This is a genomic window from Stenotrophomonas sp. 22LJNL06-5-1 (assembly GCF_056861455.1).
Genome location: NZ_JBSPUE010000005.1, coordinates 1 through 114,028 on the forward strand (window position 1 = coordinate 1; position 114,028 = coordinate 114,028).

Annotated in this window: 97 protein-coding genes, 1 tRNA gene and 1 riboswitch (1 of these 99 cut by a window edge); of the genes, 36 read left to right on the top strand and 62 right to left on the bottom strand. The window is 67.1% G+C overall.

The window, feature by feature from the left end; genetic code table 11:
* Window positions 1-208: 208 nt before the first annotated feature.
* Both AC13GF_RS11950 and AC13GF_RS11955 read right to left on the bottom strand, forming a co-directional pair.
* Window positions 209-3,736: a hybrid sensor histidine kinase/response regulator gene (locus tag AC13GF_RS11950; protein WP_483004748.1), complete on the bottom strand. Its 3,528-nt coding sequence runs from the start codon at window positions 3,734-3,736 to the stop codon at window positions 209-211.
* Window positions 3,737-3,832: 96 nt separating this feature from the next.
* Entirely contained in the window at window positions 3,833-7,378 is a 3,546-nt protein-coding gene (locus AC13GF_RS11955; protein ID WP_483004749.1) for a hybrid sensor histidine kinase/response regulator, read from the bottom strand.
* 165 nt (window positions 7,379-7,543) lie between these two features.
* Between AC13GF_RS11955 and AC13GF_RS11960 the strand changes: the two genes are divergently transcribed.
* From AC13GF_RS11960 to AC13GF_RS11970, 3 genes are read left to right on the top strand one after another with little or no spacing between them, the layout of a single operon-like run.
* Entirely contained in the window at window positions 7,544-8,176 is a 633-nt protein-coding gene (locus AC13GF_RS11960) for a YceI family protein (RefSeq protein ID WP_010482756.1), read from the top strand.
* Window positions 8,177-8,186: 10 nt separating this feature from the next.
* A complete protein-coding gene (locus tag AC13GF_RS11965) occupies window positions 8,187-8,759 on the top strand; it encodes a cytochrome b (RefSeq protein WP_010482755.1) in 573 nt (190 codons plus the stop codon).
* A 3-nt stretch (window positions 8,760-8,762) separates the two neighbouring features.
* Window positions 8,763-9,335, top strand: a complete 573-nt coding sequence (locus tag AC13GF_RS11970; protein ID WP_483004750.1) for a YceI family protein — start codon at window positions 8,763-8,765, stop codon at window positions 9,333-9,335.
* A gap of 71 nt (window positions 9,336-9,406) precedes the next feature.
* Here the strand turns inward: AC13GF_RS11970 and AC13GF_RS11975 are convergent, their stop codons facing one another.
* Window positions 9,407-9,637 carry a glutaredoxin family protein gene (locus AC13GF_RS11975; protein ID WP_049447590.1) on the bottom strand — a complete coding sequence of 77 codons (231 nt, stop codon included), beginning with the start codon at window positions 9,635-9,637 and terminating at the stop codon, window positions 9,407-9,409.
* Between the two features lie 100 nt (window positions 9,638-9,737).
* Between AC13GF_RS11975 and AC13GF_RS11980 the strand changes: the two genes are divergently transcribed.
* On the top strand, window positions 9,738-11,120 hold the full coding sequence (locus tag AC13GF_RS11980) for an L-serine ammonia-lyase (protein WP_019338791.1): 1,383 nt from the start codon (window positions 9,738-9,740) through the stop codon (window positions 11,118-11,120).
* 175 nt (window positions 11,121-11,295) lie between these two features.
* Window positions 11,296-12,291: an alpha/beta fold hydrolase gene (locus tag AC13GF_RS11985; RefSeq protein ID WP_483004751.1), complete on the top strand. Its 996-nt coding sequence runs from the start codon at window positions 11,296-11,298 to the stop codon at window positions 12,289-12,291.
* Between the two features lie 55 nt (window positions 12,292-12,346).
* Here the strand turns inward: AC13GF_RS11985 and AC13GF_RS11990 are convergent, their stop codons facing one another.
* From AC13GF_RS11990 to metX, 3 genes are read right to left on the bottom strand one after another with little or no spacing between them, the layout of a single operon-like run.
* Window positions 12,347-13,414 carry a homoserine dehydrogenase family protein gene (locus tag AC13GF_RS11990; protein ID WP_483004752.1) on the bottom strand — a complete coding sequence of 356 codons (1,068 nt, stop codon included), beginning with the start codon at window positions 13,412-13,414 and terminating at the stop codon, window positions 12,347-12,349.
* Window positions 13,411-14,646: an O-succinylhomoserine (thiol)-lyase gene (locus tag AC13GF_RS11995; RefSeq protein ID WP_483004753.1), complete on the bottom strand. Its 1,236-nt coding sequence runs from the start codon at window positions 14,644-14,646 to the stop codon at window positions 13,411-13,413. Before AC13GF_RS11995 ends, AC13GF_RS11990 begins: the two co-directional genes overlap by 4 nt.
* Window positions 14,643-15,674 carry a homoserine O-succinyltransferase MetX gene (metX, locus tag AC13GF_RS12000; protein ID WP_483004754.1) on the bottom strand — a complete coding sequence of 344 codons (1,032 nt, stop codon included), beginning with the start codon at window positions 15,672-15,674 and terminating at the stop codon, window positions 14,643-14,645. Before metX ends, AC13GF_RS11995 begins: the two co-directional genes overlap by 4 nt.
* A gap of 77 nt (window positions 15,675-15,751) precedes the next feature.
* Window positions 15,752-15,870: riboswitch (SAM riboswitch) on the bottom strand.
* A gap of 148 nt (window positions 15,871-16,018) precedes the next feature.
* Here metX and AC13GF_RS12005 point away from each other — a divergent pair.
* From AC13GF_RS12005 to AC13GF_RS12020, 4 genes are all read left to right on the top strand, one after another.
* Window positions 16,019-16,903 (top strand): M23 family metallopeptidase, encoded by an 885-nt coding sequence (locus tag AC13GF_RS12005; RefSeq protein ID WP_483004755.1) that lies wholly within the window; start codon window positions 16,019-16,021, stop codon window positions 16,901-16,903.
* Window positions 16,904-16,969: 66 nt separating this feature from the next.
* On the top strand, window positions 16,970-18,574 hold the full coding sequence (locus tag AC13GF_RS12010; RefSeq protein WP_126929311.1) for a peptide chain release factor 3: 1,605 nt from the start codon (window positions 16,970-16,972) through the stop codon (window positions 18,572-18,574).
* 212 nt (window positions 18,575-18,786) lie between these two features.
* Complete coding sequence (gene trhA, locus AC13GF_RS12015) at window positions 18,787-19,425, top strand: PAQR family membrane homeostasis protein TrhA (protein ID WP_126929310.1); 639 nt, start codon at window positions 18,787-18,789, stop codon at window positions 19,423-19,425.
* Between the two features lie 83 nt (window positions 19,426-19,508).
* Window positions 19,509-21,482, top strand: coding sequence for an AsmA family protein (locus tag AC13GF_RS12020; protein ID WP_483004756.1), 1,974 nt, complete (start codon window positions 19,509-19,511; stop codon window positions 21,480-21,482).
* A gap of 484 nt (window positions 21,483-21,966) precedes the next feature.
* On the opposite strand, the gene AC13GF_RS12025 is transcribed toward AC13GF_RS12020, so the two are convergent.
* The 3 genes from AC13GF_RS12025 to mtgA are packed head-to-tail and all read right to left on the bottom strand — an operon-like array spanning window position 21,967 to window position 24,184.
* On the bottom strand, window positions 21,967-22,398 hold the full coding sequence (locus tag AC13GF_RS12025) for a CBS domain-containing protein (protein ID WP_019336409.1): 432 nt from the start codon (window positions 22,396-22,398) through the stop codon (window positions 21,967-21,969).
* Window positions 22,358-23,377, bottom strand: a complete 1,020-nt coding sequence (locus AC13GF_RS12030; protein WP_126929308.1) for a glycosyltransferase family 2 protein — start codon at window positions 23,375-23,377, stop codon at window positions 22,358-22,360. Before AC13GF_RS12030 ends, AC13GF_RS12025 begins: the two co-directional genes overlap by 41 nt.
* Window positions 23,378-23,434: 57 nt before the next feature.
* Window positions 23,435-24,184 (bottom strand): monofunctional biosynthetic peptidoglycan transglycosylase, encoded by a 750-nt coding sequence (gene mtgA, locus AC13GF_RS12035; RefSeq protein WP_483004757.1) that lies wholly within the window; start codon window positions 24,182-24,184, stop codon window positions 23,435-23,437.
* A 77-nt stretch (window positions 24,185-24,261) separates the two neighbouring features.
* Here mtgA and hslO point away from each other — a divergent pair, with 77 nt between their 5' ends.
* The 3 genes from hslO (at window position 24,262) to AC13GF_RS12050 (ending at window position 29,256) form a co-directional block, all read left to right on the top strand.
* Window positions 24,262-25,155, top strand: a complete 894-nt coding sequence (gene hslO / locus AC13GF_RS12040) for an Hsp33 family molecular chaperone HslO (protein ID WP_483004758.1) — start codon at window positions 24,262-24,264, stop codon at window positions 25,153-25,155.
* 116 nt (window positions 25,156-25,271) lie between these two features.
* Window positions 25,272-26,120 carry an XOO1806 family protein gene (locus AC13GF_RS12045; RefSeq protein ID WP_049420960.1) on the top strand — a complete coding sequence of 283 codons (849 nt, stop codon included), beginning with the start codon at window positions 25,272-25,274 and terminating at the stop codon, window positions 26,118-26,120.
* Between the two features lie 382 nt (window positions 26,121-26,502).
* Window positions 26,503-29,256: a TonB-dependent receptor plug domain-containing protein gene (locus tag AC13GF_RS12050; RefSeq protein ID WP_483004759.1), complete on the top strand. Its 2,754-nt coding sequence runs from the start codon at window positions 26,503-26,505 to the stop codon at window positions 29,254-29,256.
* Window positions 29,257-29,392: 136 nt separating this feature from the next.
* Here the strand turns inward: AC13GF_RS12050 and AC13GF_RS12055 are convergent, their stop codons facing one another.
* Window positions 29,393-29,995, bottom strand: a complete 603-nt coding sequence (locus AC13GF_RS12055; protein ID WP_483004760.1) for a TetR/AcrR family transcriptional regulator — start codon at window positions 29,993-29,995, stop codon at window positions 29,393-29,395.
* Between the two features lie 141 nt (window positions 29,996-30,136).
* Here AC13GF_RS12055 and AC13GF_RS12060 point away from each other — a divergent pair, with 141 nt between their 5' ends.
* From AC13GF_RS12060 to AC13GF_RS12070, 3 genes are all read left to right on the top strand, one after another.
* A complete protein-coding gene (locus tag AC13GF_RS12060; protein ID WP_483004761.1) occupies window positions 30,137-31,054 on the top strand; it encodes an alpha/beta fold hydrolase in 918 nt (305 codons plus the stop codon).
* On the top strand, window positions 31,051-33,528 hold the full coding sequence (locus tag AC13GF_RS12065; protein ID WP_180847638.1) for an acyl-CoA dehydrogenase: 2,478 nt from the start codon (window positions 31,051-31,053) through the stop codon (window positions 33,526-33,528). Before AC13GF_RS12060 ends, AC13GF_RS12065 begins: the two co-directional genes overlap by 4 nt.
* Window positions 33,529-33,603: 75 nt before the next feature.
* Window positions 33,604-34,071 carry a hotdog fold domain-containing protein gene (locus AC13GF_RS12070; RefSeq protein WP_483004762.1) on the top strand — a complete coding sequence of 156 codons (468 nt, stop codon included), beginning with the start codon at window positions 33,604-33,606 and terminating at the stop codon, window positions 34,069-34,071.
* A gap of 477 nt (window positions 34,072-34,548) precedes the next feature.
* On the opposite strand, the gene AC13GF_RS12075 is transcribed toward AC13GF_RS12070, so the two are convergent.
* Window positions 34,549-34,899 (bottom strand): DUF1304 domain-containing protein, encoded by a 351-nt coding sequence (locus AC13GF_RS12075; protein ID WP_483004763.1) that lies wholly within the window; start codon window positions 34,897-34,899, stop codon window positions 34,549-34,551.
* A 30-nt stretch (window positions 34,900-34,929) separates the two neighbouring features.
* A complete protein-coding gene (locus AC13GF_RS12080; RefSeq protein ID WP_483004764.1) occupies window positions 34,930-36,258 on the bottom strand; it encodes an NTP/NDP exchange transporter in 1,329 nt (442 codons plus the stop codon).
* A gap of 286 nt (window positions 36,259-36,544) precedes the next feature.
* On the opposite strand from AC13GF_RS12080, the gene AC13GF_RS12085 reads away from it, so the two are divergent.
* Window positions 36,545-37,942: a serine hydrolase domain-containing protein gene (locus AC13GF_RS12085; protein WP_483004765.1), complete on the top strand. Its 1,398-nt coding sequence runs from the start codon at window positions 36,545-36,547 to the stop codon at window positions 37,940-37,942.
* Between the two features lie 100 nt (window positions 37,943-38,042).
* On the opposite strand, the gene AC13GF_RS12090 is transcribed toward AC13GF_RS12085, so the two are convergent.
* The gene (locus tag AC13GF_RS12090) at window positions 38,043-38,801 is read right to left on the bottom strand and encodes an SDR family NAD(P)-dependent oxidoreductase (RefSeq protein ID WP_483004766.1); all 759 of its coding nucleotides are present in this window, start codon (window positions 38,799-38,801) and stop codon (window positions 38,043-38,045) included.
* A 114-nt stretch (window positions 38,802-38,915) separates the two neighbouring features.
* Here AC13GF_RS12090 and AC13GF_RS12095 point away from each other — a divergent pair, with 114 nt between their 5' ends.
* Window positions 38,916-39,809, top strand: a complete 894-nt coding sequence (locus tag AC13GF_RS12095) for a LysR family transcriptional regulator (protein WP_483004767.1) — start codon at window positions 38,916-38,918, stop codon at window positions 39,807-39,809.
* A 119-nt stretch (window positions 39,810-39,928) separates the two neighbouring features.
* Here the strand turns inward: AC13GF_RS12095 and AC13GF_RS12100 are convergent, their stop codons facing one another.
* Window positions 39,929-40,459: a hypothetical protein gene (locus AC13GF_RS12100; protein ID WP_483004768.1), complete on the bottom strand. Its 531-nt coding sequence runs from the start codon at window positions 40,457-40,459 to the stop codon at window positions 39,929-39,931.
* Window positions 40,460-40,570: 111 nt separating this feature from the next.
* Here AC13GF_RS12100 and AC13GF_RS12105 point away from each other — a divergent pair, with 111 nt between their 5' ends.
* Window positions 40,571-40,942, top strand: coding sequence for a hypothetical protein (locus AC13GF_RS12105; RefSeq protein WP_126929289.1), 372 nt, complete (start codon window positions 40,571-40,573; stop codon window positions 40,940-40,942).
* A 292-nt stretch (window positions 40,943-41,234) separates the two neighbouring features.
* Here AC13GF_RS12105 and gcvH read toward each other — a convergent pair whose 3' ends face one another.
* From gcvH to nudE, 9 genes are all read right to left on the bottom strand, one after another.
* Complete coding sequence (gene gcvH / locus AC13GF_RS12110; RefSeq protein WP_010482723.1) at window positions 41,235-41,630, bottom strand: glycine cleavage system protein GcvH; 396 nt, start codon at window positions 41,628-41,630, stop codon at window positions 41,235-41,237.
* Between the two features lie 93 nt (window positions 41,631-41,723).
* Entirely contained in the window at window positions 41,724-42,836 is a 1,113-nt protein-coding gene (gcvT, locus tag AC13GF_RS12115; RefSeq protein WP_483004769.1) for a glycine cleavage system aminomethyltransferase GcvT, read from the bottom strand.
* A gap of 155 nt (window positions 42,837-42,991) precedes the next feature.
* A complete protein-coding gene (locus AC13GF_RS12120; RefSeq protein ID WP_126929287.1) occupies window positions 42,992-43,432 on the bottom strand; it encodes an NfeD family protein in 441 nt (146 codons plus the stop codon).
* Window position 43,433: 1 nt separating this feature from the next.
* Window positions 43,434-44,393 (bottom strand): SPFH domain-containing protein, encoded by a 960-nt coding sequence (locus tag AC13GF_RS12125; RefSeq protein WP_005410704.1) that lies wholly within the window; start codon window positions 44,391-44,393, stop codon window positions 43,434-43,436.
* A 66-nt stretch (window positions 44,394-44,459) separates the two neighbouring features.
* The gene (locus AC13GF_RS12130) at window positions 44,460-44,762 is read right to left on the bottom strand and encodes an Mpo1-like protein (RefSeq protein ID WP_483004770.1); all 303 of its coding nucleotides are present in this window, start codon (window positions 44,760-44,762) and stop codon (window positions 44,460-44,462) included.
* Between the two features lie 125 nt (window positions 44,763-44,887).
* Window positions 44,888-45,217 carry a YnfA family protein gene (locus AC13GF_RS12135; RefSeq protein WP_126929285.1) on the bottom strand — a complete coding sequence of 110 codons (330 nt, stop codon included), beginning with the start codon at window positions 45,215-45,217 and terminating at the stop codon, window positions 44,888-44,890.
* The gene (gene mazG / locus AC13GF_RS12140) at window positions 45,214-46,053 is read right to left on the bottom strand and encodes a nucleoside triphosphate pyrophosphohydrolase (protein ID WP_483004771.1); all 840 of its coding nucleotides are present in this window, start codon (window positions 46,051-46,053) and stop codon (window positions 45,214-45,216) included. The genes AC13GF_RS12135 and mazG overlap by 4 nt, the downstream gene beginning before the upstream one ends.
* A gap of 13 nt (window positions 46,054-46,066) precedes the next feature.
* Entirely contained in the window at window positions 46,067-46,870 is an 804-nt protein-coding gene (cysQ, locus tag AC13GF_RS12145; RefSeq protein ID WP_197598224.1) for a 3'(2'),5'-bisphosphate nucleotidase CysQ, read from the bottom strand.
* Window positions 46,867-47,430 (bottom strand): ADP compounds hydrolase NudE, encoded by a 564-nt coding sequence (gene nudE, locus AC13GF_RS12150; RefSeq protein WP_126929282.1) that lies wholly within the window; start codon window positions 47,428-47,430, stop codon window positions 46,867-46,869. The genes cysQ and nudE overlap by 4 nt, the downstream gene beginning before the upstream one ends.
* Before the next feature lie 77 nt (window positions 47,431-47,507).
* Between nudE and bioA the strand changes: the two genes are divergently transcribed.
* Together bioA and AC13GF_RS12160 are read left to right on the top strand one after the other, a co-directional pair.
* Entirely contained in the window at window positions 47,508-48,899 is a 1,392-nt protein-coding gene (bioA, locus tag AC13GF_RS12155) for an adenosylmethionine--8-amino-7-oxononanoate transaminase (RefSeq protein ID WP_483004772.1), read from the top strand.
* Window positions 48,890-49,627 (top strand): 16S rRNA (uracil(1498)-N(3))-methyltransferase, encoded by a 738-nt coding sequence (locus tag AC13GF_RS12160; RefSeq protein ID WP_483004773.1) that lies wholly within the window; start codon window positions 48,890-48,892, stop codon window positions 49,625-49,627. Before bioA ends, AC13GF_RS12160 begins: the two co-directional genes overlap by 10 nt.
* A gap of 102 nt (window positions 49,628-49,729) precedes the next feature.
* On the opposite strand, the gene AC13GF_RS12165 is transcribed toward AC13GF_RS12160, so the two are convergent.
* From AC13GF_RS12165 to pilG, 7 genes are all read right to left on the bottom strand, one after another.
* Window positions 49,730-50,194, bottom strand: a complete 465-nt coding sequence (locus AC13GF_RS12165; protein ID WP_005410712.1) for a chemotaxis protein CheW — start codon at window positions 50,192-50,194, stop codon at window positions 49,730-49,732.
* Window positions 50,191-51,531, bottom strand: a complete 1,341-nt coding sequence (locus AC13GF_RS12170) for a chemotaxis protein CheB (protein WP_483004774.1) — start codon at window positions 51,529-51,531, stop codon at window positions 50,191-50,193. The genes AC13GF_RS12165 and AC13GF_RS12170 overlap by 4 nt, the downstream gene beginning before the upstream one ends.
* Entirely contained in the window at window positions 51,518-58,216 is a 6,699-nt protein-coding gene (locus tag AC13GF_RS12175; protein WP_483004775.1) for an Hpt domain-containing protein, read from the bottom strand. The genes AC13GF_RS12170 and AC13GF_RS12175 overlap by 14 nt, the downstream gene beginning before the upstream one ends.
* Before the next feature lie 100 nt (window positions 58,217-58,316).
* Window positions 58,317-60,353, bottom strand: coding sequence for a methyl-accepting chemotaxis protein (locus AC13GF_RS12180; protein WP_483004776.1), 2,037 nt, complete (start codon window positions 60,351-60,353; stop codon window positions 58,317-58,319).
* 41 nt (window positions 60,354-60,394) lie between these two features.
* On the bottom strand, window positions 60,395-60,925 hold the full coding sequence (locus AC13GF_RS12185) for a chemotaxis protein CheW (RefSeq protein WP_005410716.1): 531 nt from the start codon (window positions 60,923-60,925) through the stop codon (window positions 60,395-60,397).
* Window positions 60,925-61,287, bottom strand: coding sequence for a response regulator (locus tag AC13GF_RS12190; protein WP_005410717.1), 363 nt, complete (start codon window positions 61,285-61,287; stop codon window positions 60,925-60,927). The genes AC13GF_RS12185 and AC13GF_RS12190 overlap by 1 nt, the downstream gene beginning before the upstream one ends.
* Window positions 61,288-61,305: 18 nt before the next feature.
* A complete protein-coding gene (gene pilG / locus AC13GF_RS12195; RefSeq protein WP_005418455.1) occupies window positions 61,306-61,707 on the bottom strand; it encodes a twitching motility response regulator PilG in 402 nt (133 codons plus the stop codon).
* A 240-nt stretch (window positions 61,708-61,947) separates the two neighbouring features.
* On the opposite strand from pilG, the gene gshB reads away from it, so the two are divergent.
* On the top strand, window positions 61,948-62,895 hold the full coding sequence (gene gshB / locus AC13GF_RS12200; protein WP_012511876.1) for a glutathione synthase: 948 nt from the start codon (window positions 61,948-61,950) through the stop codon (window positions 62,893-62,895).
* On the top strand, window positions 62,895-63,779 hold the full coding sequence (locus AC13GF_RS12205) for an energy transducer TonB family protein (RefSeq protein ID WP_154264215.1): 885 nt from the start codon (window positions 62,895-62,897) through the stop codon (window positions 63,777-63,779). The genes gshB and AC13GF_RS12205 overlap by 1 nt, the downstream gene beginning before the upstream one ends.
* Window positions 63,780-64,352: 573 nt before the next feature.
* On the opposite strand, the gene tsaB is transcribed toward AC13GF_RS12205, so the two are convergent.
* From tsaB to mrcB, 4 genes are all read right to left on the bottom strand, one after another.
* Window positions 64,353-65,066, bottom strand: a complete 714-nt coding sequence (tsaB, locus tag AC13GF_RS12210) for a tRNA (adenosine(37)-N6)-threonylcarbamoyltransferase complex dimerization subunit type 1 TsaB (protein WP_483004777.1) — start codon at window positions 65,064-65,066, stop codon at window positions 64,353-64,355.
* A 9-nt stretch (window positions 65,067-65,075) separates the two neighbouring features.
* Window positions 65,076-67,124 (bottom strand): DNA repair helicase YoaA, encoded by a 2,049-nt coding sequence (yoaA, locus tag AC13GF_RS12215; protein WP_483004778.1) that lies wholly within the window; start codon window positions 67,122-67,124, stop codon window positions 65,076-65,078.
* A gap of 645 nt (window positions 67,125-67,769) precedes the next feature.
* On the bottom strand, window positions 67,770-68,306 hold the full coding sequence (locus AC13GF_RS12220; protein ID WP_483004779.1) for a hypothetical protein: 537 nt from the start codon (window positions 68,304-68,306) through the stop codon (window positions 67,770-67,772).
* The gene (mrcB, locus tag AC13GF_RS12225; protein WP_043399215.1) at window positions 68,303-70,741 is read right to left on the bottom strand and encodes a penicillin-binding protein 1B; all 2,439 of its coding nucleotides are present in this window, start codon (window positions 70,739-70,741) and stop codon (window positions 68,303-68,305) included. The genes AC13GF_RS12220 and mrcB overlap by 4 nt, the downstream gene beginning before the upstream one ends.
* 96 nt (window positions 70,742-70,837) lie before the next feature.
* On the opposite strand from mrcB, the gene AC13GF_RS12230 reads away from it, so the two are divergent.
* A complete protein-coding gene (locus AC13GF_RS12230; RefSeq protein WP_483004780.1) occupies window positions 70,838-72,937 on the top strand; it encodes a glycosyltransferase in 2,100 nt (699 codons plus the stop codon).
* Here AC13GF_RS12230 and AC13GF_RS12235 read toward each other — a convergent pair.
* Together AC13GF_RS12235 and AC13GF_RS12240 are read right to left on the bottom strand one after the other, a co-directional pair.
* Entirely contained in the window at window positions 72,934-74,499 is a 1,566-nt protein-coding gene (locus AC13GF_RS12235; protein ID WP_483004781.1) for a coiled-coil domain-containing protein, read from the bottom strand. The two genes, AC13GF_RS12230 and AC13GF_RS12235, sit on opposite strands and share 4 nt — an antisense overlap.
* Before the next feature lie 30 nt (window positions 74,500-74,529).
* Window positions 74,530-76,686 (bottom strand): RelA/SpoT family protein, encoded by a 2,157-nt coding sequence (locus AC13GF_RS12240; protein ID WP_483004782.1) that lies wholly within the window; start codon window positions 76,684-76,686, stop codon window positions 74,530-74,532.
* A gap of 130 nt (window positions 76,687-76,816) precedes the next feature.
* On the opposite strand from AC13GF_RS12240, the gene AC13GF_RS12245 reads away from it, so the two are divergent.
* Complete coding sequence (locus tag AC13GF_RS12245) at window positions 76,817-77,353, top strand: hypothetical protein (protein ID WP_483004783.1); 537 nt, start codon at window positions 76,817-76,819, stop codon at window positions 77,351-77,353.
* Window positions 77,354-77,407: 54 nt separating this feature from the next.
* On the opposite strand, the gene hrpA is transcribed toward AC13GF_RS12245, so the two are convergent.
* The gene (hrpA, locus tag AC13GF_RS12250) at window positions 77,408-81,490 is read right to left on the bottom strand and encodes an ATP-dependent RNA helicase HrpA (RefSeq protein WP_483004784.1); all 4,083 of its coding nucleotides are present in this window, start codon (window positions 81,488-81,490) and stop codon (window positions 77,408-77,410) included.
* Between the two features lie 86 nt (window positions 81,491-81,576).
* Here hrpA and AC13GF_RS12255 point away from each other — a divergent pair, with 86 nt between their 5' ends.
* From AC13GF_RS12255 to AC13GF_RS12280, 6 genes are all read left to right on the top strand, one after another.
* Entirely contained in the window at window positions 81,577-82,125 is a 549-nt protein-coding gene (locus AC13GF_RS12255; RefSeq protein ID WP_005410730.1) for a Dps family protein, read from the top strand.
* 546 nt (window positions 82,126-82,671) lie between these two features.
* Window positions 82,672-84,477, top strand: coding sequence for a DNA helicase RecQ (recQ, locus tag AC13GF_RS12260; protein WP_049400500.1), 1,806 nt, complete (start codon window positions 82,672-82,674; stop codon window positions 84,475-84,477).
* 94 nt (window positions 84,478-84,571) lie between these two features.
* Entirely contained in the window at window positions 84,572-84,952 is a 381-nt protein-coding gene (locus AC13GF_RS12265; protein ID WP_483004785.1) for a CopL family metal-binding regulatory protein, read from the top strand.
* Between the two features lie 75 nt (window positions 84,953-85,027).
* Window positions 85,028-86,839 (top strand): copper resistance system multicopper oxidase, encoded by a 1,812-nt coding sequence (locus tag AC13GF_RS12270; protein WP_483004786.1) that lies wholly within the window; start codon window positions 85,028-85,030, stop codon window positions 86,837-86,839.
* Entirely contained in the window at window positions 86,836-87,855 is a 1,020-nt protein-coding gene (locus tag AC13GF_RS12275; RefSeq protein ID WP_483004787.1) for a copper resistance protein B, read from the top strand. Before AC13GF_RS12270 ends, AC13GF_RS12275 begins: the two co-directional genes overlap by 4 nt.
* 81 nt (window positions 87,856-87,936) lie before the next feature.
* On the top strand, window positions 87,937-88,449 hold the full coding sequence (locus AC13GF_RS12280; protein ID WP_483004788.1) for a GNAT family N-acetyltransferase: 513 nt from the start codon (window positions 87,937-87,939) through the stop codon (window positions 88,447-88,449).
* A 77-nt stretch (window positions 88,450-88,526) separates the two neighbouring features.
* On the opposite strand, the gene AC13GF_RS12285 is transcribed toward AC13GF_RS12280, so the two are convergent.
* The gene (locus AC13GF_RS12285) at window positions 88,527-88,853 is read right to left on the bottom strand and encodes a TFIIB-type zinc ribbon-containing protein (RefSeq protein ID WP_483004789.1); all 327 of its coding nucleotides are present in this window, start codon (window positions 88,851-88,853) and stop codon (window positions 88,527-88,529) included.
* A gap of 149 nt (window positions 88,854-89,002) precedes the next feature.
* Here AC13GF_RS12285 and AC13GF_RS12290 point away from each other — a divergent pair, with 149 nt between their 5' ends.
* Both AC13GF_RS12290 and AC13GF_RS12295 read left to right on the top strand, forming a co-directional pair.
* Window positions 89,003-89,770: a CPBP family glutamic-type intramembrane protease gene (locus tag AC13GF_RS12290; protein ID WP_483004790.1), complete on the top strand. Its 768-nt coding sequence runs from the start codon at window positions 89,003-89,005 to the stop codon at window positions 89,768-89,770.
* A 94-nt stretch (window positions 89,771-89,864) separates the two neighbouring features.
* Window positions 89,865-90,290, top strand: a complete 426-nt coding sequence (locus AC13GF_RS12295) for a response regulator (protein WP_006385818.1) — start codon at window positions 89,865-89,867, stop codon at window positions 90,288-90,290.
* Between the two features lie 107 nt (window positions 90,291-90,397).
* On the opposite strand, the gene AC13GF_RS12300 is transcribed toward AC13GF_RS12295, so the two are convergent.
* Together AC13GF_RS12300 and AC13GF_RS12305 are read right to left on the bottom strand one after the other, a co-directional pair.
* Window positions 90,398-91,336, bottom strand: coding sequence for an alpha/beta hydrolase (locus AC13GF_RS12300; RefSeq protein ID WP_483004791.1), 939 nt, complete (start codon window positions 91,334-91,336; stop codon window positions 90,398-90,400).
* 84 nt (window positions 91,337-91,420) lie between these two features.
* Entirely contained in the window at window positions 91,421-92,260 is an 840-nt protein-coding gene (locus AC13GF_RS12305; protein WP_483004792.1) for an alpha/beta hydrolase, read from the bottom strand.
* A 282-nt stretch (window positions 92,261-92,542) separates the two neighbouring features.
* Here AC13GF_RS12305 and AC13GF_RS12310 point away from each other — a divergent pair, with 282 nt between their 5' ends.
* Together AC13GF_RS12310 and AC13GF_RS12315 are read left to right on the top strand one after the other, a co-directional pair.
* Window positions 92,543-92,833 carry a hypothetical protein gene (locus AC13GF_RS12310; RefSeq protein WP_483004793.1) on the top strand — a complete coding sequence of 97 codons (291 nt, stop codon included), beginning with the start codon at window positions 92,543-92,545 and terminating at the stop codon, window positions 92,831-92,833.
* 78 nt (window positions 92,834-92,911) lie between these two features.
* Window positions 92,912-93,229, top strand: coding sequence for a hypothetical protein (locus tag AC13GF_RS12315; RefSeq protein ID WP_483004794.1), 318 nt, complete (start codon window positions 92,912-92,914; stop codon window positions 93,227-93,229).
* A gap of 75 nt (window positions 93,230-93,304) precedes the next feature.
* Here the strand turns inward: AC13GF_RS12315 and AC13GF_RS12320 are convergent.
* Window positions 93,305-93,380, bottom strand: a tRNA-Lys gene (locus AC13GF_RS12320).
* 179 nt (window positions 93,381-93,559) lie between these two features.
* On the opposite strand from AC13GF_RS12320, the gene AC13GF_RS12325 reads away from it, so the two are divergent.
* Entirely contained in the window at window positions 93,560-94,516 is a 957-nt protein-coding gene (locus AC13GF_RS12325; protein ID WP_483004795.1) for a DUF2268 domain-containing putative Zn-dependent protease, read from the top strand.
* A 122-nt stretch (window positions 94,517-94,638) separates the two neighbouring features.
* Here AC13GF_RS12325 and queC read toward each other — a convergent pair whose 3' ends face one another.
* From queC to aspS, 18 genes are all read right to left on the bottom strand, one after another.
* Window positions 94,639-95,304: a 7-cyano-7-deazaguanine synthase QueC gene (gene queC / locus AC13GF_RS12330; protein WP_126929637.1), complete on the bottom strand. Its 666-nt coding sequence runs from the start codon at window positions 95,302-95,304 to the stop codon at window positions 94,639-94,641.
* A 78-nt stretch (window positions 95,305-95,382) separates the two neighbouring features.
* Window positions 95,383-96,084 (bottom strand): 7-carboxy-7-deazaguanine synthase QueE, encoded by a 702-nt coding sequence (gene queE / locus AC13GF_RS12335; protein WP_483004796.1) that lies wholly within the window; start codon window positions 96,082-96,084, stop codon window positions 95,383-95,385.
* 177 nt (window positions 96,085-96,261) lie between these two features.
* Window positions 96,262-97,080 carry a tol-pal system protein YbgF gene (gene ybgF, locus AC13GF_RS12340; protein ID WP_126929639.1) on the bottom strand — a complete coding sequence of 273 codons (819 nt, stop codon included), beginning with the start codon at window positions 97,078-97,080 and terminating at the stop codon, window positions 96,262-96,264.
* Window positions 97,081-97,083: 3 nt separating this feature from the next.
* A complete protein-coding gene (gene pal, locus AC13GF_RS12345; RefSeq protein WP_032128527.1) occupies window positions 97,084-97,602 on the bottom strand; it encodes a peptidoglycan-associated lipoprotein Pal in 519 nt (172 codons plus the stop codon).
* A gap of 64 nt (window positions 97,603-97,666) precedes the next feature.
* Window positions 97,667-98,986: a Tol-Pal system beta propeller repeat protein TolB gene (tolB, locus tag AC13GF_RS12350; protein WP_126929640.1), complete on the bottom strand. Its 1,320-nt coding sequence runs from the start codon at window positions 98,984-98,986 to the stop codon at window positions 97,667-97,669.
* Between the two features lie 284 nt (window positions 98,987-99,270).
* Entirely contained in the window at window positions 99,271-100,326 is a 1,056-nt protein-coding gene (gene tolA, locus AC13GF_RS12355) for a cell envelope integrity protein TolA (protein WP_483004797.1), read from the bottom strand.
* Window positions 100,316-100,744 (bottom strand): protein TolR, encoded by a 429-nt coding sequence (gene tolR / locus AC13GF_RS12360; RefSeq protein ID WP_483004798.1) that lies wholly within the window; start codon window positions 100,742-100,744, stop codon window positions 100,316-100,318. The genes tolA and tolR overlap by 11 nt, the downstream gene beginning before the upstream one ends.
* Before the next feature lie 24 nt (window positions 100,745-100,768).
* Window positions 100,769-101,548, bottom strand: a complete 780-nt coding sequence (tolQ, locus tag AC13GF_RS12365) for a protein TolQ (protein ID WP_006438802.1) — start codon at window positions 101,546-101,548, stop codon at window positions 100,769-100,771.
* A 10-nt stretch (window positions 101,549-101,558) separates the two neighbouring features.
* Window positions 101,559-101,990, bottom strand: coding sequence for a tol-pal system-associated acyl-CoA thioesterase (gene ybgC, locus AC13GF_RS12370; protein ID WP_071229045.1), 432 nt, complete (start codon window positions 101,988-101,990; stop codon window positions 101,559-101,561).
* Window positions 101,980-103,020 (bottom strand): Holliday junction branch migration DNA helicase RuvB, encoded by a 1,041-nt coding sequence (ruvB, locus tag AC13GF_RS12375; protein ID WP_010481595.1) that lies wholly within the window; start codon window positions 103,018-103,020, stop codon window positions 101,980-101,982. Before ruvB ends, ybgC begins: the two co-directional genes overlap by 11 nt.
* A 496-nt stretch (window positions 103,021-103,516) precedes the next feature.
* Window positions 103,517-105,436: a potassium transporter Kup gene (locus AC13GF_RS12380; protein WP_032128529.1), complete on the bottom strand. Its 1,920-nt coding sequence runs from the start codon at window positions 105,434-105,436 to the stop codon at window positions 103,517-103,519.
* 49 nt (window positions 105,437-105,485) lie between these two features.
* Window positions 105,486-106,079 carry a Holliday junction branch migration protein RuvA gene (ruvA, locus tag AC13GF_RS12385; RefSeq protein ID WP_005410756.1) on the bottom strand — a complete coding sequence of 198 codons (594 nt, stop codon included), beginning with the start codon at window positions 106,077-106,079 and terminating at the stop codon, window positions 105,486-105,488.
* Between the two features lie 13 nt (window positions 106,080-106,092).
* Complete coding sequence (gene ruvC, locus AC13GF_RS12390; RefSeq protein WP_126929983.1) at window positions 106,093-106,614, bottom strand: crossover junction endodeoxyribonuclease RuvC; 522 nt, start codon at window positions 106,612-106,614, stop codon at window positions 106,093-106,095.
* Window positions 106,615-106,719: 105 nt separating this feature from the next.
* The gene (locus AC13GF_RS12395; RefSeq protein ID WP_054172363.1) at window positions 106,720-107,451 is read right to left on the bottom strand and encodes a YebC/PmpR family DNA-binding transcriptional regulator; all 732 of its coding nucleotides are present in this window, start codon (window positions 107,449-107,451) and stop codon (window positions 106,720-106,722) included.
* Between the two features lie 164 nt (window positions 107,452-107,615).
* Window positions 107,616-108,248: an esterase/lipase family protein gene (locus AC13GF_RS12400; RefSeq protein ID WP_032128532.1), complete on the bottom strand. Its 633-nt coding sequence runs from the start codon at window positions 108,246-108,248 to the stop codon at window positions 107,616-107,618.
* 75 nt (window positions 108,249-108,323) lie between these two features.
* Window positions 108,324-108,845: a GNAT family N-acetyltransferase gene (locus AC13GF_RS12405; protein ID WP_014038229.1), complete on the bottom strand. Its 522-nt coding sequence runs from the start codon at window positions 108,843-108,845 to the stop codon at window positions 108,324-108,326.
* A gap of 31 nt (window positions 108,846-108,876) precedes the next feature.
* Entirely contained in the window at window positions 108,877-109,197 is a 321-nt protein-coding gene (locus AC13GF_RS12410) for a DNA primase (protein ID WP_483004799.1), read from the bottom strand.
* 16 nt (window positions 109,198-109,213) lie between these two features.
* A complete protein-coding gene (aspS, locus tag AC13GF_RS12415) occupies window positions 109,214-110,965 on the bottom strand; it encodes an aspartate--tRNA ligase (RefSeq protein ID WP_483004800.1) in 1,752 nt (583 codons plus the stop codon).
* A gap of 157 nt (window positions 110,966-111,122) precedes the next feature.
* On the opposite strand from aspS, the gene AC13GF_RS12420 reads away from it, so the two are divergent.
* Window positions 111,123-111,866: a DUF3011 domain-containing protein gene (locus AC13GF_RS12420; protein ID WP_483004801.1), complete on the top strand. Its 744-nt coding sequence runs from the start codon at window positions 111,123-111,125 to the stop codon at window positions 111,864-111,866.
* A 49-nt stretch (window positions 111,867-111,915) separates the two neighbouring features.
* Here AC13GF_RS12420 and AC13GF_RS12425 read toward each other — a convergent pair whose 3' ends face one another.
* The 3 genes from AC13GF_RS12425 to blaL2 form a co-directional block, all read right to left on the bottom strand.
* Window positions 111,916-112,557 carry a hypothetical protein gene (locus AC13GF_RS12425; protein WP_483004802.1) on the bottom strand — a complete coding sequence of 214 codons (642 nt, stop codon included), beginning with the start codon at window positions 112,555-112,557 and terminating at the stop codon, window positions 111,916-111,918.
* A gap of 55 nt (window positions 112,558-112,612) precedes the next feature.
* Entirely contained in the window at window positions 112,613-113,827 is a 1,215-nt protein-coding gene (locus AC13GF_RS12430; protein ID WP_126929990.1) for a cation:proton antiporter, read from the bottom strand.
* Between the two features lie 86 nt (window positions 113,828-113,913).
* Window positions 113,914-114,028 carry the final stretch of a L2 family extended-spectrum class A beta-lactamase gene (gene blaL2, locus AC13GF_RS12435; protein ID WP_483004803.1) on the bottom strand. 797 nt of this gene lie beyond the right edge of the window, so 115 of the gene's 912 nt are visible here — the last part of the coding sequence; its start codon lies beyond the right edge, outside the window; the stop codon is at window positions 113,914-113,916.

Genomic DNA, 114,028 nt, shown 5'->3' on the forward strand with positions numbered 1-114,028 from the left:
CAACGGCCTTGTGCCACCTGCGCTCCGTGAAGTGCAGGTGGCCTGAACTCCCTTTGGGAGTGTCCAAAAATACTTGACCACCACAGGTTTACGGCGTCTCCCGCCACCGGACCCACCCCGCCATCCCACAGGAATCCAGCCTTTGATTCGGCTGTTGTCATTGCTCCGATGGGCAGCAGGTGCAGGGCTGCAAGCCCTGCAATAAACCCTACCTGCCCATCGCCTTGGCGATCGCTTCCACCAGCAGCTCCCCGGTCACCGGCTTGCGCAGGAAGCCACCGATACCGGCCGCTTCCACCTGCTGCTGCAGATCCGGATCGGTGCGTGCGGTCACCGCCAGCAACGGCAGCATGTAGCCCTGGTTGCGCAGGTGCTGGGCCAGTTCGAAGCCGCTCAGGCCCGGCAGGTCCAGATCCAGCAGGCCAACGTCAAAATCGCCGGCACTGATCTCGCGCAGCGCCGCCAGCGCGTGGCCCGCATGCACCACCTCGTGGCCGCGTGCGCTCAGCAGCCCCCGCACCACGTCGGCCACGGTGGCATCGTCCTCGACCAGAAGCACCCGCAGCGGTGGCATGTTCGCGGCTTCATCGCGATGCCCCTCGGCAGACGCCTCGGCATCGCTGTCCACTACCAGCGGCAACGGCAGGGTCACGCCGAAACAGGTACCCCGGCCCAGCTGACTCTCCACCTGGATCCGCCCCTGCATCGCATGCGCCAACTCGCGGCAGATCGCCAGGCCCAGGCCGCTGCCACCGTACTGCGCTGCCGTACGTGCACCATCGGCCTGCTCGAAGCGACGGAACAGGCGCTGCTGTTGTTCCTGGCTGATGCCGGGGCCGGTGTCGCGCACTTCGAAATGCAGCGATCGCAGCTCGGCGTCGCTGCGCGCGTGCAGGGTGATGGTGCCGCGGCTGGTGAACTTGACCGCATTCGAGAGCAGGTTCAGCAGAATCTGCCGGACCCGCATTGCATCGCCGGTGGCCTGCAGGCCGGGGGGCAGCTGGTTGTCGAGGGTGAAACGCAGGCCCTTCTGCGCCGCCAACGGCCCCATCAGCGCGGCCAGGTCCTGCAGCAGTCTGCTAAGTGCGAATGGCTTGTGCTGCAATTCCAGACGGCCCGATTCGATCCGCGCCAGGTCCAGCGCATCGTTGACCAGGTGCAGCAGGTGCTCGCCGGCATGGCGGATCGATTGCGTATAGCCGCGCTGCTGCGGATCCAGTGGCGAGGACAGCAGCAGCTCGCTCATGCCGAGCACACCGGTCATCGGCGTGCGGATCTCGTGACCAAGGTTGGCCAGGAAGCGGGTCTTGGCCGCCGACGCCTGTTCGGCCAGTTCCTGCTTGTGCAGCGCCAGCTGATAGGCGTGGCGACGCTGCAGGCGGCGACGGTACAGCCAGGCGAACCAGCTGGTCAGCAGCAGCGCGAACGAGGCCAACACCAGCAGGCCGGACAAGCTGCGCCACCACGGCGGCTGCACGCGGAATTCCAGGCTCTGCACCCGTGACCAGACATGGTCGGCCGACCGCGCCTGCACTTCCAGCCGATAGCTGCCCGGTGCCAGCCGCGAGAACAGGCGCTCACCGGCCGGCCCCACTTCCACCCAGTCCGGGTCATAGCCGGCCAACCGGTAACGATAGGTATTGGACGCCGAATCGGCGAACGACAACAGGCGCGCGACGATGCGCAGATCGCGGTCGCCATCGGCGATCTGCAACGGCGTGTCGTGGGTCAGGTCCAGCACCTGCTCGTTGCGACGCACCTCCACCCGCTCGATCACCAGCGGCGCACGCCGCATCGAGGGCCGCACCTGCTCCGGGTCGAACACCACCACACCGGCCGGTGTACCTGCCACCAGATGACCGTCTCCCGACATCACCAGCGTGTGCTCGCGGAATTCCTGGCTCGGCAGGCCGTCATGCACGCCATACAGGCGCACGCTCTGGCCATCGGCACCGATGCGCACCAGGCCACGCGCACTGGTTGCCCACGCCACCCCCTGCGCATCGACCACCAGTCCCGAGGCGGAGATCGCCGGGTAGCCCTGCTCGGCACCGATCACGGCCTGCCGCTCCAGCCGGCCCTGGCTCCAGCGGTAGCGCGACAGGCGGCCATCCTCGGACAGCCAGACCTGGCCATCGCTTCCCACGTGCAGTGCATGGATCGCGGTCGCCGGTGCACCCGGCACCGGCTGGAAACGCTCGCTTTCCGGCAGCCACTGCAGCAGGCCACGGCTGCTGGCCAGCCAGATATGGTCCTGTGGCCCGCACTCCACGTCGAGATTGAGCTGGCCCTGCTGCAATCCGCGCTGGCCATTGTCCAGCTGGCGCCGCAGGCGCCCATCCAGATCGCGCTGCTGAAGACCCGCCGACAGCATCAGCCAGAGACTGTCACCATCACAGGTCATCATCGATTCGATGACCCCTTCCATGGTCGCGTCGGCGCCGGCATCCCGGCCCCAGCGGCGCAGATCACGCCGCTTCGGGTCATAGCGCAGCAGCGCGTCGTTGGAACCGATCCAGACCTGGCCGCGGCGATCCTCGCGCACCGAGGTCAGCCAGTGCATGCCGTTGACCCAGGTGCGGTGCTGTTCGATGCTGCCGGTCTTCGGATCGAAGCGATCCAGCGCGCCGTGGCTGCCGACCGTCCAGATGCCGCCGTTGCTGGACGGGCTGGTACCCAGCACGAAGGCGTTGCGCAGCGAGCGGGGGTCGTCCTCCAGCCGCGACAGCACCGAGAACTGCCACCAGCGCGGCAGCAGGTGCCACAGGCCTGCGTTGGTGCTGGCCAGCCAGATGCCACCCTCGCGATCCTCGTAGGCGCCGGTCCAGTTCGGGCGCACCGGGCCACGCGCCACGGCGCTGTACAGGGGCACGGCCTGGTACTGGCCATCGACCGCGCGGCCAAGGCCGGTGCGGGTGTCCAGCCAGTGCCCGCCCTGCTCGTCGCGCAGCATCATGCCCAGCACCTGTTCGCCTTCGGGCAGCTTCCAGGACGGTGCCTCGAAACGACCATCGGGGCGACGCACGATGGCACCGGCCATCGTGCTGATCCAAAGGCTGCCATCGGGCTCGGCCGTCAGGCCATTGATCAGCAGGCTGGGAACGACGCCTGCACCGACCCGTTCAAAGTCCGTGCCGGTCCAGCGCGCGACGCCATGCTTGGTGCCGATCCACAGGCTGCCATCGGCCAGGGTTGCCAGGTACGGTACCGATGCGGCCGGCAGGCTGCGCGGGTTGTTCGCTTCAGGCAGGAAGCGCTGCAGCCGGTCCTGGTTGTCCAGGCGGTACAGGCCACCTTCGTGGGTGCCGAACCAGACTGAACCATCCGGCGTGGTGGCCAGGCTCCAGACCGTGTTGGTGCCCATCAACGGCTGGCTGCTGCGGTCGTAGAAATGCAGCTGGCGGCGATCGGCCGACATCCGTACCAGACCGGCGTTCTCGGTGCCGATCCAGAGCTGGTTGCGGGCATCGACCAGCACCGTCCAGATGCGGTTGTCGCGCAGGCCATCTTCCGAACGCCAGATCCGGTAGTTGCGCCCGTCGTAGCGGGCCAGGCCGTCGTTGGTGGCGATCCAGAGGTAACCGTAACGATCCTCGGCCATGCGGTTCACGGTATTGGACGGCAAGCCGTCGAACACCGTCACCTGGCGCGGGCTCGGCGGCACCGGCTGCGCCGCGGCGGGCGACAGGCAGCACAGGAGGACCAGCAGCAGCATCGCCGCCCGCAGATACACCACCGATTGCCTCCTCACGCTGCTTCTGATAATTCCCGCACTACGGGCGTCGGCATGGTAAACCGAAAGTCGCGCCGTTCACGCCCGGCGCCGGCGCATTCAAAGGGCGGTTTGTCGTTTTGCGCGTGCCTGGGCAATGGCAGTCACCAGCATGTCACCGGTCACCGGCTTGCGCAGGAAGCCATCGAACCCGGCCGCCAGGACCTGGGTCTCGGCGTAGGCATCGGAGCGCGCGGTGACCGCCACCAGCGGTAGTTCATAGCCCATGGTGCGCAGCTGCCGGGCGATGGCGGTGCCGTCCAGTGCCGGCAGATCGAGATCGAGCAGGCCCACGTCAAAGCCATCGGTGGCGATCTCCGAAAGCGCGCCCAGGCCATGCAGCACATGCACCACGTCGTGGCCACGGCCACGCAGCAGGCCAGCGATGACCTCGGCCACGGTCGCGTCATCCTCCACCAGCAGGATGCGCAGCGGCGGCAGCATCGGCAGCACCGGCGATTCGCCCGGCGCATTGGCGGCCTGCCGGATCCAGGGCAGCGGCAACCACACCCGGAAGCGCGCCCCCTTGCCCGGCTGGCTGTCCACTTCGATGCGTCCGTTCATGGCCACGGCCAGCTCCTGGCAGATCGCCAGGCCCAGCCCACTGCCGCCATAGCGCGACGCGGTGCGCGGGCCGTCCGCCTGTTCGAAGCGATGGAACAGGCGGTCCTGCTGCTCGGCGTTGATGCCCGGGCCGGTGTCATGCACTTCGAAGCAGAGGCCGCCGCCGTTCTCCTCCAGCCGCACGGCCAGGCCGACGTGCCCACGCTCGGTGAACTTGATTGCATTGCCGAGAAGATTCAGCAGGATCTGCCGCACGCGCATCTCGTCGCCGCTGACGCTGATCGGCCCCGACGGATCGCTTCCACGCTGGAACTCCAGATTGCGCTGCTTCGCCATCGGCTGCATCAACGCCTGCACCTGGTCGAGCAGGCCGGCCAGATCGAACGGGCGCAGGTCCAGCTCCAGCCGGCCGGCCTCGATGCGGGCCAGGTCCAGCGCGTCATTGACCAGCCGCAGCAGGTGGCTGCCAGCCTGCTGGATCGAGCCTGCATAGCTGCGCTGCACCGCATCCAGCGGGGTGGCCAGCAGCAGTTCGCTCATGCCGAGCACACCGGTCATCGGCGTACGCACCTCATGGCCCAGCGTGGCCAGGAACCGGCTCTTGGCCTGTGAGGCCTGCTCTGCCAGCTGCTGCTTGTGCACGGTCAACTGCCATTGCTGGCGGCGGCGCAGGCGCGCACGGATCGACCACACCAGGATAAGCAGCAGCAGTGAGCCGATCAGCAGGTAGCCGAAGATCGCCATGCCGCTGCGCCACCAGGGTGGCAACACCTTCACCTGCAGCTGCTGCGAAGGTGTCCACGCACCACTGGCCGTTGCCGCCTGGACTTCAATGACGTAGCTGCCGGTCGGCAGCCGCGACAACGTGCGCTGGCCGTCACCGCCCTGCTCCACCCAGTTCTGGTCGTAGCCCTGCACCCGGAAGCGGTAACGGTTGCCCTGCGGATTGGCATAGGAAAGCAGTCGCGCATCGATCTGCAGATCACGATCATCCGGCCCCAGCAGCAGCGTGCCGGTGGTCGGCAGCGGTTGCCAGCCACGGGCATCATCGCGCCGCACGCGGACCTCGGCGATCACCAGCGACGACGGCGGCAACACGGCATCGGCAGCGTTCACGTCGAACACCACCAGGCCGGTCTGGGCCACCGCGAGCACGCGACCATCGGCATTCACCGCCAGCGGCCGGCTGGTGAACTCGGCGTCGGGCAGGCCATCGCGTTCGTTGAACTGCTGCAGGCGGCGCGCCTTCGGGTCCCACCGCAGCAGGCCACGTGGCGTGGTCGCCCACAGGCGGCCGTCTTCGGCCAACGCCAGTCCTCCCATGCTCACCGACGGCACGCCGGCACTGCCGTCGATGCGCTGGATCAGGCGCAGGCTCATGCCATCCCACTGGTAGCGCTCGAGCGCCCCCTGCCGGGCCAGCCACAGCTGCTGCGGATCCACCCACACCAGATCGTAGATCAGCCCGCGCGAGACACCCGGCACCGCTTCGAAGCGCCCAGCCTGTTCACGCCAGATCCCCATGTCGCCCATCACCCAGGCCTTACCCTGGGCATCAAAGCGGATCTGCTCAACCGGTGAATCGGCCGTCTTGCGGAGGTCCTCCAGCGGGAAACTGCGCAGCACGCGGCCATCGGCGCTGCGCTGCTGCAGGCCCAGGTTCATCACCGACAGCCAGACCGTGCCATCGGGGGCCTGCCGCATCAGATCGATGCGCTGGCGCAGGTCGGCCCCCCCATCGATATGCCAATCGTGCAGCGCGCGGGTGGCCGGGTCGTACACGCTGATGCGGCCGGCACGCCCCAGCCACAGGCGCCCGTCCGGCCGCGGCAGCACCGACCACACCGCCCCGCTGCCGATCTCGCGATCGCTGGCCAACAACTTCAGCGCTCCTTGTGCGTCCAGCTGGTACACGCCATGCGCCGAGCCGACGTAGTAATTCTGGCCATCACTGGCTGCACTCAACAGGTACTGGCTGTCCAGCGGCTTGCCGTCAAGCTGGTTCCAGATCGAAAACCGGCGCCAGTCCGGCGGCAGGTAGGCCAGGCCCTGGGTCAGCAGCGCCACCCACAATCCGCCCTCATGGTCCTGCATCAGATCGAGCACACCACTCTGGGCAGTGAGGAAACCACTGCCGCGGTCGCCGTCCAGCCGTCGCAGCATGCTGGCATCTCCGCGCAACAGGCCATCGGAGGTGCCCGCCCAGTAACCGCCCTGGCGATCGGCCAGCACCAGTGCCGAACGCAGGCGTGCACTGTCGGCCCAGCGCGGACGGCTGACCCGATCCTGCGCGTCGATACGGTAGAGGCCGTCGTTCTGGCTGCCGGCCCAGATCGAGCCATCGGGGTCGCGGCTCAGGCGCAACACGCTCAGCGCCCCCAGTTCGCGCGGTGCGACAGCCTCGAATCCAGTCCCGTTCCAGCGCGCAATGCCCGCCTCGGTGCCGATCCACAGGCGTCCCTGCGCATCCACCAGGCTGCTGTAGATGGTATTGCTGGGCAACCCGCCAGGACGGGCCGGATCATGCTCGAAGAAGCGCAGGCTGCCGTCTTCACCGAAACGGCAGACGCCATGGCCACTGGTGCCGATCCACAGTGCATCCTCGGCGTAGGCCAGCGTCCAGAACTGGCTCATGCAGGGGCCGTTGACCGCATCGAAGGTCTTGAAGCGTTCGCGGTCGGCATCCAGCCGGGCCACGCCCTTGCCATTGATGCCGACCCAGACACGGTCCAGGGGATCGACCAGCAGGGTCTCGATCTCGTTGCCGGGCAGCGAGCCCGGCTGCTCCGGATCATGTTCCCAGACCCGCAGGTTGCCGCCGTCATAGCGCACCAGGCCACCATCGGTGGCAGCCCAGATATGGCCCTGGCGGTCCTCGGCCAGCGCCAGCACCATGCGCGAGGGCATGCCTTCGGCGGCACCGAAACGGCGCAGGCGCGGTGTTTCCGCCATGTCCAGGGCCGTGGCCGCCGTGGCGAACGCCATCAGCAGCAGCCCCATTCCCGCGATGCCTCGGCACCACCGGCGCCAACCGCTCGTCATCCTGAACCCCCTGTCCTGTCCCGATTGTCACACAGGGCCGGGTTCATGGCTGCAACAGCCTGTTTCCACCGGTGGACCCACCACGAACTGTTGCAGCCATGCACGCAACGTTGGCAGGGGGCTGTGCGTATGATCGCAACGTCCCCCTTCCGGAGCCCGCCATCGATGCGTCCCTGCCTGGCCCTGCTGCCGATGCTGCTCGCCACCGCCCCCGCCTGGGCGGATGCAGATACCTATCGCCTCGATCCGGTGCATACGCGTGTGCTGTTCACCATCGACCACGCGGGTTACTCGCAGGCGATGGGTACGGTCTCCGGCAGTGAGGGCCGCCTGCAGTTCGATCCCGACAACTGGCGCGAGGCCACACTGGATGTCGAGGTCCCCGTGTCGCGATTGGACCTTGGTGATGCCAAATGGAACCAGGCCACGCTGGCCCGCAGCCTTCTGGATGGCGAGCGTTTCCCGAAGGCACATTTCGTCTCCAGCCGGGTCGAACCGATCGATGCCAGGCGCGCCCACGTGATCGGCACCCTGACCCTGCGCGGGGTCAGCCAGGAGATCACGCTGGACGTGACCCTCAACGCCATCAAGCGCTACCCCCTCCCCCCGTTCCGACGCACCGCCGGTTTTTCCGCCAGCACCACGCTGAGCCGGCGCGCGTTCGGCATCACCGCCTGGCCGGGCGTCATCGGTGATGCAGTACAGCTGAGGATCGAGGCTGAAGCCACCCTCGACCGCAGCGACGCCCCGGGAACTCCCGCTCCCGTTCCACACTCCGACCCCAAGACGGCCCCCTAGAGGACCCTTCATGACCGCCAAGAACACCCCCGCCGCCTGGGGGAGTGTCAGCCAGATCCTGCATTGGTTGATCGCATTGCTGATCCTCGCCCTGGGCGTGGTCGGCCTGACCATGGGTGAACTGCCCAAGACCCCCAAGTATTTCTGGGTCTATACCGCGCACAAGTCGATCGGCATCACCGTGCTGGCGCTCGTGCTGTTCCGCCTCGGCTGGCGCCTGTATGCCGGTGCCCCCAAGCCGGTGCCGGGCGTGCCCAGCTGGCAGGAACGCATCGCCAGTGCCACCCATGTGCTGCTCTACGTGCTGATGTTTGCCATCCCGCTGTCGGGCTGGCTGTACGACTCGGCCAGCGGCCTGCGCCCGTTCCGCTGGTTCGGCCTGGTTGACGTGCCCAAGCTGAGCGGCCCGGACCCGCAGGTCGTTGCGGTGTCCCATGCCATTCACGAATACGGCTTCTGGCTGTTGATCGCGGTGGTGCTGGCCCATGCCGGTGCCGCCTTCTACCACCACCTGTTCCAGCGCGATGCGACCTTGTCCCGCATGTTGCCGCGTGGCTGGCTCACCTCCCCTCAGAAGGACTGACCGATGAACCTGAAATTGACCACTCCGGCCGCCGTGGCCGCCGCCCTGGCCGGCATGCTGGCCACCGCCCCGGTGCTCGCCGCCGACTACGCGCAGGCTCCCGGCGCCGGTTCGGTCCTGGTGTTCGCGACCAAGTACGACGGTGAAGTGTTCACCGGCAGCTTCCCGGGCTTCGCCACCAAGCTCAGCTTCGACCCGGCCAACCCGGCCGCCGGTTCGCTGGACGTGGTGATTCCGCTGGCCGGTGCCAAGAGTGGCAACAGCGACCGCGACTCGACCCTGCAGACCGCCGATTTCTTCAACGTCGGCAAGTTCGCCACCGCGCGTTACACCGCCAAGGGCTTCCGTGCGGTGGGCAACGACCAGTTCGCCGCCGACGGCACGCTGGAACTGCGCGGCGTCAGCAAGCCGGTCACGCTGACCTTCACCTGGAAGCCGGGCACCCAGCCGGTGCTGACCGGCAAGGCCACGGTCAAGCGCCTGGACTTCGGCGTCGGCAGCGGTGACTGGGCCGACACCAAGACCATCCCGGACGAAACCGCGATCAGCACCATCGTGAAGTTCGACGCGAAATAAACCGCGTCTGGTAGTGCCGGCCGCTGGCCGGCATCACCGGGCATGGCGGGGCTGCCGGCCAGCGGCCGGCACTACCGATCGACGGCCAGCCAGGCCTGAACCGTGGCCGCGTCGAACGGCCAGTCCAGCTCACGGTCGCCGCGCTCGTCGCGCAGCACCGGCACCCGCGCGCCATAGCGCGATTCCAGCGCCGGCTGGTCATCCAGGAACACCGATTCGAACTCCGGCGCCCTGGCCTTGGCCAGCTCGGCCAGGGCCATGTCGCACAGGTGGCAGTCGTCACGCTGGAACAGAGTCAACACTGGCTGGGTCCCCTTGGCGGAAATGCTGCGCCGCAGCCATGGAAGTGCGGCGTGAACCGCTAGAATAGCGGTCTCTTCCGGTACCCGCAGTACGGCAACCATGGCTGTCAGCACGTTCGACGTTTTCAAGATCGGCATTGGCCCGAGCTCCTCGCACACCGTCGGGCCGATGAAGGCCGCCGAGCGATTCATCCACCGCTGGCTGCTCGACCCGGGCCGCCTGCACGAGGTCGCGCGCATCCGTGCCGATGTCTACGGTTCGCTGGCCTTGACCGGCCGTGGCCATGGCACCGACAAGGCGATCCTGCTGGGCCTGGAAGGGCAACGGCCGAACCTGATCGACCCGGACATCATCCCGGCCACCCTGGAGCGCATCCGCAGCAGCAAGCGCATCCAGCTGATGGGCCAGCACGAGATCGCCTTCGACGAGAAGCGCGACCTCGGCATGAACAAGCGCCAGAAGCTGCCGTACCACACCAACGGCATGCGATTCACCGCGTACAACGCCGAGGACGAAGTGATCGCCACCCGCGATTACTACTCGGTAGGTGGCGGCTTCGTGGTCAACCAGGACGATGCGGCCGATGACCGTATCGTGCCCGACGAGACCCCGCTGCCCTACCCGTTCAAGAGCGGAGACGAGCTGCTGGCGCAGACCGCGCGCAGCGGCCTGAGCATTGCCCAGCTGATGTTCGAGAACGAGAAGTGCTGGCGCAGCGAGGACGAGATCCGCGCGCAGCTGCGCGAGATCTGGAGTGCGATGCAATCGTGCGTGACGCGCGGCATCCGTGAGGAAGGCGTGCTGCCGGGTGGCCTGAAGGTTGGCCGTCGTGCACCGGCGCTGTACCGCGAGCTGTCGTCGAAGCCGGAAGCGGCGATGCGCGACCCGCTGACCACGCTGGACTGGGTCAACCTGTACGCACTGGCGGTGAACGAGGAGAACGCCGCCGGTGGCCGCGTGGTGACGGCGCCGACCAATGGCGCCGCCGGCGTATTGCCCGCGGTACTGCATTACTTCGACCGCTTCTGCCCCGGTGCCAACGAGCAGCGCGTGTTCGACTTCCTGCTGACCTCGGCGGCGATCGGCATCCTGTACAAGGAAAACGCCTCGATCTCCGGCGCCGAAGTGGGCTGCCAGGGCGAAGTGGGCGTGGCCTGCTCGATGGCGGCCGGTGGCCTGGTCGCAGCACTGGGTGGCAACCCGAGCCAGATCGAGAATGCCGCGGAAATCGGCATGGAACACAACCTCGGCCTGACCTGTGACCCGATCGGTGGCCTGGTGCAGATCCCCTGCATCGAACGCAATGCGATGGGCGCGGTGAAGGCGATCAACGCCTCGCGCATGGCGATGCGTGGCGACGGCAAGCACAAAGTGTCGCTGGACAAGGTGATCAAGACCATGCGCGATACCGGCCGCGACATGCAGGACAAGTACAAGGAAACCAGCCGCGGTGGCCTGGCGGTGAACGTCATCGAGTGCTGATGGCCCTGGGTAGAGTCGACCGTTGGTCGACTATCGCGCGCAGCGCGGGATTTTCGCGGTCTGATCGAAGAGCAGTCGACTGACAGTCGACTCTACCCCGTTGTCCCTGGCCGGCCGGACGACACCGTCACCGCGTTCCGGTTAGGCTCGGGGCTCCCTCGCCCCGGACTGCCCCATGCGCGTGATCGCTGCCGCCCTGCTTGCCTGCCTTCCACTGCCTGCGCTGGCCGCACCCACTTACGGGCCGCGGCTGGAGGGTTTCGACTACGGCTATCCAGTGAAGACCTTCGCGCTGGAATCGCAGCGACAGCCGCTGGAAATGGCCTACCTCGACATCGCGCCGAAGAAGGCACCCATCGGCGTGGTGGTGCTGCTGCACGGCAAGAATTTCTGTGCGGCCACCTGGAAGGAATCGATCAAGCCGCTCGTTGCCGCCGGCTATCGGGTGATCGCCCCGGACCAGGTGGGCTTCTGCAAATCCAGCAAGCCCGAGCGGTACCAGTATTCGTTCGCGCAGCTGGCCGCCAACACCCATGCCCTGCTGCAACAGCTGCAACTGGGTGATGTCCCGGTGCACCTGATCGGTCATTCGATGGGCGGCATGCTGGCGGTGCGCTACGCGCTGATGTTCCCGCAGGACCTGCGCAGCCTGTCACTGGTCAACCCGATCGGGCTGGAGGATTGGAAGGCGCTGGGTGTTCCCTGGCGCAGCGTGGACGCGTGGTACGCCGGCGAAATGAACATCAGCTATGACAGCATCCGCCGCTACCAGCTGGACGTGTACTACGACGGCAAATGGAAGCCGGCGTATGAACCGTGGGCGCGGATGCAGTCGGGCATGTACGAAGGCCCCGGCAAGCAGACCGTTGCATGGAGCCAGGCGCTGGCCTCGGACATGGTGTTCAACCAGCCGGTGGTCTACGAACTGAAGAACCTGCAGGTGCCGACCACGCTGTTCATCGGCCAGAAGGACCGCACCGCGATCGGTCGCGACCTGGCGCCACCAGCGGTGAAGGCGACGCTGGGCAACTATCCGGTGCTCGGCAAGGCGGCAGCCGCGGCGATTCCCGGCGCGACGCTGATCGAGTTCGCCGAACTGGGCCATTCGCCGCAGGTGCAGGACCCGAAGCAGTTCAACAGCGCCTTGTTGAAGGCGTTGAAGTCCCGCTGACCGGCAGACGCGCCCTGTAAGCCGAGCATGATCCCGGCTTACAGGAACGATGCGATCAGCCGACGATGCGCAACACGTCATCCAGCAACGCGGCGGCAGTGACTTCCGCGCCCGCGCCCGGGCCCTGGATCAACAACGGCTGGCGCTGATAGCGATCACTGTGGATGGCCACGCGGTTGTCAGTGCCCGCGCCCTGCGCCAACGGGTGATCGGCCGGCAACTCGCGCAGGCCCACCTGCGCACCCTCGCCATCAACACGGCCAACGAAACGCAGCACACGGCCATTGTCATGCGCCTGCTGCCAGCGCGCCTGCAACGGCGCATCCAGCTGCTCGAGCGCCGCCACCGCATCCTCCAGCGGCAACGCTGCCAGCGCTTCAGGCACCAGTGAATCCACCTGCACCTGCGAAGCATCCAGCGCCAGCCCGCTGCTGCGGGCCAGGATCAGCAGCTTGCGGCGCACGTCCTCGCCGGACAGGTCCAGTCGCGGATCCGGCTCGGTGTAGCCGGCCGCCAACGCTTCGCGCACTGCGGCCGAGAACGGCGACTGGCCGTCATAGCGATGGAACAGCCACGCCAGCGAACCGGACAGCACGCCCTCGATGGCATGGATGTGGTCGCCACCGGCCACCAGCGCGCGCAGGCTGCTCAACAACGGCAGGCCGGCACCGACGGTGGCACTGTCGCCATAGCGCGCACCACTGTCTGCACAGCTCTCGGCGATGGCCGTGGCGCGTGCCAGCTGCGCACCGCGGCCCAGCTTGTTGGCGGTGACCACGTGCACCCCACGCGCCAGCCACTGCACGTGGCGTGCGGCCACATCTTCGCTGGCAGTGGCATCGACCACTACGTCACCCCGTTCCAGCCCTTCAGCACTGGCCCACGGCGGCGAGCTGAGACCATCACGCGGTGCACGGCGTGCCAGTTCCAGCGGCAACGCCAGATCGCGGTCGATCGCCAGCGCAGTGCGCGAGTTGGCCAGCCACTGCACGCTGGGCAGTTCCAGCCCACGTGCCTGCAACGCCTGGTAGCGCTGCACGAAGGCCGAGCCCACCGTGCCGGTGCCGAGCAGCGCCAGGCGCCCCACGCCAAGCGCAGGAATTTCAGCGGCGAGCGCGCTCATGCGTCCACCACCTGTTTGCGGCGCGCGGCTGCATCGATCACGGCTTCGGCGCGCTGCAGCGCGGCACCGAGATCGGCCAGCAGGTCACGCTCGGCCTCGATGCCGACCGACAGGCGCAGCAGCCCTTCGCTGATGCCGGCGGCGGCACGCGCTTCGGCGGTCATCGCCGCATGGGTCATGGTGGCCGGATGCGCGATCAGGCTTTCGACGCCGCCCAGCGATTCGGCCAGGGTGAAACAGCGCAGGCCGTCGACGAACGCGCGCACCGCCGCGTGCGGATCATCACCCGCGCAGTGCGCCAGTTCGAACGACAGCATCGCGCCGAAGCCGTTCTGCTGGCGGGCGGCGATGGCATGACCCGGATGATCGGCCAGGCCCGGGTAGTACACCGTGCCGACGGCCGGATGCTGGTCCAGCAGGGCAACGATCGACGCAGTGTTTTCCTGGTGCACGCGCAGGCGCGCATCCAGCGTGCGCAGGCCGCGCAGGGTCAGGAAGGCATCGAACGGGGAACCGGTCAGGCCCAGCGCGTTACCCCACCACACCAGCTGCTCGTGCAGTGCCGGATCGCGCGCGACCACCGCACCACCCACCACATCGCTGTGGCCATTGATGTACTTGGTGGTGGAATGCAGCACCAGGTCGGCACCGAACGACAGCGGCTGCTGCAGCGCCGGCGACAGGAACGTGTTGTCGACCACCACGAGGGCACCGGCCTTGTGCGCGGCATCGATGACGAAGCGCAGGTCGGTGATGCGCAGCAGCGGGTTGGACGGCGTTTCCACCAGCACCAGCTTCGGCTGGGTGGCCAGCGCCTGGGCCAGCGCACGCGGATCGGTCAGATCGGCGGTGACCAGCTCGAAGTGGCCCTTCTTCGCCAGCGCATTGAACAGGCGCCAGCTGCCACCGTACGCATCGTGCGGCACCACCAGGGTATCGCCCGGCTGCAGCAGCGCGTTCAGCACCAGGTTGATCGCGCCCATGCCGGTCGCAGTGATGACGCCACCGGCGCCGCCCTCCAGTTCCGCCAGCGCCTCGCCGAGCAGGTCGCGGGTCGGGTTGCCACTGCGCGTGTAGTCGTACTGGCGCTTGTTGCCGAAGCCTTCAAAGCTGAAGTTCGACGACAGCACGATCGGCGGCGTGACCGCGCCATGCGCGGTATCCCGATCGATGCCGGCACGGACGGCGGCAGTGGTGCGACTACAGGACGGCTCGTTTGCGTGCAGGCTCATGCGGACTCTCCAGAAGTGCGGAAGGCGGTGGCAAGGATCGCGTCGATGCGATCGGTTTCTTTGAGGAAGGCGTCGTGGCCGTAGGGCGAGCGCAGCACGCGCAGGCTGCCGCGCGGGCCCAGCCCTTCGACCAGGCCGACCAGGTCGGCCAGCGGCACGAGGCGGTCGCCCTCCACGGCCACCACCACGGTCGGTGGCAGGATCGCGGTGGGGTCGACGCGGTGCAGGTCGATCGATTCGGACAGGCGCAGGTAGGCGGTCACCGGCGTGCGCGCGACGTACTGCGCACCGGCGGCATCGAGATAGTCTTCGGCAGCCACGCGCACGCGGCCATTGATCACTTCCGGCGCGGCGTCGAAACGCTCGCCGAACTCTTCCGGGGTGCGGTAGCTGAGCATGGCGAACTGCCGGGCCAGGGCCAGGCCGTGGTCTTCACCGCACTGCAGCTGGCCCAGCGCGACCGCGCGGCGCTGCAATGCGCGCCAGGCGGCGGCATACGGGTGCGGGCGATGCGCACCGCTGGCCAGCACCAGCTGGCGCACGCGGGCACGATGCCGGATCGCGAACTGCTGCCCGACCAATGCGCCGTAGGAGTAACCCACGAAGGCCTTCAGTGCGCGGATACCGAGATGGTCCAGCAGCAGCGCCAAGGCATCGGCCTGGTCGGCGGTATCGATCGGCACGTCCAATGCACCGTCGGCACCGATGAAATCGAAGGCCAGCACGCGCAGCTGCTGCGGATCCAGCGCGCGGCCGCTGCCCACCAGGTCTTCGGCCCAGCCCTTCTCGCTGAACTGCGCGTTGGACGCCACATGGCGATGGGCAGAGATGCCACCGGCCAGCACCACCACCGGCGCAGTGGCCGGGCCGACCCACTCATAGCGCAGGCGCACCGGGCTGGGGCCGGCGTGACGCATCGACAGCACCGCGGCGAACTCACCGCGCTCGGCATGCACACGGTCTTCGACCGGCACGCTGACGGGGACAAAGGGTTCGGGGCGAATGGCGGTACTGGCGGCGAAGCTCATGGCGGGATCCGGTTGGGGAATCGGCCATCGAGCCTTCGCGGGGCCCGCGTTCGAGATGCACGTGTGGTGCATGGTTCGAACCATCTTTCGGTGGACGCCACGGTCCCCGCAGGATTTGGCACCTACGCAGACGCTTTCGCATCCGCGGGCTGCCCCGGCTTCAAAGGGCCTGTCCCTCTGCCGGTCTCGATGGTGGGGCCACGATGCCAGCCCTTTCTGGCACTGTCAATCCCTTCATGCGGATAAAGCGATGAATATTTTTCAGGTCCACTCTGCGAGGACTGTCCCGGTCGCCTCGTTCAGGATCGGGTACAGTCCCGGCGGTCCTCTCGCTGGAAACGTCGATGCCGCGCCTGCCCCTGTCCTGCCTGCTGTTGGCTCTGCTGGCGAGCGCGACTGCACATGCCGACGACTGGCGCCAGGGCTGGGGATTGGTTCCCTCCTCCGCCCCCACCGCCCGCGCAGGCAGTACCGAGGGCGCCGCCCCCATGGCCCAGCTGCGCCTGCAGCCGGTCGGCACGCAATGGCAGGCCCGGATCGACAATGGGCTGGCAGGACCGCTGCAGATCGAGCTGCGCGCCGCCCCCGGCCATCCGGTCGAAGGGCTGCCGGTGCAATCGCTGATCCAGGGCGACAGCAGCCTGGTGGTCGGCCACCTGCCCGCCCCGCTCGATGGCCGCACGCTGGATCTGCGCCTGCAGTCGGTACCAGGCAATCCGGCCGCACAGGCCGAGGATGTCGCCTATCGCCTGCCGTTCGATGCGGCCCGTCCGCGCGTGGACCAGGCGCCGCAGGGCCGGTTCAGCCACGATGACGAGGAGAACCGCGACGCGGTCGACTTCGCACTGCCGGAGGGCACGCTGGTGCTGGCCGCGCGCGAGGGCACAGTGATGCAGATCCAGGATGGCTTCCGTGGCAACGGCCAGGACCGCGAACGTGATGGTGGCCGCGCCAACTTCATCCGCGTGCTGCACAGCGACGGCAGCATGGCCCTGTACGGCCACCTGCAGGCCGGCGGCATGCGCGTGCGTCGTGGCCAGGCGGTGGGCGCCGGGCAGCCGATCGGACTGTCCGGCAACAGTGGCTTCAGCAGCGCGCCGCACCTGCACTTCGTGGTGCAGGTCAACCGTGGCATGGGCCTGCGCTCGGTGCCGGTGCGCATCTTTGCCGAGCAGGGCCAGCTGCAGTTCGCCCGCCAGGGCGAGGCCGGGGGCGGCATCGGGCGCTGACCGGCCCCGGCCGGTATAATCGGGCGCTTATCTCTTTGAAAAGCGCCCCGGGCGGGCGCCACTGCCATGTCCGAAGTCGCCAACGAAGCGTCGCGTCGCCGCACCTTCGCCATCATTTCCCACCCTGACGCCGGCAAGACCACGCTGACCGAAAAGCTGCTGCTGTTCGGAGGCGCGATCCAGATGGCCGGCTCGGTCAAGGGCCGCAAGGCTGCCCGCCACGCCACCTCCGACTGGATGGCGCTGGAAAAGGAGCGCGGCATCTCCGTCACCTCCTCGGTGATGCAGTTCCCGTATGAAGGCAAGATCGTCAACCTGCTCGACACCCCCGGCCACGCCGACTTCGGCGAGGACACCTACCGCGTGCTGACCGCAGTGGACTCGGCGCTGATGGTGATCGACGTGGCCAAGGGCGTGGAAGAGCGCACCATCAAGCTGATGGAAGTGTGCCGCCTGCGCGACACCCCGATCATGACCTTCATCAACAAGCTCGACCGCGAGGGCAAGGACCCGATCGAACTGCTGGATGAAGTGGAAACCGTGCTCGGCATCCAGTGCGCGCCGGTCACCTGGCCGATCGGCATGGGCCAGCGCCTGAAGGGCGTGGTGCATCTGCTGACCGGCGAAGTGCACCTGTACGAACCGGGCCGCAACTTCACCCGCCAGGACTCGACCATCTTCCCGTCCATCGATGCCCCCGGCCTGGCCGAGAAGATCGGTGCGCAGATGCTGGCCGACCTGCGCGACGAACTGGAACTGGTGCAGGGCGCCAGCCATCCGTTCGACCTGGACGCCTACCGCGCCGGCAAGCAGACCCCGGTGTTCTTCGGCTCGGGCGTGAACAACTTCGGCGTGCAGCCGCTGCTGGACTTCTTCGTCGAGCATGCCCCGTCGCCGCAGGCACGTTCCACCACCGGCCGCGAGATCGCACCGGAAGAGAACAAGCTGACCGGCTTCGTGTTCAAGATCCAGGCCAACATGGACCCGCAGCACCGTGACCGCGTGGCGTTCATGCGGGTCTGCTCGGGCCGCTTCAGCGCTGGCATGAAGACCTTCCACGTGCGCACCGGCAAGGAAATGAAGCTGGCCAACGCGCTGACCTTCATGGCCAGCGACCGTGAGATCGCGGCTGAAGCGTGGCCGGGTGATGTGATCGGCATCCACAACCACGGCACCATCTCCATCGGCGATACCTTCACCGAAGGCGAAGCGGTCACCTTCACCGGCATCCCCAACTTCGCGCCGGAACTGTTCCGTCGCGCACGCCTGCGTGATCCGCTCAAGCTCAAGCAGCTGCAGAAGGGCCTGGCCCAGCTGTCCGAAGAAGGTGCGACCCAGTTCTTCCGCCCGCTGACCAGCAACGACCTGATTCTGGGTGCGGTGGGTGTGCTGCAGTTCGACGTGGCCGCCTACCGCCTGAAGGACGAGTACGGCGTGGAAGCCACCTTCGAGCAGGTCAGCGTCAGCACCGCGCGTTGGGTCCACTGCAGCAACGAGAAGAAGCTGGAAGAGTTCCGCGAGAAGAACGCGCTGAACCTGGCACTGGATGCGGCTGGACACCTGGTCTACCTGGCACCGACCCGGGTCAACCTGCAGCTGGCGCAGGAACGCTCGCCGGACGTGCGTTTCTCGGCCACCCGCGAAGCGGCGCATACCGTTTCGGCAGGCTGATGCCCAAGGGTCGGATCCCTTTCCGCAGGAAAGGGCTCTGACCCCAGCGCTGCCGGGGCTTCATCCACGCATGGCGTGGATCTACCGATCACCGGTTCATCGGCGCAACGCAGGGATTCACTCACCATACGGTGACGGGCGTGCACACGACGGCCATCGCGGCGATGATAGGGGGACGCGGGTCCCCCTCCCCGTGAACGATGCCCATGCCCATGTCCACGACGTCCATTGCTTCGATCCGTGAAGAAATCGCCAGCGCCCTGACCCATGGCCTGGGCGCGGTATTCGCGCTGGCAGCCAGCGCGGTGTTGATCACCCTGGCGGCGATCTACGGCGACGGCTGGCAGCTGGCCAGTGCGATCGTATTCGGTATCGCGCTGTTGCTGCTGTACACCGCCTCCACGCTGTACCACGCCATCCAGCATCCGGTCGCCAAGGGCCGGTTGAAGGTGTTCGACCACTGCGCGATCTATGTGCTGATTGCAGGCACCTATACACCGTTCACCCTGATCGGCCTGCGCGGCCCGTGGGGCTGGGGCCTGTTCACCGCGATCTGGGCGCTGGCGCTGGGCGGCGTGGTGTTCAAGCTGTTCTACACCGGCCGCTTCAAGGTGCTCTCAACGGTGATCTACATCGCCATGGGCTGGCTGGTGGTCGTGGCGATCAAGCCGATGTGGGCCTCGATCGACGGCAGCACCCTCACCTGGCTGTTCGCCGGCGGCCTGTCGTACACGCTGGGGACCTACTTCTACCACCGTGAATCGATCCCGTACTCGCATGCCATCTGGCACCTGTTCGTGATCGGCGGCAGCGTCTGCCACTTCGTCGCGGTCACCATGCAGGTGCTGTAAACGGCCGCTCGAACGCGGCGTGTGCACACCACGCACATGGACGCTTCGCGCCCTGTCCACGAAGAGGGGGCAACCATGGCAGCGTGAATGCTGCCGCCTCCCCTGCTGCAAAGCGCACCACCCGCTGGCGCCTCCGCCGCCCCGGCCCACGAGGCCGGCGCTGGCTCACGATCCTGATCTTCCTGCTGGCGGCGATCCTGCTGTTGATCGCGTTGTGGGACTGGAACTGGTTCAAGGGGCCGGTGGAACGCGCGGTGCAGGTACGCACAGGCCGTGTGCTGCACATCGGAAACCTTGACGTCGACCTCGGCCGCACCAGTACCATCCGCGCCGATGCGATCACCTTCGCCAATGCCAGCTGGGCCAAGCAGCCCGATATGGCCAGCGCAGACCGCGTCGAGATCGACGTGCGGGTCTGGCCCCTGCTGCGCGGCAGCGTGCAGCTGCCCGAAGTGCGCCTGACCCGGCCGGATGTGCTGCTGGAAACCGCGCCGCGCAAGGGCGAACCGGGAAACTGGGATTTCCTCGGCAACAACACCGCCGGGGCAAGCCCCCAGCTCAAGCGGCTGCACATCGACGACGGTCGCCTGCAGTTCCTCGACGCACTGGGTCGCACCGATATCCGCGTGGACGTGCGCAGCGGCCAGCCGAAACGGGCCGACGCGGCGCCACCGCTGCTGGTACAGGGCAAGGGACACTGGCAGGGCAATCCGTTCACACTGCATGGCGGCACGGAATCACCGCTGGAGCTGACCGACAGCGACCATCCGTTCCGCATCCATCTTGATGGCCGAGCAGGCGCCACCCACGCGGTGGCCAGTGGCACGCTGACCAATCCCTTCCAGCTGCGCGTGTTCGATCTGCAGTTCGCGCTCAGCGGCCAGGACCTTGCCGACCTCTATCCGCTGCTCGGCATTGCCATTCCGCCGTCGCCCCCCTATGCGCTGAACGGCCGGCTCAAGCGTGACCACGACATCTGGCGCTACGACGCCTTCACCGGCAAGGTCGGCGACAGCGACCTCGGTGGCAATCTGCAGTTCGAAGTGGGCGGCGCTCGGCCGCGGCTGACCGCCACGCTGGAATCCAAGCGCCTGGACTTCGATGACCTGGCCGGCTTCGTCGGTGCGCCACCGAAGACCGGCGGCGGCGAAACCGCCAACGCAGAACAGAAGGCCGAGGCCGCACGGGTTGCTGCGCGTGCACGCGTGCTGCCCGACACGCCCTACAATCTCGGCAAGCTGCGTGCGATGGATGCCGACGTACGTTGGAAAGCCCACCGCATCAACGCGCCATCACTGCCACTGGACGACATGGACGCGCACCTGCTGCTGGATGACGGTGTGCTGCGGCTGGACCCGCTGAACTTCGGCGTCGCCGGTGGCGACATCCGCAGCACGATCCGCATGGACGCGCGTCGTCCGCAGATCAGCACCGCGCTGAAGGCCAGCGTGCGCGGCGTGCAGCTGGGCCAGTTGTTCCCCGACGCGAAACTGGCTGAACAGGCCAAGGGCGGCATCGGCGGCGAAGTGGACCTGAGCGGCCACGGCAACTCGATCGCCGCCATGCTCGGCAGCAGCAGCGGCAAGGTCGGCCTGGCGATGGGCCGTGGCCATGTCGGCAACCTGGTGATGGAACTGGCCGGCCTGGACATCACCGAATCGCTGAAATTCCTGGTGACCGGCGACAAGCAGATTCCCCTGCGCTGCGCCTTCGCCGACTTCGGCGTGCGCGACGGCCTGATGACCAGCCAGGCGCTGGCGGTGGATACCACCGACACGATCCTCATCGGCGAAGGCACGGTCAGCCTGCGCGACGAGAGCCTGGACCTGCTGCTGAAACCGCGTCCGAAGGACAAGAGCATCCTGGTACTGCGTTCTCCGCTGCACATCAGTGGCACGTTCAAGGACCCGTCGTTCCGCCCGGACTTCAAGGCGTTGGGTATTCGTGGCGCCGTGGCCCTGGCGCTGGGCAGCATCGCGCCGCCGGCGGCGTTGCTGGCCACCATCGAACTGGGACCGGGGAAGGATGCCGACTGCGGTGGGCAGTATGCGAAGTAGGAGCGTTCGTTCGTGGCGCCTCGTTTTTCCGCGCGTAGAGCCGGAGCAAGGCGACAGGCAGGACACGCCGTAAATACGTCCCTGTAGGCTCGGTCGGCGCATCCATGCGCCTCACGGTCCTGCCTGCCGCCTTGCTCCGGCTCCCGACAGTTTCCCGCGCGCGCGGAACGAGAGCGGAAATTCAAAGTCAAAAGAAAAAAACAAAGTCAAAAGCGGTTGCCAACCAAGGTTGGCAGCTACCAAAAGCAGATCGCCTGCAACAAAGCTCACCGCGCTCGCGGCAATGTATCCAGAGGCTGAGGGCATGGGCGTGCAGGACCGTTGGCGCCATGGATGGCGCCATCGAGCCTACAGGGACGTACTTGCGGCGTGTCCTGCACGCCCATGCCCTCAGCCTCCCCCCGCATCAGGAAGGCGCTGCTTTGGCTTTGGCACTGAGCTTCGAAAACCGCGCCGGCGGGCCGCAGGCCCGCCAGCGACAGACTCATCCCGCGACGATGTACTGCTGCAGCTGATCCAGCTCCCTGCGCTGCGCATCAATCACTGACTTCACCAGGTCGCCGATGGATATCACCCCCAGCACCTGCGCCCCCTCCACCACCGGCAGGTGACGGATGCGGTAGTCGGTCACCAGCTGCAGGCAATGCTCTACCTGTTCGCCCGGCGAGACCGTCACCACCTTCGCCGTCATGATCTCGGCCACCGCCGTATCCCGCGACGAACGATCACGCAGCACGATCTTGCGCGCGTAATCGCGCTCCGAAAGGATTCCGACCAGCCGCGGCCCGTCCATCACCAGCACCGCGCCAATGCCCTTTTCCGCCATCAACCGGATCGCATCGATCACCGCCGCATCCGGCGCGACCGCATGTACTTCAGGAGACTTGCCGTCCAACAGTTGCCGTACCGTGGTCATCTGCCTGCCCTCCGAGGGTGGGTTGCAGGGCCGAGTCTGCCACGGCGGATGCTAGCCAGGCGTCAACCAGGTACAACGGGCGCTGCTTGGATTCCTCGTACAGCCGTCCCAGGTACTCACCGATCAGGCCCAGCGCGATCAACTGCACCCCGCCCAGGAACAGGATCACCGCCATCATCGTCGGCCAACCCGCCACCCGGTCACCGTACAGGGCCGCCTTGGCGATCACCCACACGCCGAATACGAAGGCCACCGCTGCCGTTGCCAGGCCCATGTAGGTCGCCGCCCGCAGAGGAACGGTCGAGAACCCGGTGATGCCCTCCAGCGCGAAGTTCCACAGCCGCCAGAGGCTGAACTTGCTGGAGCCGGCCACGCGCGCGTGGCGGTGGTAGGGCACGGCAATCCGCTTGAATCCGACCCAGCTGAAAAGGCCCTTCATGAAGCGATGGCGTTCACGCATCTCGCGCAGCGCGCTCAGCGCGCGCGGCGACAGCAGGCGGAAGTCACCGGTATCGGCAGGGATCGGCGTGCGTGACAGGCGACCGATCACCCGGTAGAACGCCGCCGCCGTGGCGCGCTTGATCCAGGCCTCGCCATCGCGGGCCATGCGCGTGCCATAGATGTTGTCATGGCCCTCGCGCCAGCGCGCAACAAACTGCGGCACCAGTTCCGGCGGGTCCTGGCCATCGGCATCCAGGATCATCGCCGCGCCTTCGCGCACCAGATCCAGGCCGGCAGTCAGCGCGGCCTCCTTGCCGAAATTGCGCGACAGCTTCAATGCCGATACGCGCGCGTCGCCCTGCGCCAATCCTGCTATCACCTGCCAGGTACCGTCGTGGCTACCATCGTCCACATACAGGATGTGGCCATCGATGTCGGGCATTCCGTCCAGCACGGCACACAGGCGGGGATGCAGGCACGGCAGCGCCTGCTCCTCGTTGTAGGCGGCGATGACGAAAGTAAGGCGTTCGCGATTCATGCCCGGATTGTACGTTGCCTGCAGGCGCATGGCCTGCCGCCCCGTGGGCATGTGCCCTCAATCTTCCGACAGGTATGCCGCGCCGCCCAGCTGCCGTGCCTGGCGCTGGATCCATGCCGCGCGCCGCTGCACGTATGGCCCTGGCTTTGCCGCGTTGTAGCGCCGCGGTGCCGGCAACACCGCCGCCAGCCGTGCACTCTCGGCCGGACTCAACCGGGCCGCGTCCTTGCCCCAGAACGTCTGTGCCGCTGCCTGCGCGCCATACACGCCATCGCCGAACTCGGCGATGTTGGCGTACATCTCCAGGATGCGCTGCTTCGGCCACAGTGCTTCGATCAGCACCGTGTACCAGACTTCCAGGCCTTTGCGGACCCAGCTGCGGCCCTGCCACAGGAACAGGTTCTTGGCGACCTGCTGGCTGATCGTGCTGGCCCCCCGCAGGCGTCCGCCCTTGGCGTTGTGGTCGCGGGCCTTCTCGATGGCCTGCAGGTCGAAGCCGTTGTGGTCGGGGAAGCGCTGGTCCTCCGCAGCCACCAGCGAGATCGGCAGGCTCGCTGCCATCTGGTCCAGGTCGCGCCACTGGTAGTGCAGGCGATAGGACCAGTCGGCCTCTCCCAATGCTTCGCCATAGCGCCACAGCATGACCGTGGATACCGGCGGGTCGATGAACCGCAGCACCAGAACCTGCAGGCAGCTGAAAGCGGCCAGCAGCAGCGGCAGCCAGAGCAGCCGTTTCCAGCGCCAGCGCCTGCGGCGCGGGACTTCCGCGATGGCCTCCACCTTGTGCTGCTCTCCCCCTGCCCCCATTACTGGTGCATCCTTCTTCTATCCGGTTGTCGGCGCATTATCCGGCAACCGCCCTCGTTTACGCGCGATGTGAGCCGATGACCGCCAACCCCGATTCCCTGATCCGCTTCCTGCTTCCCGACGCTGGCGTCCGTGGCGTCCACGTGCGCCTGCAGGCCACCTGGCAGGAGATCCTGTCCCACGCCGAGTACCCGGATACGGCCGCCGAACTGCTCGGCGAGGCCTGCGTGGCCTCGGCGCTGTTCACCGGCCACACCAAGATCGATGGTCGCCTCTCGATCCAGCTGCGCAGCAGCACCGCCCTGCGCACCCTGTTCGCCGAGTGCACCGCCGCCGGTACCCTGCGCGGCATCGCCCAGCTCAGCGAGGGCGCCGATGCGCCGCGCGACCTGTCCAGCCTGGGTGATGACGCCCTGCTCGCGATCACCATCGAGAACCCGGGCCTGGACCCGCGCGAGCCGCAGCGCTACCAGAGCCTGGTCGCGCTGACCGCACCGGAGCTGGATGAGGCCTTCGAGGATTACTTCCGCCAGTCCGAACAGCTGCCGACCCGCCTGCTGCTGGCCGCCGACCGCAACGGCGCCGCCGGCCTGCTGCTGCAGAAGCTGCCGGGCGACGAGGGTGACGAGGACGGCTGGGCGCGTGCCAGCGCCCTGTTCGAGACCCTGGGCAAGGCCGAGCTGCTGGCGACCCCGGCCGAGCAGCTGCTGCACCGCCTGTTCCACGAAGAGAAGCCGGAACTGATGGGCGGCAAGCCGCTGTCCTTCGCCTGCTCCTGTTCCCGCGAGCGGGTCGCATCGATGCTGCAGTCGCTGGGCGAGGACGAGGCCCGTGCCGCGGCCGCAGACACCGGCGCCGTCGAGGTCCGTTGCGAATTCTGCGGGCGGGAGTATCACTTTCCTTTGACGGAGTTCGGCATACTGTTCCACGGTGCCGAGGGGACTGTACCGGCGCCTGAACGGCTTCAGTAAACGGCTTGTCTTGCATCTGGGGGGATCAAGGCTTGTTAAGAATTCATAAACACCCTAGGATCAAGTTCCCGTCTCCGCGGGAACTTCCGTTGTCCGTCCCTGTCTGAACTGGTCCGATGCGTACCTTCCTGCGTCTACCGCTGGCCCTGCTGATCGCCCTTGGCGCGATCACGGGCGTGCACGCGCAGAGCAAGGACACCCGGACCGTGCTGCCGGTATGGAACAAGGGTAGCGGCAAGGTCGAGGCCCTGCTGTACCTGGAGCCCACGGGTGAACAGGCCGCCGGCGCCCGCTGGCACTTCGGCCGCAACTCGCTGGATGCGGCCTTCGGCCTGTCCTCCGGCGACTCGCTGGGCCTGCTCTGCAACAGCAGCAGCGGGACCAGCATGAGCGGCCTGGCCAGTCACTGCATGCTGGCCAGCTTGGGTGACGACGACGACCTCAACAGCCGCCGCTTCACCGGTACCGCCGCGCTGAACCGCGGCAGCAGCCGCCTCGGCATCACCGCGGGCACCGGCCGTGAAACGCTGCCGGCGTGGCTGTCCGGCCCGAACAAGACACCTTCGCTGCGCGCCGAGCAGAACGATCTGACCGTATTCGCGCAGAAGAACATCGGCCGCGAGGGTTTTGTCTCGATTGCCGGTACCTACGCCAAGGCCCGCCTGGTGCCGCTGGCCGACGCCGCACCCTCCATCGTCGACCGCTGGGACAGCAAGAGCCTGAGCATCGGCGCCGGCTACGGCAACTTCACCGGCAGCATCATCGGCCGCGTGATCGACGTGCCGGGCAAGCCCGGCAAGTGGGAAGGCCTGGGCATCGGCCTGACCTGGCGTACCCCGTGGTCCGGCCAGCTTACCGTTGGCGCCGAGAACGTGATCAGCCGCGGCAAGAATCCGTTCTCCCCACGCAATGAAAGCAACGACGACGGCACTGTGCCGTACGTGCGATACGAACAGGATCTCTGACCCCGCCACGCGGGTCTTCCTGCAGTGACTGCTCCCGGGCGCCGAAAGGCGCCCGTTGCGTATGCGCGATCCTGATACATGCAGAGCGCTTTTCGACGAATTGGATACCGCGCAATTCATGTCGACATACTGAGATACACATCAACGGAAACTTTTTTCGTCACTTTGCGCTAACAAACGAGACAGGGTGCTTGCACCTGCGATTCAACCCCTTGATTTCGTGCATCAATTTTCATTTTTACCAAAATCATAGACTTGATTAACGCAGCTTTAATTCTTGGCGAACGCCCGCTACTATCGGCTCAGCCTCGCGATTTGGGAGCGCTTTTCGCTCCCCCGCCGGGCATTAACCCAGCCAAGATTTCTTGGAGAGAGAGAGCCAATGAATTTCCAGTCCAACAAGCTGCGCGATGCCGTTCTGGTCGCGCTCGTTGCCGGTGTGGCGTCCACTGCCACCGCCCAGGCTCAGGAAGCGACCAACCTTGACCGCATCTCGGTCACCGGTTCGCGCATCAAGAGCACCGACATCGAAACCTCGCAGCCGGTCCTGAGCCTGACCCGCGCCGACATCGAAAAGCAGGGCGTGACCTCGGTCGCCGACATCCTGCAGCGCGTTGCCGCCAACGGTGCCGCCCTGAACCGTACCTACAACAACGGCGGTGACGGTTCTGCCGGCGTCAGCCTGCGCAACCTGGGTTCCGAGCGCACCCTGGTGCTGGTCAATGGCCGTCGCTGGACTACTGGCCTGGATGGCAGCGTCGACCTGAACACCATTCCGACCGCGATGATCGAGCGCATCGACGTCCTGAAGGACGGCGCATCGACCATCTACGGTTCGGACGCGATCGCCGGCGTGGTGAACATCATCACCAAGCAGAACTTCGACGGCGCTGAAGTCAATGCCTATAAGGGCCAGTACAGCGCCGGCGACGGTGAGCGTGAAGCGTACGACTTCACTCTGGGTACCGTCACCGACCGCGCTTCGATTACCGTCGGTGCGTCCTACGTCAACGAAAAGTCCGTGATGGCCGGTGACCGCAAGATCTCCGCCGGCGGCCCGCCGTTCTACAGCGGTCAGAGCGCGACCGGCATCCCCGGCAACTACACGCGCAACGACGAGCAGTACATCATCCTCAACGGTGTTGAAACCCCGTTTGATCCGAACATCCATGGCTACAACACCGCGCCGGACAACTACCTGCTGACCCCGAATGAGCGCACCTCGCTGTTCGTGCTGGGTTCGTACAACCTGACTGACAACATCACCTTCCGCACCGAGGCGATGTACAACGAGCGCAAGTCCGAGCAGCTGCTGGCCGCCATGCCGGTCACTGGCATGGACCTGAGCGCGGACAGCATGTACAACCCGTATGGCGTCGAACTGGAGGGCGTCAATCGTCGCTTCAATGAATCCGGTGGCCGTTCGTTCAACCAGAACGTCAAGAACTGGCACTTCTACGGTGGTTTCGAAGGCTTCTTCGAGTTCGCCGGCCGCAACTTCGACTGGGATGTCGGCTACCGCTACGACAAGACCGACCAGAACGATCTGACCTACGGTCTGTTCAATGTGCAGCGCCTGGAAGAAGCCTACGGTCCGTCGGCACTGCGCGATGGCAAGCCCGCATGCTTGAACTCGGCGGGTGCCGTCATCGCCGGGTGCGTGCCGATCAATGCGCTGGGTGGTCTGGGTTCGGTCTCGCAGGAAGCGCTGGACTACGTGTCCTTCACCGCACATGACTCAGCGAGCCTTGTGTCGAAGGGTTACTACGCCAACCTCTCCGGTGAGATCGTGCAGCTACCGGCCGGTGCGCTGGGCTTCGCTGCCGGCTACGAGTACCGCAAGGAAACCGGTCAGTTTGATCCGGACGCCTTCATTGCCTCGGGCCTGAGCACCGGCAACGGTGCTGCACCGACCAAGGGTGCCTACGACCTGAACGAGTTCTTCGTGGAACTGTCGATCCCGGTGCTGGCCGATCTGCCGGGCGCGAAGCTGCTGGACTTCAGCGTGGCATCGCGCTACTCCGACTACAGCAACTTCGGCAACACCACCAACAACAAGTTCGGCTTCCGCTGGAAGCCGATCGACGACCTGATGATCCGCGGTAACTACTCGGAAGGCTTCCGCGCCCCGAGCATCAACAACCTGTATCGCGGCGATGCTGACTCGTTCGAGAGCTACATCGATCCCTGCTCCTCAAACGCAGGCCTGCGTACCGGTGCGGTTGCTGCGCAATGTGCCGCACAGGGTGTTCCAGCTGGCTTCGTGCAGCCTGGCGCCGGTGCGGGCCGCAAGCAGACGGTTGTGCCGTTCACCTGGCAAGCCAATCCGAACCTGAAGCCTGAGACGTCGACCAGCAAGACGCTGGGCCTGGTATGGAGCCCGAGCTTCGTCACCGGCCTGAACGTCACTCTGGACTGGTGGCAGATCGAGGTTGAAGACGCCATCACCCGTCCGGCGATCCAGGACATCATGAGCAACTGCTACGGCGGCACACCTCAGCAGCAGGCGGCCTACTGCGGCCTGATCACCCGCGATCCAAACTACGGCAGCACCAACCAGCGTTACACCATCACCAACGTCAACATGCCGCTGCAGAACCTGGCGTCGTACAAGGTGGAAGGCTGGGATCTGGGCATCCTGTACAAGTTGCCGGAAACTTCGATCGGCCAGTTCACCGTCAGCCTGGACGGCACGTACCTGTCGAAGTGGGACACCAAATCGACCCCGGATTCCCCGGTTGATGGTCGTCAGGGTCGCTACCGCGATCAGGACCCTTACTGGCGCATCCGTTCCAATCTGTATGTCGACTGGTCCTACGGGGACTTCGGGGTCAACTACGGCATTCGTTACAAGTCCGGCATGACCGAACCGTGCCCGTTTGATCCAGTCAAGGAACCGGAAACCTTCGCATACTGCTCTGATGGCGCGAAGGGAACGAACCACATTGGTGCCACGACCTACCACGACATCCAGTTCCGCTACAACACGCCGTGGAAGGGCACCATCATGGTCGGCCTGAACAACGCGTGGGACAAGGGCCCGCCGGTTTCGTACTACACCTCGTACAACATGTTCGACCCGCAGTACGACCTGCCGGGCCGCTACATGTACATGCAGTACAAGCAGAAGTTCTGATCGATCCACTGATCAGCTGATGCAGCAACGGCCCCGCAAGGGGCCGTTGTTTTTTGTGCCTCCGGCAATACGTGTGGCACGCAAGAAAAAAGCCGCGGCAATGCCGCGGCTTTCTCGTGACCAGATACGGCGATCTTCAACCGTTCGGAATCAGCGTCTCGATGAGATGCTCGACATAGGCCTCGAAATCCTCGCGCGCCTGCTTGGGCTGCTGCAACTGCAGCGACAGCTGCAGGAAGCCGACATAGGCCGCGTAGGCCAGGCGTGCGCGGTGGCGCGCATCGGTCGAGCTGAGCCCTGCCTGGCGGAACGAGGCGATCAGATAGTCAAGGCGGCGCTGCGACACGCGGTCGATCACCGGACGCACCATCGGATGGTCCAGTGCCTTCAGCAGCTCGCTGTAGATGATGTGCGGCTGCACTTCATGCGCCACCATCTGGAACAGCTGGCGCAGGCGCACGCGCGGGTCCGGTACGTCTTCCAGGCTGCCGAACACCTGTTCCTGTTCGAACAGTTCCCAGCGTTCAAGCGCGGCCTGCAGCAAGGCGTCACGCGAGGGGAAATGCCAATAGAAACTGCCCTTGGTCACGCCGAGTCGCCGCGCCAGCGGTTCCACCGCAACGGCGCCTACGCCTTGTTCAGCAATCAGGTCGAGGGCCGCCTGGGCCCAGTCTTCGGCACTCAGGCGGCTGTTGCGGCCGGCGCGCGGTTCGCCGGTGGAAGCGTCAGGTTGATTCATGGGCTGATTTAACCATACGCCGGGGTTCGTTGCAGTACGCCGTTGCGGGCGAAACCGTCAAAGGCGGCTCCTGGAGGCCTGCCGCACCGCACCATACGATGCAGTATTGACTTCCCCCGCAAGCGATCCATACTAGCAAGTATGGTTACGTCCCCTACTCCCGCTGCGTTCCATGACCTGCGCCTGGAGGCGGCCCATGGTGCCCACCTCGCCGCCACTGCCAGCGACCACGGTCGTCGTGGCCGGGTGCTGTTCGCGCACGGCTTCGGCCAGACCCGTCATGCCTGGAATACCACCGCGCGTGCCCTGTCTGCGGCCGGCCTGCAGACCCTGGCCTACGACGCGCGCGGCCACGGCGACTCGGACTGGAATGCCGCCGACCTGCCGTATCACGGCGAACAGTTCGCCGATGACCTCATCGTGCTGGCCGCTGAACAGCCGCGCCCGCCGGTACTGGTTGCCGCTTCGATGGGCGGCCTGTTTGGCCTGCTGGCCGAGTCGCGCTGGCCGGGCCTGTTCTCGGCGATGGTGCTGGTCGACATCACCCCGCGCTGGGATACCGCCGGTGTCGAGCGCATCCTCGCCTTCATGACGGCCCATCCCGACGGCTTCGCCTCGCTGACCCAGGCCGCCGACGTGATCTCCGCGTACATGCCGCACCGGCCGCGCAAATCCGAGCAGTCGCTGCGTGCGCTGCTGCGCGAGGACGGCCACGGCCGCTGGCGCTGGCACTGGGATCCGCGCCTGGTGGCCGAACTGGCCCGCGACAGCGAACAGCACCAGGACGCACTGGCCGAAGCCGCGCGCCAGGTGAAGTGCCCGCTGCTGCTGGTCAGCGGCGGCCGCAGCGACCTGGTCACGCCGCAGACCGTGGCCGAATTCCTGGCGTTGGCGCCGCACGCGCGTCATGTACAGCTGCCGCAGGCCACGCACATGGTCGCCGGCGATGACAACGACGCCTTTACCGCTACTGTGTTGGACTATCTGGACGTGTTGCCCGCAGCGGACGCTGCGGCTTCGTCCGCCACAAACGAGCACGTCACCGGAGCACGCTCATGAGCATCGTTCTTCCCTTCCTCGCCCTGCTGCTGGCAGGCGCGTTCGTCGCCTACCACCGCATGCGGCTGGTTACCTGGACGCTGATCAGCGTGGCCCTGCTGGCCGCCTGCTGGTTCATTCCCTACGTCAACCAGACCGCCACGATCGTCGCGGCCGCTGTGTTGGCCGTCATCGCCGTGCCGCTGCTGCTGCCGTTCATCCGCAAGCCGCTGCTGACCGGCCCGATGATGAAGGTGTTCCGCAAGGTGCTGCCGCCGCTGTCGCAGACCGAGCGCATCGCACTGGAAACCGGCTCGGTCGGCTTCGAGGGCGAACTGTTCACCGGTGATCCGGACTGGAACATCCTGCTCAACTACCCGAAGCCGCAGCTGACCGCCGAAGAACAGGCCTTCCTCGATGGCCCGGTGGAAGAGCTGTGCACCATGGTCAACGACTGGGAAATCACCCACGTCCACGCCGACCTGCCGCCGGAACTGTGGGCCTTCATCAAGAAGAACAAGTTCTTCGGCATGATCATCCCGAAGGAATACGGCGGCCTGGGCTTCTCCGCACTGGCCCACCACAAGGTGATCCAGAAGCTGGCCTCGGTGTCTTCGGTGGTCAGCTCCACCGTCGGCGTGCCCAACTCGCTGGGCCCGGGTGAACTGCTGGTGCATTACGGCACCCAGGAACAGAAGGACCAGTACCTGCCGCGCCTGGCCGATGGCCGCGAAGTGCCCTGCTTCGGCCTGACCGGTCCGTTCGCCGGCTCCGACGCCACCTCCATTCCGGACTACGGCATCGTCTGCAAGGGCGAGTGGAACGGCGAGCAGGTGCTCGGCGTCAAGCTGACCTTCGACAAGCGCTACATCACCCTGGCCCCGGTCGCTTCGCTGATCGGCCTGGCCTTCCGCATGTACGACCCGGATGGCCTGATCGGCGATACCCGCGACATCGGCATCACCCTGGGCCTGCTGCCGCGCGACACCGCCGGTGTTGAAATCGGCCGTCGCCACTTCCCGCTGAACTCGACGTTCCAGAACGGTCCGATCCGCGGCAAGGACGTGTTCATTCCGCTGACCCAGCTGATCGGTGGCGCTGCCATGGCCGGCAAGGGCTGGAACATGCTCAACGAGTGCCTGGCCGTGGGCCGCTCGATCACGCTGCCGTCCACCGCCAGTGGCGGGGCCAAGGCCGGTGCCGCCGTAACCGGCGCCTATGCACGCATCCGCAAGCAGTTCGGCCTGTCGGTCGGTCGCTTCGAAGGCGTGGAAGAAGCGCTGGCCCGCATCGGCGGCAAGGCCTACAAGATCAGCGCGCTGTCGCAGGCCACCGCCGCAGCGGTCGATCGTGGTGACGTGCCGTCGGTGCCGTCGGCGATCGCCAAGTACCACTGCACCAACATGAGCCGTGAAGTGATCTCGGACATGATGGACGTGATCGGCGGCAAGGGCATCATCCTGGGCCCGCGCAACTTCGCCGGCCGCAGCTGGCAGGCCGCGCCGATCGCGATCACCGTGGAAGGCGCCAACATCATGACCCGCAGCCTGCTGATCTTCGGCCAGGGTGCGATCCTCTGCCACCCGTGGGTGCTGAAGGAAATGAAGGCCGCGCAGGATCCGGATACCCGTGCCGGCCTGCAGGAGTTCGATCGCAGCCTGTTCGGCCACATCCGCTATGGCCTCTCCAATGCCGTGCGTTCGTTCTGGTTCGGCCTGACCGGTGCGCGCTTCGGCGCCGCCCCGGGTGACGCCTACACCCGCCGCTACTTCCGCAAACTGGACCGTTACTCGGCCAACCTGGCGCTGATGGCCGACATCTCGATGATGACCCTCGGCGGCAAGCTGAAGTTCAAGGAATCGCTGTCCGGCCGCCTGGGCGATGTGCTGAGCCACGTCTACATGACCAGCGCCATGCTCAAGCGTTACCACGACGAAGGCGCACCGCAGGCCGACCAGCCGCTGCTGGCCTGGGCCTTCCATGACAGCGTGCACAAGATCGAGGAATCGTTGTCGGCGGCCCTGCGCAACTTCCCGATCCGCCCGATCGGCTGGCTGATGTGGGCGCTGATCTTCCCGCTGGGCCGTCGTGCCGAGGCTCCGGGCGACCGCCTGAGCCGCCGCGTGGCCGCCCTGCTGATGGCGCCGAATGAAGCCCGCGACCGCCTGGCCAGTGGCGTGTTCCTGACCCCGTGCGAGAACAACCCGGGCGGCCGCATCAACAGCTACCTGAGCAAGGCGATCATGGCCGAGCCGGTGGAGCGCAAGTTCCTGAAGGCGCTGAAGAGCAAGGGCATCGAGGCGCTGGATTTCAAGGCCCAGCTGGACGAAGCCGTGGCCGAAGGCGTGATCACCCAGGACGAGCGCAGCCTGCTGGAAGAACTGCGTACGCTGACCCTGGACACCATCACCGTGGACGACTTCGACACCCACGAACTGCGCGCGGCCAGCTACTACGACCGCCAGCACAAGGACCCGCATTCGCAGGCGGCCTGATCGCCCGCGACACGCGTTGCCTCGACGGCGGGCCTTGGCCCGCCGTCGTTTTATCCGCCGAACGGAACACCCCTCATGTCCACGCCCCTGCTCTCGCTTTACCACCGCCTGCAGCGCTGGCCCGCCGGCAACTGGCTGTTCTCCCGCGCGGTGTGCTTCAAGGCGCCCTACTTCGCCAGCATCGCGCCACGCATCACCCGCCTGGAACACGGCCGCTGCGAAGGCACGCTGGCCGACCGACGCAAGGTGCGCAACCACATCGGCACGGTGCACGCGATCGCGATGTGCAACCTGGCCGAACTGACCGCCGGGCTGATGGTCGATGCGTCGTTGCCGAAGGGCATGCGCTGGATTCCGAAGGGGATGCAGGTGCAGTACCTGGCCAAGGCACGTGGCACGCTGCAGGCGGTGGCGCTGCCGGCGCAGCCGATCGTGGTCGCTTCCGAGGGCTATGCGCTGCCGGTGACGGTGAGCGTGCGCGACCGCGCGGGGACGGAGGTGTTCAGCGCGGTGATCGACATGTGGATGTCGCCGGCGAAGTAGTGTTCCCGCGAACGGCGCAGCCCCTTGTGGGTGGACGGGTAGAGTCGAGCTTGCTCGACTGATCGGATCTGGCCGGGCAGGTAGACCACGCAGGGGACGCTGCAAGTACATCCCTGTAAGCTCGGTCGCCGCATCCATGCGGCTCACGCCCCTGCGCGGCCCACCTGCCCGGCCACGGACACATTCCTGCGGCGTCCACCCACGGAAGAGAAAAAGAAGAGCAAAAAGCAAAAGCGGCCCACCGGCCGCTTTCTGCTGTTGCTGTTGATCTTCTTTTTCTTCTCCGTGGGCTGGCCGCCCACGGAACCTGTCAGCGGTGGGGCGGGTGGGTCGTGCAGGGGCGTTGGCGCCATGGATGGCGCCATCGAGCTTACATGGACGTACTTGCAGCGTCCCCTGCACGGCCCACCCGCCCCACCCAACACATGACCCGCTCCATGCGACCACCCCACGAGGGGCTGCGCCGTTGGCTGGAAACTACGCCACCGCGCGAAACACCAACGCCAGGATCGCCGGCACCGCCTGGATCATGAAAATGCGCCGGCTCACGCTGTAGGCGCCATAGCACCCTGCCACCACCACGCAGGCCAGCGAGAACGTCACCAGCACCGGCTGATCGATCACCAGCCCCACCCCGATGCCCGCCGCCAGGAAGCCGTTGTACACGCCCTGGTTGGCCGCCAGCACGCGCGTGATCTCTGCCTTCTCCGGCGTGTTGCGGAAGGTCTTCAGGCCCAGCGGGCGCGTCCACAGGAACATCTCCAGCACCAGGAAGTACAGGTGCAGCACCGCGACCAGCACGGTCAGCAGCAACGCGATCAGCGACATCGTTTCTCTCCTCGAAAAGACTGGACGGGATCAGCGGTCGCGCGGCAGCTTCTTTTCTTCGCGCAGCACACCGAATGCGGCAGCGGTCATGCACGCGGCAACCACCACGCCACCGATGAACACCACATGTGAACCAAACAGCGACAAGCCCTTGTGCACCCACGCAAAGCTCAGGTCCGCGCCGCGGTAGACCACCGTGTCGATTGCTGCACCGGCCTTGTAGCGCCACTGCCGGTCCACGCGGGTGTAGATGGTTTCGCGTGCCGGCTTGGCCAATGCGAACTCGCTGGCGCGGGTCATCACCTGCACCGCGGCCACCATCAAGGGCATGGGTGAAGCGGCAAGCACCGAGAAGCCGATCAGGATCGCAAAGCCAGGGATCAGCAGGGCCGGCGCGATGCCGTGGCGCGACAGCAGCCAGCGGGTCAGGCCCAGCTGCATCAGCAGCGCCAGTGCGTTCACCGCCAGGTCGATGCGCGAGAAGAAGGCCGTGGCAGCGCCTGCATCGTTGAACGCCGCACGCACGATGCTGGCCTGCTGGTTGTACAGCAGGGTGCCCACGCCCACACCGAACACCACCATGATCGCCAGCCAGCGCAGCAACGGCTCATGCACGATCAGTTTCAGGCCGTCCAGTACGCTGCCGCCCATCGGCTGCTCGCCGGATACCAACTGCTGCTCCTGCTCACGCAGCACCGCCCAGTGCCGCAGCCGCCAGATGCTCAACAGGCAGATGGCGAGAAAACCTGCCGAGACCAGCATCAGGTTGGCGATGCCCACGCGCTGCACCAGCGCACTGGTGATGATCGGACCGAGGAAGGCACCGATGGTGCCGGCCGCGCCGATGTAGCCGTAGAAAGCACGTGCCTGCGCGTTGGAAAACACATCGGCCATGAAGCTCCAGAACACCGCCACCGCGAACAGGTTGAAGACGGTGATCCAGAAAAAGAACGCCATGCCGCGGCCTGGCACACCGCTGTCGAACAGTACGTAGAAGCCCAGCAGGGTGACGATGAAGAAGCCATACACCGCCGGCAGGAACACCCGCCGCGGGAAGCGGCTGACCAGCCAGCCATACACCGGCTGCAGCACCAGCATGATCACGAACACGCAGGAGAACAGGAACTGCAGGACGAAGTCCTTCAACGCGATGCCGTGGCTGGCGAACCAGGCGATCAGCATCGGCGGAAACACGGTCTCCAGATCGGCCGAGGCAGCCATCGCCTCACGCACCGGGCGCAGCACGTAGTAGCCGCTGAGCAGGCAGAAGAAGTACAGGAACGACCACCACAGCGCCGGCGACTCACGCAGCGCCGCCGTCAGCCCACGCAACGGCCCCTTGCCCTTCACCGCGCTCACGCGGCGTCCCTCGCCAGAAGACGGCGGTTGGACAGCGGCATGGCAGGCTCCGGGGGCAGTGAAGCGCGTACGTTAGCCAATGCACTGCAACATCGCCAGCAGCAGCCACGCAGAAGGCTGCAACGCAGTGTCACGGCCCCACCCGTACGACACGTTCCGATACATGCTTTCGGAGCGTCAAAATTCCAACTTTTTCAACGAGATGCGCATTCATCTTCGCTTTGTTTGTGCACAAGGGAAAAGCGGCGCTAGAATCGCCATCAGCAGTCGCGCACGGGTCTCCACGATGAAAAAGAACAGCCTGCGTCGTCCGATCCGTTCGGCGGCCACCGGTTTGCTGGGCATGTTGATGCCCGTTGCCTTGTCCACCACCGCGCAGACCCCGCCGCCATTGCCGCCGATGCCGGCCAACATCGAATCCGCCGCCTCCGCCGTCGCCCACACCCAGCCCGCCGCCTACCGCACCGGCCTGGTGCAGCAGGTGCAGCTGCCGGCGGCCGGCTTCAACGTGGCCAACATCGAATCGATGGCGCAGCAGCTCACCTATGGCGAACGCGTGCCCGGCATGGCCGTGGCCATCGTGCAGGGTGGTCGCGTGCTCAGCGCGCGTGGCTATGGCGTTACCGACGTCAACAACCCGCTGCCGGTCGACGCCCACACCGTGTTCCGCCTGGCTTCGCTGTCCAAGGCCTTTGCCGGCACCATGGCCGGACTGCTGGTCAACGACGGCACGCTGCGCTGGGACAGCAAGGTCACCGACTACGTGCCGGGCTTCCGCCTGAACTCGCCGGAAGCGACCGATCGCCTGACCGTGGCCGACGTGCTCAGCCACCGCGTCGGCCTGCCGTACAACGCCTACGACCGCGACATCGAAGGCAACGCCGAGTACTACTCGCTGACCCAGAAGCTGGCCAACACCAGCCTGAAGTGCCTGCCGGGCGACTGCTACGCCTACCAGAACGTGGCCTTCAGCCTGATCGGCGACGTCGTCTATGCCGCTTCCGGCAGCTTCTACGAGCAGTCGGTCGAGCGCCGCATCTTCAAGCCGCTGGGCATGAACGATGCCAGCCTCGGCCTGGCCGGCATCCAGGCCAGCTCGCGCTGGGCGCGTCCGCACGTGCGCAGCCGCAATGGCTGGGTGTCGCTGACACCGAAGCCGACCTACTACCGCGTTGCCCCGGCCGCCGGCGTCAACGCCAGCGCCAGCGACATGGCGCAGTGGCTGCTGGCCCATACCGGCCATCGCCCGGACGTGCTGCCGGCACCGCTGCTGGCCACCCTGCATTCGAGCCTGATCAACACCCCGGGCGAAATGCGTTCGGGCTGGCGCCGCGAGCGCCTGCATTCGGCCGGCTACGCACTGGGCTGGCGCACCTTCGACTACGCCGGCCACGACGTGGTGTTCCATGCCGGTGCCGTGCAGGGCTATCGCGGCCTGGTCGCGCTGGTGCCGGAACGCGATCTCGGCATCGCCATCATGTGGAACGGCGAAAGCGGCCTGCCCAGCGGCCTGCTGCCGACCGTGCTCGATTCCGCGCTCGGCCTGCCGACGCAGCGCTGGCTGGACGTGGACACCGACTTCGGCAGCGACAACCTGATGGCCGAGGGCGCGAGCCCGGCGCAGCAGGACAAGCGCAAGGGCAAGGGTGCTTCGAGCAACCGTGCGGTGGCCTCGCCGCGCTGAGTTGGCGGGCTCGACCGCGAGTGGAAGGGGGCGGCCTGCGGGCCGCCCTTTTTGTTGGCTGTTGTAGCGTCGAGCCGTGCTCGACGCCACAAACGGAGGGCTAATGCGCGAAGTAGTGCATGCCGCCGTCCACCGGAATCACCGCACCGGTGATGTAGCCGGCCAAGGGCGAGGCCAGGAAGGCCACCAGCGGCGCCACCTCCTCCGGATCACCAAAACGCCCGATCGGGATGTTGCGTGCGATGAACTCACGCCGGCTTTCCTCGGTGGGATGCAGGCGATCGCGGATCTGCGCGCTGTTGATACGTCCCGGTGCAATTGCATTCACCGTGATGCCCTGCCCGGCCACGTCGGAGGCCAGCCCCTTGCCCCACAGATGCAGCGCAGCCTTTGCCGCCGTGGCCGCGTTCACCGCGCGCGGCTCCATCGAGCCGCTGAAGTTGATCACCCGCCCCCAGCCCTGTGCCTGCATCGCCGGCAACAACGCCTGGGTCAGCCGCCGCGCTGCGGAGAAGTTCAGTGCGAACGCCTCCTCCCAGACATCGTCGGCAGCGTCCACCGTGGTGGGCCGCGAGCCACCGGCTGCGTTGACCAGGATGTCGACGCGCTGCAGTGCTGCCAGCGCCGCATGGGCGAGCCGGCTCACGTATCCAGCATCGGTGACATCGCCAAGCAGGATGATCGGCGCCGGCGCACCCGTGGCTTCGATCCCGGCGGCCAGCGCCTGCAGCGGTTCCGCACGTCGTGCGCTGATCGCGATGCGTACTCCCTGCGATGCCAGCAATCTGGCAACACCGGCGCCGATGCCACTGCCCGCCCCGGTGACCAGCGCGGTACGCCCTTCAAGACCCAGATCCATGATGTTCTCCCAATCAGCCAGCCGGTACACCCGGCCCGTGCAGTGCATGCTGTTTGATCACCCCTGATTGATAAACTCCGCGCAGGTTTCAGCATTCAACACCCGGGGTGTCAGATGAACCTGCTGGAGAGCATGCAGGTCTACGTGCTGATCGTGGACAAGGGCAGCCTCAGCGCTGCGGCGGCAGCAATGGATATCTCGGCGACGATGGCCGGCAAGCACCTGCGTGCGCTGGAAGCACGGCTGGGGATGCAGCTGTTGAGCCGTACCACCCGGCGCCAGCACATGACGCCCTTCGGCGAGGACTACTACACCCGCTGCCGCGAGATCCTGCGGCTGGTGGAAGAAACCGACGCGCAGGCGCAGCACCAGCAGCTGGCACCGGCGGGCACGCTGCGCATCAGTGCGCCGGTGATCTTCGGCACGCATGCGCTGGTACCGGCACTGGCCGAATATATGGCGCGCCATCCGGATGTCCGGGTCGAAGCCACGCTGACCGACCGCGTGGTCGACCTCGCCGAGGAGGGCTTCGAAGCGGCCCTGCGCATCGGCACGCTGGCCGACAGCAGCATGCTGGTGGCGCGTGCACTGGCACCGTATCGCCTGATGATGTGCGCATCGCCGGCGTACCTGGCCAGGCATGGCACGCCACGCAGCCTGCGCGACCTCGCCCTGCATCAATGCCTGTCCTTCGAACCGAGCGCACTCGCACAGTGGCTGCAGGCCGATGCTGGCGGGCTCGAGCGTGTGCCCGACGGCCGGCTGCAGATCAACAACGGAGAAGCGCTGCGTACGGCGGCGCTACATGGGCTGGGCATCGTGCTGCAGTCGGCACTGCTGCTGGCTGCCGACGTCGACGCCGGACGCCTGGTGCAGCTGTTCCCGGAGCATGGCCAGACCGGTCGGCCCATGCACGTGGTCTACGCCCACGATCGCTACCACTCGACCCGCCTGCGCAGCTTCCTGGACTTCCTGGTGGAGCGCTTTCCACCGGCGCCGCACCGCTAGCATCGACCGTCAGAAAAGCAGTCGGGCATGACTCGACCCTACAAGCGGTCCATAAAAAAACCCCCTCCCCGCTGGGCAGCCAGGGAAGGGGGTTTCAGGATGCGGCTATCGGGAAGTACTTAGATCAGCGGCGCCGGGGTTGCCGGCAGAGCGACCGGAGCGGCCTTCTTCTTGCGGGCGGCCGGCTTGCGCTTGGCAACCTTCTTCGCTGCCTTCTTCGGGGCAGCCTTCTTGGTGGCCTTCTTCGCGGTCTTCTTTACTGCCTTCTTTACTGCCTTCTTGGCGGTCTTCTTGACGGCCTTCTTGGCAGTCGCCTTCTTCGCGACCTTCTTGGCCGGCTTGCGGGCCGTTGCCTTCTTGGCAGTCTTCTTGGTGGCCTTCTTGGCTACCTTCTTGACGGCCTTCTTCGCGGTCTTCTTGACGGCCTTCTTGGCAGTGGACTTCTTGGCTACCTTCTTCGCCGCCTTCTTCACTGCCTTCTTCGCAGTGGTCTTCTTGGCGACCTTCTTCGCAGCCTTCTTCACTGCCTTCTTGGCGGTCGCCTTCTTCGCGACCTTCTTCACTGCCTTCTTGGCAGCGGCCTTCTTCGCGACCTTCTTCACCGCTTTCTTGGCGGCGGGCTTCTTCTTCGCAGCTTTCTTGGTTGCCATGGGATGGCTCCTCGTCAGTGATAGGGAGTTGAAACGCCCAGGTGGATCAAACCCGCGGATGCTGCGTGCGGGGACCGCCGGCGCGTCAGGCGCGCCGTTACGGATGCGGCAATGCCCGCCTCGATCGGCGGAGCGGACATCGGAACGGGAGTTGCCTTGCATTTCTCCGGGGGAAGCGGGGCCATGTCCACCGTCATCAGGGTCGCGGTGGTCTTGAAGGGGCTGCTTCGCATCGGACGATTGATTCTGCGCACTCGGTTGGGCAGGCAAGGTCTGCTGAGGCGAAACCTAATCACGGTTTTTTTTACTGTCAACAACCCCCGCGAAAAATTTTCACATCCGCGCCATTCCGGACGCCGCCCGCGCCACCGCCGTGCGCGTCCTGCAACGACCATTGAAGCGGCGCGCACGCGCGTCGCATGCGACGACGTCGATGCACTCTCTGAACAAAAAACACTTGAAATAAGCACTCTGCGCAGATAGGCACATGTTCCGGACAACAGCGCACGTGCATCACCGATGGTCACCGGCACCGTCGCCAACGCCAGCACAACGGGGCCGCAACGGGGGGCGAAAAGTTTTCACATCTGATCGCTTCGGCGCGGGGCCGAAACGCGGATTTGCGCAAAACTGCGCACGCCGATCGGCACCGTTCGTCTGTCGGCTGATGCCACGCCGAGGGTGCAGAGCGAACCCGCCGTCATGAGTCCGACGCACTCGCCAAAACAAAAACGGCCACCCGAAGGTGGCCGTTCCAGAACCCGGAAGTGACGACTCAGTGGTCGTCGTTTTCCAGGGCTTCGGCATACGCGTCCGGATCCAGCAGTTCGTTGAGCTCTTCGGCGTTGGTCAGTTCGACCACGAACATCCAGCCTTCGCCGTAGGCATCTTCATTGATGGTTTCCGGCTTGTCGGACAGCGCCGAGTTGACCTCGACGACCTTGCCGCTGATCGGGCTGTAGACGTCCGAGGCGGCCTTCACCGACTCGACAACGGCGATCTGCTCGCCAGCCTTTGCGTCGGCGCCGACTTCCGGCAGTTCGACGTAGACCAGGTCACCCAGCAGGCCCTGGGCGTGGTCGGAAATACCGACGGTGACACGGCCATTGCCTTCGACACGGGCCCACTCATGGGACTTGAGGAACTTGAGGTCGCCGGGGATCTCGCTCATGGGACTGCTCCAGAGATATGCAGGGGTGGAAAAAACGGGGCTAGTGTAACCAACCGGCCGCCACTGCTGTCAGTGACGATCGGCAGTTTCGGATCAGGCGTCGGCGAGCACGCCGGGCTGGGCCTGGCCTTCGCGCACGAACGGGAACTTGACCACGCGCACCGGCACCTGCCGGCCGCGGATGTCGACGGTGACCTCGCCGAGTTCACCGGCCGGTACGCGGGCAAAGGCGATGCCCTTGGCCAGGGTCGGCGAGAAGGTGCCGGACAGGATCTCACCCTGGCCGCCCGCGGTGGTCACCGCCTGGCCGTGGCGCAGCACGCCCTTCTCGTCCATCACCAGGCCGATCATCTGGCGTGCGGTGCCGGCGGCCTTCTGCGCTTCCAGCACGTCGCGGCCGATGAAGTCGCGGCCTTCGTCCAGCGACACTGTCCAGGCCAGCGCCGCTTCGTACGGGCTGATCTCTTCGTCCATGTCCTGGCCATACAGGTTCATGCCGGCTTCCAGGCGCAGCGTGTCGCGTGCGCCGAGACCGGCCGGCTTCACGCCCGCCGCCAGCAGGCGGTTCCAGAACGCGACCACGGCGTCCTGCGGCAGCAGGATCTCGAAACCATCTTCACCGGTGTAGCCGGTGCGGGCGACGAACAGCTCGACGCCGTCATCGGACTGCACCTGCAGGGCGGCGAAGCGACCCAGCTTGGTCAACGCTGCACGGTCGACTTCGCGGGCCAGGCCGATCACGATGTCGCGCGCCTGCGGTCCCTGCACGGCGAGGATGGCCAGGTCCGGGCGCTGCTCGACAGTGACGCCGAACGGCGCAGCCTGCTCGCGCAGCCAGGCCAGGTCCTTCTCGCGGGTGGAGGCATTGACCACCATGCGGAAGAAGTCGTCGCCCAGGTAGTAGACGATCAGGTCGTCGATGACGCCGCCGCGCGGGTTCAGCATGCACGAGTACAGCGCCTTGCCGGTCACCTTCAGCTTGTCGACCGAGTTGGCCAGCAGGCGGCGCAGGAACGGCTTGACCTGGTCACCGCGCAGGTCGACCACGGTCATGTGGCTGACGTCGAACACACCGGACTCGCGGCGCACCAGGTGGTGCTCGTCGAGCTGCGAGCCGTAGTGGATGGGCATGTCCCAACCCCCGAAATCGACCATCTTGGCGCCGAGGGCGCGGTGGGTATCGTTGAGCAGCGTCTTCTGGGTCATGACCGGGTCCGGCAGCAGAGGAAACAAGAATCCCCATTATCCCAGATCGGTCGCCCGCAGGCGTGCCGCAGCGCAGCGGCCATCTGCAAGCACACCTCATGCGACCGCGCCCGCTGGCCTTGACGACCCGCGGACGCGGCCAAACCACCGCAGCCTCAGCCCTGGGCCATGGCCTCGACCACCAGCACCGTGCCCTGCACGCTGCGCACCCGCACCCACGTACCTGCAGGCAACTCCGGGCCGCTGACCTGCCAGGACGCATCGTCAATGCTGACCCGTCCCTGGCCACCGACGATGCCCTGCTGCAGTACCACCTCCCGGCCGACCAACTGCTCGGCACGGCGGTTGAGCAACGGCGCATCGCTGGGTCGTGCCCGCGGCCGCCCCCAGCGCCGGTAGCACTGGATCGAGACCACACTCAGCAGGACGAAAGCGATCACCTGCCACAACAGCGGAATGTCACTGAACACCGCAACCAGTACGAATACCGCCGCCGCGCCAATGCCGATCCACAGCATGAACGCACCCGGCGCCAGCGCTTCGGCCGCGAACAGCAGCAGCGCCAGCGCGCCCCAACCGACGACTTCCCAGCGCATGTCAGCCTCCGAGCGGCGGCGGCCGCTTGCCGGCGGCCTTGTTGTCCTGGCTGGCCAGCGCCTGCTTCGCCAGTTCGGCCACGCCCGCGATCGAACCGATCACGCCACTGGCCTCCATCGGCATCAGCACCAGCTTCTGGTTCGGCGAACTGGCCAGCTCCTTGAACGCTTCCACGTACTTCTGCGCAACAAAGTAGTTGATCGCCTGCACGTCGCCCTCGGCAATCGCCGCCGACACCACCTTGGTCGCCATCGCTTCGGCCTCGGCCAGGCGCTCGCGCGCCTCGGCATCGCGGAACGCAGCTTCGCGGCGGCCTTCGGCCTCCAGCACCGTGGCCTGCTTTTCGCCATCGGCGCGCAGGATCTCCGACTGGCGTGAACCCTCTGCCTCGAGGATCTGCGCGCGCTTTTCTCGCTCGGCCTTCATCTGCCGTGCCATCGCGTCCAGCAGATCGCGCGGCGGCTGGATGTCGCGGATCTCGATGCGGTTGACCTTCACGCCCCAGGGATTGGTGGCATGGTCGACCACGCTCAGCAGCTGGGCATTGATCACCTCGCGCTGGCTGAGCGACTCATCCAGGTCCATCGAACCGATCACGGTACGGATGTTGGTCTGCACCAGGGCGATCATCGCCACTTCCAGGTTGGCCACCTCATAGGCGGCCTTGGCGGCATCCAGTACCTGGAAGAACACCACGCCGTCCACGCGCACGGCGGCGTTGTCCTTGGTGATCACTTCCTGGCTGGGCACGTCCAGCACCTGCTCCATCATGTTCACCTTGCGCCCCACCCCGTACACGATCGGGATCAGGAAATGCAGCCCGGGGGTCATGGTGTGCGTGTAGCGCCCGAAGCGCTCGACGGTCCACTCGTAGCCCTGGGGCACCATCCGTACCGCCTTGAACAGGATCACCACGGCCACGAAGGCCAGTACCACGGTAAAGAACATGGTCGGGAACATCTTGCTTTCCTTATCTATGACGTCCAGGCCCCAGCATAGCGCGTGAAGGCCGCATTCACAGCGGAGCTACCAGGGCACGCGCCCGCGCAGGATGTCGGCGAACATCACCCAGTCGCCCATGAACGAGTACAGCGGGTGCTGGAAGGTGGCCGGGCGATTCTTCTCGAAGAAGAAATGGCCAACCCAGGCGAAGCTGTAACCGCAGAACAGGGCAGCCAGCAGCAGCACCGGCTGCCCACGCAGGATCGCTGCCGCGACCAGCAACAGCACGCCGCAGCTGCCGATGAAGTGCAGCCGGCGCGATACCGGGTGGCGGTGCTCGCTGAGGTAGAACGAATAGAACTCGCGGAAGCTGGCGAAGCGGGACATGCACATGCTCCGGGGGCCGTGGTCACTGCCATCATGCGCCTTCGCGGCTTCGATAGCGGGTCGATTTCGACACGGCACTGCTGGCCCGGCGCCGTTGCCCTTGTACAGTCGAGCCTGGCTCGACGCTACACCGGGGGCGTGCGCGGGCCGAACATGATCACCGCCATGCCGGCCAGGCACAGCGCGGCGCCGAACAGGTCCCAGCGGCTGGGGCGGATGCCATCAACCAGCCACAGCCAGAACAGCGCAGTGCCGATATAGACGCCACCGTAGGCCGCGTAGACCCGGCCACTGGCGGTCGGGTGCAGGGTCAGCAGCCAGGCGAACAGGGCCAGGCTGGCCGCCGCCGGCAGCAGCAACCAGATGCTGCCGCCCTTGCGCAGCCACAACCACGGCAGGTAGCAGCCGACGATCTCGGCCAACGCCGTCAGCAGGAACAGGCCGAGTGTCTTCACGCCTTCTCCGCCGCCTTGGCGTGCTGCCACAGCGCTTCCTGTGCATCCAGGCCCATCGCAGCCAGCGCCCCACCCTGCGCGTCGGCCTGCGCTTCCATCGCGCGGAAGCGGCGTTCGAACTTGTGGTTGGCCCCGCGCAGCGCCGCACCCAGATCGATGTCGGCGTGACGCGCCAGGTTGGCGCAGACGAACAGCAGGTCGCCCAGTTCTTCCTGCAGGCGCGCCTTGTTGCCGGCGATATCGCCGCGCTCGAACTCCTCGCGCAGCTCCTGCAGTTCCTCGGCCGCCTTGTCCAGCACCGGCAACGGGCCAGGCCAGTCAAAGCCGACCTTGGCCGCACGCGACTGCAGCTTCACCGCCCGCTGCCATTCGGGCAGGCCACGCGAGATACCGGCCAGTGCGGAGGTGTCCTGCTCGCCCTTTGCGGCACGCTCGGCACGCTTGATCGCGTCCCAGTTGCGCGTCACGCCGTCGGCATCGTCAACGCTGACGTCGGCGAACACGTGCGGGTGACGGCGCTGCATCTTGTCGCTGATCGCGCGTGCGACCTCGGCGAAGGCGAAGGCGCCCTGCTCCTCGGCCATGCGTGCATGGAACACCACCTGCAGCAGCAGATCGCCGAGCTCGTCACAGAGATCGTCAAGATCGCCACGGTCGATCGCATCGGCCACCTCATAGGCCTCCTCGATGGTGTACGGCGCGATGGTCGCGAAGTTCTGTTCCAGGTCCCAGGGGCAGCCACCCTGCGGATCGCGCAGGCGCGCCATGATCGCCAGCAGGCGCTCCAGTTCGTTGCTGGCTGCACTGCCGGCGGTGGGGGTGTCATGCGCGCTCATGCGGCCTCCAGGGTCAATCGGACAACCAGTCGCGCCACGGCAGGCTGGTATCACCAAGGGCAATGAAATCGCCGTTCAACAGGGTCTCGCGGCGGTTGTAGCGGAACGGCTTGCCGGTCGCTGCCGACAGTACCGCACCGCCGGCGGCGTGCAGCACGCACTGGCCGGCGGCGGTATCCCATTCGGAGGTCGGGCCAAGCCGCGGATAGACATCCAGGCCACCTTCGGCGATCCGGCAGAATTTCAGTGACGAGCCCTGCGCGATGGTCTCGATGCGGCCCATCCTCGCCAGCAGCGCCTCGGTTTCCGCTGAGCGGTGCGAGCGGCTGGCCGCAACCCGCAACGGTGCGGTGGCCGGCGTGCGGGTGCGCAGCACGGTGTCGTGCAGGCCCTGCCGGCGATAGGCCAGCTCGCCACGCATGGCATGCCAGACGATGCCGGTCACCGGGGCCAGCACCACGCCGAAGGCCGGTGCGCCCTGGTAGATCAGCGCGATGTTGACGCTGAATTCGCCGTTGCGCTTGACGAACTCGCGGGTGCCGTCGAGCGGGTCGACCAGCCAGTAGGCACCCCAGTGGCGGCGCTGCTCCCAGCCCACCTGCGCCGATTCCTCGGACAGGATCGGCAGATCCGGGGTCAGCTGCTGCAGGCCCTGCTCGATGACCTGGTTGGCTGCCAGGTCGGCACTGGTGACCGGGCTGTTGTCGTCCTTGATCTGCACGTCGAAGCCATCGGCATAGACCTGCATGATGGCCTGTCCGGCTTCCTGGGCGATGGCGATGGCAGTCTCGCGCAGGTCCGTGGTCAGTTTGATCATCGCAATCCCTGCAGCCACTGGCGGGCGATGAACAGCGCCGCCAGCGAGCGTCCCTCGGAGAAGTCCTCACGCAGCATCAGCTGGTCCAACTCGGCCAGCTTCCACGGGATGACTTCCAGTTCTTCCGGCTCGTCGCCGGCCAGCTTTTCCGGGTACAGGTCGCGCGCCACCACCAGCCACGACTGGTGGCTCATGTAGGTCGGGGCCAGGGTCATCGCGCGCAGCACGTCCACCTGGCGCGCGCCATAACCGGCCTCTTCCTTCAGTTCGCGGTCCGCGGCCTGCTCGGGGGTCTCGCCGGCATCGATCCGGCCCTTGACCAGCCCCAGTTCGTAGCGGTGCATGCCGGCAGCGTATTCACGTACCAGCAGCACGGTCTCGTCGTCGAGCATCGGCACCACTACCACCGCACCATGGCCACGGCTGACCAGCCGCTCGAAGCGGCGGCGTTCGCCGTTGGAGAACTCCAGGTCCAGATGCTGGCGCTGGAAGGGACCGTTCTCCTCATCGGTGATCCGATGGATGATCGGCAAGCGACGGCCGGCACGGTCATCGTTCATGCGGAATCTCCGCGGCGGCCGGCGCCTGCGCCGGGGCCGATAGAATGTGCAGGCAGCAACATGTTCATGAGCCCGAAATGCTAGCAGACCCAACCCCCTCCCCGCTGGCCCAGCACTGGCGGCAACGCGACCTGCAGGTGCTGTGGCACCCGTGCACGCAGATGCGTGAACACCCGGACACCCTGCCGCTGGTGCCGATCGCCCGCGGCGAAGGTGCCTGGCTGATCGACCACGACGGCAACCGCTATCTGGATGCGGTCAGCAGCTGGTGGACCAACCTGTTCGGCCATGCCGAACCGCGCATCGGTGGCGCCATCGCCGCCCAGGCCACGCAGCTGGAACAGGTGATGCTGGCCGGCTTCGGCCATGAGCCAGCCATCACCCTGGCCGAACGCCTGCTGGCGCTGGCCCCGCGCCAGCCTGGCCGCGAACCGCTGGCCAAGGTGTTCTACGCCGACAACGGCTCCGCCGGCGTGGAAGTGGCGCTGAAGATGGCCTTCCAGTATTTCCAGAACCGCGGGGAACCGCGGCGCACGCGTTTCATCGCACTGGAGAACGGCTACCACGGCGAGACCCTGGGCGCGCTGGCGCTGGGTGACATCCCGCTGTATCGCCGTGTCTACGCGCCGCTGCTGGCCGAAGGGCTGTTCGCGCCGTCGCCCGACGCTTACCTGGCCGAGCCCGGCCAGAGCGCAGCGGATCGCGCACGCCAGGCCGCCGATGGCCTGGCTACGCTGTTCGACCAGCATCCGGGCGAGATCTGTGCGGTGATCCTGGAGCCACGCCTGCAGTGCGCGGGCGGCATGCGCATGCATGACCCGGTGTACCTGCAGCGCGTGCGCGAACTGTGTGATGCGCACGGTGCATTCATGATCGCCGACGAGATCGCCACCGGTTTCGGCCGCACCGGCACCCTGTTCGCCTGCGAGCAGGCCGGAGTGATGCCAGACCTGATGTGCCTCTCGAAAGGCCTGACCGGCGGCTTCCTGCCGCTGGCCGCCGTGCTGGCGACGCAGGCCCTGTACGACGCGTTCCTCGACGACTCGCGCGAGCGTGCGTTCCTGCACTCGCACAGCTACACCGGTAACCCGCTGGCCTGCGCGGCCGCGCTGGCGACGCTGGACATCTTCCGCGACGACGATGTGATCGCCCGTAACCGCGGTATCGCCTCGGTGATGGGCACGCTGGCCGCACCGTTCAGCGACCATCCGCACGTGGCCGACGTGCGCCAGGCCGGCATGGTGGTGGCGTTCGAGCTGTCGCGCGACGGCAACAAGCGCACGCCGTTCGACCCGGCATTGCGGCTGGGCCTGCATGCCTACAGGGCCGCCTTGAAGCGCGGCGTGGTGCTGCGCCCGCTGGGCGACGTGCTGTACTGGATGCCACCCTACTGCGTGGATGACGAACAACTGGAGCTGCTGGCACATACCACGCTGGCGGCGATTGACGAGGCAATTGCATGCGCGTGACCCGCTGCCCCATCGACCTGGCGCTGCACAGCGGCCAGACCGTGACCCTGCCGGAAGAGACGGCCAACCACCTGGTACGGGTGATGCGCCTGCGCGAGGGCGATACCTGCGTGCTGTTCAATGGTGATGGCCACGACTACAGCGCGACGCTGACCGTAGCCGGCAAGCGCGAGGTGCAGGTCCGCATCGACGCCGTGCAGGCCATCGACAATGAATCACCGCTGGCGATCACCCTGCTGCAGGGCATCGCGCGTGGCGAGAAGATGGACCTGATCCTGCAGAAGGCCACCGAACTGGGCGTGGCGGCGATCATTCCGGTCAACGCCGAGCGCACCGAGGTGAAGCTGGATGCGGCACGGGCCGAGAAGCGGGTGGCGCACTGGAACAACGTGGTGACCTCCGCCTGTGGCCAGTCCGGGCGCGCGCGCATTCCGCAGGTGGGTCCGCCGCTGTCGCTGGCGCAGGCCGCGGCGGCACTGCCGGCCGATACGCTGCGGCTGACCCTGGACCCACTGGGCGCACATCGCCTGTCGACGCTGGCGGCCGCGCCGGCAGGCGGCATCGTGATCGCGATCGGCCCGGAAGGTGGCTGGTCGCCGCGCGACCGGGATCAGCTGGCGGCGGCAGGCTTCCAGGGCCTGCAGCTGGGCCCGCGCATCCTGCGCACGGAAACCGCCGGCCTGGCCGCGATTGCAGCATTGCAGGCGCGGCTGGGCGATCTGGGGTAAGGCGGATTGGTGGTAGTGCCGGCCGCTGGCCGGCATCCACTGAATCATGCGGTTGCCGGCCAGCGGCCGGCACTACCGGGAATCCGACCGGCCGATTCCCGATCAGGCCGCCAGCGAATCCAGGGCGGCTTCCAGTGCATCCAGGTTCGGCAGCAGCGCGCTCTGCTCACCCAGCAGCACGCGCATGTGCACGATCTGCGGCAGGGTTTCCTCGGAGGCATCGGCCAGCAGGCCATCGCGCGGCACCGAGATCAGCTGCGGGAAGTTCTGCGTCAGCAGCGCGTAGTACGGGCGCTGTGCGTTGCCGCTGAGGGCCTTCAGCACGACGACCTTGTTGTGGCCACCCACGGCTTCCTCGCCCAGGCCGGAAAGGCGCGCGAACGACACCAGCGGCACCTGCCAGCCGTGCCAGCCGATTTCGCCGACCAGCCAGCGCGGGGCGTCGGAAACCGGCTGCACCGGCACGCGCGACATCATTTCGGCCACGGTGGCATTGGGCAGCAGCACGCGCTCGTTGCCGGCCTGGATCAGGACGCCGCGGATTTCGTCATTGCTGGCATAGCTCATGGTGCCTCTCCGTTATCGTCTTCCACGCCCCAGCGCGAGGCGATGGCCTGCGCCAGTTCCTGTGGCTCACCCGCCACCATGCCAGCGGCGACCACCGCCGTGGCTGCGGCAGGGTCATAGCAGCCCTCGCCGACCTGCCCGGCCACCCAGGCACCGGCGGCGGCCAGATCCAGCGCCGGACCAACATGCGCAAGATCGGCGCCGCTGAGCAGGACCAGCGCAGTGTGGTCGGCCGGCAGCGCGGCAATCGAAATGCCCTGCGCGTCGCTGACGAAATGCAGGCCGTCACTGGCTGCCTGCACGCCGATGTCATCGGCCAGCACGTGCACTTCACCGGGTGTTGCACGCTGGCCGGCTTCAGCCAGCTGCACCGGCAACGGCGACACGCGTGCCATCTGCTTGACCAGGTTGCCGTAGCGCCCGCCATCCAGGCGCATGTGCACCAGGACCGGCACGCCCAGCGAAGACGGCAGCGCGCCGAGCAGGCGACGCAGCGCATCCGGGCCACCGATGCCGGCCAGCACCAGCAGCGATCCGGCGCGTGCGCCCACGGGCGCTGCGGCATCCAGATCGACCAGGCTCAGATGACCGGTATCGAAGGAAGGCAGCGGTACCTCCACTGCAGCGTGGTGCGAAACGGCTGCCGGGGCATCGGCCACGTCCTCGACCAGCGACCAGGCGGTGTGGTCGAAGGAGACCGGCGGCAGGGGCAGTGCTGCGGGCGCGGTCTCTGCCAGCGACGGCAGTGCGGGCGGCTCCAGCGGCTCGGGCACGACCGGCTGCAACGCCGCCAGCGCCTGTTCCAGCGCGATCGGCTCGTGCAGCTGCGCGGGCGGCGAGTACAGGCTGTCAGCGGGAACCTCGTCGGCCCAGCTCAATGCCTGGTCCAGGTGCGGCTGCAACGCTTCTTCCTGCGGCGCCGGCGGTGGTGCCGGGTGTCCCGGCTCCAGCTGCAGGCTGGGTTCTTCTTCGGCCCCCGGCGGCAACACCTGCTGGTGACCATGCAGCTTGGCGGCCAGATGACGGCCCCAGCGCTGGGCCTCCCAGCCATCACGACGTGCGGCCAGTTCGGCCTCGTCGAAGACCAGGGTCAGGCCCGGTGCGGACAACACCGCTTCCAGGCGCTCCAATGCATCTTCGATGGCGGCCTCCAGCGCGATCACCACGAACTGCGGGCGCGCCTCCTGCAGGACCCGCGCCTCCAGCGTGTTGGGGTCATCTTCCAGAACCAGCTGCACATCGGCGTGCGATAGCGCCTCGCGCAGGCGCTCACGCGCCGCGCCGGGACGGGCCAGCAGGGCAACGGCCGGAGCCGTTTGGGTTTCACTCACGGACACGGGCGATCCCCAGCAGGTCGTACACGTTACGCATCAGGTCCAGTTCCTGGTACGGCTTGCCCAGGTAACGCTGGACACCGATCTCGAAGGCGCGCTGGCGGTGCTTGTCGCCGCTGCGCGAAGTGATCATCACGATCGGCACGTCCTTGTAGCGCGGGTCGGCACGCATCGCGGTGGCGAGCTCGTAGCCATCCATGCGCGGCATCTCGATATCCAGCAGCATCAGGTCCGGCACGCGCTCTTCCAGGCGCTCCAGCGCCTCCACGCCGTCGCGGGCGACACTGACCTCGAAATTGTGGCGTTCGAGGATGCGGCCAGTGACCTTGCGCATGGTCAGCGAGTCGTCCACCACCATCACCAGCGGCACCTGGCGCTCCTGGCGCGGTGCGTTGGCCAGCACAGGCAGCGTCGGGTTGGCGAGGAAGCGGCGTACCAGCGGCGCGACGTCCAGGATCACCACCACGCGGCCATCGCCGGTGATGGTGGCGCCGTAGATGCCCGGCACCGACGCGATCTGCAGGCCGACCGGCTTGACCACGATTTCGCGGTTGCCCAGCACCTGGTCGATCGCCACGGCGGCACGCAGATCACCGGCACGGACCAGCAGCAGCGGCACCTGGTCCTGGCCATCGGCACGCGCCGGGGCCTGCCCGACCAGGCTGCCGAGGTCGTACAGCGGATAGTCTTCGCCGCTGTAGCGGTAGCTGCTGTCGGCAGCTTCGAAGCGCTCGCGCGACAGGCGGCCGATACCGCTGACCGAAGCGACGGGCACAGCGAAGGTGGTTTCGCCGATCTGCACGAACACCGCCTGGGTGACGGCCAGCGTCTGCGGCAGGCGCAGGGTGAAGCGCACGCCCTGGCCCCGCACCGACTGGATGTCGACCGAGCCACCGAGCTGGCGCACTTCGTTGCGCACCACGTCCATGCCCACGCCGCGGCCGGCCAGCTGGCTGACCTGGTCGGCGGTGGTGAAGCCGGACGCGAAGATCAGGTTGTCCAGCTCCTGCTCGTTCGGCTGCGCATCGGCGGCCAGCAGGCCACGGTCGATGGCGCGTCGGCGGATCGCTTCGCGGTCCAGGCCAGCGCCGTCATCGGCCACTTCCAGCACGATTTCCGAACCTTCGCGGTGCAGGCGGATGGCGATCTCGCCCTCCTCCGGCTTGCCGGCGGCACGGCGCTGTTCCGGCGCTTCCAGGCCATGGGCCACGGAGTTGCGCAGCATGTGTTCCAGCGGCGCGACCATGCGGTCGAGGACGTTGCGGTCCAGTTCGCCGTGGGTACCTTCCAGGGTCAGGTGGACCTGCTTGCCGGTATCCATGCCGGACTGGCGGACCACGCGGCGCAGGCGCGGCACCAGGCCATCGAACGGCACCATGCGCGCGCGCATCAGGCCATCCTGCAGCTCGGAGCTGACGCGCGACTGCTGCTGCAGCAGCGAATCGTACTGGCGCGACAGATCGTCCAGCACGCCCTGCAGGCCACCCAGGTCGGCCGCCGACTCGTTCAGCGCACGGCTGAGCTGCTGCAGGGTGGAGAAGCGGTCCAGTTCCAGCGGATCGAACTTCTGGTCGGCCTGGTCCTGCTCGCGCTGGTAGCGGGCGACGATCTGCGCCTCGGTTTCCAGGTCGAGTCGGCGCAGCTGGTCGCGCAGTCGCGCATTGGTGCGCTCCAGTTCGCCCATGGCACCACGGAAGGCACCCAGCTGCTGTTCAAGCCGCGAGCGGTAGATCGCCACTTCACCGGCATGGTTGACCAGGCGGTCGAGCAGGTCGGCGCGCACGCGCACCTGCTCCTGCTGCGGACGCGCCAGCGGGTCTTCATCGACCGCGCCCTCGGCCGGCAGCGGAGCCGACAGCGGCGCATCGACCGGTGTCGTCAGCGGGCCCGCAGCCTGTGCCGGCACGGTCTCGGCCTCGCTGGCCGCACGCGCGGCCGCAGCGGCTGCGGCGATATCGGTGGTGGTGCGGACCTCGAAGGCCTCGACCAGATCCTGCGCCGGCTCCACCACGCGGTGCGCGCCGGTGCGGGTGAGCAGCTGGTGCAGGCGGTCAAAGCCACGTTCCAGCAGCTGCACGTCGCGGCGCTCGATCTCGGTACGGCCGGCGGCCACCGCTTCCAGCAACGATTCGATGCTGTGGCCGAGGTCGCCGATTGCATTGATGCCGGCCATGCGTGCGCCACCCTTGAGGGTGTGCAGGTCACGCTGCAGGCCGGCCAGCACCTCGCGATCCTGCGGTGCATCGCGCAGTTCGCTGATCAGGCCATCACAGTGGTCGAGCAGGTCCTTGCCTTCCTCGACAAAGATATCGACCAGCTCGCGGTCGTACACGCTGAAGTCAAGTGCGTCGGCGCCGTCTTCGGCATCGGCCGCAACAGACGCCTGCTCGTGGTGCGGCGCACGGGGCGCGACGTCGGCCTCTGCGATCTCTGCATCTGCATCTGCATCGACCGTGCCCTGGCCCGGTGCGTCTTCCATTTCGAAAAAGCGCACCGCAGCAGCACTGTCCTGCGGGGCCTCCGCGGTGATCTCCTCAATCACCGTCGCCGGGGACGGCTGATCGGCGCTCTCTCCTTCACCGACCGCCGCCTCCCCGCCGACGTCCGCATCCTCGGCAAAGGCATCTGCCTCACCCGGCGCGAGTTCGCTGGCCTGGAGGCCGATCACGGGCCACTGCCCGTCGTCGTCCAGGGTCTGCTCTTCCTCGATCACGTGCAGGCCGGCCTCGAGCGCGGCTGCCAACGTGACCGGTTCTGCAAAACCCGGCACAGCCATTTCATCCTGCAGGCTCGACAGCTCGCTGTCGAGTGGCAGTGCAGCAGCGTCGTCGAAGGCGTTGTCGTCGGCCGCATCCAGATCGGAGGGCTGCAGCGTATTCAGGTCGATCGCGTCAATTTTTGCGGACGCGGGCAGCTCGTCTGTGTCGCGGTCATCGACCGGCAGCGCGCTGGCGTCGAGGTACGGCGACAGGTCGTCGGCCATGGTCAGATCAGCGTCGTCGACCGTCGCGATCGTGGGCACGGCATCTGCTTCGGCCACTTCGACAGCAGGCGCACTCTCGACCGGCTGGATCGATTCAATCGCGCCGGTGTCCGCCACGGCAGGTTCACCTTCGCCCGGCACCGACGGCCAACCGGCGTCGAAGTAACGCGAAAGATCGTCGCTGGCGGTCAGCTCGCCCACGTCCAGGCCGCTGTCGGCTGCGACGTCCAGCGGCTGCGGGTCGGTTGCAGCTGGAACCGGTTCCAGCGCATCTTCGGCAAGCAGCTGCGGCTCGGCAATGAGATCGGGCGCCGCATCGAAAGCGGACGACATGCTGGTTTCGTCCAGCGTGTCCAGCCCGGCCAGCGGCGCTTCGGCTTCGGATGCCTGCTCGACATCAGACGCCAGCTCGATGCCCTCTTCATCCTCGTCTTCCAGCGCGAACAGCGGCCAGCGCGCTTCCGGCAGCTCGCCGGCCAATGCCTGCAGCCGCTGCACCAACGCGCCTTGCGGAACAATGCGCGGCTGTTCGGCCTGCAGCGCCTCCATGGTCGCGGTGATCGCCTGCGCGGTCGCGTCCAGTGCGGCTACGCCTTCGTCGCCAGGCACCACGTCAGCGGCCAGTGCGCGCTTGATGTAGGACTCGGCACCGCCGGTGACGGCCGTGATCTCCGGCACTTCGGTCATCGCGAAGGCGCCGTTCATGGTGTGCACCGCACGCAGCAGTGCGTCGCTGACCGGCTGTGGTGCCTGCTGCGCCGAGCGCAGCCAGTCCTGCAGGGTCGCCTGGTGGACTTCGACCTCGGCCTCGAGGATCTCGCGCAGCACGCTGTCGATGTTGGCCGGGGTACCGGCGTCTTCCGCCACTGCGGTTGCATCGGCCTGCGCCGACGCAGCGGCCTCGGCTTCCAGCAGGCGGCTGATTTCGTCTTCGCCTTCGGACGCGGCCAGTGTCGCTGCCGGTGCGGCCGCAGCCGGCAACGGCACGTAGAAGGTCTCCTCGCCGGCACCGACCCGATCGGCAATGGCCTGCATCGCCTGCAGGTCCACGCTGATACGCTGGCCATGGCGCAGCGCGGCGTTCAGCTGCGGCAGCGCGGCATATGCGTTGTCGACCATCGCCAGCACCGCCGGAGTCGCCGGACGACTGCCATCGAGCACGCGGTTGAGCATGCCTTCGATCTTCCAGGCGAACTCGCCCAGGGTGCGCGCACCCACCAGGCGACCGCTGCCCTTGAGGGTGTGGAAGATGCGGCGGATCGGCCGCAGCCGGTCCATGTTGTCCAGCTGCATGCGCCATGCCGGCAGCAGCGTGCCAAGGTTGGCCAGCTCGTCGTCGAACTCTTCCAGGAACACCTCGCGGATGTCCTCGTCGATGTTCTCGGCATCGTCGTCGAAGCCGGCCTCGAAGCCGGCCTCGGTCCCTGCCACGACCGGGATGTCCGCAGTGGGCGGAGCCGCCGTAGCCTGCGGATTGAAGTCGGCCGCCGCGGCGCTCAGCTCGGCAAAGAACTGCGCGTCGGCTTCGCTGAAATCGATGGGTGCGATGGTGTCGATATCGATCACCGACACCGCCGGTGGCGGTGCATCGGAGGCCGGCGTCAGCACCTCGGCCATCGGCGCGGGCGCGTCCTCCGGCGCATCCGCCGGCACGGCGTCCACTTCGGCAACCCCAGGGCTTTCGTCCACCAGCACGGGCGTGGCGGCATCGACGATCTCCAGCGAAGGATGCAATCCGGCGTCGTCGTCCAGCGCCAGCGTCTCCATCGCATGCAGCGACAGCACGTCGTCGGCATTGTCCAGCGCATCGGCGTCGAAACGGAACACCACGTCGTCACCGGCGGCAACCACATCGTGCTCGGCAGCCACCGGGTCGAACACCGGCGCGGCAAAGGCAGCGGTGTCGAAGGGCACCGACGCATCGACGTTGTCCTCGATATCCATCACGGCCACATCGGCCACTGCCGGCGGCGTTGCCTCCGACAGCGTCCACTGCGGTGCCGGTTCCACTCTGGTTTCGGCCCGCTCGAAACTGACCGGGTCGAAGCTGGCAAAGGTCGGGCTACGCTCGTCTTCCGCACTCGCGGCCGGATCGGAGTCCGGATGGAACGGTGCGAGATCCCATTGCGGCACGTCGGGCGCAGGCGCGCTGGAGGCGGCGAAGACCAGCGGTGCATCTGCGTCGTCATGCAGCGACAGCGGTGCGGACGCAACGCTCCCCAGCGCACCGAACATCAGGCGGTTGTCCGCCACCTCCGGTGCAGGCGTGGCCGGTGGCGGATCAAAGGTAAAGTCCGGCAGCGGCACCGGCACAGTGCCGGCGGCGGGTGCGGCCGGCTGCACGGGAATCTCGATGCGCTCCGGCTGCAACGGCTCGGCCTGCAGCGCGACCGGCTCGCGGTCCACCAGCAGCGATGCGAACGGAATCGGCGCGGCGGCAACAGGTTCCACCGCGTTGCGGTCCGGCAACGGCCAATAGCGCAGCGCTTCAAGGCTGCTGCGGGTGATGTCGAGGATGTCCTCGCGGCCCGGGCGGCGGTCGCGCAGGGCTTCGAGGTAGTACTCCAGGCTGGCCATGGCATCGGCCAGGGTGTCCAGCTGGCGGCCACTGGGCACGCGCTGGCGACCGATCAGCTCGGCTTCGATGTACTGCTGCACACCGCGCAGGTAATCGGCGGCGGTGCCCAGGTCGAGCATGCGCAGTGCGCCGGACACATCGCCCAGCAGGCGCGGCACATCCTGCAGCTCGGCATGGTTCCAGCTGGTTTCAATGAACGCGACGAAGTGCTCGCGGGCGGCGGCGAAGTTGGCGATGGCCTCATGCGCCAGCACCTCTACCGTGCGGCGGTTCTCCACCGCGCTCGGATCGTCCTCGCCACTGCCGCCGGCGCCCAGATGGGCAACCTGGTCGTCCAGCGAGGCATCCACGTAGAGCAGTGCCCCGGCGATATCCAGCAGCAGGTTCTCGTCGATCTGCTGGCGGCCTTCGACCACGCCTCGCAGTGCATCACGCTGCTGCACGACCACGCCGCGGGCAACGCCCAGGCCCATCATGCCCAGCGTATCGGCCACCGCACCGAGCTCGTTGGCCTGGGTCTGCAGCTGCTCCGGCGCGCCGCCGGTACGCAGGTGCAGGTCCAGCGCATCCTTGATGCGCAGCAGTTCTTCCTTCACCGCACTGCCCACGGTATCGAGCAACTCGCGGTTGCGCCCGCTCAGGCTGCCGCGGGCATGGTCCAGCTCGGCCTCGGTGGCGGTGACGCTGTCCGGTGCGAATGCCAGCAGCACGCTGTCATGCACGCCCTCTTCGCCACGCGCGGCACGGATCTCGTTGAGCAGCGGCATCAGCACGATCGGGATGTCGCGGTGACCGTTCTGCAGGCGCTCCAGGTAATCGGGCAGCAGCACGCTGCCACGCATCAGGGTCGCGCAGGCTTCATCCCGATCGGCCACGCCACCGGCGCCGATGGCATTGGCCAGCTGTTCAAGCTCCTCGGCCACCATCGCCGGGGCGTACAGCTCGACCATGCGCAGGGTGCCCTGCACCTGGTGCAGGTAGCCGGCGCAGATGCGCATGCGGCTGGCATCGGTCGGGTCTTCCGCGTAGTACTCGACCTCGTTGCGTACCTGGCGCAGGGTCTCGTCCAGCTCGGGCTTGACCCAGCCCAGCGCTGCGTGGCTCATCGCATCGCGCAGACTGCTCATGGACGCGCTCCGTTCGCCGCCGCGCGGAAGCCGCGCGAGTTCTGGCGTGGGGAATGGAAATGCTTCATCGACTGGTTCCTTGCTCGCCGCCCTGCCCGCGTCACGCCGGCAGCTTGAAGTCGGCGACCGAACGACGCAGGTCGGCCGCCAGCTGCGCGAGGTGGCCGATCGATTCGGCGGTCTGCCCGGCACCCTGCGAGGTCTGGCCGGTGATCTGCCGGATCACGCCCATGGTGCGGGTGATGTCCGAGGCCGCAGCCGACTGCTGCTGGGCGGCGATGGAGATGTTCTTGATGAGGGTGTTCAGTGCATTGGACACGCGCTCGATTTCGGTCAGCGCGGTGCCGGCGTCTTCGGCCAGGCGTGCACCGGACACCACTTCGGCGGTGGTCTGCTCCATCGACGTGACCGCCTCGTTGGTATCGGCCTGAATCGCCTGCACCAGGTTCTCGATGCGTCGGGTCGCGCCGGAGGTACGTTCTGCCAGGCGTTGCACTTCGTCGGCCACGACCGCGAAACCGCGACCCGCTTCACCGGCCGAAGCCGCCTGGACCGCTGCGTTCAACGCCAGGATGTTGGTCTGTTCGGAAATGTCGTTGATCAGTTCCACGATCGAGCCGATTTCCTGCGACGACTCACCCAGGCGCTTGATGCGCTTGGAGGTTTCCTGGATCTGGTCACGGATCTGGTCCATGCCCTGGATGGTCTCGCGCACCACGCCGGCACCTTCGGCGGCGATCACCACCGAACGCTGTGCCACGTCGGCCGACTCCGCCGAGTTGCGCGACACCTGTTCGATGCTCGCCGCGATTTCGCCGATGCGGTCCGACGCCGAGGTGATCTGGTTGGCCTGGTGGCCCGCCGCCTCTGCCAGCTGCATGGCGGTGGCCTGGGTTTCCTGGGTGGACAGCGCGACCTTGGCCGAGGTGTCGTTGATGGTGGTCACCAGGTGGCGCAGCTCGTCGACCGCGTAATTGATTGCGTCTGCGATGGCGCCGGTCATGTCCTCGGTCACCGAGGCCTTCACCGTCAGGTCGCCCTCACCCAGCGAGGAGATTTCGTCCAGCAGCCGCATGATCGCCTGCTGGTTGCGGCTGTTGAATTCCACCTGGGTCTGGTAGCGCAGTTCCTGCTCGCGCGAGCGGCTGCGCACGTTGGTGGAGACGAAGCCGATGATCGCGATCAGCGACAGCGCACCGGACACCACGCCGATCCAGAAGTTCGGGAACAGGCGGGTATCGGACACCGAGCCGAACGAGGAGAACGCCTCGAACAGCTTGCGGCTGTCGTCCAGCATGTGCGCCGAACCCTGGCCCAGTGCGGTGGCCGCCGACTGCGCGGCGAACAGCTGGCGCGAGCTGGCCAGGATCGCGTCGGCGTCCTGCTTCATCGCTTCCCACTTCTGCTGCGACTGCTCCAGCGCGGCCACGGCGGCAGCACCGCGCACAGCAGTGATACCCAGTTCCTCGTTGCCGTTGCGCAGGCCGTCGAGCACCTGCGAGAACACGGTGATGTCGCGGGCCAGTGCATCGCCCGAGGTGGCAGCGCCGCTGCCACCGGCACGCATTTCGGTCACGCGACGGGCCATGGAGCCGGCCACCACCACCTGCTGCAGGGCGCTGTACACCTGCGACGACGGCGCGCCGGAGGCGGACATCGCACGCACCAGCTCGTTCAGCTGGGCCTGCAGGCCCGGTACGGCGCCGGTGAAGTTGTTGGCGTTGCCGGCCAGGGCCAGCACCGCCGGTTCACTGGCGACCAGCTGCCCGGCCTGCTTGCCCAGCGGCGCCCAGGTCTCGGCCAAGGTGGCGATCGCACCGGACACGCCCGGCTCCTTGCCGTAGCGCCCCTGCAGGGTCGACACGTTCTGTTCGATCGCGTTGCGGGTCGCCTTGAAAGCGGTGAACGCCTGCGCGTTGCCGCCCACCGCGTCACGGCCCTGGTTGGCCAGCTGCTGTGACAGCACCTGCAGGTCGGCCGCCTTGGAACCGGCATCGGCCAGGCGACTGCCCTGCCAGGTGGCGACGCCGGTGTTGACGCCGAACAGGATCATCGATGCCAGCAGCAGGAACAGCCAGAGGTTGCTGCCGCCCAGCCGCAGCTTGCCGGTCTTGGTGGCGTCCGAAGCAGTACTCATCGTTCAACCTCGATCTTCAATGCAGGGGGCGATGCCCGGCCTCAGGCCGCGGCTTGCCGGAATTCAGGGGTACGCGACAGCAGCGAGAGGGAGAACACGCCCCAGTCGTGGCCGTCGGCGTGGAAAGCGCGATCGACGAAGTGGCCGTAACGCCCTTCGGCCAGCGTGCCGGCCGCGATCTGCTGGTCCAGTTCGAAGCTGCGCTGGCCGAACAGTTCATCGATGGTCAGGGCGACGTCGCCGCCGGCCTGGCGCATGATCAGCACGCGCTGGCCTTCCTGCTGCACGGTACGCGTGCCTTCCAGGAAGTACTTCAGGTCGACCACCGGGAACAGGTTGCCGCGCAGGTTGCCCACGCCCAGCAGCCACGGCTGCGCGCACGGCACCGGGGTCACCGGCGGCATCGGCACGATTTCCACCACTTCGCGGAAATCGGACACCAGCCGGCGCTGGCCGACGCGGTAACCCACGCCACGCCAGAGGTCCTGGGCGAACTGCCGCTCGGGCAGCTGCACCGCATGGGCCAGGCTGCGCCGTTCGTAGGCTTCGAGAATGTCGAAGGGCGAGCGCATCAGGCCACCAGTTCGTTGATCCGCGCGATCAGTTCATCCTCACGCGGCGGCTTGACGATGTAATCGGCCGCGCCCTGGCGCAGGCCCCATGCCTTGTCGGTTTCCATCGCCTTGGTGCTGACGATGATCACCGGGATGTGCTTGATCGCCGCATCACGGGCCATCGCGCGGGTGGCCTGGAAGCCGCTCATGCCGGGCAGGACCACGTCCATCAGCACCAGCTGCGGTACCTGGTCGCGGACCAGCTGCAGTCCATCCTCGGCGTTGTCCGCTTCCAGCACCTCGTGGCCGGCACGGCGCAGCCACTGGGTGAACACCGCGCGGTCGGTCGGTGAATCCTCGATCAGAACGATACGAGCCATTGTGCCTTTCCCCCCTGGTCAGGCGTTGACGTATGTGCGGATGGCACCCAGCAGTTCTTCACGCGTGAAAGGCTTCGTCAGGTACTGCTCCGAGCCGACGATGCGTCCCCGCGCCTTGTCGAACAGGCCATCCTTGGACGAGAGCATGATGACCGGGGTCGCCTTGAACAGCTGGTTGCCCTTGATCAGCGCACAGGTCTGGTACCCGTCCAGGCGCGGCATCATGATGTCGACGAAGATGATCTGCGGTTGCTGGTCTGCGATCTTCGCAAGCGCTTCGAAGCCGTCGGTGGCGGTGACCACCTCGCAGCCTTCGCGCTTGAGCAGCGTTTCCGCAGTCCTGCGGATGGTCTTCGAATCATCGATGACCATCACCCGGAGTCCTGCGAGTTCCCCGCCCGCAGTCGTGTTTTCAGTCATTGCCTATCCCCAAGCGCACGGCCCGATCTCTGGCGGGGGCCGCTACGAAAGCGTATCTATATCGCACTTTCCGCGCCCGCTTCAAGGCCGCCCCATGGCGCGGGGCATGGCACCCTCCTGAACGTGACGGGTTTCGCAATGAGTGCGCGAGCGCCGGGCGGACGCTGCGTTGCAGTACGGCGGGGAGGCGCGCGAGCGGCGTTGCCGCTACCATCAACGCCTTGCCTGACAGGTGCGCCCATGCCGTTGAACGTCATCGTGGTGATGGATCCCATCGCCCACATCAAGATCGCCAAGGACACCACCTTCGCCATGCTGCTGGAAGCCCAGCGCCGCGGCCATGCCCTGCACTATGTGCGCCCGGGCGGCCTGGCCCTGGAGGGTGGCGTAGCGGTGGCCCAGACCGCGCCGCTGCAGGTGCGCGACGACCCGGCCGGCTGGTATGAGCTGGGCGCATTCAGCCGCACCGAATTTGGCCCCGGCCAGATCGTGCTGATGCGCAAGGACCCGCCGGTCGACGCCGAATACATCTACGACACCCAGGTGCTGGACGTGGCCGCAGCGGCCGGCGCCTGCGTGGTCAACAACCCGCAGGGCCTGCGCGACTACAACGAGAAACTGGCAGCGCTGCTGTTCCCGCAGTGCTGCCCGCCGACCCTGGTCAGCCGCGACGCCAAGGCCTTGAAGGCCTTCGCGCTGGAACACGGCCAGGCCGTACTGAAGCCGCTGGACGGCATGGGCGGCCGCTCGATCTTCCGCAGCGGCCAGGGCGATCCGAACCTGAACGTGATCCTGGAAACGCTGACCGACGGCGGCCACAGGATGGCGCTGGCCCAGAAGTTCATTCCCGACATCACCGCCGGCGACAAGCGCATCCTGCTGGTCGATGGCGAACCGGTCGACTACTGCCTGGCGCGCATCCCGCAGGGCGATGAATTCCGCGGCAACCTTGCCGCCGGCGGCCGCGGCGAAGGCCGCCCGCTGAGCGAGCGCGACCGCTGGATCGCCGCCCAGGTCGGCCCGGAGATGAAGCGTCGTGGCATGCGTTTCGTCGGCCTGGACGTGATCGGCGACTACCTGACCGAGGTCAACGTGACCAGCCCGACCTGCGTGCGCGAACTGGATGCACAGTACGGCCTGAACATCGCCGGCACCCTGTTCGACGCGCTCGAGGCCGGCCTGCGCTGATGCCGTCCGCACCTGCCGTCCTGCCCCCGCCGCCGCGCGAAGCGCAACGGCTGGGGGCGACCATCGCGCTGTCTGTGCTGGTCCACGCCCTGCTGATCCTGGGCGTGGGCTTTGCCGTGAAGGGCGATGCACCGCTGGTGCCGACGCTGGAAGTGATCTTCAGCCAGACCCGCACCGCGCTGACGCCGAAGCAGGCTGATTTCCTGGCCGCGGCCAACCAGGAAGGCGGTGGCGAGCACGACCGCGCACAGCGTCCGCGCGACAACCAGGCCGGTATCGTGCCGCAGGCCCAGTCCGGAATCAGCCCGGTGCCACAGCAGCAGCAATCGGCCGCGCCGGTTCCGCCGCCGCAGGCACGGGTGGTCAGCAGCCGCAATGGCCAAGAGGTGGTCGCGCAGGCGCAGTCCCGGCCCACGCCGGATCAGCCCGAACCGGACGCACCGCTGAGCGCGCGCGAGCAGCGCGATGTGGAAATGGCCCGACTGGCCGCCGAAGTCCATCTGCGCTCGGCGCAGTACGCCAAGCGCCCGAACCGCAAGTTCGTGTCGGCCAGCACGCGCGAATATGCCTATGCCAATTACCTGCGTGCCTGGGTCGATCGCGCCGAGCGCGTAGGCAACCTGAATTACCCGGACGAGGCGCGGCAGCGCCGGCTGGGCGGCCAGGTGGTGATCAGTGTGGGCGTGCGCCGCGATGGTAGCGTGGAGAGCAGCCGGATCCTGCGTTCGAGCGGGACGCCGCTGCTGGATGAGGCGGCACTGCGGGTGGTGAAGCTGGCGCAGCCGTTCCCGCCGTTGCCGAAGACTGAAGACGAGATCGACATCCTGCAGGTCACCCGCACGTGGGTGTTCCTGCCGGGCGGCACCCTGCACGACGACCGGTAGGGTTTTGATGCCCGGGCCTGCGGCCCGGGACCCGCTGGACGTCAACGTCAACGTCAAAAGCGGCGGTTGGGCTTTGAGTTTGGCGGGGCGGTGTGGGCTTGCAGGACACGCCGTAAACCCATCCATGGGGGCTCGATGGCGCCATCCATGGCGCCAACGGTCCTGCAAGCCCACACCGCCCCACCTCTGACAGATCCCGGCGCATCGCGTCCCGCTCCGCTGTTGGTAGGTGTCGACCTTGGTCGACACACATCCACGCTATGCGTGGATGCGAGCGAAGCGACCCGCTTTTGACTTTGATTTTCTTTTGATTTTCCGTGGCGGACACACACGGAAACTGTCAGAGGCCGGGCGGGTGGGCTGCGCAGGGGCGTGAGCCGCATGGGCCCGAGGCATGCGTCGGGCGGGTTGGGCAGGACGCCCAACCCCGGTCTTGCCGTGTGCGCAGGACAGCGCACACGAGCAAGCGGCGACCGAGCTTACATGGACGTACTTGCAGCGCCCCCTGCGCAGCCCACCCGCCCGGCCAAACCACGGCTTTTGATCTACGCGACCAACCCCGCCACGAGGGGCTCAGCCGTTGGCCTTCGCCTTCGCCTCGCGCGCGGCCTGCTGCTCGACCAGGGTCAGTGCCACGTTGTCGCGCAGGTACGCCGGCTCGACCTTCTCCGGTGCAATGGCTTCGCCGCGAGCGAACGCCGGTACCGCCAGTGCCAATACATCCGATGCCCGAGGCAGCGCCGTCGCATCAAAGCCGCGCAGGCCGTTGCCCAGCTGGGTCACCAGTGCCCCCTCGGCTGCACCGAAACCGGTGCCGACACCGTAGGCCGACATCCCTTCCGGCAGCGCAACCGCAGCGGGTGCGCACACGCGCTCGGCATCACGTGCCACCGGCAGGCCGTCTACACGTTCGAAGCGCGCGACATACAGCTCGCCCATCCGTGCATCGATCGCCGACAGGATCTGCGTTTCTTCTGCCGGTGCCCGCAGCGCCAGCACCTGCAGCGTCGAGACCGGAAACAGCGGGCGGTCCAGGGCCAGTGCGATGCCCTGGGCAATCGCGATCGCCAGGCGCACGCCGGTGAACGCACCGGGGCCACGGCTGAGCGCAATGCCGTCCAGCTGGCGGCGGCTGATGCCGGCTTCGGCCAGCAGCGCCTCGGCCCACGGCAGGCTCAGTTCGGCATGCCGGCGCGGGGCGATCTCGAAGCGTTCCAGCACCTGCCCATCGACATGCAGGGCAACGGAACAGGCTTCGGTGGCGGTTTCAAAGGCAAGCAGTTTCATCGGATCGGGTCAGAACAGGGGGAACGTGGCACCGGGCGCCGGCTCGGGGCCGGTCGCAACAGCGGCCGGGGCAGCCGCATCATCGGCCACGGGCGCCCATTGTGGCGTAAAGAAGGCCTGCACATCGGCCAGGCTGCGGGTACGGCGGAACGGCGGCAGTGAATCGAGGAAGACCCGACCATAGCCACGGTTGAGCAGGCGCGGATCGCACAACACCAACACACCACGGTCGCTCTCGCTGCGGATCAGGCGGCCGACGCCCTGTTTCAGCGCAATCACCGCCTGCGGCAGCTGCTCATCGCGGAACGGATTGCCGCCCTGGCTGCGGATCGCCTCCAGCCGTGCCTCGTACACCGGATCGTCCGGTGCCGCGAACGGCAGCTTGTCGATCATCACCACGCTCAGCGCCTCGCCCACCACGTCCACGCCCTCGCGGAAACTGGCCGAGCCCAGCAGCACGCCATTGCCCGATTCCCGGAAGCGTTGCAGCAGCGTCGCGCGCGGTGCCTCGCCCTGCACGAACAACGGCCAAGGCCCATCACGCAGTGCCTCGGCGGCCTCGCGCAGTGCACGGTGCGAGGCGAACAACAGGAATGCCCTGCCCTGCGACGCCTGCAACACAGGCCGCAGGGTCTGGATCAACGCGGTACCGAAGCCCCGCGCGGCCGGATCAGGCAGGCCTTCAGGCAGGTAGCACAATGCCTGCTCGGGCCAATTGAATGGACTCGGCTGGACCAGCGTGTGCGGATCGTCCAGGCCCAGACGGGTGGCGATGTGGTCGAAGCCACCGCCCACGGTCAGCGTCGCCGAGGTGAAGATCCATGCCGCGCGACTGCGCTCGCGATGCTCGCGCAGCGGGCCGGACACATCCATCGGCGTGCGCTGGCAGCGGAAGCCACGCGGTGTGAGCTCGTACCAGAGCACATCAGCGGCAGTGGCTGTGTCCGCCGGATCGGTATCGAAGTCGAGGGTGGGCTCATCATCGCCCAGCCAACGGCTGAGCCGCGAGACCGCCTCACGCGCCCGCGCATGGCAGGCATCCAGGCCCGCCGCGGCTTCGCGCAGCGGCTGCAGTGCCTGCTCCAGGGTCACCAACCCCGCCATCACCGTATCGAATCCGTCGCGCACCTGCGGCATCGCCAGCGCGCGCCATTGCGTGCCACGCGGCGGCAGTCCCTCCATCGCCGAACGCAGTATCAACAACGCCTGCTGCAACTGGTCGACCGGTTCCTGCAGCGCCGACTGTGCGCCCCCCACGCCACGCGCTTCGGCCAGGCAGTCGCGGCCCAGTTCCTGCCACGGGCGCATGCCGAAACCTTCGCCAAAGAACTGCGCGGCCAGTTCGGGCAGCTGGTGTGCCTCGTCGATGACGAAGGCCTGCGCCCCCGGCAGCAATTCACCGAAACCATCCTGCTTCAGTGCCAGATCGGCCAGCAGCAGGTGATGGTTGACCACGACCACATCGGCGGCCTGCGCACGCTGCCGCGCGCGCACCACGAAGCAGTCATCCCAGAATGGGCAGTCGGTACCCAGGCAGTTGTCGACCGTGGAAGTGACCATCGGCAGCAGCGGCGAATCATCGGCCAGGCCTTCCAGTTCGGCGATGTCACCGAACTCCGAACGACCGGACCAGGCCAGGATCCGCTGGAACTGCGCGGCCTGTTCGGGGCTGGAAAAACGCGGCTCTCCCCGCGCCTGCTGCAGGCGATAGCGGCACAGGTAGTTCGCGCGTCCCTTCAGCAGCGCACTGCGCAGGCCGGCACCGAGTGCCTGGCGCACCCGTGGCAGATCGCGGTGGTAGAGCTGGTCCTGCAACGCGCGGGTACCGGTGGAGATGATGGTGCGCAGCCCGGACAGCAGCACCGGCACCAGGTAGGCAAACGTCTTGCCGGTGCCGGTACCGGCCTCGGCCAGCAGCAGGTCTCGCTGCTGCAGCGCATCGGCGATGGCTTCAGTCAGGTGCAGCTGTGCCGGACGCGGGACGAATGCATCCAGGTGCGAGGCGAGCGCGCCGCCGTCGCTGAGGGCTTCGCGGCTGGCATGGACAAGGTCGGACATCAGAGGGAAAGGATACCCGGCCGGGCGCTGCCCGGCACCCGTTTCAAGCCGGAGCACCGGCAACGGCAACAGCAACAGCGGTGTTCATGGCTCTGGGTTGCTGCGTGCTGGGCGGGGCGGGAGGGACAGGCAGGACACGCCGTAAACCCATCCCTGGGGGCTCGATGGCGCCATCCATGGCGCCAACGGTCCTGCCTGCCCCTCCCGCCCCACCTTCGACAGTTTCCCGGTGACGGAGGCACGCGCTTCGTAGAGTCGAGCTTGATCGACTGGCAGTTCAGAAGCGGTAGGAAGAACGGGGGAACGAGATGGACTACCGCGAGCGCGCGCAGCGTGCGACCCGCTTTTGATTTTCTTTTTCTCTTCCGTGGCTGGCAGCACACGGAAACTGTCAGAGGCCGGGCGGGGTGGGTTCGCGGGGGTGTCCGCGGCATGGGCCCGAGGCATGCCTCGGGCGGGTTGGGCAGGACGCCCAACCCTGGTCTTGCCGTGTGCGCAGGACAGCGCACACGAGCAAGCCGCGGCCAAGCCCCCAGGGACGGGTTCACGGCGTCCCCCGCGAATCCACCCCGCCCGGCCAAGCGCGGCTTTTGCTTTACGCGGCCAAGCAGCCAGCCACGAGGGGCTGCGCCGTTGGCTGAAAACTCAGTACCGCTTGATCCCCGGCACCGTGCAGCCTTCCAGCTGCGCATGTGCCGACACCGCATTCTCCTTCTCGCCCCGCGCCAGGCGCGACTGCTCGATCGTCGCCCAGTGCCGCCGGCACAGCGGCCCCGTCTTCGAGCCCAGATCCACCGCCTTGCGCGCGAACGTCTCCGCCTGCGCCCACTGCCCCTGCAGCAACGCCAGTTCGGCACGTTCCTGCAGCACTGCCGGGTCGCCGGCGACGATTTCCAGCGCGTGGTCCAGGCTGCTGGCGGCACCGGCCAGGTCGTTCGCCTGGCGTTGCGCCAGCGCGGTCACCCGCAGATCTTCCACCTGCGAATCACGCAGCGGCTGCACCGACAGCTCCTTGTCGTCAGGACCTGCGGCCGCATCCACCGCAGCCAGGCGCTGTGCCGGCGTAGTGGTATCGACCGGCTTGACCACCGGCGGTGCACTGCTCACGCAGGCGGCCAGGGCCAGGCTGAGGCCGGTCAGGGCCAGGGGCTGCAGCAGGGATCGCATGTTCATCGGCATCATCGGCTCGGGGGAGGAGTGGCGGCGGCGGGCGCCGCAGCAGGTTCGGCAGGCGCTTCCGGCTTGCGGTCCAGGCCGAACCAGCTGCGCCAGCCACCGCCCTCGCCTTCGGCACCCTGCCCGTCCGGCGACACCGCAGGCGCACACGGCGCATAGGCCGGCGCATAGCCCACCACGAACGGGAAACGACGCGCGCCCGGGCAGCCTTCATCCGTGCTGTTGAGGCCGGTGGGCGCCACCGACTGCCAGTCCAGGCCCTTGTTGCTGACCCGCAGCGGCGCACTTGGCAGGCGCTGGAAGATGCCCGACCAGACCCGCATCGCGCCGGTGGCACCGTACAGGCCGGCCTGCTCGTTCTGGTCGTTGCCGATCCAGATCACCGCCAGATGATCGCCGGTGTAACCGGCGTACCAGCTGTCGCGGCCATCGTTGGTGGTACCGGTCTTGCCGGCCGGCTGCAGGCGGCCGAGGCCATCGGCGTTGAGCCGCTGCGCGGTGCCGCTGGCAACCACCTGCTGCAGGCCGACACTGATCAGGTTGGCGGCAATCGAGTCGCCTTCCTGGGCCGGTGCCGGGGTCTTGTCGTAACGCTTGAGCAGCTTGCCCTGCGGGTCAAGCACGCCACGCACCGCATGCAACGGCTGGATTTCGCCACCGGACGCAAGGAACTGGTACAGCTGTGCCATCGCGTACGGGCTCTGGTCGGTCGAACCGAGGATCACCGCCGGGTTGGCCTCGGCCTTGATGCCGGCCAGTACGTGGATCAGCTGGGTCACACGCTCGGGGCCGACCTGCATGCCCACGCGCACCGTGGCCTGGTTGTAGGAATGCGCCAGCGCGTCGATCAGGCGCACGGTGCCGTGGCTGCGGTTGTCCGCGTTGCCCGGGTTCCAGTTGCGGCCACGGCCGAGCTGCACCGTCACCGGCGAATCGTCGACCCAGCTGGCCAGCGAGTAGCGGTCCGGCTGCGCCAGCGCCAGCAGGTACACGAACGGCTTGAGCAGCGAGCCGACCGGGCGCTGTGCTTCGATCGCTCGATTGAAGCCGACCTCGGACACCTCACGGCTGCCGATCACCGCCAGCACGTCACCGTTGTGCACGTCGGTCAGCACCATGCCGGCCTGCAGTTCGGGGCGACGCTTGCTCTCCAGCGACTTGATGGTGCGGGTCACCGCGCCTTCGGCATAGGCCTGCGCGGACGGCGACATGCCGGTCATCACGCTCAGGCCGGCGCCCTGCAGGGCCGATTCCGGATAGTCATGGCCCAGCTGGCGGCGGACCAGGTCGACATAGGCGGGGAAGCGGTTGGCGGCAACCAAGCCCGGCGTCTTGGGCACGCCCAGTGGGGCCTTCAACGCACGCTGGTACTCGGCGTCATCGATCAGCGTGGCTTCGTGCAGTTTGCCCAGTACGAAGTTGCGGCGATCCAGTGCGCGTTCCGGATTGCGCCGCGGGTCGTAGAAGGACGGACCCTTGACCAGGCCGATCAGCAGCGCGATCTGCTCGGTCTCCAGCGACTGCAGGTCGCGGCCGAACCAGAACTCGGCGCCAGAGGACATGCCATGAATCGCCTGGCTGCCACGCTGGCCCAGGTACACCTGGTTGAGGTAGGCCTCGAAGATGGTGCGCTTGTCGTAGCGCGCTTCCATGATCAGCGCGTACAGCACTTCGTTGAACTTGCGGGTTACCGTCTGCTCCTTGCCGATGCCGAGCAGGCCGCTGCGGGCCAGCTGCTGGGTCAGCGTGGAGGCGCCCTGGCGGCTCTGGCCACCGGAACGGATGGTCACCCACACCGCGCGCGCGATGCCGGACAGGTCAATGCCGTGGTGGCGGTTGAAGTCCTTGTCCTCCACCGCCTGCAGGCCGGTCACCAGCAGGTCCGGCGCCTCGTCCATGCGGATCAGGCGGCGTTCTTCCTGCTTCTGGCCGTACAGGGTGGCGATGCGGGCCGGGTCCAACCGTGCGGCCTTCAGGGCCTTGCGGTTGTCGGCGTCGCGCAACGAGGCGACCGCACCATCGGCCAGCGACAGTTCGAGCCGGCGCGGGGCAACCCGGCCATCGACGTCGTTGTAACCGCGGCTGGAGATGACGAAGCGCCCGCCGTTCACCGCATAGGTGGCCGGCTCCTTGCCCTGGCCGTCATCGCGGTAGGCCGAAGCGGCCAGCTCGGTCTTCAGCGTGGACGCATCCATCGCCTTGCCGGGGGTGAGCACCAGCGGGCGCGCATAGACGCGCGTCGGGATCTGCCAGCGCAGTTCGCCGAAACGCTGGGTCACCTGCTGGTTCAGGTACAGCGTATAGGGAATGAGGAAACCCAATCCCAACGCGACCGCAGCCATGCTCCAGGTGATCAGCCGGCGCCGCCACAGCGGGCCGTTGTCCTGCTGGTCGTCGTCGTCGAAATCGTCGATGTCGTCGGAATCGTAGCGTCGGGGCACGGGAATGCGAGAATGTAGGGTCTGGCGAGTCTACCCCAGCCGCTGCGGCTGGCGAATTCTCCCGGGTTCCCCTGCTTAAGCTGGAGTTGCAACCGGATGGCGATGTCCCTGGCCGAGATCCGATACCTGATCAACCGCCTCACGGGCCTGGCCCGCCGGAGCCTGGCCAGCCTGCGTACCCGTGGGTGGCGGGCGACCTGGCAGCGCATCTGCGTGCATACCCAGCGCGCCGTTCCCGCGCCGCGTACGCCGCTGTTCCTGCCGCCGGCACAGGATTTCGCCCCCTTCACGGTGCCGTTCAGCGAGACGCCGGAAGTGAGCATCGTCATCCCGGTCTACAACCACGCCGGCCACACCCTGGCCTGCCTGCGCGCCCTGGCGGCGCACCCGCCCGCAGCCGCGTGCGAGATCCTGGTCGTGGATGACGGCAGCAGCGACGCCACCGTGCAGTGGATGCCGCAGGTCGCCGGGCTGCGCTATGAAGTGCGCGAGCACAACGGCGGTTTCATCGAGGCCTGCAACGATGGCGTGTCGCGCGCACGCGGCCGCTACGTGGTGCTGCTCAACAACGATACGGTGCCGCAGCCGGGCTGGCTCGACGCTCTGCTGGACACGTTCGCCAGCACGCCCGACGCCGGCCTGGTCGGCAGCCAGCTGCTGTACCCGGATGGCCGCCTGCAGGAATCGGGGGGCGTGATCTTCGCCAACGGCAGCGGCTGGAGCTACGGCCGTTTCGAGGCGGCGGACGACCCGCGTTTTGCCAGCCTGCGCGACGTCGACTACTGCTCCGGTGCGGCGCTGATGCTGCCGCGCGCCCTCTGGCAGCAGCTGGATGGCTTCGATACCCGCTACAAGCCGGCCTACTACGAGGACACCGACCTGGCTTTCCGCGTCCGTGCACAGGGCCTGCGCGTTCTGGTTCAGCCGGCCAGCCGGGTGATCCACGACGAAGGCACCAGCAACGGCACCGACACCGGCAGTGGGGTGAAGGCCTACCAGGTGCGCAACCAGGCCATCTTCGCCGCCCGCTGGGCCACCGAGCTGGCCCGCCATCCGGCCGTGAGCGAAGTGCCGTCGCCGGCGCTGCTGCTGCGTGGCCGACGCCAGGTGCTGATCCTGGACGAGGAAGTACCGCGGCCGGATCGCGATTCCGCGTCGCTGCGCCAGGTGAACCTGATCCGCCTGCTGCTGCAGGGCGGCGCTCATGTGGTGTTTGTCCCCACCCGCCGCGAACATGGCGGTGCCGCCACCGAAGCACTGCAGCGGATGGGCGTGGAAGTCTGGTATGCACCGTTCCTCGATGGCGTCGCCAGCTGGCTGCGAACGCACGGTGTGCGCTTCCACGTGGCGCTGCTGGTCCGCCACCACGTCGCCCACGAGTGCCTGCCGCTGCTGGAGCGCTATGCGCCGCAGGCACGCACCGTGTTCGACACCGTGGACCTGCATTACCTGCGCGAACGTCGTGGTGCCGAAGTCGCCGGTGATGCCGGGCTGCTGCGCGCCGCCGAGCGCACCCGCGCCAGCGAGCTGGCGGTGATGGAGCAGTGCGACGTCACCGTGCTGGTCAGCGCCGCCGAGCGCGAGCAGCTGCAGGCCGACGCCCCTTCCGTGCAGGTGGAGCTGATCTCCAATCTCCATGACGTCGCCGGCGCCGGCAAGCCGTTCGAACAGCGCCATGATCTGGTGTTTGTCGGCGGCTTCCGCCATCCGCCGAACCTGGATGCCATGGAGTGGTTCATCGGCGAAGTCTTCGCCGGTATCCGCGCCCGCCTGCCCGATGTACGCCTGCACTGCATCGGTGCCGCCACACCCGATTCGCTACTGGCATTGGCCGCACGCCAGCCCGGCGTGCAGATGCACGGTTTCGTCGAGGACATCACGCCCTACATGGACGGCGCACGCATTTCCATCGCGCCGCTGCGCTTCGGCGCCGGCGTGAAGGGCAAGATCAACCTGAGCATGGCCCATGGCCAGCCGGTGGTCGGTACCACCTGCGCCGTGGAAGGGATGCACCTGCACCCGGGCCAGGACGTGCTGGTGGCCGATGATGCGGCGGGCTTCGCCGATGCGGTGGTCCGCCTGTACCAGGATCCGCAGCTGTGGCAGCAGCTGTCCGATGCCGGCCTGGCCAACATCGCAGAGCACTTCTCCCTCGACGCTGCCCGCGCAACCGTACAGCGGGTGTTCTTCACCTAATCCGGGCGACCGCCGGCGCGGCGCAGGCGGTCTTCGAACGCCGGCAGCTCGGCCAGGTCCGGCTGCAGCAAACGGGCCTGTTCGGCGGCATGCGCCGCGAAAGCCAGGTCGCCGTTGCCGAGCCGTTCGCTACCGATCGCCAGCCAGCGCTGGGCCAGGCGCAGGCGCGCCGAGGGGAGCCCGGCCGCGGTCGGCGACAGGGTCTGCCAGGCCTGTAGGCAGGCACCTGCGGCCTGCACACGGTTCTGCCGCAGGTTGTCGTCGAAGCAGCGGCGACTGGCGGGCAGCAGCCGCGCTGCGGCAGCCTTCACCCGTGCATCGCGTGGCGCCAGTGACTGCGCTTCGCGCAACGCGTCGAACGCACTGTGGCCGGGGGGGCTGATCCATTGCCCGGCACGTTCGGCGCGCTCGATCCTGCGCAGGTGGTCGCGCAGCTGGCGCTCGCGCTGCGTGTTGCTGACCGCCGGCTGCTGCAGCGCCTTCTGCGCCTGTTGTGCGCGCTGCAGGCGTTGCGCAAGCTGCTGTTGCGCGGCCGGCGAAGCACCCAGTTCCGCCGCCAGCGCGGCATCGGCCTGCGCCGCCTCGAACTGGAAGTCGTCGGCCTGCTTCTGGCTGCGTGCCAGCACCGCCTGCAAGGTCTGTTCGCGGCCGCGCTGGGCACTGGAATCATCAACCGCTACTGCCAGCACGGCGAGGAACCCCTTCGCTGCGGATTCCAGCTGCCGGCGCTGCAAAGCGCGCTGAGCCTGACGCAGGCGCTGGTCGACAGCCTGTGCCAATGCTTCCTGGCTGGCGGGCAGATCAGCATGGCCGGCATCAAACTGGCGCGCACGCTGCAGTATCGCGGCTGCCTCGGCCAGCTCGCCGCGCCCGGCCAGGATGCGGGCCTGCTGCAGCAGATCGCTCAGTGCGTCCTCGCGACCTTCCAGCGCCGGCAGATTGTCCGGCTGCAATGCCAGGATGCGCTGGAACAGAGGCAGCGCGCTGCTGTCACCTTCGTCCAGCCGGCCCGCTGCAAAGGCGTTGCGCGCCTGCGCCAGCAGTGCACCGATGCCGGCACCTGCACTGCGCCGGGCCTGCAGCTGGCGAGCCACGGCGTCAGCATCGCCCTGCGGCACCTGCAGTTCCCGGGCCAGAGCCAGCGCCTGCGCGCTGCCCTCGAGGTCGTTGGCCTGCAGCTTTTCGCTGGCCTGCTGCAGGGCCGCGGCGCCGGTACGGGCCAGCCCTTCGCGGGCCTGCGGACGATCACCATCCAGCGCCAGAACGGCCTGGTAGCGCTCGCGCGCACCACTGCCATCGGCTGCACTCAGCCGGCCGGCCGCCAGTGCGCGGTCGCCTTCGGCCAGCAGCTGTTCGATCTGCGGCTCATCCCAGAACCAGTCAGCCAACGGCTTGCGCAACAGCACCAGCAGCACGAACACCGCCAGCGCCGCGACCAGCGCCCAGCGCCACACCCGGCGCGCGTGGCGTGCCTGCAGCCACCACCAACGGCCTTCGCGGCGGACGCGGTCCAGCGCAGGATGTTCAGCGCCATGCGGGCGATGCGGGGGCTCGCGTTCCATGCGTGCAGGGTAGCCGGGGCAGCGTGAAGCTCAGCCGAGGCGACGCGCCTCGCTCACGCCAGGCAGCGCATCCAGCTTGCCCAGCAGGGTCGACAGCTGGCCGTAGTCGCTCACCTTCAGACGCAGGCGCAGGTGGGCACGGCCACTGTTGCGTACGTTGTCACTGTGGATGTCGAGCACGTAGGCGTCTTCCTGGGCGATCAGGTTGGTGATGTCCTTCAGCAGCCAGCGGCGGTCGACCGCAGTGACCACCACGTCCACTTCGTAGCCGCCGCCAGCCTGGCCCCACTCCACCGGCAGGATGCGCTGCGGGCTGGTGGCTGCCAGCCGGGCCAGCGCGGCACAGTCTGCACGATGCACGGTGACACCCCGGCTACGGGTCAGGTAGCCGACGATCGGCTCGCCAGCCACCGGCTGGCAGCAGCGTGCCAGCTGCACCAGCAGGTTGCCCACGCCCTGCACGGTGAACTTGGACTTACCCAGGTTCTCGCGGCGCGCGGTCGGCCGCGGCAGGGTCGGCGCGGGCGCCGGCTGGCTCGCTGCACGTTCGGCTTCCAGCAGGGTACGGCTGACCTGGTTCGGGCCGGTATCGCCCAGCGCCACCTGGATGTAGAGGTCGTCAACGCTGTCGGCGTGGAACTTCTTCGCCGCCACCGCCAGATCCGAATGCTGCAGGCCCAGACGCTTCAGCTCGCGCTCGAGCAGTTCGCGCCCGGCCTGCACGTTGCGCGCGCGGTCCAGCTTGTGGAACCAGCTGCGTACTTTCTCGCGCGAGCGGTTGCTGGCCAGGAAGCCGTTGGCCGGCATCAGCCAGTCGCGGCGCGGGTCGGCCTCCTTGCCGGTCAGGATCTCGACACGGTCGCCGCTGCGCAGGCGATAGGTCAGCGGCACGATACGGCCGTTGACCTTGGCGCCGCGGCAACGGTGCCCGACCATGGTGTGCACCTGGTAGGCGAAATCGAGCGGCGTGGCGCCCTGCGGCAAATCCAGCACCTCATCCTTCGGGCTCAGTGCATAGACCCGGTCTTCGGTCAGCTCGGCATCGAGCGCCCCGGCCAGTTCATTGCCCTGCCCGTCCTGCGCCTGCTCCAGCAGCTGGCGCATCCAGGTGATCTTGCGATCGAAGGACTTCTCCGCGCCCTTGCCGCCTTCCTTGTACTTCCAGTGCGCGGCCACGCCCAGCTCGGCCTGCGAATGCATCTCGTGAGTACGGATCTGCACTTCGATGGTGCGCCCTTCCGGGCCGACCACGGCGGTATGCAGCGAACGGTAGTCGTTGGCCTTCGGGCGGGCGATGTAATCGTCGAACTCGCTCGGCACCGGCGCCCACAGTGCATGCACCACGCCCAGCGCGGCGTAGCAGCCGGCGACATCGTCGACCATGACACGCACCGCACGGATGTCGTACAGCTGATCGAACGCCAGCCGCTTCTTCTGCATCTTCCGCCAGATGCTGTAGATGTGCTTCGGGCGGCCACTGACCTCGGCCTTGATGCCCTGCGCGACCAGCTCGCGCGACAGCACCTTCTTGACGTTCTCGACATAACGCTCGCGGGCGATGCGGGTTTCGTCCACCTCCCGCGCAATGCGCCGGTAGGTCTCCGGTTCCAGGTGGCGGAACGCCAGGTCCTCCAGCTCCCACTTCAGCTGCCAGATGCCCAGGCGGTTGGCCAATGGCGCGTGGATGTCGCGTGTCAGCTGCGCCAGCGCGCGGCGTTGCTCGTCGTCCAGCTTGTCGGCCGCACGCATGCGCGCCAGCTGCCGCGCCAGCAGGATGGGCACCACCCGCAGGTCGCGGATGATCGCCAGCAGCAGCCGGCGCAGGCCCTCGCTGTTGCGCCCTGCCTCACGGCCGGCATGCAGCGCCCACACCGGGTCGGCGGCGTCCTGGCCATCAAGCAGGCCGATCACCGCGGCCTTGTGGTTGCCCAGCGGCAACTGTTCCAGGCTCGCCCGCAGGCCAGGCAGGTCGAACAGCAGGGCCGCGACCACCGCGCCTTCGTCGGCGGAGAGCATCGCCAGTGCGTCGAGGGTGTCACCCAGCACCGACCAGCTGGCGCGCATCTGGTGATCGCACTTCGGCGCTTCCCAGTGCCCGCGCAGGGCCTGGCGCAGCGGAGCAGGCAGCACGGCTGCCGAGGGACGGTTCAACAAGGCATCCAGGCCGGGGACGGAAGCGCGGTTCACAGCATCGAGCAGGCAAGACAGAGGCCTCTACACTAGCGCCGGCGCCGTTCAGGGACAATCACCGCGGCCACCATCACCCGGCATGAAGACATGCCGCTACACTCGCGGACAAACCCAGGAGAGTCCCGACATGTCCTCGATCGTCCCGCGTTTCCGCCTACGGCTGCTGGCCTGTGCCGCACTGCTGCTGTCCCTGTCGGCGCCTGCGCTGGCCCAGCGCGTGGTGGAGGGGGACCTGCAGCAGCAGATGTCGCCGGCCGAGTTCAAGGCTGCTGGCCTGGACAAGCTCAGCGCGCAGGAACTGGCCACGCTGAACCGCTGGCTGCAGGGCAAGGTCGAAGCGGCCACCACCCAGGCGGTTGCCGCCGTACGGGAATCGGCGCGCGAGGAAGGCCGTCAGGAAGTGATCGTGAAGAATCGCGGCTTCTTCGATTTCGGCAGCAGCGAGCCGATTGTCGGCGTGCTGCAGGGCGAATTCCGCGGCTTCGGCAAAGGCCGCGTCTACGTGCTGGACAACGGCCAGGAATGGGAACAGACCGATGCAAGCACCCTGGCCGGTGTGCGCAAGCAGTCCCCCGCCGTCAGCATCAAGCCCGGCGTGATGGGCGTGTGGTACCTGAAGGTCGACGGCGTGAACACCCAGCCGAAGGTGCGCCGTACCAAGTAACGCCGTGACCCTAGCTGTGGAGCCGAGCGTGGGCTCGGCTCCACAGCAACGACGTCACGCCTGGCGCAATGCGGTCACCCGCTGCGCCAGCTTCTTCGCCGAGATGCCGGTGCGTGCACCCAGCTCCTGCGCGAACAGTGACACCCGCAGCTCTTCCAGATCCCAGCGCAGCGCCTGCCATTGCGGACGCTCGCGCAGGCCCTGCTGCTCACCCACTTCCAGCGCTTCCAGGAACGGATGCAGTTCCAGCATGCGTGCCTGGTCACGTGGCGGATCACGCTTGGCACGCTCGGTGCGCAGGATCATCGCCTTGAGATAACGCGGGTACTGCGCCAGCGCGTCAGCCGGCGTATCGCGCAGGAAGCCGGGATGGATCAGGCCGACCAGCTGCGCTTCCATGTCGTCCAGATTGCCGCGTGCCCAACCCATCAACGGTGCTTCCAGCATCGGCTTCAGTTCTGCCACCAGGGCCAGGATGGTTTCGGCCAGCTTCAGCCGCGACATGGCCTCGCCGAACAGGGCCTTGGCCGCATGCTCGCGGCGCTGCTCAAAGGCCGTCGCATCGCGGATGTCCTCCAGGCCCTCGGCCAGCACGGCGTTCATCGCTGCATCAACCAGGTCACCACGCAGGCGCTCCTGCGATTCGATGGCCGCGTACAGCAGACCGGTCTTGGCCCCCACCGGCAACTGCTTGCGTGCCTGCTTGACCTTCTCGGCCAGGGCGATTTCCAGCAGGCGGCGCACACCGAGCGGATGGGCCTCCAGCGCCTGCTGGCGGTCGGCGAAGATGCGCAGCGCTACGCTGTCGCCCTCGTCCAGCAACGCCGGATAGGCCGGTACGCCCGCTTCACCGGGCACCTGCAGCGGAATCGGCGTGGCCGGGAACGTACGCAGGCCATCGGCCGCCATCTCGCGGCCGGCGCGTGCAGCGAAAGCATCGCCGGCACGACCACCAAACTTCGCACGCAGCGCGTCCAGATCACGCGAGGTCGCCAGCACCTTGCCCTGCTCGTCGCGCAGGCGCAGGTTCATGTGCAGGTGCGGCTCGATCGAACCGGGCTCGAAATCGAGCGCGGTCACCGTGGCGCCGGTTGCGCGTGACAGGAAACGCGCCAGTTCGCCGGTGATGGCATCGGCGCTGGGCTGCGGGAACGCCTCGTAGAACGCGCGGCCGAAGTCCGGCGCCGGCACGTAGTTGCGGCGCATCGCCTTGGGCAGGCTGCGGATCAGTGCCGAGGCCTTGTCGGCAACGAAGCCCGGTGCCAGCCAGCCCAGTTGCACCGGGTCCAGCGCGTTGAGCAGGTGCAGCGGCACGTCCAGGGTCACGCCGTCATCGTCGGCCCCCGGCTCGAAGCGGTAATGCAGCGGCAGCCGCGCCTGGCCCAGCGCCAGGTACTTCGGATAGCGCTCCTGTTCGCTGCCCTCACCCGGCAACAGATCGACCAGCGACCAGTGCAGGGTCTTGCGCTGTTCCGGCGCCAGTCCCTTCCACCAGGTATCCAGCCCCGCCGCCGAATGGATCTGCGGCGGCACCCGGTCCAGGTACCAGCGGGCCTGCCAGTCCTCGTCGGCAACAATGCCGGCGCGACGCAGCTTGGCTTCTTCCTCGCGGGCGATCTCCAGCACTTTCTGGTTGTCGGCCACGAAGCTGGCGCGGGTGTTGATCTCGCCGGTCACCAGTGCCTGGCGCACGAAGATGTCATGCGCTTCGCCCGGTTCGATGCGGCCGTAATGCACCGGCTTTTTCGGTGCCAGCACCAGGCCGAACAGGCTGATCTGCTCGGACGCCAGCACCTGCCCCTGCGCGCGCGACCAGTGCGGGTCGAAGTGCTTGCGCAACAGCAGGTGCGGCAGCTCGGCGATCACCCAGTCCGGCTCGATCGCGGCCAGGGTCATGCCCCACACCTTCTGCGTATCCAGCAGGTTGGCCACCAGCAGCCACGGCGGCGGGCGCTTGGACAGCGCCGAGCCCGGGAACGGCAGGAAGCGGCGCTGGCGTGGCGCCTGGAAATCGCCCTTCTCGGTACGGTGGCCGATCTGCGTCGGCAGGCCCGCCACCAGCGCCCGGTGCAGGGTCTGGTAGGCAGCGGCGCGCACGCGTTCGCTGAAACCGCCGCCAACCGGCGCCTGTTCCTTCTGCGCGCGCACGGCCACCGGCGCCGGGGCTGTCTCCGCCCTGCCCTCGCGGGCCAGGCGCGCGGCGCGGTGCAGCTGGCCTCGGGTGGCTTTCACCGCCGCTGCGTCGTCACGCGCCGGTGCCGGCGCACTGCTGCCGGCCAGCAACGGTGCGATCGAGGCCTCGATGGCTTCTTCCTTCCAGCCCAGTTCCTCGCACAGCAGGCGCAGCTGGCGGTGCAGCTCGCGCCACTCGCGCATGCGCAGGAAGCCGAGGAAATGACGGCCGCACCAGTCGCGCAGCTTGGACTGGGTCAGATCTTCATGGGCCTGCCGATAGGCATCCCACAGGCGCAGCACGCCAACGAACTCGGAACGACCATCGGCGAACTGCGCATGCGCGCTGTCGGCTGCACCGCGTGCTTCGGGCGGACGTTCGCGCGGGTCCTGGATGCCCAGGAACGAGGCGATCACCAGCATCGGCCGCAGGCAACCGGCGGCCTGCGCAGCCACCAGCATGCGCGCCAGCTTCACGTCCACCGGCAGGCGTGCCATCTGCTTGCCGATGGTGGTCATGCGCCGCTCGGCGTCGATCGCGCCCAGTTCGGTCAGTTGCTGCCAGCCATCGGCCACCGCACGCTCGTCCGGTGCCTCCAGGAACGGGAACTCCTCGATCCGGCCCAGGCCCAGCTGCAGCATGCGCAGGATCACCCCGGCCAGGCTGGAGCGGCGGATTTCCGGATCGGTGAACTCCGGACGCGCCTGGAAATCGGATTCGGCGTACAGGCGGTAGCAGATGCCCTCGGCGATACGGCCGCAGCGGCCCTTGCGCTGGTTGGCGCTGGCCTGCGAGATCGGCTCGATGTGCAGGCGGTCCAGCTTGTTGCGCGGGCTGTAGCGCTTGACGCGGGCGAAGCCCGGATCGACCACGTAGCGGATGCGCGGCACCGTCAGCGAAGTTTCCGCCACGTTGGTGGCCAGCACGATGCGCCGGTTCGGGCCCGGGTTGAATACCCGGTCCTGGTCCTGGTTGGACAGGCGCGCATACAGCGGCAGCACCTCGGTATTGCGGTACTTGCGCCGTTCCAGCGACTGGTGCGCATCGCGGATCTCGCGCTCGCCCGGCAAGAAAATCAGCACGTCGCCACGCGAATCCAGGCGGGTGATCTCGTCGATGGCCGACACGATGGCGTCGTTGACGGTGCGTTCGCCCTGGTCTTCGCCCTCGCCTTCCAGCGCGCGGTAGCGCACTTCCACCGGATAGGTACGGCCTTCGACGCTGATCACCGGCGCATTGTCGAAATGCTGGGCGAAGCGTTCGGTGTCGATGGTGGCCGAGGTGACGATCAGCTTCAGGTCCGGGCGCTTGCGCAGCAGCTGCTTCAGGTAGCCCAGCAGGAAGTCGATGTTGAGGCTGCGTTCGTGCGCCTCGTCGACGATGATCGTGTCGTAGTTCGACAACCAGCGATCACTGGCGATCTCCGCCAGCAGGATGCCGTCGGTCATGAACTTGATGCGGCTGTCTTCGCTGACCTTGTCGTTGAAGCGCACCTGGTAGCCGACCAGCTGGCCCAGCTCGCTCTGCAGCTCCTGCGCCACGCGGCTGGCCACCGCACGTGCGGCAATCCGTCGCGGCTGGGTGCAGCCGATCATGCCGGCCTGGCCACGGCCCGCGGCCAGGCACAGTTTCGGCAGCTGGGTGGTCTTGCCCGAGCCGGTTTCACCGGCGATCACCACGACCTGGTGATCGCGGATCAGCTCGATGATCGCGTCGGCTTCACGCGCAATCGGCAGCTGCGGGTCCAGAGTAATGGACGGCTGCTGCTGCGCCCGTGTCATCCGGCGCTGCACCGACGCCTGCAAGGCCTGCTCGAAGGTAGCGGTCAGCGCCGCATCCTGTGGCTTGGCCTGGCAACGCGAGAGCATCCCCAGCAAACGGCCCCGGTCGCGGCTCATGGCGCCGTCGATGGCGGCGCGCTGTTGGCGCAGGCGGGGCGGCGGATTTTTATCGATAGAGTTCATCAATCGGTTCGTTCAAAACTTTGAAAGCGACCAGTCATCACGACCGGTTTATTGTGAAGGCCAACGATTCCACAAGGAGGAACCCCATGGCGAAGACCAAGAGCACGACCAAGGCCAAGACCGGCAAGCAGAAGCTTGCAGCGGCGGCACCGTCGGCGCCGAACATCGATATCGGGATCACCCAGGGCGACCGCAAGAAGATCGCCGACGGTCTGTCGCGCTTCCAGGCCGATGCGTTCACGCTCTACCTGAAGACGCACAACTTCCACTGGAACGTGACCGGGTCGATGTTCAACTCGCTGCACACCATGTTCGAGACGCAGTACACCGAGCAGTGGGCGGCACTGGACGACGTGGCCGAGCGCATCCGCGCGCTGGGCTTCAATGCCCCGGGCTCCTACCGGGAATTCGCTGCGCTGACCTCGATCGCCGAGGAACCGGGCCTGACCGACAGTGCGGACTGGCGTGAAATGGTACGCCAGTTGGTGGTCGCCAACGAAGCGGTCTGCCGTACGGCACGTGAAGTGCTGGAGGTGGCGGCCAAGGGTGACGACGCCCCGACCGAGGATCTGATGACCCAGCGGCTGCAGACCCACGAGAAGTACGCCTGGATGCTGCGTTCCCTGCTCCAGTAAGGGTTGGGGGTGTTCGGCAGGGCTGCGCCCTGCACCCGCAGAGGCAACTGCAACGGCAACGGCCGGAGCAAAAGCTGGTTTCCTGTGGGTTGGCGGGGTGGGTCCGGCGGCAGGGGACGCCGTAAACCCATCCTTGGGGGCTTGGCCGCGGCATCCATGCCGCGGACACCCCTGCCACCGGACCCACCCCGCCTTCGACAGATTTCCGCGATCTGCCAGCAAAGCCATTGGGATCAGATCCGTTTTCCGCAGGAAAACAGATCTGATCCCACTATGTTTGTCGATATCTGACAGATTTCATCCACGCATGGCGTGGATCTACGAGCCGCCGGCCAACTGTCGAAGGCGGGGCGGTGTCGGATTGCGGGGTGTCAGCCGCATGGATGCGGCTGCCAAGCCCCCAAGGATGGGTTCACGGCGTCCCCGCAATCCGACACCGCCCCGCCAACCCACGGGTGGCCCGCTCTTGACGTTGACGTTGCCGTTGATTCGGCGGGTGCAGGGCGCAGCCCTGCCGAGACTCCCCCGCCGGGGTAAACTAGCCGGATGGCTTCCCGTCCCGCGCACGACCTGCTCCAACGCGTCTTTGGTTACGACGATTTCCGTGGTCCCCAGCAGGACATCGTGGAGCATGTGGCTGCCGGTCACGATGCCCTGGTGCTGATGCCCACCGGCGGCGGCAAGTCGCTGTGCTACCAGGTCCCGGCTCTGCTGCGTGACGGATGTGGCATCGTCATCTCGCCGCTGATCGCGCTGATGCAGGACCAGGTCGAAGCCCTGCGCCAGCTCGGCGTGCGTGCTGAGTACCTGAATTCAACCCTGGATGCCGAGACCGCCGGCCGCGTCGAGCGCGAACTGCTCGCTGGTGAGCTGGACATGCTCTATGTCGCGCCCGAGCGGCTGCTGACCGGTCGCTTCCTGTCGTTGCTGTCACGCAGCCAGATCGCCCTGTTCGCCATCGACGAAGCACACTGCGTCTCGCAGTGGGGCCATGACTTCCGCCCCGAATACCGCCAGCTGACCGTGCTGCACGAGCGTTGGCCGCAGATCCCGCGGATCGCTCTGACCGCCACCGCCGACCCGCCGACCCAGCGCGAGATCGCCGAGCGCCTCGATCTGCAGGAAGCACGTCATTTCGTCAGTTCCTTCGACCGCCCCAACATCCGCTACACCGTGGTGCAGAAGGACAATGCCCGCAAGCAGCTGACCGATTTCCTGCGCGGCCACCGTGGCGAGGCCGGCATCGTCTACTGCATGTCACGGCGCAAGGTTGAAGAGACCGCCGAATTCCTCTGCGGCCAGGGCTTCAACGCCCTGCCCTACCATGCCGGCCTGCCGCCGGACGTGCGCGCCAACAACCAGCGCCGCTTCCTGCGCGAGGATGGCATCGTGATGTGCGCCACCATCGCCTTCGGCATGGGCATCGACAAGCCGGACGTGCGCTTCGTGGCGCATACCGACCTGCCCAAGTCGATGGAAGGCTACTACCAGGAAACCGGTCGCGCCGGCCGCGATGGCGAGGCCGCCGAGGCCTGGCTGTGCTACGGCCTGGGCGATGTGGTGCTGCTCAAGCAGATGATCGAGCAGTCCGAGGCCGGCGAAGAGCGCAAGCAGCTGGAGCGGTCCAAGCTCGATCACCTGCTGGGTTACTGCGAGTCGATGCAGTGCCGCCGCCAGGTGCTGCTGGCCGGTTTCGGCGAGACCTATCCCCAGCCCTGCGGCAACTGCGACAATTGCCTGACACCGCCGGCCTCGTGGGACGCAACCATTCCGGCGCAGAAGGCGCTGAGCTGCGTTTACCGCAGCGGCCAGCGCTTCGGCGTCGGTCACCTGATCGACGTCCTGCGCGGCAGCGAGAACGAGAAGGTGAAGCAGCAGGGCCACGACAAGCTCAGCACCTACGCCATCGGCCGCGATCTGGATGCGCGCACCTGGCGCAGTGTGTTCCGCCAGCTGGTCGCCGCCAGCCTGCTGGAAGTGGACAGCGAGGGCCACGGTGGCCTGCGCCTGACCGATGCCAGCCGCGACGTGCTGACCGGCCGCCGCCAGATCAGCATGCGCCGCGACCCGGCCAGCAGCACCAGCGGACGCGAACGCAGCGCGCAGCGCACCGGCCTGTCGGTGCTGCCGCAGGACCTGGCCCTGTTCAATGCCCTGCGCGGCCTGCGTGCTGAACTGGCCCGCGAACAGAACGTGCCGGCCTTCGTGATCTTCCACGACAGTACCCTGCGCAACATCGCCGAGCAGCGCCCGACCAGCCTGGACGAACTGGCCCGGGTCGGCGGCATCGGTGGTACCAAGCTGAGCCGCTACGGCCCGCGCCTGGTCGAAATCGTGCGTGAAGAAGGGTAGCGGCGGACTCGGCTCTACATTGGTGCTGGTCCAACCTTGAACCGGCCATTCAGCGGGAAGTGCATCCGCGGCCACTTGCAGCTAGATTAGCGCCATGTCCCTGGCCTCGACCCTGCTCCGTGTCGTGCTCATGCTCAGCCTGTTGCTCAACGGGCTGAACGCGGCCATGGCCAGTGGCCACGAGGAAATGGGCCGGATGGCCCACGCAGTAGCCGCCCTTGATGGCGGCGACGCCGACTGCCACCACCACGCCGGCATGCAGGCCGACCAGGCCCCGCAGACCAAGGCCCCCGCCCACGACGCCCACTGCCAGATCAAGGACTGCGTGCGCAGCTGCGCCCAGCACCCGCTGCTGGTGGTGCAGGCGTTGCCGTTCATGGCCGGCCCGGCGTTGTCGCTGGCCCCGCAGCCGATGCCGGCCACTGGCCGTCCGGCACCGCCGCTGCCGCCGATCTCGCGTCCTCCCATCGGCTGATTCCACACGCACCGTGCGCCCTGCGCACCGTAGCCGGCCGCCTGCCGGCGTCTTTACGTGTCTGGAGTCACCACCATGAATACCCGTATTCCCCCCGGTCCGGGCGCTGTGCCCATGCCGTCGCGCCGCCTGTTCGTGCAGGGCCTGGCCGCCGGCGGCGTAGTTGCCGGCATCGCCGCTGTCGGCGTGCCGCAGCGTGCGCTCGCCGCCGCCACTGCCGCCCCACGGCTGGCCGGCGCTCCCGCCGTACTCAGCGACACCCGCATCGAACTGGCCATCGGCGAATCGCTGGCCAATTTCACCGGCCGCACCCGCCCGGCGATCACCGTCAACGGTTCGCTGCCGGCCCCGATCCTGCGCTGGCGCGAAGGCCAGACCGTGGACCTGTTCGTGCGCAACACGCTGGAACGCCATCCGACCTCGATCCACTGGCACGGCATCCTGCTGCCGGCCAACATGGACGGCGTGCCCGGCCTGAGCTTCAACGGCATCGGCCCCGGCGAGACCTACCACTACCACTTCGAGCTGAAGCAGTCGGGCACCTACTGGTACCACAGCCACTCGATGTTTCAGGAGCAGGCCGGCCTGTACGGCGCGCTGATCATCGATCCAGCCGAACCGGCGCCGTACCACCACGACCGCGAGCACGTGATCATGCTGTCCGACTGGACCGACATGGACCCGGGCGCGCTGTTCCGGCGCATGAAGAAGCTGGCCGAGCACGACAACTACTACAAGCGCACCCTGCCCGACTTCCTGCGCGATGCAAAACGCGACGGCTGGTCGGCGGCGCTGTCCGACCGTGGCATGTGGGGCCGGATGCGGATGACGCCCACCGATATCTCCGATATCAACGCGCATACCTACACCTACCTGATGAACGGCACCGCCCCGGCCGGCAACTGGACCGGCCTGTTCCGCAGTGGCGAAAAGGTGCTGCTGCGCTTCATCAACGGCGGGTCGATGACCTACTTCGACGTGCGCATCCCCGGTTTGAAGATGACCGTGGTCGCCGCTGACGGCCAGTACATCCACCCGGTCAGCATCGACGAATTCCGCATCGCTCCCGCCGAAACCTACGACGTGCTGGTCGAACCCACCGGCCAGGATGCGTTCACCATTTTCTGCCAGGACATGGGCCGCACCGGCTATGCCGCCGGTACGCTGGCGGTACGCCACGGGCTGCAGGCACCGATTCCCGCGCGCGACCCGCGCCCGTTGCTGACGATGAGCGACATGGGCCACGACATGGGCAGTGGTGGCCACGGTGGCCACGACATGGCCGCGATGAAGAGCATGGAAGGCGGCTGTGGCGCCAGCATGGGCCACGGCGCACCCGCCGGCGGCGATACCGCCAGCAAGGCACCGAAGCATCCGGCCAGCGAGCGCAACAACCCGCTGGTGGACATGCAGAGCTCGGCCACCGAACCGAAGCTGGACGACCCCGGCATCGGTCTGCGCGACAACGGCCGCCAGGTGCTGACCTACGGCGCGATGCGCAGCCTGTTCGAAGACCCGGATGGCCGCGAGCCGAGCCGCGAGATCGAACTGCACCTGACCGGCCACATGGAGAAGTTCTCCTGGTCGTTCGATGGCATCCCGTTTGCCAGCGCCGAACCGCTGCGGCTGAACTACGGCGAGCGCATGCGCATCGTGCTGGTCAACGACACCATGATGCAGCATCCGATCCACCTGCACGGCGTGTGGAGCGACCTGGAAAACGCACAGGGCGAGTTCCAGCTGCGCAAGCACACCATCGACATGCCGCCGGGCACCCGCCGCAGCTACCGCGTGCGCGCCGATGCACTCGGCCGCTGGGCCTACCACTGCCATCTGCTGTACCACATGGAAGCGGGCATGATGCGCGAAGTGAGGATCGAAGAATGAGCCGCTCACTGCTTTCCCCCAGCCTGCTGGCCCTGGGCCTGGCCGCCGCAATGCCGGTGTTCGCGCAGTCGCACGCCGGTCATGACATGGCCGCGATGGATCCGCCCGCGAAAACCGCGAAGTCTGCCAAGGCGCCGGCCGAACAGGTCGATCATTCGAAGATGGATCATTCGAAGATGGATTCGGGCGCGATGGACCACTCAGCCATGGATCACTCGAAGATGGACCATGGCGCGATGCAACCGGCGGCGATGGACCCTTCCAAGATGGATCATGCGGCGATGGGTCATGGCACGCCCGCGCCCACCGAACCGCGTGAGCCGATTCCGGTACCCACCGATGCTGATCGCGCCGCTGCGTTCCCGCCCATCGCCCACGGTGCGATGGAGCATGCGCCGGAGATCAACAGCCTGCTGCTGATTGACCGGCTTGAGCATTGGGATGGCAAGAGCAGCAACGGCCAGGCCTGGGAGGCCACGGGTTGGATCGGCGGCAACATCAACCGCCTGTGGTTGCGCACCGATGGCGAACGCAGCCGTGGCCGCACCGAATCATCGTCGCTGGAAGCGCTGTATGGCCGCAGCGTGTCGCCGTGGTGGGACGTGCTGGTCGGTGTGCGCCAGGACTTCCGGCCGGCCGACTCGCGGACGTGGGCGGCCATCGGCATCCAGGGCCTGGCGCCGTACAAGTTCGAAAGCTCGGCCACGCTGTACATGGGCTCCGGCGGCCAGGTGCTGGCCAAGGCCGAGGTCGAGTACGACGTGCTGCTGACCAACCGTTTGATCCTGCAGCCGCTGCTGGAAGCCACCGTTGCGGCCAAGGACGAGCAGGAGTACGGCATCGGCCGTGGCCTGAACAAGGTAGAGGCCGGCCTGCGCCTGCGCTACGAGTTCAGCCGTCGCTTCGCGCCCTACATCGGCATCAGTCACGAACGCAGTTTTGGCGACACCGCCGACTATGCCGGTGACCACGCGCGCGACACGCGTTGGGTCGCTGGCGTGCGCATGTGGTTCTGAGCAGCGTTACGTGAGCAGTGGCCAGCCCCGGCAGCCGCCGGGGCCGGCTACACTGCGCCACGTTCCAATGCAGGCACCGCCATGTCGTTGCAGATCCGCCGCGCCACCCTTGCCGATGTCGACGCGCTGTCGGCGATCGCCATCGCCACCTACAACGAAACCTGGGGCGATTCCTATCCGCCGCAGGAGCTGCACGATTTCCTGCAGGATCACTACAGCAGCGAACCGCAGCGCATCGAACTTTCCGACCCACGCAGTGCCATCTGGCTGTTGCTGGACGGCGACGCCGTGGTCGGTTATCTGGCCGCCGGTGCCAACACCCTGCCGCACACGGATGCACGCGAGGGCGACATCGAACTGAAGCGGTTCTACATCCTGGCTGCACACCAGAACGGCGGCCATGGCGCACGCCTGATGGATGCGTTCATGGCCTGGCTGGACCAGCCGCACCGCCGCACCCTGTGGGTGGGCGTATGGGAAGAGAACTTCGGCGCGCAGCGCTTCTACGCGCGCTACGGCTGCAGCAAGGCTGGCGAGTACGACTTCATCGTGGGCGATACCCACGACCGCGAGTTCATCCTTCGGCGGCCGTGATCACGCGCTCCATGTAGAGTCGAGCTTGCTCGACTGGCTGTTACCGCCAACAGTCGAGCATGGCTCGACGCTACAAACTAGAAATCGAACAACTCAGACAGGAAGCTGTCCTTCTTCTTTTTCTTGTAACCGTGCCCACGGTTGTCCTCGTAGCGCTGGCCCAAGTGGCGGGTATCACGATGCATCACCGGCGGCGGCGTGGTCGCCGGCTGAGCCTGCACAGGCGCAGGCGGCGGCACGGCCGCACCGGCACCGGCACCGGCACCGGCACCGGCGCGCTCGATGATCTTGTCCAGTTCGCCACGATCCAGCCAGACACCACGGCAGCTGGGGCAATAGTCGATCTCGATGCCATGGCGTTCGGCCATCTGCAGGGTCTGGGTCTTGCACACGGGGCACAGCATCGGCATTGCTCCTGTCGGTCTGGTAACGACTGTACCTGCCCTGTGATGACTGTGCGGCAACGCATGACCGATGACACAGGGACTTCCGACGCGTGCCCACATGCGTACCGCGCGGCACACTGCGCCCTTGTTCCGCAGGGAATGCGTACATGACCGTGCTGTCCCGCCTGCCCACCACCGCGCGCCTGTTGCTGGTCCTGCTGGGCGTCGGCCTTGGCCTGAACCTGCGGGATATCGCCGCGGCCATCGGCACCCCGATTCCCGCACTGCCCATGCCCTATGGCGGCAGCCTGTTGGACAACACGCTGGCGGTACTGGTGGCACTGCTGCTGGCCGCGCTGCTGCGGCCCCGTGGCATGAGCCTGCTGGCCAGCCTCGGGCTGCGCACAAACGGCTGGAGCGGTCCAATGTGGGTGTTGCTGGCCAGCCTGCCCTGTTGGCTGGGCCTGGCGCTGCTCGGTACACCGAACAAGGCACTGACCGCACTGGATGCCACGATGCTGGCGGTGCTGTTCCCGCTGGCCGAGGAAGTCCTGTTCCGAGGCCTCGGCTTCGTGCTGCTGGTGAAGATCGTGCGCGGCCCCTGGCCATGGCTCGCACTGCCGCAGGCACTGCTGTTCGGCATGGTCCACTGGCTGGGCTTCGGTGGGTTCGACGGTGGCGGCATCGCGCTGTTCGTCGGCGCGGTGATCGCCCTGGGCGGCTTCATCTTCGCCTGGCTCGACCACCTCGACGGTGACACCCTGTGGTGCGGCCTGGTCCTGCACGTTTCAATGAACCTGGCCTGGAACGTGTTCAGCCTTGATGACGCCGTTGCACTGGGCTGGCAGGCCACCGGCCTGCGCATCGGCACCGCCCTGCTCGCGGTCGCGATCCTGGCCTGGCACGTGCGTCGCCGGCGCCAGACGCGGTTGTAACGCCCACTTAGCTTGCCGTGCACGCCGGGATCACTACCGGCTTGCGCATACTTGCGCGCCTTTCGCTCCCCCTGTTGTCCGGAGTTGCCGCGTCATGTTGCTGTCCAAGCGCTTTGTGGAACCGCGCGTCCTGCTGATCGAGGACGCCGAGGAAACCCAGGAACTCAGTCGCCTCGCCCTGGAAAGCCAGGCCTGCCAGGTCACCGCTGTCAGCAGCGCCGAGGCCGCACTGGGCCTGCTCAACGCCGGCGAACCGTTCGACCTGCTGTTCACCGACGTCTGCCTGGGGGGCATCAGTGGCATCGAAACCGCCAACCGCGTGCGCGAGCACCTGCCGCAGCTGCCGATCCTGGTCACCTCCGGCATGGACCAGCACCGTGTGCTTCCGCAGCTGCGCGCCGGCATCCACTTCCTGCCCAAGCCGTACAGCATGAGCGAGCTGCTCGATGCCATCCGCCTGTGCTTCCGGCACGCAGCGGATGCCACGTTGATGCCGCCGCCGCAGGCCAGCGCGGCCTGAGGGGATCATCCACGCATGGCGTGGATCTACTGATTCCGTTTCTCGTCGGCGTGGATCTACGTCAACAACCCCGGTAGATCCACGCCATGCGTGGATTGAACCTGCGATCAACCGCTGCTGTACGGCCCGCTGCCCGGGAACACCTTCAGCAACGCGCGGGTGATCATGTCCGGGTAGACCGTGAAGTGGTCCTCGTCATCGATCACCAGGTTCTCCACTTTCAGCGAATGCCCGCTGGCGCGTAGCTGCTCGGCGAATTCGGCGTTGTGGCGCAGCATGTCGTTGCGGGTGAAATAACGCGGTTCGGGTTTGACCGTCTCGAAACTGCCGACTGACAGCACCACCGTGGTCGGCTGCATGGGCGCCGCGGCCTCGGCTTGCATGCGCGGCACAATGTGGTTGTCGAACCACAGCGACGGGCTGGACAGGATGTAGGTCCGGAACATGTCCGGGCGCGTGGTCAGCACGTAGGCACCGAACAGGCCGCCATAGGAATGGCCGGCATAGGCACGCCGCGCCGGATCGGTGCGGTAGCGCGCATCGATCATCGGCAGCACCCGCTCGGCCAGGAAATCGCGATAGTGCGCCGCGCCGCCGTAGCTCACGTCATCGCTGTAATCACGCGGATCGGTACGCGCCGGATTGCTGGGGGTGTAATCACACGAGCGGCTCTGCTTCGAAGTCAGCCCCTCCTGCGGCGGCAGCCCGACCAGGATGAAATCCTCGATGTTGACGCCCTTCTGCCCGACCATGTTGCGCACGCTGCGCACCAACGGGAAGCTGTACAGCGCATCGGTCACGTACAGCACCGGATAGCGCTTTTCAGGGTGCGCCGCATAGTCGGCCGGCAGCGCCACCCAGATCGGGTAAGCGCGCCCCACCGGGTCATGTACGCGCAGCGCTTCGGTATCCGGCAGCACCACGCCTGGCCTGGCGGTGGCCGCGCTTTCCTTCGTTTCGTTCTGCGTTGCCGGTGGTGCCACCGACTTCGCACAGCCACTCACGGCCAGGCAGGCCACCACGCTCCATACACGCACACGCTGCATCCACGCTCTCCCGTTGCGGGCGGCGCACCCGGGTGGCGCCGCTACCGCATCCTCACACGTCGTGCGATGCAGTGCCACGCCGGATCAGGGCGAGGCCGGCGGCGGTGCCGGGAACAGCGTGCGCAGCGCCTGCAAGGCGGCCGGGTGGTAGATCGTGGCGTGGGTTTCCTCCGGCAGCGGCAGGTACTTCACCAGTGGCGACGGCGAGGCTTGCTGCAGCAGCGTGGCCAACTGCGCGGCGGACGCAGCCAGCTCCGGCTGACCACTACTGGCCAGGAACACGCGCGGCTGCGCGCGCGTCACCGCCGGCAGCTGCTTGGCTGCGCCGGCCAGCATCGTGCCTCGGTTCCACCACAGGCTGGGATCCAGCGCGATGTAGCTGTTGAACAGCGTCGGCTCCTGCAGCAGCGTTTCGACCACGAACAGGCCGGCCAGCGACTCGCCGATGAGCGCACGCTCGTCGGTGGTCGGGTAGCGCTGGCGCACCTGCGGCATCAGTTCATCGCGCAGGAAGGTACGGTAGGCCGCCGAGCCACCGATGCGCGGTGCGATCTTCTGATCCTGCGGATCCTTGCTGGGGCCGGTCATGTCGCGGCGGCGCTCGGTGTTCTCGATGCCGACCAGCAGGACCGGGCGCATGCTGCCGTTGCCACTCAGTACCTGCACCAGCCCGGCCACGTGCAGGAAGTCCTCGCCGATTCCACCGTCGGCCATGTAGAGCACCGGCAGCGGCGTTTTCGGGTCCAGGTCCCAAGGCTGCGGGCGATAGACGTTGATGCGGCGGGTTTCGCCCAGCGCCTTCGACTCGATGGTGAAGGTCTCACCGATGACCAGTGGGGCGGCGGCAGGCGGCGCGGATTCGGCGGCCATCAGCGGCGCGGCGGAGACGACGGACAACAACAGCGACAGCACGATCAAGCGCATGGAGCGGCCCACCCTGGGAAAGTGCCGAGCATAACGCCAAGGCCAAGGCGTCGGCCGATTCGGCATGCCTGCACGTATGCTAAGGCGCTGCGCGATGCTTGAACTGTATCGGGGAAATGACTGCAATCGCGTTCGCTAACATTCATCGTTTCCTACAAGGAGTTGGACATGGGGGGCTTCAGCATTTGGCACTGGATCATTCTTCTGGCGGTCGTCCTGATCCCGGTCGGCATCGCAGCCGTCATCGCAGCGATTGTTCTCAGGCGAAAGTAGATCCACGCCATGCGTGGATGCGCATTCTGGGGATGCCTCAAGCGCATCCGCGATGGCGACGGCGCCGACGGCCTGCCCTGGCCGGAAACCGATCTGCCGCCCGGGCGGGAACAGGCGATGGCACACGCGGAGCGTGCCGCCATTGGCATGCTGACCGTGGCGGAAATGCTGCACGCCGCCGAACGCTGCCGGTCGATGGCCACGCCCGACCGCCATCTGGATGAGGGGCTAATCGATGGGTTGTTCTTCGCCTGCCGCGGGCTGGCGGAGCTGGTGTGCCGGGATATCCGGCCGGCGTAGTCGCCGTTGCAACCAGAACCGGTCCATACTTGGGACGGGCTGGTCGCCAGTCCCTTCGAAACCTACAAGGAGGTTTGCATGTTGAGTGCCGTGCTCATCGCCGCGCTGGCCGCCAGCCCGGCCGCGCCCGTACCGTATGCCGATTGCCTGCTCGGCAACATCCAGCCCGGGCTGTCTGATCGTGCCGTGCAACTGGTGCAGGAGGCCTGTGCTGCAAAGCATCCGGAGAGCTTCGCCGCAGCAATGGAACTGGAACGCAGAACCAGTCTGCAGCGGCTCACCTATTTCGAGGCGGCAAAAGCGGAGGCGGCGCGTTCCGCGAATGCGGCAGCGACGGCTGCGCAGGAGGCTGCCGACGCGGCGGCGGCAAAAGCCAAGGGAATGCGGGCGAAGTAGAGGCCCCGAACCAGGGCAACAAAAAAGGCACCGCATTGCGGTGCCTTTCTGAATGACCTGGGTCATTGGATGCAATGGTGGGCCGTGAAGGATTCGAACCTTCGACCAAAAGATTAAAAGTCTTCTGCTCTACCGACTGAGCTAACGGCCCATTGCACTGCCCCAGCCTTTCGGCGGGGTGGGCATTCTACCCTACTTTGGTGGGCCGGGTGAAACCCTGGTGCGCTGAGGTTGCCGGCCAGCGGCCGGCACTACCCCGATCTGGGCCGTCGGCTTAAACCTTCCGGGCCTCCGACGCATCCCAGCTGTGATTCCTGCCCGGAGCCACGGATGCGCCTGCCCTTCTGCCTCATTGCCGCCCTGCTGCTGCCCTGTACGGCATTGGCCACCCCATCCCAGGTCGTCACCGACGACATTGCCCGCTTCTGGGCCACCTATGACGCGGTGCGCGCCGAGCCCGACGTTGAACGCCAGGTCGCGCTGGTGCAGGAGCGCTACATCGATCCAGGCAGCCCCGGCCTGCATGCACTGATGCAGGTGCGCAACTACACCGCCCGCGAATACGCCGAGGCCATGCGTGCGTGGCCGCGCTTCTGGACGTCGGTACGCCCATTGACCGCCAACGCGCAGCAGGCCAGCGCCACACTGGAACGGGACCTGGCCGCCTTCCGCACCCTCTACCCCGCCCTGCGCCCGGCCACCATCACCTATGCCGTGGGCGTGCTGCGTACTGGCGGGACCACGCTGGGTGACAAGGTACTGATCGGTGCGGAGATGGCGCTGGGCGATGAGCGCGTGGACGTGAGCGAGTTGCCGGCGAACATGCGCGATCGCCTGCGGATCTTCTACGACAGCCGACCGGGCGCGAACAACGCGCAGAACAACCTGCACGAGTACGTGCATACCCAGCAGCGCGAGACCGCCGGCAGCCTGGCGCAGTACGCGGTGCGCGAAGGTGTGGCGGAGTATGTGGCCGAACGGCTCAGCGGGCGTCGGCCGGCGTTGCCGCTGTACAGCTACGGGCCCGCGCACGAAGCGGAAATCCGCACGCGCTTCGTCGCGGAGATGGACGGTGAAGATCTGGACAACTGGCTCTACAACAGTGCCCGCAATCCGTTCGGGGTGAGTGATCTGGGCTACTACGTCGGCTACCGCATCGCGCAGGAGTACATGCGCCAGCAGGCCGACGAGAAGGCCGGTGTCGCGCGGATGATCGAGCTGGACTATGCCGATGCGGGGGCGGTGCGGGCGTTTATTGAAGCATCGGGGTGGTTGCGGCAGCGGTAGCGCCGGGCCGTGTCTGGCGGACAGTGCCAACCAAGGTTGGCACCCACGGGAATGCCGGCCAGCGGCCGGCACTACCAGATTCCAGACCCCGGCAGCGCCGGGCCATGCCCGGCACCCGTATTTCAGGCGTACAGCGTCGGGTCGGGTACGCCGGCTTCGGCGAAGCCCTGCGCGCGCAGGCGGCAGGCGTCGCAGTGGCCGCAGGCGGCGCCGTTGGCGTCGGCGTTGTAGCAGGACACGGTCAGGCCGAAGTCCACGCCCAGGCGCACGCCTTCGCTGACGATCTGGCCCTTGCTGAGGAACTGCAGCGGTGCGTGCACCTTGATGCCTGCGCCTTCCACGCCCGACTTGGTGGCCAGGTTGGCCAGTGCCTGGAATGCCGCCACGAATTCGGGGCGGCAGTCCGGGTAGCCGGAGTAGTCCACGGCGTTGACGCCGCAGAAGATGTCGTTGGCGCCGAGCACTTCGGCCCAGCCCAGGGCCAGCGACAGCATGATGGTGTTGCGCGCCGGCACGTAGGTGACGGGGATGCCGGCGCCACCGGCCTCGGGCACGTCGATATCATCGGTCAGTGCCGAACCACCGATGCTGCGCAGGTCCACGTCCACGGTCTTGTGCGCGATCACACCCTGCGCCTTGGCCACGCGGGCGGCAGCATCCAGTTCGGAGGTATGGCGCTGGCCGTAGCGCACGCTCAGGGCATGCACGGCAAAGCCCTGTTCCTGGGCCATGGCGATGACGGCGGCTGAATCCATGCCGCCGGAGAGAAGCACGACTGCCTTCTTCATGGGAAAAACGTCCGGTTGGGAGGGGAAAGCCAGCACGCTGTCCCGCGCCGGAGCTACATCAGGGAACGCTGGGCGGGCTCATCGGCCCGGCTCGTCGTTCCACAGGATTTTATGCAACTGCATCTGGAAGCGCACCGGCACCCGGTCTTCGACGATCCAGTCGGCCAGCTGGCGCGCGGTGATCTCACCCTTGCTGGGCGAGAAGAACACGGTGCAACGCTTCACCAGGTCGTGCTCGGCGACCATCGCCTTGGCCCAGTCGTAATCCTCGCGGTTGCAGATGACGAACTTGATCTGGTCGCGTGCAGTCAGCAGCGGCAGGTTTTCCAGGCGGTTGCGGGCGGCCTCGGCCGAACCCGGCGTCTTGATGTCGACCACGCGCGACACGCGCGGGTCTACCGCGCTGACGTCCAGCGCGCCGGAAGTCTCCAGCGAGACATCCATGCCGGCATCGCACAGCTTCTGCAGCAGCACCAGGCAGCGCTTCTGCGCCAGCGGCTCGCCGCCGGTCACGCAGACGTGACGCACGCCCTGGGCCAACACCTCGGCCACGATGTCGTCGATGTCCCACCAGGTGCCGCCGTGGAAGGCATAGGCGGTGTCGCAGTACTGGCAACGCAACGGGCAACCGGTCAGGCGCACGAACACGGTCGGCCAGCCGGCGGTATCGGCTTCGCCCTGCAGCGAGGTGAAGATCTCGGTGATCTTCAGGCGCGGCAGCGGCGACTGCACGATCTCACTGGGCGTGGCGGCGGCGTTGGACGGGGTAACGGCGGTCATGGCGGGGAGTTCTTGGTGGGACACGTGGCGGGTGGGCTACCGTGGCCGGTAACGAAAGCAGCCGAGCATGGCTCGGCTCTACAACAGCAACCGGACGGGGTTTGCCGATCCGGAAACGAAAGCAGCCGAGCATGGGCTCGGCTCTACAGGGCACCCATTGTACGCCCGGTCAGCGGATCAGCGGATCTGCCTGCCGAGGCGGATGGACTGCAGACGGTCCTGCGCGGTGCGCGCGGCGTCCGAGCCGGGGTACTGCGCCACGACGGTCTCCAGCGTCTGCTGGGCCTGATCGACCTTGCCCTCGCCGTACTGCGAGAGGCCGACCTTGAGCAGGCCGCCAGCGGCCTTGTCATGGGTCGGATAGCGCGAGAGCAGTTCGCGGAACTGGGTCTCGGCCATCGGGAAATTGCGGGTGGCGTAGTAGCTCTCGCCCAGCCAGTACAGCGCGTTCGGCGCGTAGACGCCGTTCGGATACAGCTGCAGGAAGCTCAGGAACAGCTGCGCCGAGTCATCGTACTTGCCGGCCTTCAGCGAATCGAAGGCGACATTGTAGGAGGTGCGCTCGTCGCCGGTGGCGGCAAGGCTGCCGGCATCACCATGGACGGAAGGCGGCCGCTCGGAAGTGGCCGCCGTCGCGGGTTTTGCCGGGGCCGGAGCGGCCTTCGGCGCGCTCGCCGGAACGGGCGGCAGGGCCGGGGCGGCATTGCCCCCTTCCAACCGGTTCAGGCGGCTGTCCAGATCCAGGTACTGGTCCTGGGCGGACTGCTTGAGCTGGGCGTTGTCGTGCTGCAACTGCTCGATCGAGGCCTGCAGGCTGGTGACCTGCTGCCGCAGCTGATTGATCTGGTTCAACAGGTCCTGGTTGGCACTGTTGTTGTACATCTGCTGCTCGATCGCGCCAACGCGGTCGGCCAGGCTCTGTCGCTGTGCATGCGCCGGTGCGGCAGCCACGAGGGCTGCCGCAACGACCAGCATCAGTTTGATGCCAATGCGCATGGATTACTGCGCGGTGTAGACGATTTCGACGCGACGGTTCTGCGACCAGCAGGACTCGTTCGACTCGGTGCAGACCGGACGCTCTTCACCGTAGGACACGACGGTCAGCTGCGAAGCCGAGCCACCGTTGGCCTGCAGGGCCGAGTTGACGCCGTTGCCACGACGCTCACCCAGGGCCTGGTTGTACGCGCGCGAACCGCGCTCGTCGGTGTGGCCCTGCAGGGTGATGCGCGAGGACGGACGGTCACGCAGGTACTTGGCGTGGCAAGCCATGATGGCCTGGAATTCCGGCTTCACGTCTTCCTTGTCCAGGTCGAAGTAGACAACGCGCTGGCGCAGGCAAGCGTCGGTGTCCAGGTCGCCCGGGCCGTACAGGCCGGAGGTCGACGGAGCGGTCGGGGTGGTGGTCGAGGTGCCGGTGTCAACCGGGGCTGCCGGCTCTTCCTTCACCTTCTTCGAGCAACCGGCCAGGACGGCCACAGACAGCAGGGAAACAAGCAGAACGCGGGTGGACTTGTTCATGGCGATACCTTTGTGGCTCCTAGGCCGATGAGGGGTTCAAGACAGCGAAAATATTAACACTCTTTTAGCGCTGGGTACGGTATGGGGACCATGCCGGTTCGCGCACATCTCCGTCAGCCAGAACCAACCGCTGGCGCACGCGCGCATCGGAAGAAACGGCGTACAGCACACCACGGCCACCCTCGCGGGCGGCGTACAACACCATGCTTGCGTTGGGCGCAAAGCTCGGAGATTCATCCAGCGAACCCGGGGACAGCGTGCTCCAGCGGGGCGAACCCAGCGAGCTGTCCATCATCGCGATCTTGTAGCTGTTGCCCGAGCCCTGGGCGACGGCGATCTTCTTGCCATCGTAGGACACCGAGGGCTTGGCATTGTAGTTGCCCTGGAAGGTCACGCGCTCGGCGCTGCCGCCGCCCGCACCGACCTTGTAGACCTGCGGACGGCCGCCGCGGTCGGAGGTGAAGTACACCGCGCTGCCGTCCGGTGCCCAGGTCGGCTCGGTATCGATGGCGAAGTGGTTGGTCAGCTGGGTCAGCTGCTTGCTGCCCAGGTCCATCACGTAGATTTCCGGGTTGCCCGAACGCGACAGGGTCAGGGCCAGCTTGCGGCCGTCCGGCGAGAACGCCGGGGCGCTGTTGATGCCACGGAAGCTGGTGACCAGCTCGCGTGCGCCGGTGCCGATGTTCTGGATGTAGATGGCCGAATTGCCACGCTCGAAGCTGACGTAGGCCAGCTTGCTGCCATCCGGGCTCCACGACGGCGACAACAGCGGCTCGGCCGAACGCACGATGGTCTGCGGATTAAAGCCGTCGGAGTCGGCCACCATCAGCGCATAGCGCATGGCGTCGCCCTTGCCGCTGGCGGTCACGTAGGCGATGCGGGTCCAGAAGGCGCCGCGCACACCGGTGATCTTTTCGTAGATGGCGTCGGCCATCTGATGGGCGACATCACGCATGGCATTGCCACGGGCGGTCATCGCCAGGCCCAGCAGGCGCTCGCCCTTGGGTACGTCGAACAGTTCGTACTCGACGCGGTAGGCGCCGGCACCGGCATCAAGCACGCGGCCGACCACGATGTAGTTCTGCTTCAGCGCGCGCCAGGTGGCGAACTGGATGTCGCCGCCACGCACGGGCTTTTCGACGATCTGCGCTTCCGGCAGCGTGCGGAACTGGCCCGAGCGCTCCAGGTCGGCGCGGACCACGCCGGCGACGTCGGTCTGCGGTGCAGCCGCCGAACCCTGGTAGGGCATCGGCACGATGGTGATCGGCAGGGCGGAGGCATTGCCGCCGATGATGTCGATATCCAGCCCCTTCTGCTGCGCGACGGCAGCAAAGGGCAGCAACAGGGCCGCAAACACGGCAAGCCAGCGAGGCATCTTTTTCATGGAGCGCTCAATAGGGGGAAACCGGAACGAGGGATAGCAAAGCGGGAGTGAACCGCTTCGCAATCATGAACCAAGGGTACGTGAATTCCGGGTCAGTTCCAGCCCGTCCTCTCACACACCGTTAACGTCGTGGCTAACATCGCACCGCCTGCCCCGGTCACACCGCCCCACAGGACGGTGTTCGACAGCAGCCCCAAGCCTGCCCGGTCGAGACCGAGCGCACCAGAGGCAAGCGCGACATCCGTGGGCGCAGGTGGCCCGAGAGCCCCCCTGCCCTGCCCGCCTCAGCGATCCTGGGCGGTAAAGGTGAAGTTGAGCGTGCGCGCGAACACCGACTCGAAGCCGCGGTACGGCAGCGGCTGCGCGTTGAGCACGGCGGCCTCGATCGAACGCTTGCCGGCCTCGTCGTACGGGCAGTTCGGGCTGACCTTGGCCTGCATCACCGTGCCCCCCGGAATCTGGGTGATGGTGATGGTGCAGCGCTGGCCCAGCGGCACCGTATCCGGGCGCACCCACTGCGACAGCACCTTGGCCTGGATCGCGGCCGCGTACTTGGCCGAAAGATCATCGCTGTTGCCACCACCACCGGCGGCCGGCTGCGAGGCACCACTGGAACCAGCAGCGGCACTGCCGGCGGCATTGCGCGCGGCGGCCACCTGGCGCAGCTTCTGCTCGGCCAGCTTGGCTTCCTTCTCGGCCTGCTCGCGGCGGGCACGGATCTCGGCGATCTTCTTCTGCTTCTCGGCCTCGGCCTTGTCAGCCGCCACGCGCTCCTGCTCGGCCTGCTTCTTCTTCTCGTCCGCTTCCTGCTGCTTGGCCAGGCGCAGCTTCTGCTCTGCTTCTTCCTGGCGCTTGCGTTCGGTCAGGTCGATCTGCTCCTGGCGGCGCTTGGCTTCCTGCTCCTGCTTGGCCTTCTCCTGCGAGATGGCCAGTGCACTCACCGCTTCCTGGTCCTTGGTATCCGGCTGCGCGACACGCTCCTGCGCCTGTTGCTGCTGCGGCGTGGGGGCGTCCTGCGGGCGCGGCTCGGGAATCGGCTGCGGCGGCGGAATGGTGTCCTCGGGCACCGGGATCGGCTCGGCGACCGGCGGCGGCAGGTCCTCCAGCTTCTCCGACTGGCGCAGGGCCTGGCGTGCGGCGGAGGCCTCGGACGCGGACAGCGCCAGGCTGGCCTCGACCGAGGGGTCGCCGGCGGCGGCATCGGTGTTGCGCTCGGGCGACCAGAACCAAGCCACGATAAAGACCAGCGCAACCAGCAGGTGCACCAGCAACGCCAGCGCCAGGGGCAGGCCCCAGCCGGGTTCGCGCTGATGCGGGGGTGGCAGGGCGTCAGCGTGCATCGGTGGCCAGGCCTACCTTGTCTACCTTGGCGCGCTTGATCACATCCATCGCGGCAATGACCTTTTCATAGGCCACGGCGCGGTCGGCGGCGACGATCACGCGCACGCCCTTGTCCTGGGCGGCGATGCCGGACAGGCGACCTTCCAGTTCCTCGGCCGACACGGCGGTCGGGTCCTTGGCGTCAGGCAGCTTCAGGCTGAGCTGGCCGTCCTGGCGCACCGAGACGATCACCGGATCCTGCTTGCTCTCCAGCGCCTTGGCGTTGGACTGCGGCAGGTCGACGTCGAAGCTCAGGGTGAGCAGCGGTGCGGTGACCATGAAGATGATCAGCAGCACCAGCATGACGTCGATGTAGGGAACGACGTTGATTTCCGATTTCAGCTTGCGGCGCTTGCGGCGACCGATGGCAGCGGACATGGCTTGGACTCCCGGGTCAGGCGCTTACTCGTCGCCAGCGCTCTGGCGCTGCAGGATCGAGCTGAACTCTTCGGCAAAGGTCTCGAACCGCACCGACATGCGCTCAACGCGGGTGGTGAAGCGGTTGTAGGCCCACACCGCCGGGATCGCCACGAACAGGCCGATGGCGGTGGCGAACAGGGCTTCGGAGATGCCCGGCGCGACGGCGGCGATGCCGGCCTGCGCACCGCTGCTGATCATGTCGTGCATGGTCACCATGATGCCGAACACGGTACCGACCAGGCCCACGTACGGCGCGGTCGAGCCGATGTTGGCCAGCAGTTCCAGGTTGCGCTCAAGCTGGTCCACTTCGCGGGTGTAGGTGGTGCGCATGGCACGCTGCGCGCCTTCCAGCTGCGCGCGGCCATCCAGCCGGCGCTTGTCGCGCAGGCGGGTGTATTCGCGGAAACCGGCTTCGAAGATCGCTTCCAGGCCGCCGACATTGCGGCTGCGGTCGGTGGCCGAGCTGTACAGCTTGCCCAGGTCCGCACCGGACCAGAAGCGGTTCTCGAACTCGTCGGCTTCGCGGGTGGCCTGCTTGAACACGCGGGCCTTGCGGAAAATGATCACCCAGCTGACGAACGAGCCGACCAGCAGCAGCAGCACGATGATCTTCACCGGCAGGCTGGCCTTGGCCATCAGCTCGAGGTAGTTGATGCCGCCGCCAGTGGTGGCCTGGGCAAGGGTCTGTGTCGCGGCATTGCTGACGTCGGCCGGCAGTGCCTCGGTGACCGTGGCCTGCAGGGCCAGGAGCGTTGCGATCATCCGTTGTTCCTCAGTGTTCGGATTCGGGGTGGAGGTGGGGTTGCAGCACGGCAAGGACGGCCTCGTCCATGCCACGCGGGCGGAAACTGGCCGCTTCCAGTGCGGCGATGCGGACCTGCGCCGACAGCAGCAGCTCGCCGTCGCGCAGGATCTGCTGGTCGAAGACCATGCTGGCCTTCTTCAGCTGGACCAGGCGGGCACTCACCTGCAGGGTGTCATCCAGCCGTGCCGGCTTGATGAAATCCATCTGCATCGAGCGCACCGCGAAGACCATCCCATGCTCGGCGCGCATGCGCTCCTGGCCGTAGCCCAGCGCACGCATCCATTCGGTCCGGGCCCGTTCCATGAAGGCCACGTAGCGGGCGTGGTAGACCACGCCACCTGCGTCGGTATCTTCCCAGTAAATGCGTGTCGGCCAACTGAATCGGGGCTCAACCGACATCGGGAACCTCCGCGAACAGGTCCTGCGGCGGGTTCTTCGGCTTCAGGCCCATGTGCCGGTAGGCCTTGTGGGTAGCCATGCGGCCGCGCGCGGTACGCACCAGGAAGCCCTGCTGGATCAGGTAGGGTTCAACCACGTCTTCCAGCGTGCCGCGCTCTTCGGACAGCGCCGCAGCCAGCGATTCGATGCCGACCGGGCCACCATCGAAGTAGTCGACCATGGTCTTGAGCAGGCGCCGGTCAAGCTCGTCGAAGCCTTCCGGGTCGACCTTGAGCATCTTCATCGCAGCCTGTGCCACGGCCTCGTCAATGTGGCCGCCGGCCTTCACCTGCGCGTAGTCGCGCACGCGGCGCAGCAGGCGGTTGGCGATACGCGGGGTGCCACGCGCGCGGCGCGCGATCTCCCCTGCCCCGTCGGCAGTGCAGTCGATGGCCAGGATGGCCGCCGAGCGGCGCACGATGCGGGTCAGCTCTTCGACGCTGTAGAACTCCAGGCGCTGCACGATGCCGAAGCGGTCGCGCAGCGGCGCGGTCAGCAGGCCGGCACGGGTGGTGGCACCGATCAGGGTGAACGGTGGCAGGTCGATCTTGATCGAGCGGGCGGCGGGGCCCTCGCCGATCATGATGTCGATCTGGAAATCTTCCATCGCCGGGTACAGCACTTCCTCCACCACCGGCGACAGGCGATGGATCTCGTCGATGAAGAGCACATCGTGCGGCTGCAGGTTGGTCAGCAGCGCGGCGAGGTCGCCGGCCTTTTCGATCACCGGGCCGGAGGTGACCCGCAGGGCCACGCCCAGCTCGTTGGCGATGACATGGCTGAGGGTGGTCTTGCCCAGGCCGGGCGGCCCGAAGATCAGCACGTGGTCGAGCGCGTCGCCACGCCCCTTGGCCGCCTGGATGTAGATTTCCATCTGCTCGCGCACCGGCACCTGGCCGAGGTAGTCGGCAAGGCGCTTGGGGCGGATGCTGGCGTCGGCGGCGTCATCCTCGCGGGTGGCGCCGGCGCCGATGATGCGGTCGTCGGTCATGTGCTGATTATGCGGCAAAAGCGGGGGTTTCGGCCGGGCTGCGCCCGGCACCCGCAGAGGCAACGTCAACGTCAACGTCAAATGCGAATCCACTGGGGATGGCGGGGTGGGTCCGGTCGCGGGGGACGCCGTGAACCCGTCCTTGGGGGCTTGGCCGCGGCATCCATGCCGCGGACACCCCCGCAACCGGACCCACCCCGCCTTCGACAGTTTTCTGCGGTCTGTCGGAACGGCGTTCTGCTTTGGTGGGTGCCGACCGTTGGTCGGCACGGGGTAGGATCTGGTAGGTGTCGACCATGGTCGACACGGTAGATCCGCGCCATGCGTGGATGGAACGGTGCAGCCGAGCGATGCCCAGCTGCTGGCGCGGAACACTTCGGGAAGTCAAGCCCCCTTGTTGTTCAAGGGGGCGCGCCGATAGGCGGGGGGATAAGGTGGAATGCGTGCGGGGCCCACGGTTTGCGCAGCAAATCGTGGGACGTAGCGCAGGTGGAGATTAGATCTCCACCTGCGCGCCCAGTTCCACAAGGCGGTTGCCCGGAATACGGAAGAAGCCGGTGGCCGGGGCGGCGTTGCGATGCATCAGCGCGAACAGCTTGTCGCGCCAGATCGGCATGCCGCGGTTGGCGGTGGCCACAATGGTTTCGCGGCTGGCGAAGAAGGTGGTGTCCATCGGATCGAAATAGATGCCACCGTGGTCGCAAGAGCGCATCAGCGCCAGCGGCACGTCCGGGGTCTCCATGAAGCCGAAGCGCACATAGACCCGATAGAACTCGTCGCCCACCGATTCGATCTTCAGCCGCTGCCCTTCCATCGCATACGGAATCGGCAGGGTTTCCACGTGCAGGAACACGTTGCGCTCGTGCAGCACCTTGTTGTGCTTGAGGTTGTGCATCAGCGCGTGCGGGGCCACGGTCGGGTCGGCGGTGAGGAACACCGCGGTGCCCGGCACGCGTACCGGCGGTGCCAGCATCAGGCCCGGCAGGAAGGTATCCAGGCGGATGCCGTCCTTGCGGATCTCATCGCGCAGCAGCTCGCGGCCACGGCGCCAGGTACGCATCATGGTGAACAGGAAGATGCCCAGCACCACCGGGAACCAGGCGCCCTGCAGCAGCTTGGCGCCGTTGGCGATGACGAAGCCGAGGTCGATGACGAAGAACACCACGCACAGCGGCAGGATCCACTTGCGTGCCTTCGGCCACAGCGAGCGCGCCACCAGGGCCAGCAGCAGGGTGTCGATCAGCATGGTGGCCGACACCGAAATGCCGTAGGCCACGGCCAGGTTGGACGAGCTGCGGAAGGCCAGCACCAGGCCGATCACCATCACCGCGATGCCCCAGTTGATGCCCGGGATGTAGATCTGGCCGATGGTGTCGTGCGAGGTGTGCTTGATGCGCATGCGCGGGATGTAGCCCAGCTGCATGGCCTGGCGCGAGACCGAGAACGCACCGGTGATGACCGACTGCGAGGCAATCACCGCCGCCATGGTGGCCAGGATGATCATCGGGTACAGCGCCCACGACGGCACTGCCTCGAAGAACGGATTCTTCACCGCCTCGGGGTGATTGAGCACCAGTGCGCCCTGCCCCAGGTAGTTCAGCACCAGGCACGGCAGCACGAAGAAGTACCAGGCGTGGCGGATCGGCTTGGCACCGAAGTGACCCATGTCGGCATACAGCGCCTCACCGCCGGTCACCGCCAGCACCACCGCGCCGAGGATGAAGATGCTGTGCCAGCCATGCTCCATGAAGAAGCGGATGGCCCACCACGGGTTGAACGCCTTCAGCACTTCCGGTGCATCGACGATGTTGTAGATGCCGATCGCCGCCAGCGAGATGAACCAGATCGAGGTGATCGGCCCGAACAGCTTGCCGATCTTCGCGGTGCCGAAGCGCTGTACCGCGAACACCGCCAGCAGTACCACCACGGTGATCGGCACGATGAAGGCGTGCAGTCCTGGCGCGGCGACCTCCAGGCCTTCCACCGCACCCAGCACCGATATCGCTGGCGTGATCACGCCATCGCCGAAGAACAGCGAGGCACCGAAAATGCCGAGAATGCCGACCACGTAGGCCGAACGCGAACCATTGCGCAGCGTGCGCTGGGTCAGCGCCATCAGCGCCATGATGCCGCCTTCGCCATCGTTGTCGGCGCGCATGATGATGGTCACGTACTTCAGCGTGACCACGATGTTCAGCGCCCAGAACGCCAGCGACAGCACGCCCAGTACGGTGTCGTGGTCACTGTTGAGCCCGTAGTGCGGCGAGAACGCCTCCTTCAGGGTGTACAGCGGGCTGGTACCGATATCGCCGAAGACCACGCCGATCGCACCGATGATCAGCGCCAGGCCTCCGGCTGGAGGGGCGTGACCATGGCCGCCAGGGGCGGCTGCGTGCGGGGTTTGACTGCTGGACATGGGACTCCTGGCGAAGCTCAGGCGGTTGGTTGGGGGAAAGAAATGCGGGTCAGCGCAGCGCCGACTGCAGCGCCTTGCGGATCACGGTGGCCACTTCGTCACCTTCATTGAAGGCATCGCGGGCCATGCGTGCCGCTTCGGCCGGCTTGTAGCCCAGCTGCTGCAGGGCCACGGTGGCATCGGACAGCGGGTCGGCCGGGGCCGGGCCACTGCCGGTGGGCAGCGCGCCGCCGGCACCAAACTGGGCGGCACGGTCACGCAGCTCCAGCACCATGCGCTCGGCGGTCTTCTTGCCGATGCCCGGAATGCGGGTCAGCGCGGTGATGTCACCGGCCTGGACCATGCGCGCGAACTCCTCGACGGTGACGCCGGACAGCACGGCCAGCGCGATCTTCGCGCCGATGCCACTGACCTTCTGCACGTCGCGGAACAGGCGCCGCTCACCCTCGCGCAGGAAGCCGTACAGCGAAACGCTGTCTTCCTTCTGCGAGTAATGGGTGTACAGGGTGACCTCGCGGCCGAGCTCGGGCAGGTCGTAGAAGGTGCTCATCGGCGCCTCCAGCTCGTAGCCCACTCCGTTCACGTCCACCACCAGCCACGGCGGCGCCTTGTAGGCGACGATGCCGCGCAGTCGACCGATCATTGCGTGCAGCTCCTCATTTGCGGCCCCACGCCTGGCGGGTACTGAGCCCCAGGCGGTTGGCCGTCGCCCTTACGTGGGCATGGGTGATCGCCACCGCCAACGCGTCGGCCGCGTCGGCCTGCAGCTTGGTTTTCAGGTTGAGCATGAGCCCGACCATGTGTTGAACCTGTTGCTTTTCGGCGCCACCGCGGCCAACCACCGCCAGCTTGATCTCGCTGGCGGCATATTCATGCACCGGCAGGTCGCGCAGCACCACGGCGGAAATCGCCGCGCCACGGGCCTGGCCCAGCTTCAGCGCCGAATCGGGGTTGCGGGCCATGAACACGCGTTCGATGGCCACTTCCTGCGGCTGGTACTCGCGGCACAGGTCGGCCAGGCCGAGCACCAGCAGTTTCATGCGCTGCGGGAAATCATCGGCTCCCAGCAGCACCAGCGGCTGGTGGTGCACGTGGCTGACGCGGCCGGCGGCGTCGACATCAATGATGCCGACCCCGGTCCGCTGCGAACCGGGGTCGATGCCGAGGATGCGGGTCATGCTGCACTCCTGGCGGGGCGGAACGGTATGCGCTGGCAGGCGTATGGGCTCATGACTGTCCGCGGTGACCGTTCAACGGCCCGCGCCCAGACCGTCGAAGACGGCTCAGGCGTAGGCGTCGGCGCCGAGTTCGGCGTTGGAGTACACGTCCTGCACGTCGTCTAGGTCTTCAAGCATGTCCAGCAGCTTCTTGACCTGCAGGGCAACCTCGCCCTCGACCTTGATGTCGTTGTCCGCGCGGAAGGTGATTTCGGCGTGGTCGGCGACATGGCCGGCGGCGGCCATTGCGTCCTTGACCGCGTTGAACGCGTCAGGGCTGGTGACCACGTCGATCGCGCCGTCTTCCGGGTAGACCACGATGTCGTCGGCGCCGGCCTCGATGGCGACCTCGGTGATCGCTTCTTCATCGGCACCGGCGGCGAAATGCAGCACGCCCAGGCGCTTGAACATGAAGGCGACCGAGCCTTCGGTGCCCATGTTGCCGCCGCACTTGCTGAACGCATGGCGGACATCGGCCACGGTGCGCACGCGGTTGTCGGTCAGGCAGTCGACGATCACGGCCACGCCACCCGGGGCGTAGCCCTCGTAGCGGATTTCCTCGTAATCGACGCCTTCCAGTTCACCGGTGGCCTTCTTGATGGCGCGCTCGATCACGTCCTTGGACATGTTCACGGCCAGGCCCTTGTCCATGGCCACGCGCAGGCGCGGGTTGTTGTTGGGGTCGCCTCCACCGCCGCGCGCGGCAACGCCGATCTCGCGGATGATCTTGGTGAAAATCTTGCCGCGCTTCGCGTCGGACGCGTTCTTGCGGGCTTCGATGGAGGGGCCTCTACCCATGGGTGCTACCGTCTGGCTGCTTCAGGATCAAGGCGCGGATTCTACCTGATCGGGGGCGGCAACCGTGTCTAGGGCGGGCAGATGTCGCCGGGAACGATGCCCCACGGTAGCGCCGGGCCATGCCCGGCGAAAGGCGTGCGAACCAACGGTTCGCACCCACCGCCCTACGCCGCTGCGGCGTCGCGGCTGTGGTCGAACTGGCCGTGGCGCAGGAAATGCGCGGTCTGCCGCGCGGCATCGGGCGACACCACCAGGCCACTGTGGCTGGTGCGCACCACGCAATGGTCGGCCAGGCCCGGCAGGCGGGTCTCGGCCAATGCCACGGTGCCATCGGAGGCATCGTCGATGGCGCCCAGCAGGCTGCCCAGCCCGTGCGGCACCGAACCGGCGATCAGGCCAACCTCGGCCCTGCCCTGCCAGTCCGGCAGGCCATCCAGCAGCAGGTCGCTGCTGCGCCCCAGCGCCAGGCCCCAGCCGTGCTCGGACAACGAGCGTGCAGTGCCACTGCCGCGCAGCGGCGAGCCCAGGCAGACCACGCGCTGCACATCCAGCTGCGGCTGGCGGCGCAAGGCCTCCAGCGCCAGCAATCCACCCAGGCTGTGGCCGACCAGCGACAACGGGCCGGCATCGGCCAGCCGCTCCAGCAGCTGCGGCACGGCCACGTCGGGGCCACCGAACACCGAGGAGTAACCGAACGCGTGCACCTGGAAACCACGTGCGCGCAGGCGCCAGGCCAGCGGCCCGACCCAGGCACGGGCATTCCAGATGCCATGCAGCAGCAATACGGGGGGAGTCATGCAAACAGCCTGGCGATCAGCGGGGCGGGAACGTGAGGTGATTGAACACGCGCGCGCAGCAAGCGGCGGTGAACGTCAGGCCGCGCGCGGTGCGCGGCGCAGAATGAATTCGAGGTCCTGGGTGTCACCGACCGGGAACAGGTACTCGCCGGCCTTCTCGAAACCATAGCGGGCGTAGAAGCGCTGCGCGCCGAAGTTCTCCGACCACACGCCCAGCCACAGCGTGCGCGGGCCTTCGTGCTCCAGCCAGGCCAGGGCGGTTTCCAGCAGGCGGCTGCCCCAGCCGCAGCTTTGCTGCGTCTTGATCAGGTACAGGCGCTTGAGTTCGCCGTCACCGGGCTTCACGTCCGGGTGCGGCAAGCCGCAGGGGCCGGCGGCGGCATGGCCGACCGCCTCCCCGTCCAGTTCCAGCAGCCACACCGCGTAATCCGGATGGGCCAGGATCACGCGCTGGCGCTCGACCGTGTAGGCCTCCTCAAGGAAGGCCTGCAGGTCCTGCGGCGGATACAGATGACCGAAGGTTTCGGTGAACGTGCGGGCAGCCAGCGCCGACAGGGTCGGCGCGTCGTCCACGGTGGCGCGGCGGATCGAATACATGCAGGAAGTTGACGTCAGGGCGAAGCGCGGGTCAAGCCTTTTCAGGCGATTCCGCTTCTTCTTCCTCGTCCTCTTCCTCGTATTCCTCTTCGTCCTCGTCCTCTTCTTCCTCGCCGTCCTCGTCCTCGTCGTACTCTTCCTCTTCGTCGTCCTCGTAATCCTCGACGCCGAAGTCTTCACCATCCCAACGGCCTTCGCCGTCGGCGACGAAGGTCAGGGCCATCGCCGCCGGGTTGGTACCGACGCGGACCAGCCAACCACCGAACACGCGTGCACGCTCGGTGACCAGGGTGGCCTCGGAGCCTTCATTGCCCAGCTTTTCCCACTCCAGCGAAAACGCAAACTCGGTCATTGCCTGGATCTCCTGATCAGTTGGTCTTGGGGCGAACCTGGATGTGCACTTCGGCCAGCTGCACGTCGACGATCGGCGACGGCGCGTCGGTCATCAGATCCTGTGCACCGGTGGTCTTCGGGAACGGGATGACGTCGCGGATCGACTCGGTGCCGGCCATCAGCGCGGCGATGCGGTCGATGCCGAAGGCGATGCCACCGTGCGGCGGCGCGCCGTAGTTCAGCGCGTCGAGCAGGAAGCCGAACTTGGCGCGGGCTTCTTCGGCACCGATGCCGAGCAGCTCGAACACCGCGCTCTGCATGTCCGGACGGTGGATACGGATGGAACCGCCACCGATTTCATTGCCGTTGAGCACCATGTCGTAGCCGCGCGAGACGGCGGTACGGGCATTGGCGCGCAGGTCGGCGATGTCGTCCACGGCCGGTGCGGTGAAGGGGTGATGCAGGGCGACGTAGCGCTGCTCTTCCTCATCCCACTCGAACATCGGGAAGTCGGTGACCCACAGCGGGGCCCAGCCGTCGGCGACCAGGCCGAAGTCCTTGCCGGCCTTCAGGCGCAGCGCGCCCATGAAGTCGGAGACCTTGTTGTAGCCACCGGCACCGAAGAACACGATGTCGCCATTGCCGGCGCCGACGTGCGCGACCAGGGCGGCGAAGGATTCCTCGCTGAAGAACTTCTGGATCGGCGAGCTGACTTCGCCGTTGTCGGCGATCTTGATGTAGGCCAGACCCTTGGCACCGTACTTGGCGGCGTGCGCGGCGTACTCGTCGATCTGCTTGCGGCTCAGCGCTGCACCGCCCGGGATGCGCAGTGCGGCAACGCGGCCCTCGGCATCGTTGGCCGGGCCGGTGAACACGGCAAATTCGCTGTCCTTGACCAGCTCGGCCACGTCCACCAGTTCCAGCGCGATGCGCAGGTCCGGCTTGTCCGAACCGTAGCGACGCATCGCCTCGGCCCAGGTCATGCGCGGGAAGGTGGCATCCAGCTGCACGTCCACCACTTCCTTGAAGATGGCGCGGATCATGTCTTCGACGAAGTCCTGCACGTCGCGCTCGCGGACGAAGGCGAATTCCATGTCCAGCTGGGTGAATTCCAGCTGGCGGTCGGCACGCAGGGCTTCGTCGCGGAAGCAGCGCGCGATCTGGTAGTAACGGTCAAAGCCGGCCACCATCAGGATCTGCTTGAACAGCTGCGGGCTTTGCGGCAGGGCGTAGAACTCGCCCGGGTGCATGCGCGCCGGCACCAGGAAGTCGCGGGCGCCTTCCGGGGTGGCCTTGGTCAGGATCGGGGTCTCGATGTCCTGGAAGCCCTTTTCGTCCAGATGGCGGCGCAGGGCCTGCACCAGCTTGATGCGGGTGCGCTGCATGCGCTGCATTTCCGGGCGGCGCAGGTCCAGGTAGCGGTATTTCAGGCGGGTTTCTTCGCCCGGGTTCTCGTGGGCGTGGAACGGCAGCGGTGCGGCCTTGTTCAGCACGGTGATGGCGGTGGCGATCACTTCCACCTTGCCGGTGCGCATCTTGTCGTTCACCGCGTGGCGGGCGCGCACCACGCCTTCCACCTGCAGTACGTCCTCGTAGCCCAGCGACGCGGCCACGGCGAACACGTCGGCGTTGTCGACTTCCACGGTCACCTGCACGATGCCTTCATGATCCCGGAGATCGATGAAGCAGACGCCGCCCTGGTTACGGGCCACGTCGGTCCAGCCGGCGAGGGTGACAGTCTGGCCAATCAGGGTCTCGTCGACCAGGCCGCAGAAGTGGGTACGCATGGGGGAAGCTCCGCTGGAGAACGCCGGCACCGGATGGGGGCCGGAAAGCCTCGTATTCTGCGGCCGAGGCCCCGGCCGGGGCAAATCCGGCCAGTCACACCGGCTTGATCGCCCCCCTCCCTATAGTCGGGCACCTGCCACCGTATGGGATGCCGCCATGAAACCGCTGTCCCTGGCCAGCCTGGCCGTAACCCTCAGCCTGGGTGCCCTGGGCACCCTTGCCCTGCCCGCCCCTTCCGCGCATGCGCAGAGCGGCGTGGTCCGCTGCGAAAGCCAGAACAACCGCGAACGGGTCTGCAACACCGGCTGGCGCAATGCGCAGCTGGTGCGCCAGCTGTCCGGCTCGGACTGCGATGAAGGACGAACCTGGGGCAGTCGTAACGGCAGCATCTGGGTCACCAACGGCTGCCGCGCGGAGTTCGTCGAGGCCCGCGGTGGCTGGGGCGGCGGCAATGGCGGTGGCTGGGGCGGCAACAACGGCCGGCCCGGCGAGACCATCCGCTGCGAGAGCCAGAACAACCGTGAGCGCAGCTGCCCGGTCGGCTGGCGCAATGCCCGCCTGGTCCGCCAGCTGTCCGGCAGCCCCTGCAACGAAGGGCGTACCTGGGGCGTGCGCAATGGCGCGATCTGGGTCAGCGGCGGCTGCCGAGCCGAATTCGCCGAAGCCCGTGGCTGGGGCGGCGGCGGCGGTGGCTGGGGCGGCGGCAACAGCAATTACTCGGTTACCTGCAGCAGCAACAACAACCGCTCGCAGACCTGCGACTGGGATGAGCGCCAGGGCCGCCCGGTGCTGCAGCAGCAGCTGTCCGGCAGTGCCTGCCAGGAAGGCCGCAGCTGGGGCTACTCACGTGGACAGGTGTGGGTGAGCAACGGCTGCCGGGCGCGTTTCGGTACGCGGTGAGTGCAGGGTCGGGATCAGAGCCCTCCGCAGGAGGGATCCGGCCCCGGGATCACGGCGCGGGTGCTGTGTCGTCGCCCCACGGTGCAGGCGGCAGGTCGACCGGCTTGCTCAGGTCGAACTGCACGCGGAAGCGGCGGCCCTCCGGGCGGGTCAGCTCGTAGACGAAGGTCTGGTCGGGATCGATTTCCATCGCCCACGTGTTGTGGGTCGAGGCCAGCATGTCGGCGCGGCGGAACATCGCCACCGAATCGGCATCGGCCGGGAACTGCTGGCGCTCGGCGGTGCCCGGCGGCGTGCTGTCGCCACCGTAGAGGGTGATCGCGTCGGGGCTGCCGTCTTCGTGGCGATGGTCATGCTTCAGGCGCAGGCCGTTCGGAGTGCGGGTCAGCACCCACGTGCGCGAGTGGTCATCACCGACATGGAACGGGATGCGCAGCTCATGTGCCGGGTCGGCACAGCCGCGCACGTGCATGACCAGGCGCTGCCCGGCGAACGGGTCCTTGCCGGTCGGTGCCGGCGTGTCCTCCACCACCTTGCCGGCGTAGGCCTGGCCACAGTGCGCGGCGATGGCGGCCATGAAGGCATCGGCCGGTGCGGTCGCCAGGTCATGGGCGACCGTGTCGGAGCGCTGCGTACAGGCAGCAAGGCTGAGCAGGAGGACGGAAGCGGTGACGGCGGCGGACAGTTTCATACCCCAACCCTAACGGCCATGGCCGAAGTGCGCAAACCGCACGCGCAGCATCCGCTCAGCGATCGAGGGCAGGCGCCGCCGGCAGCGTTTCGGTGACCGCCACCGGCGCGGCTTCGCCTTCACCCGCAGGTTCCTGCTCGACCGGATCGACATCGAACGGGGTACGGAACACCAGCGACGGCAGCAGCGTGGTCAGCGCCGCGTAGAGCAGCAGCGCACCGAACAGCACCGCCGGGATCTGGAAGCGCTCGCGCATGATCGCCGCCAGCACCAAGGTGAAGATGAGGGTCGGGGCCAACGCCAGCGAGACCCGCAGGCTGCTCCGGAAGCTCTCGCCGAACATCACCCGGCGCTGCAGCCAGACCACGCCGATGCGCAGCGGCAGCACCACCAGGGTGATCACGATGCCCAGCCCCAGCGCCTCGAAGCTCAGCGCTTCGGCGGGCACTTTGGTGCCGGCGTTGAAGAAGTAGAACGGCACGAAGAACGAGGCAAACAGGCGCAGCGCATGCAGGTTCTCGTGCGAGGCCAGCAGCGGCATGCGCTGGTGCAGCAGGCGCGCGACCAGGCCGGCGATGAACGCGCCGACCAGGTAGTACACGCCCAGCAGATAGGTGATGTAGGCCGCGACCATGCCGACCATCACCAGCAACGAGAACTCCGAACCCGGCGCATGCGGCGCCACCCAGCGGCCGAGCGCGATGAACAGCAGCGGCAGGCCGATCATCATCGCCAGCAGGGCCAGGCTGGACAGCGCCATATGCCCCGGATCACCCGCCTGCAGCACGATGAACAACGCCGCCAGCGCCAGCAGTTCACCGGCGATGGCCTTGCTGGTCACCCAGAAGCGCTCGTCCTCGCTCAGGCCCAGCCGCGACAGCGAATCCATGATGAAACCGGTGGACGGCGTCAGCAGCGCCAGGGCCAGCAGGCCGGCGGCCTGCCAGGGCAGTCCCGCGTAGCGCCAGGCCAGCCAGCCTACGCCGAACAGCGTGCCGGTACGGATCACCAGATGCGCCAGCAGCGGCCACATGCCCCGCCGCAGCGCCTGCAGGTCCACTTCCAGGCCAGCGAACAGGAACAACGAGGAAATTCCCAGCGTGGCCAGCAGGCCGATCACCGCGTCGTGCGCCTGGTCACCCAACCACAGCATGCCGATGATGCCGAACAGCAGGCAGGTCAGCGGCGCAGGCAGGCTGAAACGCTGCAGCGCGCGCGGGATCACCAGCAGCGCGAAGATCAGCAGCAGGTAGATCAATTCATGGCTCATGGGGGACTTCCGTGTGGTTCGAACGCGCGCAGGATGCGCGCGCCGAACCGATCCGGCAAGCCGTTCCTGGATGACTCCCGGTTACCTCATCCGATCAGGCGATCGGCGATGCGGCCCACCTGTTCCAGCACGCTAGCGCGTTGCTCGTAGCTGATCGCACCCGCCTGCAGATAGGCGGTCAGCACCCAGGGGGCGCCCCCG

Excerpts from the sequence above, each read along its gene's own strand:
- AC13GF_RS11955 (WP_483004749.1), bottom strand. The coding sequence starts at position 7,378 with ATGACGAGCGGTTGGCGCCGGTGGTGCCGAGGCATCGCGGGAATGGGG.
- AC13GF_RS11960 (WP_010482756.1), top strand. The coding sequence starts at position 7,544 with ATGCGTCCCTGCCTGGCCCTGCTGCCGATGCTGCTCGCCACCGCCCCC.
- AC13GF_RS11965 (WP_010482755.1), top strand. The coding sequence starts at position 8,187 with ATGACCGCCAAGAACACCCCCGCCGCCTGGGGGAGTGTCAGCCAGATC.
- AC13GF_RS11970 (WP_483004750.1), top strand. The coding sequence starts at position 8,763 with ATGAACCTGAAATTGACCACTCCGGCCGCCGTGGCCGCCGCCCTGGCC.
- AC13GF_RS11980 (WP_019338791.1), top strand. The coding sequence starts at position 9,738 with ATGGCTGTCAGCACGTTCGACGTTTTCAAGATCGGCATTGGCCCGAGC.
- AC13GF_RS11985 (WP_483004751.1), top strand. The coding sequence starts at position 11,296 with ATGCGCGTGATCGCTGCCGCCCTGCTTGCCTGCCTTCCACTGCCTGCG.
- AC13GF_RS11990 (WP_483004752.1), bottom strand. The coding sequence starts at position 13,414 with ATGAGCGCGCTCGCCGCTGAAATTCCTGCGCTTGGCGTGGGGCGCCTG.
- AC13GF_RS11995 (WP_483004753.1), bottom strand. The coding sequence starts at position 14,646 with ATGAGCCTGCACGCAAACGAGCCGTCCTGTAGTCGCACCACTGCCGCC.
- metX (WP_483004754.1), bottom strand. The coding sequence starts at position 15,674 with ATGAGCTTCGCCGCCAGTACCGCCATTCGCCCCGAACCCTTTGTCCCC.
- AC13GF_RS12005 (WP_483004755.1), top strand. The coding sequence starts at position 16,019 with ATGCCGCGCCTGCCCCTGTCCTGCCTGCTGTTGGCTCTGCTGGCGAGC.
- AC13GF_RS12010 (WP_126929311.1), top strand. The coding sequence starts at position 16,970 with ATGTCCGAAGTCGCCAACGAAGCGTCGCGTCGCCGCACCTTCGCCATC.
- trhA (WP_126929310.1), top strand. The coding sequence starts at position 18,787 with ATGTCCACGACGTCCATTGCTTCGATCCGTGAAGAAATCGCCAGCGCC.
- AC13GF_RS12025 (WP_019336409.1), bottom strand. The coding sequence starts at position 22,398 with ATGACCACGGTACGGCAACTGTTGGACGGCAAGTCTCCTGAAGTACAT.
- AC13GF_RS12030 (WP_126929308.1), bottom strand. The coding sequence starts at position 23,377 with ATGAATCGCGAACGCCTTACTTTCGTCATCGCCGCCTACAACGAGGAG.
- mtgA (WP_483004757.1), bottom strand. The coding sequence starts at position 24,184 with ATGGGGGCAGGGGGAGAGCAGCACAAGGTGGAGGCCATCGCGGAAGTC.
- hslO (WP_483004758.1), top strand. The coding sequence starts at position 24,262 with ATGACCGCCAACCCCGATTCCCTGATCCGCTTCCTGCTTCCCGACGCT.
- AC13GF_RS12045 (WP_049420960.1), top strand. The coding sequence starts at position 25,272 with ATGCGTACCTTCCTGCGTCTACCGCTGGCCCTGCTGATCGCCCTTGGC.
- AC13GF_RS12050 (WP_483004759.1), top strand. The coding sequence starts at position 26,503 with ATGAATTTCCAGTCCAACAAGCTGCGCGATGCCGTTCTGGTCGCGCTC.
- AC13GF_RS12055 (WP_483004760.1), bottom strand. The coding sequence starts at position 29,995 with ATGAATCAACCTGACGCTTCCACCGGCGAACCGCGCGCCGGCCGCAAC.
- AC13GF_RS12060 (WP_483004761.1), top strand. The coding sequence starts at position 30,137 with ATGGTTACGTCCCCTACTCCCGCTGCGTTCCATGACCTGCGCCTGGAG.
- AC13GF_RS12065 (WP_180847638.1), top strand. The coding sequence starts at position 31,051 with ATGAGCATCGTTCTTCCCTTCCTCGCCCTGCTGCTGGCAGGCGCGTTC.
- AC13GF_RS12070 (WP_483004762.1), top strand. The coding sequence starts at position 33,604 with ATGTCCACGCCCCTGCTCTCGCTTTACCACCGCCTGCAGCGCTGGCCC.
- AC13GF_RS12075 (WP_483004763.1), bottom strand. The coding sequence starts at position 34,899 with ATGTCGCTGATCGCGTTGCTGCTGACCGTGCTGGTCGCGGTGCTGCAC.
- AC13GF_RS12085 (WP_483004765.1), top strand. The coding sequence starts at position 36,545 with ATGAAAAAGAACAGCCTGCGTCGTCCGATCCGTTCGGCGGCCACCGGT.
- AC13GF_RS12090 (WP_483004766.1), bottom strand. The coding sequence starts at position 38,801 with ATGGATCTGGGTCTTGAAGGGCGTACCGCGCTGGTCACCGGGGCGGGC.
- AC13GF_RS12095 (WP_483004767.1), top strand. The coding sequence starts at position 38,916 with ATGAACCTGCTGGAGAGCATGCAGGTCTACGTGCTGATCGTGGACAAG.
- AC13GF_RS12100 (WP_483004768.1), bottom strand. The coding sequence starts at position 40,459 with ATGGCAACCAAGAAAGCTGCGAAGAAGAAGCCCGCCGCCAAGAAAGCG.
- AC13GF_RS12105 (WP_126929289.1), top strand. The coding sequence starts at position 40,571 with ATGCCCGCCTCGATCGGCGGAGCGGACATCGGAACGGGAGTTGCCTTG.
- gcvH (WP_010482723.1), bottom strand. The coding sequence starts at position 41,630 with ATGAGCGAGATCCCCGGCGACCTCAAGTTCCTCAAGTCCCATGAGTGG.
- gcvT (WP_483004769.1), bottom strand. The coding sequence starts at position 42,836 with ATGACCCAGAAGACGCTGCTCAACGATACCCACCGCGCCCTCGGCGCC.
- AC13GF_RS12120 (WP_126929287.1), bottom strand. The coding sequence starts at position 43,432 with ATGCGCTGGGAAGTCGTCGGTTGGGGCGCGCTGGCGCTGCTGCTGTTC.
- AC13GF_RS12125 (WP_005410704.1), bottom strand. The coding sequence starts at position 44,393 with ATGTTCCCGACCATGTTCTTTACCGTGGTACTGGCCTTCGTGGCCGTG.
- AC13GF_RS12130 (WP_483004770.1), bottom strand. The coding sequence starts at position 44,762 with ATGTCCCGCTTCGCCAGCTTCCGCGAGTTCTATTCGTTCTACCTCAGC.
- mazG (WP_483004771.1), bottom strand. The coding sequence starts at position 46,053 with ATGAGCGCGCATGACACCCCCACCGCCGGCAGTGCAGCCAGCAACGAA.
- cysQ (WP_197598224.1), bottom strand. The coding sequence starts at position 46,870 with ATGATCAAACTGACCACGGACCTGCGCGAGACTGCCATCGCCATCGCC.
- nudE (WP_126929282.1), bottom strand. The coding sequence starts at position 47,430 with ATGAACGATGACCGTGCCGGCCGTCGCTTGCCGATCATCCATCGGATC.
- bioA (WP_483004772.1), top strand. The coding sequence starts at position 47,508 with ATGCTAGCAGACCCAACCCCCTCCCCGCTGGCCCAGCACTGGCGGCAA.
- AC13GF_RS12160 (WP_483004773.1), top strand. The coding sequence starts at position 48,890 with ATGCGCGTGACCCGCTGCCCCATCGACCTGGCGCTGCACAGCGGCCAG.
- AC13GF_RS12165 (WP_005410712.1), bottom strand. The coding sequence starts at position 50,194 with ATGAGCTATGCCAGCAATGACGAAATCCGCGGCGTCCTGATCCAGGCC.
- AC13GF_RS12175 (WP_483004775.1), bottom strand. The coding sequence starts at position 58,216 with ATGAGCAGTCTGCGCGATGCGATGAGCCACGCAGCGCTGGGCTGGGTC.
- AC13GF_RS12180 (WP_483004776.1), bottom strand. The coding sequence starts at position 60,353 with ATGAGTACTGCTTCGGACGCCACCAAGACCGGCAAGCTGCGGCTGGGC.
- AC13GF_RS12185 (WP_005410716.1), bottom strand. The coding sequence starts at position 60,925 with ATGCGCTCGCCCTTCGACATTCTCGAAGCCTACGAACGGCGCAGCCTG.
- AC13GF_RS12190 (WP_005410717.1), bottom strand. The coding sequence starts at position 61,287 with ATGGCTCGTATCGTTCTGATCGAGGATTCACCGACCGACCGCGCGGTG.
- pilG (WP_005418455.1), bottom strand. The coding sequence starts at position 61,707 with ATGACTGAAAACACGACTGCGGGCGGGGAACTCGCAGGACTCCGGGTG.
- gshB (WP_012511876.1), top strand. The coding sequence starts at position 61,948 with ATGCCGTTGAACGTCATCGTGGTGATGGATCCCATCGCCCACATCAAG.
- AC13GF_RS12205 (WP_154264215.1), top strand. The coding sequence starts at position 62,895 with ATGCCGTCCGCACCTGCCGTCCTGCCCCCGCCGCCGCGCGAAGCGCAA.
- tsaB (WP_483004777.1), bottom strand. The coding sequence starts at position 65,066 with ATGAAACTGCTTGCCTTTGAAACCGCCACCGAAGCCTGTTCCGTTGCC.
- yoaA (WP_483004778.1), bottom strand. The coding sequence starts at position 67,124 with ATGTCCGACCTTGTCCATGCCAGCCGCGAAGCCCTCAGCGACGGCGGC.
- AC13GF_RS12220 (WP_483004779.1), bottom strand. The coding sequence starts at position 68,306 with ATGATGCCGATGAACATGCGATCCCTGCTGCAGCCCCTGGCCCTGACC.
- AC13GF_RS12230 (WP_483004780.1), top strand. The coding sequence starts at position 70,838 with ATGGCGATGTCCCTGGCCGAGATCCGATACCTGATCAACCGCCTCACG.
- AC13GF_RS12235 (WP_483004781.1), bottom strand. The coding sequence starts at position 74,499 with ATGGAACGCGAGCCCCCGCATCGCCCGCATGGCGCTGAACATCCTGCG.
- AC13GF_RS12245 (WP_483004783.1), top strand. The coding sequence starts at position 76,817 with ATGTCCTCGATCGTCCCGCGTTTCCGCCTACGGCTGCTGGCCTGTGCC.
- hrpA (WP_483004784.1), bottom strand. The coding sequence starts at position 81,490 with ATGAACTCTATCGATAAAAATCCGCCGCCCCGCCTGCGCCAACAGCGC.
- AC13GF_RS12255 (WP_005410730.1), top strand. The coding sequence starts at position 81,577 with ATGGCGAAGACCAAGAGCACGACCAAGGCCAAGACCGGCAAGCAGAAG.
- recQ (WP_049400500.1), top strand. The coding sequence starts at position 82,672 with ATGGCTTCCCGTCCCGCGCACGACCTGCTCCAACGCGTCTTTGGTTAC.
- AC13GF_RS12265 (WP_483004785.1), top strand. The coding sequence starts at position 84,572 with ATGTCCCTGGCCTCGACCCTGCTCCGTGTCGTGCTCATGCTCAGCCTG.
- AC13GF_RS12270 (WP_483004786.1), top strand. The coding sequence starts at position 85,028 with ATGAATACCCGTATTCCCCCCGGTCCGGGCGCTGTGCCCATGCCGTCG.
- AC13GF_RS12275 (WP_483004787.1), top strand. The coding sequence starts at position 86,836 with ATGAGCCGCTCACTGCTTTCCCCCAGCCTGCTGGCCCTGGGCCTGGCC.
- AC13GF_RS12280 (WP_483004788.1), top strand. The coding sequence starts at position 87,937 with ATGTCGTTGCAGATCCGCCGCGCCACCCTTGCCGATGTCGACGCGCTG.
- AC13GF_RS12285 (WP_483004789.1), bottom strand. The coding sequence starts at position 88,853 with ATGCTGTGCCCCGTGTGCAAGACCCAGACCCTGCAGATGGCCGAACGC.
- AC13GF_RS12290 (WP_483004790.1), top strand. The coding sequence starts at position 89,003 with ATGACCGTGCTGTCCCGCCTGCCCACCACCGCGCGCCTGTTGCTGGTC.
- AC13GF_RS12295 (WP_006385818.1), top strand. The coding sequence starts at position 89,865 with ATGTTGCTGTCCAAGCGCTTTGTGGAACCGCGCGTCCTGCTGATCGAG.
- AC13GF_RS12300 (WP_483004791.1), bottom strand. The coding sequence starts at position 91,336 with ATGCAGCGTGTGCGTGTATGGAGCGTGGTGGCCTGCCTGGCCGTGAGT.
- AC13GF_RS12305 (WP_483004792.1), bottom strand. The coding sequence starts at position 92,260 with ATGCGCTTGATCGTGCTGTCGCTGTTGTTGTCCGTCGTCTCCGCCGCG.
- AC13GF_RS12310 (WP_483004793.1), top strand. The coding sequence starts at position 92,543 with ATGCGTGGATGCGCATTCTGGGGATGCCTCAAGCGCATCCGCGATGGC.
- AC13GF_RS12315 (WP_483004794.1), top strand. The coding sequence starts at position 92,912 with ATGTTGAGTGCCGTGCTCATCGCCGCGCTGGCCGCCAGCCCGGCCGCG.
- AC13GF_RS12325 (WP_483004795.1), top strand. The coding sequence starts at position 93,560 with ATGCGCCTGCCCTTCTGCCTCATTGCCGCCCTGCTGCTGCCCTGTACG.
- queC (WP_126929637.1), bottom strand. The coding sequence starts at position 95,304 with ATGAAGAAGGCAGTCGTGCTTCTCTCCGGCGGCATGGATTCAGCCGCC.
- queE (WP_483004796.1), bottom strand. The coding sequence starts at position 96,084 with ATGACCGCCGTTACCCCGTCCAACGCCGCCGCCACGCCCAGTGAGATC.
- ybgF (WP_126929639.1), bottom strand. The coding sequence starts at position 97,080 with ATGCGCATTGGCATCAAACTGATGCTGGTCGTTGCGGCAGCCCTCGTG.
- pal (WP_032128527.1), bottom strand. The coding sequence starts at position 97,602 with ATGAACAAGTCCACCCGCGTTCTGCTTGTTTCCCTGCTGTCTGTGGCC.
- tolB (WP_126929640.1), bottom strand. The coding sequence starts at position 98,986 with ATGAAAAAGATGCCTCGCTGGCTTGCCGTGTTTGCGGCCCTGTTGCTG.
- tolA (WP_483004797.1), bottom strand. The coding sequence starts at position 100,326 with ATGCACGCTGACGCCCTGCCACCCCCGCATCAGCGCGAACCCGGCTGG.
- tolR (WP_483004798.1), bottom strand. The coding sequence starts at position 100,744 with ATGTCCGCTGCCATCGGTCGCCGCAAGCGCCGCAAGCTGAAATCGGAA.
- tolQ (WP_006438802.1), bottom strand. The coding sequence starts at position 101,548 with ATGATCGCAACGCTCCTGGCCCTGCAGGCCACGGTCACCGAGGCACTG.
- ybgC (WP_071229045.1), bottom strand. The coding sequence starts at position 101,990 with ATGTCGGTTGAGCCCCGATTCAGTTGGCCGACACGCATTTACTGGGAA.
- ruvB (WP_010481595.1), bottom strand. The coding sequence starts at position 103,020 with ATGACCGACGACCGCATCATCGGCGCCGGCGCCACCCGCGAGGATGAC.
- AC13GF_RS12380 (WP_032128529.1), bottom strand. The coding sequence starts at position 105,436 with ATGTCCAGCAGTCAAACCCCGCACGCAGCCGCCCCTGGCGGCCATGGT.
- ruvA (WP_005410756.1), bottom strand. The coding sequence starts at position 106,079 with ATGATCGGTCGACTGCGCGGCATCGTCGCCTACAAGGCGCCGCCGTGG.
- ruvC (WP_126929983.1), bottom strand. The coding sequence starts at position 106,614 with ATGACCCGCATCCTCGGCATCGACCCCGGTTCGCAGCGGACCGGGGTC.
- AC13GF_RS12395 (WP_054172363.1), bottom strand. The coding sequence starts at position 107,451 with ATGGGTAGAGGCCCCTCCATCGAAGCCCGCAAGAACGCGTCCGACGCG.
- AC13GF_RS12400 (WP_032128532.1), bottom strand. The coding sequence starts at position 108,248 with ATGACTCCCCCCGTATTGCTGCTGCATGGCATCTGGAATGCCCGTGCC.
- AC13GF_RS12405 (WP_014038229.1), bottom strand. The coding sequence starts at position 108,845 with ATGTATTCGATCCGCCGCGCCACCGTGGACGACGCGCCGACCCTGTCG.
- AC13GF_RS12410 (WP_483004799.1), bottom strand. The coding sequence starts at position 109,197 with ATGACCGAGTTTGCGTTTTCGCTGGAGTGGGAAAAGCTGGGCAATGAA.
- aspS (WP_483004800.1), bottom strand. The coding sequence starts at position 110,965 with ATGCGTACCCACTTCTGCGGCCTGGTCGACGAGACCCTGATTGGCCAG.
- AC13GF_RS12420 (WP_483004801.1), top strand. The coding sequence starts at position 111,123 with ATGAAACCGCTGTCCCTGGCCAGCCTGGCCGTAACCCTCAGCCTGGGT.
- AC13GF_RS12425 (WP_483004802.1), bottom strand. The coding sequence starts at position 112,557 with ATGAAACTGTCCGCCGCCGTCACCGCTTCCGTCCTCCTGCTCAGCCTT.
- AC13GF_RS12430 (WP_126929990.1), bottom strand. The coding sequence starts at position 113,827 with ATGAGCCATGAATTGATCTACCTGCTGCTGATCTTCGCGCTGCTGGTG.